Source organism: Gilliamella apicola (assembly GCF_003202655.1).
GTDB lineage: Bacteria > Pseudomonadota > Gammaproteobacteria > Enterobacterales > Orbaceae > Gilliamella > Gilliamella apicola_R.
Genome location: NZ_QGLR01000017.1, coordinates 1 through 111,604, shown reverse-complemented (window position 1 = coordinate 111,604; position 111,604 = coordinate 1). Strand labels below are relative to the sequence as shown.

Annotated in this window: 109 protein-coding genes, 5 tRNA genes and 1 rRNA gene; 53 read left to right on the top strand and 62 right to left on the bottom strand. The window is 35.5% G+C overall.

All coding sequences use genetic code 11. The annotated features are described in order from the left end of the window. The 8 genes from DKK70_RS15050 to tcdA all read right to left on the bottom strand — a co-directional run. Nucleotides 1–127: GTP-binding protein (locus tag DKK70_RS15050; RefSeq protein ID WP_084390269.1), on the bottom strand; the 127-nt coding region annotated here is incomplete at its 3' end. A 183-nt stretch (nt 128–310) separates the two neighbouring features. Continuing rightward, nucleotides 311–386, bottom strand: a tRNA-Thr gene (locus DKK70_RS15045). A gap of 3 nt (nt 387–389) precedes the next feature. Further along, nucleotides 390–464 (bottom strand) — tRNA-Gly (locus DKK70_RS15040). 55 nt (nt 465–519) lie between these two features. Next, nucleotides 520–604: transfer RNA gene (locus DKK70_RS15035), tRNA-Tyr, on the bottom strand. A 32-nt stretch (nt 605–636) separates the two neighbouring features. Beyond that, nucleotides 637–712 (bottom strand) — tRNA-Thr (locus tag DKK70_RS15030). Nucleotides 713–1,167: 455 nt separating this feature from the next. Then, complete coding sequence (locus tag DKK70_RS16875; protein ID WP_181416027.1) at nt 1,168–1,305, bottom strand: hypothetical protein; 138 nt, start codon at nt 1,303–1,305, stop codon at nt 1,168–1,170. Nucleotides 1,306–3,035: 1,730 nt separating this feature from the next. Further along, on the bottom strand, nt 3,036–5,732 hold the full coding sequence (gene adhE, locus DKK70_RS15025; protein WP_110434715.1) for a bifunctional acetaldehyde-CoA/alcohol dehydrogenase: 2,697 nt from the start codon (nt 5,730–5,732) through the stop codon (nt 3,036–3,038). 244 nt (nt 5,733–5,976) lie between these two features. Next, entirely contained in the window at nt 5,977–6,774 is a 798-nt protein-coding gene (gene tcdA, locus DKK70_RS15020; RefSeq protein ID WP_110424470.1) for a tRNA cyclic N6-threonylcarbamoyladenosine(37) synthase TcdA, read from the bottom strand. Between the two features lie 281 nt (nt 6,775–7,055). Between tcdA and DKK70_RS15015 the strand changes: the two genes are divergently transcribed. Continuing rightward, nucleotides 7,056–8,060, top strand: a complete 1,005-nt coding sequence (locus DKK70_RS15015) for a dihydroxyacetone kinase subunit DhaK (RefSeq protein WP_110434714.1) — start codon at nt 7,056–7,058, stop codon at nt 8,058–8,060. A 1-nt stretch (nt 8,061) separates the two neighbouring features. Continuing rightward, nucleotides 8,062–8,685: a dihydroxyacetone kinase subunit DhaL gene (dhaL, locus tag DKK70_RS15010; protein WP_110434713.1), complete on the top strand. Its 624-nt coding sequence runs from the start codon at nt 8,062–8,064 to the stop codon at nt 8,683–8,685. A gap of 62 nt (nt 8,686–8,747) precedes the next feature. On the opposite strand, the gene DKK70_RS15005 is transcribed toward dhaL, so the two are convergent. The 7 genes from DKK70_RS15005 to DKK70_RS14975 all read right to left on the bottom strand — a co-directional run bounded on the left by DKK70_RS15005 (nt 8,748) and on the right by DKK70_RS14975 (nt 15,690). Further along, the gene (locus DKK70_RS15005; protein ID WP_034884447.1) at nt 8,748–9,410 is read right to left on the bottom strand and encodes a class II aldolase/adducin family protein; all 663 of its coding nucleotides are present in this window, start codon (nt 9,408–9,410) and stop codon (nt 8,748–8,750) included. Between the two features lie 28 nt (nt 9,411–9,438). Beyond that, nucleotides 9,439–11,502, bottom strand: a complete 2,064-nt coding sequence (locus tag DKK70_RS15000) for a BglG family transcription antiterminator (RefSeq protein ID WP_110434712.1) — start codon at nt 11,500–11,502, stop codon at nt 9,439–9,441. 87 nt (nt 11,503–11,589) lie between these two features. Continuing rightward, nucleotides 11,590–12,966, bottom strand: a complete 1,377-nt coding sequence (locus DKK70_RS14995; protein WP_110434711.1) for a PTS galactitol transporter subunit IIC — start codon at nt 12,964–12,966, stop codon at nt 11,590–11,592. Between the two features lie 10 nt (nt 12,967–12,976). Further along, entirely contained in the window at nt 12,977–13,255 is a 279-nt protein-coding gene (locus tag DKK70_RS14990; RefSeq protein ID WP_110434710.1) for a PTS sugar transporter subunit IIB, read from the bottom strand. 9 nt (nt 13,256–13,264) lie between these two features. After that, complete coding sequence (locus DKK70_RS14985; protein ID WP_181416026.1) at nt 13,265–13,741, bottom strand: PTS sugar transporter subunit IIA; 477 nt, start codon at nt 13,739–13,741, stop codon at nt 13,265–13,267. Between the two features lie 288 nt (nt 13,742–14,029). Next, on the bottom strand, nt 14,030–15,385 hold the full coding sequence (locus DKK70_RS14980; RefSeq protein WP_065652062.1) for a PFL family protein: 1,356 nt from the start codon (nt 15,383–15,385) through the stop codon (nt 14,030–14,032). A 35-nt stretch (nt 15,386–15,420) separates the two neighbouring features. After that, entirely contained in the window at nt 15,421–15,690 is a 270-nt protein-coding gene (locus DKK70_RS14975) for an ACT domain-containing protein (RefSeq protein ID WP_110434708.1), read from the bottom strand. Between the two features lie 143 nt (nt 15,691–15,833). Here DKK70_RS14975 and DKK70_RS14970 point away from each other — a divergent pair, with 143 nt between their 5' ends. Beyond that, nucleotides 15,834–17,048 carry a pyridoxal phosphate-dependent aminotransferase gene (locus DKK70_RS14970; RefSeq protein WP_110424461.1) on the top strand — a complete coding sequence of 405 codons (1,215 nt, stop codon included), beginning with the start codon at nt 15,834–15,836 and terminating at the stop codon, nt 17,046–17,048. A gap of 68 nt (nt 17,049–17,116) precedes the next feature. Here the strand turns inward: DKK70_RS14970 and DKK70_RS14965 are convergent, their stop codons facing one another. Next, on the bottom strand, nt 17,117–17,875 hold the full coding sequence (locus tag DKK70_RS14965; RefSeq protein WP_110434707.1) for a metalloprotease LoiP: 759 nt from the start codon (nt 17,873–17,875) through the stop codon (nt 17,117–17,119). 155 nt (nt 17,876–18,030) lie between these two features. On the opposite strand from DKK70_RS14965, the gene queA reads away from it, so the two are divergent. Next, nucleotides 18,031–19,059 (top strand): tRNA preQ1(34) S-adenosylmethionine ribosyltransferase-isomerase QueA, encoded by a 1,029-nt coding sequence (gene queA, locus DKK70_RS14960; RefSeq protein WP_110434706.1) that lies wholly within the window; start codon nt 18,031–18,033, stop codon nt 19,057–19,059. A gap of 53 nt (nt 19,060–19,112) precedes the next feature. On the opposite strand, the gene DKK70_RS14955 is transcribed toward queA, so the two are convergent. Beyond that, nucleotides 19,113–19,793: a M48 family metalloprotease gene (locus DKK70_RS14955; RefSeq protein ID WP_146210888.1), complete on the bottom strand. Its 681-nt coding sequence runs from the start codon at nt 19,791–19,793 to the stop codon at nt 19,113–19,115. Between the two features lie 140 nt (nt 19,794–19,933). On the opposite strand from DKK70_RS14955, the gene tgt reads away from it, so the two are divergent. Then, a complete protein-coding gene (tgt, locus tag DKK70_RS14950; protein WP_110434704.1) occupies nt 19,934–21,070 on the top strand; it encodes a tRNA guanosine(34) transglycosylase Tgt in 1,137 nt (378 codons plus the stop codon). A gap of 71 nt (nt 21,071–21,141) precedes the next feature. Continuing rightward, nucleotides 21,142–21,218 (top strand) — tRNA-Pro (locus tag DKK70_RS14945). 132 nt (nt 21,219–21,350) lie between these two features. On the opposite strand, the gene DKK70_RS14940 is transcribed toward DKK70_RS14945, so the two are convergent. From DKK70_RS14940 to DKK70_RS14910, 7 genes are all read right to left on the bottom strand, one after another. Next, a complete protein-coding gene (locus DKK70_RS14940; RefSeq protein WP_110434703.1) occupies nt 21,351–21,962 on the bottom strand; it encodes a hypothetical protein in 612 nt (203 codons plus the stop codon). A gap of 189 nt (nt 21,963–22,151) precedes the next feature. Next, entirely contained in the window at nt 22,152–22,742 is a 591-nt protein-coding gene (locus tag DKK70_RS14935) for a hypothetical protein (protein ID WP_110434702.1), read from the bottom strand. A gap of 189 nt (nt 22,743–22,931) precedes the next feature. Beyond that, complete coding sequence (locus tag DKK70_RS14930) at nt 22,932–23,525, bottom strand: hypothetical protein (RefSeq protein ID WP_146210887.1); 594 nt, start codon at nt 23,523–23,525, stop codon at nt 22,932–22,934. 178 nt (nt 23,526–23,703) lie between these two features. After that, the gene (locus DKK70_RS14925; protein WP_110434700.1) at nt 23,704–24,291 is read right to left on the bottom strand and encodes a hypothetical protein; all 588 of its coding nucleotides are present in this window, start codon (nt 24,289–24,291) and stop codon (nt 23,704–23,706) included. 190 nt (nt 24,292–24,481) lie between these two features. Then, complete coding sequence (locus DKK70_RS14920; RefSeq protein ID WP_146210886.1) at nt 24,482–25,066, bottom strand: hypothetical protein; 585 nt, start codon at nt 25,064–25,066, stop codon at nt 24,482–24,484. 138 nt (nt 25,067–25,204) lie between these two features. Next, the gene (locus tag DKK70_RS14915) at nt 25,205–25,828 is read right to left on the bottom strand and encodes a hypothetical protein (RefSeq protein ID WP_110434698.1); all 624 of its coding nucleotides are present in this window, start codon (nt 25,826–25,828) and stop codon (nt 25,205–25,207) included. Nucleotides 25,829–25,974: 146 nt separating this feature from the next. Next, complete coding sequence (locus DKK70_RS14910) at nt 25,975–27,006, bottom strand: LacI family DNA-binding transcriptional regulator (protein WP_110434697.1); 1,032 nt, start codon at nt 27,004–27,006, stop codon at nt 25,975–25,977. 314 nt (nt 27,007–27,320) lie between these two features. On the opposite strand from DKK70_RS14910, the gene DKK70_RS14905 reads away from it, so the two are divergent. The 4 genes from DKK70_RS14905 to rimL all read left to right on the top strand — a co-directional run bounded on the left by DKK70_RS14905 (nt 27,321) and on the right by rimL (nt 30,159). Beyond that, nucleotides 27,321–27,764, top strand: coding sequence for a PTS sugar transporter subunit IIA (locus tag DKK70_RS14905; protein WP_110434696.1), 444 nt, complete (start codon nt 27,321–27,323; stop codon nt 27,762–27,764). 31 nt (nt 27,765–27,795) lie between these two features. Beyond that, nucleotides 27,796–28,068, top strand: a complete 273-nt coding sequence (locus DKK70_RS14900; RefSeq protein WP_110434695.1) for a PTS sugar transporter subunit IIB — start codon at nt 27,796–27,798, stop codon at nt 28,066–28,068. A 15-nt stretch (nt 28,069–28,083) separates the two neighbouring features. Beyond that, nucleotides 28,084–29,442 (top strand): PTS ascorbate transporter subunit IIC, encoded by a 1,359-nt coding sequence (locus DKK70_RS14895; RefSeq protein ID WP_110434694.1) that lies wholly within the window; start codon nt 28,084–28,086, stop codon nt 29,440–29,442. 171 nt (nt 29,443–29,613) lie between these two features. Then, nucleotides 29,614–30,159, top strand: a complete 546-nt coding sequence (gene rimL / locus DKK70_RS14890; protein ID WP_110434693.1) for a 50S ribosomal protein L7/L12-serine acetyltransferase — start codon at nt 29,614–29,616, stop codon at nt 30,157–30,159. Between the two features lie 92 nt (nt 30,160–30,251). Here rimL and DKK70_RS14885 read toward each other — a convergent pair whose 3' ends face one another. Together DKK70_RS14885 and adhP are read right to left on the bottom strand one after the other, a co-directional pair. After that, complete coding sequence (locus DKK70_RS14885; protein ID WP_110434692.1) at nt 30,252–31,700, bottom strand: APC family permease; 1,449 nt, start codon at nt 31,698–31,700, stop codon at nt 30,252–30,254. A 173-nt stretch (nt 31,701–31,873) separates the two neighbouring features. Beyond that, entirely contained in the window at nt 31,874–32,905 is a 1,032-nt protein-coding gene (gene adhP / locus DKK70_RS14880; protein ID WP_110434691.1) for an alcohol dehydrogenase AdhP, read from the bottom strand. Nucleotides 32,906–33,264: 359 nt separating this feature from the next. On the opposite strand from adhP, the gene DKK70_RS14875 reads away from it, so the two are divergent. The 6 genes from DKK70_RS14875 to DKK70_RS14850 are packed head-to-tail and all read left to right on the top strand — an operon-like array spanning nt 33,265 to nt 39,996. Then, nucleotides 33,265–34,860 (top strand): ABC transporter substrate-binding protein, encoded by a 1,596-nt coding sequence (locus DKK70_RS14875; RefSeq protein ID WP_110434690.1) that lies wholly within the window; start codon nt 33,265–33,267, stop codon nt 34,858–34,860. Between the two features lie 17 nt (nt 34,861–34,877). Further along, complete coding sequence (locus DKK70_RS14870) at nt 34,878–35,852, top strand: ABC transporter permease (protein ID WP_110424475.1); 975 nt, start codon at nt 34,878–34,880, stop codon at nt 35,850–35,852. A 2-nt stretch (nt 35,853–35,854) separates the two neighbouring features. Continuing rightward, nucleotides 35,855–36,685, top strand: a complete 831-nt coding sequence (locus tag DKK70_RS14865; protein ID WP_110434689.1) for an ABC transporter permease — start codon at nt 35,855–35,857, stop codon at nt 36,683–36,685. Continuing rightward, nucleotides 36,682–38,322: an ABC transporter ATP-binding protein gene (locus tag DKK70_RS14860; RefSeq protein WP_110434688.1), complete on the top strand. Its 1,641-nt coding sequence runs from the start codon at nt 36,682–36,684 to the stop codon at nt 38,320–38,322. The genes DKK70_RS14865 and DKK70_RS14860 overlap by 4 nt, the downstream gene beginning before the upstream one ends. Before the next feature lie 12 nt (nt 38,323–38,334). Next, a complete protein-coding gene (locus tag DKK70_RS14855) occupies nt 38,335–39,186 on the top strand; it encodes a VOC family protein (RefSeq protein WP_110434687.1) in 852 nt (283 codons plus the stop codon). Nucleotides 39,187–39,201: 15 nt separating this feature from the next. Next, nucleotides 39,202–39,996, top strand: coding sequence for a pyrroline-5-carboxylate reductase family protein (locus DKK70_RS14850; protein WP_110434686.1), 795 nt, complete (start codon nt 39,202–39,204; stop codon nt 39,994–39,996). 72 nt (nt 39,997–40,068) lie between these two features. Here DKK70_RS14850 and DKK70_RS14845 read toward each other — a convergent pair whose 3' ends face one another. Beyond that, nucleotides 40,069–41,388 carry an MFS transporter gene (locus DKK70_RS14845; RefSeq protein ID WP_219999838.1) on the bottom strand — a complete coding sequence of 440 codons (1,320 nt, stop codon included), beginning with the start codon at nt 41,386–41,388 and terminating at the stop codon, nt 40,069–40,071. A 182-nt stretch (nt 41,389–41,570) separates the two neighbouring features. On the opposite strand from DKK70_RS14845, the gene DKK70_RS14840 reads away from it, so the two are divergent. Further along, the gene (locus DKK70_RS14840) at nt 41,571–42,611 is read left to right on the top strand and encodes a tagatose 1,6-diphosphate aldolase (RefSeq protein WP_110434684.1); all 1,041 of its coding nucleotides are present in this window, start codon (nt 41,571–41,573) and stop codon (nt 42,609–42,611) included. 153 nt (nt 42,612–42,764) lie between these two features. Here the strand turns inward: DKK70_RS14840 and grxB are convergent, their stop codons facing one another. Then, a complete protein-coding gene (gene grxB, locus DKK70_RS14835; RefSeq protein ID WP_110434683.1) occupies nt 42,765–43,415 on the bottom strand; it encodes a glutaredoxin 2 in 651 nt (216 codons plus the stop codon). After that, nucleotides 43,412–44,038 (bottom strand): Pr6Pr family membrane protein, encoded by a 627-nt coding sequence (locus DKK70_RS14830; RefSeq protein ID WP_110434682.1) that lies wholly within the window; start codon nt 44,036–44,038, stop codon nt 43,412–43,414. The genes grxB and DKK70_RS14830 overlap by 4 nt, the downstream gene beginning before the upstream one ends. A 222-nt stretch (nt 44,039–44,260) precedes the next feature. Between DKK70_RS14830 and xerD the strand changes: the two genes are divergently transcribed. From xerD to DKK70_RS14805, 5 genes are all read left to right on the top strand, one after another. Continuing rightward, nucleotides 44,261–45,175, top strand: coding sequence for a site-specific tyrosine recombinase XerD (gene xerD / locus DKK70_RS14825; protein WP_219999837.1), 915 nt, complete (start codon nt 44,261–44,263; stop codon nt 45,173–45,175). A 26-nt stretch (nt 45,176–45,201) separates the two neighbouring features. Continuing rightward, nucleotides 45,202–45,906, top strand: a complete 705-nt coding sequence (gene dsbC, locus DKK70_RS14820; RefSeq protein ID WP_110434681.1) for a bifunctional protein-disulfide isomerase/oxidoreductase DsbC — start codon at nt 45,202–45,204, stop codon at nt 45,904–45,906. Between the two features lie 66 nt (nt 45,907–45,972). Next, on the top strand, nt 45,973–47,709 hold the full coding sequence (gene recJ / locus DKK70_RS14815) for a single-stranded-DNA-specific exonuclease RecJ (protein ID WP_110434680.1): 1,737 nt from the start codon (nt 45,973–45,975) through the stop codon (nt 47,707–47,709). Between the two features lie 126 nt (nt 47,710–47,835). After that, nucleotides 47,836–49,230: a UDP-N-acetylmuramate:L-alanyl-gamma-D-glutamyl-meso-diaminopimelate ligase gene (mpl, locus tag DKK70_RS14810; protein ID WP_110434679.1), complete on the top strand. Its 1,395-nt coding sequence runs from the start codon at nt 47,836–47,838 to the stop codon at nt 49,228–49,230. Nucleotides 49,231–49,300: 70 nt separating this feature from the next. Next, entirely contained in the window at nt 49,301–50,785 is a 1,485-nt protein-coding gene (locus DKK70_RS14805; RefSeq protein WP_110434678.1) for an NAD(P)H-hydrate dehydratase, read from the top strand. Nucleotides 50,786–50,900: 115 nt separating this feature from the next. Here DKK70_RS14805 and DKK70_RS14800 read toward each other — a convergent pair whose 3' ends face one another. From DKK70_RS14800 to DKK70_RS14790, 3 genes are all read right to left on the bottom strand, one after another. Beyond that, complete coding sequence (locus DKK70_RS14800; RefSeq protein WP_110434677.1) at nt 50,901–52,259, bottom strand: L-serine ammonia-lyase; 1,359 nt, start codon at nt 52,257–52,259, stop codon at nt 50,901–50,903. A gap of 263 nt (nt 52,260–52,522) precedes the next feature. Continuing rightward, on the bottom strand, nt 52,523–52,948 hold the full coding sequence (locus DKK70_RS14795; protein ID WP_110434676.1) for a hypothetical protein: 426 nt from the start codon (nt 52,946–52,948) through the stop codon (nt 52,523–52,525). Between the two features lie 90 nt (nt 52,949–53,038). Next, nucleotides 53,039–53,488 (bottom strand): hypothetical protein, encoded by a 450-nt coding sequence (locus DKK70_RS14790; RefSeq protein ID WP_110434675.1) that lies wholly within the window; start codon nt 53,486–53,488, stop codon nt 53,039–53,041. Between the two features lie 108 nt (nt 53,489–53,596). Between DKK70_RS14790 and proS the strand changes: the two genes are divergently transcribed. The 3 genes from proS (at nt 53,597) to DKK70_RS14775 (ending at nt 57,515) form a co-directional block, all read left to right on the top strand. Beyond that, on the top strand, nt 53,597–55,312 hold the full coding sequence (proS, locus tag DKK70_RS14785; RefSeq protein ID WP_110434674.1) for a proline--tRNA ligase: 1,716 nt from the start codon (nt 53,597–53,599) through the stop codon (nt 55,310–55,312). Nucleotides 55,313–55,406: 94 nt separating this feature from the next. Then, nucleotides 55,407–55,919, top strand: a complete 513-nt coding sequence (locus DKK70_RS14780; protein ID WP_181416025.1) for a dual specificity protein phosphatase family protein — start codon at nt 55,407–55,409, stop codon at nt 55,917–55,919. Nucleotides 55,920–56,060: 141 nt separating this feature from the next. Continuing rightward, nucleotides 56,061–57,515, top strand: coding sequence for a beta-barrel assembly-enhancing protease (locus DKK70_RS14775; protein WP_110434672.1), 1,455 nt, complete (start codon nt 56,061–56,063; stop codon nt 57,513–57,515). A 67-nt stretch (nt 57,516–57,582) separates the two neighbouring features. On the opposite strand, the gene DKK70_RS14770 is transcribed toward DKK70_RS14775, so the two are convergent. After that, the gene (locus DKK70_RS14770; RefSeq protein WP_110424426.1) at nt 57,583–58,242 is read right to left on the bottom strand and encodes a histidine phosphatase family protein; all 660 of its coding nucleotides are present in this window, start codon (nt 58,240–58,242) and stop codon (nt 57,583–57,585) included. Nucleotides 58,243–58,267: 25 nt separating this feature from the next. After that, nucleotides 58,268–59,242, bottom strand: coding sequence for a 23S rRNA pseudouridine(955/2504/2580) synthase RluC (gene rluC / locus DKK70_RS14765; protein ID WP_110434671.1), 975 nt, complete (start codon nt 59,240–59,242; stop codon nt 58,268–58,270). A 150-nt stretch (nt 59,243–59,392) separates the two neighbouring features. On the opposite strand from rluC, the gene dsbB reads away from it, so the two are divergent. The 4 genes from dsbB to rapZ all read left to right on the top strand — a co-directional run bounded on the left by dsbB (nt 59,393) and on the right by rapZ (nt 62,287). Then, entirely contained in the window at nt 59,393–59,926 is a 534-nt protein-coding gene (gene dsbB, locus DKK70_RS14760) for a disulfide bond formation protein DsbB (protein ID WP_110434670.1), read from the top strand. Between the two features lie 76 nt (nt 59,927–60,002). Next, nucleotides 60,003–60,659 carry a bifunctional tRNA pseudouridine(32) synthase/23S rRNA pseudouridine(746) synthase RluA gene (gene rluA, locus DKK70_RS14755; protein ID WP_110434669.1) on the top strand — a complete coding sequence of 219 codons (657 nt, stop codon included), beginning with the start codon at nt 60,003–60,005 and terminating at the stop codon, nt 60,657–60,659. A gap of 82 nt (nt 60,660–60,741) precedes the next feature. After that, nucleotides 60,742–61,338: an XTP/dITP diphosphatase gene (locus DKK70_RS14750; RefSeq protein WP_110434668.1), complete on the top strand. Its 597-nt coding sequence runs from the start codon at nt 60,742–60,744 to the stop codon at nt 61,336–61,338. A gap of 100 nt (nt 61,339–61,438) precedes the next feature. Next, entirely contained in the window at nt 61,439–62,287 is an 849-nt protein-coding gene (gene rapZ / locus DKK70_RS14745; RefSeq protein WP_110434667.1) for an RNase adapter RapZ, read from the top strand. Here rapZ and DKK70_RS14740 read toward each other — a convergent pair whose 3' ends face one another. Both DKK70_RS14740 and envC read right to left on the bottom strand, forming a co-directional pair. Continuing rightward, on the bottom strand, nt 62,288–63,097 hold the full coding sequence (locus tag DKK70_RS14740; RefSeq protein WP_110434666.1) for a divergent polysaccharide deacetylase family protein: 810 nt from the start codon (nt 63,095–63,097) through the stop codon (nt 62,288–62,290). It lies immediately after the preceding gene. Then, on the bottom strand, nt 63,094–64,302 hold the full coding sequence (envC, locus tag DKK70_RS14735; RefSeq protein ID WP_110434665.1) for a murein hydrolase activator EnvC: 1,209 nt from the start codon (nt 64,300–64,302) through the stop codon (nt 63,094–63,096). The genes DKK70_RS14740 and envC overlap by 4 nt, the downstream gene beginning before the upstream one ends. 204 nt (nt 64,303–64,506) lie before the next feature. Here envC and glyQ point away from each other — a divergent pair, with 204 nt between their 5' ends. The 4 genes from glyQ to ybaK all read left to right on the top strand — a co-directional run bounded on the left by glyQ (nt 64,507) and on the right by ybaK (nt 68,995). Next, on the top strand, nt 64,507–65,439 hold the full coding sequence (gene glyQ, locus DKK70_RS14730; protein WP_034883827.1) for a glycine--tRNA ligase subunit alpha: 933 nt from the start codon (nt 64,507–64,509) through the stop codon (nt 65,437–65,439). 10 nt (nt 65,440–65,449) lie between these two features. Further along, nucleotides 65,450–67,522: a glycine--tRNA ligase subunit beta gene (gene glyS, locus DKK70_RS14725; protein ID WP_110434664.1), complete on the top strand. Its 2,073-nt coding sequence runs from the start codon at nt 65,450–65,452 to the stop codon at nt 67,520–67,522. 60 nt (nt 67,523–67,582) lie between these two features. Continuing rightward, nucleotides 67,583–68,407 (top strand): hypothetical protein, encoded by an 825-nt coding sequence (locus DKK70_RS14720; protein WP_110434663.1) that lies wholly within the window; start codon nt 67,583–67,585, stop codon nt 68,405–68,407. Between the two features lie 102 nt (nt 68,408–68,509). Beyond that, entirely contained in the window at nt 68,510–68,995 is a 486-nt protein-coding gene (gene ybaK / locus DKK70_RS14715) for a Cys-tRNA(Pro) deacylase (protein ID WP_110434662.1), read from the top strand. Nucleotides 68,996–69,139: 144 nt separating this feature from the next. On the opposite strand, the gene DKK70_RS14710 is transcribed toward ybaK, so the two are convergent. The 4 genes from DKK70_RS14710 to DKK70_RS14695 all read right to left on the bottom strand — a co-directional run bounded on the left by DKK70_RS14710 (nt 69,140) and on the right by DKK70_RS14695 (nt 72,236). Then, nucleotides 69,140–69,412 (bottom strand): HU family DNA-binding protein, encoded by a 273-nt coding sequence (locus DKK70_RS14710; RefSeq protein ID WP_110434661.1) that lies wholly within the window; start codon nt 69,410–69,412, stop codon nt 69,140–69,142. 165 nt (nt 69,413–69,577) lie between these two features. After that, nucleotides 69,578–70,180: a YjaG family protein gene (locus DKK70_RS14705; RefSeq protein WP_110434660.1), complete on the bottom strand. Its 603-nt coding sequence runs from the start codon at nt 70,178–70,180 to the stop codon at nt 69,578–69,580. Continuing rightward, entirely contained in the window at nt 70,177–71,247 is a 1,071-nt protein-coding gene (hemE, locus tag DKK70_RS14700) for a uroporphyrinogen decarboxylase (protein WP_110434659.1), read from the bottom strand. The genes DKK70_RS14705 and hemE overlap by 4 nt, the downstream gene beginning before the upstream one ends. 83 nt (nt 71,248–71,330) lie before the next feature. Beyond that, nucleotides 71,331–72,236, bottom strand: coding sequence for a LysR family transcriptional regulator ArgP (locus DKK70_RS14695; RefSeq protein ID WP_034883838.1), 906 nt, complete (start codon nt 72,234–72,236; stop codon nt 71,331–71,333). Between the two features lie 209 nt (nt 72,237–72,445). Between DKK70_RS14695 and rpiA the strand changes: the two genes are divergently transcribed. Together rpiA and serA are read left to right on the top strand one after the other, a co-directional pair. After that, nucleotides 72,446–73,108 carry a ribose-5-phosphate isomerase RpiA gene (gene rpiA, locus DKK70_RS14690; RefSeq protein ID WP_110434658.1) on the top strand — a complete coding sequence of 221 codons (663 nt, stop codon included), beginning with the start codon at nt 72,446–72,448 and terminating at the stop codon, nt 73,106–73,108. Nucleotides 73,109–73,167: 59 nt separating this feature from the next. Then, on the top strand, nt 73,168–74,409 hold the full coding sequence (gene serA / locus DKK70_RS14685; RefSeq protein WP_110434657.1) for a phosphoglycerate dehydrogenase: 1,242 nt from the start codon (nt 73,168–73,170) through the stop codon (nt 74,407–74,409). A 271-nt stretch (nt 74,410–74,680) separates the two neighbouring features. Here the strand turns inward: serA and srlR are convergent, their stop codons facing one another. The 6 genes from srlR to srlA form a co-directional block, all read right to left on the bottom strand. Then, entirely contained in the window at nt 74,681–75,460 is a 780-nt protein-coding gene (gene srlR, locus DKK70_RS14680) for a glucitol operon DNA-binding transcriptional repressor SrlR (RefSeq protein WP_034883842.1), read from the bottom strand. A 100-nt stretch (nt 75,461–75,560) separates the two neighbouring features. Next, entirely contained in the window at nt 75,561–75,926 is a 366-nt protein-coding gene (locus tag DKK70_RS14675; protein WP_219999834.1) for a transcriptional regulator GutM, read from the bottom strand. 112 nt (nt 75,927–76,038) lie between these two features. After that, nucleotides 76,039–76,818 carry a sorbitol-6-phosphate dehydrogenase gene (gene srlD / locus DKK70_RS14670; RefSeq protein WP_110434656.1) on the bottom strand — a complete coding sequence of 260 codons (780 nt, stop codon included), beginning with the start codon at nt 76,816–76,818 and terminating at the stop codon, nt 76,039–76,041. Between the two features lie 10 nt (nt 76,819–76,828). Continuing rightward, complete coding sequence (srlB, locus tag DKK70_RS14665; RefSeq protein WP_110434655.1) at nt 76,829–77,197, bottom strand: PTS glucitol/sorbitol transporter subunit IIA; 369 nt, start codon at nt 77,195–77,197, stop codon at nt 76,829–76,831. A gap of 96 nt (nt 77,198–77,293) precedes the next feature. Beyond that, the gene (srlE, locus tag DKK70_RS14660) at nt 77,294–78,295 is read right to left on the bottom strand and encodes a PTS glucitol/sorbitol transporter subunit IIB (protein WP_110434654.1); all 1,002 of its coding nucleotides are present in this window, start codon (nt 78,293–78,295) and stop codon (nt 77,294–77,296) included. Between the two features lie 33 nt (nt 78,296–78,328). Beyond that, a complete protein-coding gene (srlA, locus tag DKK70_RS14655; RefSeq protein ID WP_034883846.1) occupies nt 78,329–78,877 on the bottom strand; it encodes a PTS glucitol/sorbitol transporter subunit IIC in 549 nt (182 codons plus the stop codon). A gap of 268 nt (nt 78,878–79,145) precedes the next feature. On the opposite strand from srlA, the gene DKK70_RS14650 reads away from it, so the two are divergent. The 11 genes from DKK70_RS14650 to DKK70_RS14600 all read left to right on the top strand — a co-directional run bounded on the left by DKK70_RS14650 (nt 79,146) and on the right by DKK70_RS14600 (nt 89,973). Then, the gene (locus DKK70_RS14650) at nt 79,146–79,748 is read left to right on the top strand and encodes a Dps family protein (RefSeq protein ID WP_110434653.1); all 603 of its coding nucleotides are present in this window, start codon (nt 79,146–79,148) and stop codon (nt 79,746–79,748) included. 83 nt (nt 79,749–79,831) lie between these two features. Beyond that, nucleotides 79,832–80,380 (top strand): NADPH-dependent FMN reductase, encoded by a 549-nt coding sequence (locus DKK70_RS14645; protein ID WP_110434652.1) that lies wholly within the window; start codon nt 79,832–79,834, stop codon nt 80,378–80,380. Nucleotides 80,381–80,447: 67 nt separating this feature from the next. Beyond that, nucleotides 80,448–81,128 carry a DNA mismatch repair endonuclease MutH gene (gene mutH / locus DKK70_RS14640; RefSeq protein WP_110424413.1) on the top strand — a complete coding sequence of 227 codons (681 nt, stop codon included), beginning with the start codon at nt 80,448–80,450 and terminating at the stop codon, nt 81,126–81,128. Between the two features lie 211 nt (nt 81,129–81,339). After that, nucleotides 81,340–81,759 carry a PTS sugar transporter subunit IIA gene (locus DKK70_RS14635; RefSeq protein ID WP_110434651.1) on the top strand — a complete coding sequence of 140 codons (420 nt, stop codon included), beginning with the start codon at nt 81,340–81,342 and terminating at the stop codon, nt 81,757–81,759. Next, entirely contained in the window at nt 81,760–82,251 is a 492-nt protein-coding gene (locus DKK70_RS14630) for a mannose/fructose/sorbose PTS transporter subunit IIB (RefSeq protein ID WP_034883852.1), read from the top strand. Between the two features lie 28 nt (nt 82,252–82,279). Continuing rightward, nucleotides 82,280–83,092, top strand: coding sequence for a PTS mannose/fructose/sorbose transporter subunit IIC (locus DKK70_RS14625; RefSeq protein ID WP_110434650.1), 813 nt, complete (start codon nt 82,280–82,282; stop codon nt 83,090–83,092). 17 nt (nt 83,093–83,109) lie between these two features. Then, nucleotides 83,110–83,940 carry a mannose/fructose/sorbose PTS transporter subunit IID gene (locus tag DKK70_RS14620; RefSeq protein ID WP_110434649.1) on the top strand — a complete coding sequence of 277 codons (831 nt, stop codon included), beginning with the start codon at nt 83,110–83,112 and terminating at the stop codon, nt 83,938–83,940. A gap of 161 nt (nt 83,941–84,101) precedes the next feature. After that, entirely contained in the window at nt 84,102–85,346 is a 1,245-nt protein-coding gene (locus tag DKK70_RS14615) for a zinc-binding dehydrogenase (protein ID WP_110434648.1), read from the top strand. Nucleotides 85,347–85,453: 107 nt separating this feature from the next. Next, nucleotides 85,454–86,425 carry a sugar-binding transcriptional regulator gene (locus DKK70_RS14610; RefSeq protein WP_110434647.1) on the top strand — a complete coding sequence of 324 codons (972 nt, stop codon included), beginning with the start codon at nt 85,454–85,456 and terminating at the stop codon, nt 86,423–86,425. A 172-nt stretch (nt 86,426–86,597) separates the two neighbouring features. Continuing rightward, nucleotides 86,598–88,016 carry a glycoside hydrolase family 28 protein gene (locus DKK70_RS14605; RefSeq protein WP_110434646.1) on the top strand — a complete coding sequence of 473 codons (1,419 nt, stop codon included), beginning with the start codon at nt 86,598–86,600 and terminating at the stop codon, nt 88,014–88,016. Nucleotides 88,017–88,719: 703 nt separating this feature from the next. After that, complete coding sequence (locus tag DKK70_RS14600) at nt 88,720–89,973, top strand: PTS ascorbate transporter subunit IIC (protein WP_110434645.1); 1,254 nt, start codon at nt 88,720–88,722, stop codon at nt 89,971–89,973. Nucleotides 89,974–90,024: 51 nt separating this feature from the next. On the opposite strand, the gene argA is transcribed toward DKK70_RS14600, so the two are convergent. The 4 genes from argA to aroE all read right to left on the bottom strand — a co-directional run bounded on the left by argA (nt 90,025) and on the right by aroE (nt 93,579). Beyond that, on the bottom strand, nt 90,025–91,353 hold the full coding sequence (gene argA / locus DKK70_RS14595; RefSeq protein ID WP_110434644.1) for an amino-acid N-acetyltransferase: 1,329 nt from the start codon (nt 91,351–91,353) through the stop codon (nt 90,025–90,027). A 167-nt stretch (nt 91,354–91,520) separates the two neighbouring features. Next, nucleotides 91,521–92,036 carry a shikimate kinase AroL gene (gene aroL, locus DKK70_RS14590; protein ID WP_034884340.1) on the bottom strand — a complete coding sequence of 172 codons (516 nt, stop codon included), beginning with the start codon at nt 92,034–92,036 and terminating at the stop codon, nt 91,521–91,523. 205 nt (nt 92,037–92,241) lie between these two features. Continuing rightward, on the bottom strand, nt 92,242–92,595 hold the full coding sequence (locus DKK70_RS14585) for an Aca2/YdiL-like domain-containing protein (protein ID WP_110434643.1): 354 nt from the start codon (nt 92,593–92,595) through the stop codon (nt 92,242–92,244). Nucleotides 92,596–92,748: 153 nt separating this feature from the next. Continuing rightward, on the bottom strand, nt 92,749–93,579 hold the full coding sequence (gene aroE, locus DKK70_RS14580; protein WP_086359239.1) for a shikimate dehydrogenase: 831 nt from the start codon (nt 93,577–93,579) through the stop codon (nt 92,749–92,751). A 376-nt stretch (nt 93,580–93,955) separates the two neighbouring features. Here aroE and rpmB point away from each other — a divergent pair, with 376 nt between their 5' ends. The 7 genes from rpmB (at nt 93,956) to DKK70_RS14545 (ending at nt 99,010) form a co-directional block, all read left to right on the top strand. After that, on the top strand, nt 93,956–94,192 hold the full coding sequence (rpmB, locus tag DKK70_RS14575; protein ID WP_034884345.1) for a 50S ribosomal protein L28: 237 nt from the start codon (nt 93,956–93,958) through the stop codon (nt 94,190–94,192). A gap of 15 nt (nt 94,193–94,207) precedes the next feature. Beyond that, on the top strand, nt 94,208–94,375 hold the full coding sequence (rpmG, locus tag DKK70_RS14570; RefSeq protein WP_034884348.1) for a 50S ribosomal protein L33: 168 nt from the start codon (nt 94,208–94,210) through the stop codon (nt 94,373–94,375). Nucleotides 94,376–94,780: 405 nt separating this feature from the next. Then, a complete protein-coding gene (locus DKK70_RS14565) occupies nt 94,781–95,569 on the top strand; it encodes a DeoR/GlpR family DNA-binding transcription regulator (RefSeq protein ID WP_110424403.1) in 789 nt (262 codons plus the stop codon). Nucleotides 95,570–95,627: 58 nt separating this feature from the next. Then, the gene (alsE, locus tag DKK70_RS14560; protein ID WP_110434642.1) at nt 95,628–96,311 is read left to right on the top strand and encodes a D-allulose 6-phosphate 3-epimerase; all 684 of its coding nucleotides are present in this window, start codon (nt 95,628–95,630) and stop codon (nt 96,309–96,311) included. A 15-nt stretch (nt 96,312–96,326) separates the two neighbouring features. Further along, on the top strand, nt 96,327–97,256 hold the full coding sequence (locus DKK70_RS14555) for a ribokinase (RefSeq protein WP_110434641.1): 930 nt from the start codon (nt 96,327–96,329) through the stop codon (nt 97,254–97,256). Between the two features lie 40 nt (nt 97,257–97,296). Beyond that, nucleotides 97,297–98,598 (top strand): L-fucose:H+ symporter permease, encoded by a 1,302-nt coding sequence (gene fucP, locus DKK70_RS14550; RefSeq protein WP_110434640.1) that lies wholly within the window; start codon nt 97,297–97,299, stop codon nt 98,596–98,598. A gap of 1 nt (nt 98,599) precedes the next feature. Further along, a complete protein-coding gene (locus DKK70_RS14545) occupies nt 98,600–99,010 on the top strand; it encodes a VOC family protein (protein WP_158092453.1) in 411 nt (136 codons plus the stop codon). A 105-nt stretch (nt 99,011–99,115) separates the two neighbouring features. On the opposite strand, the gene gltP is transcribed toward DKK70_RS14545, so the two are convergent. The 12 genes from gltP to rrf all read right to left on the bottom strand — a co-directional run bounded on the left by gltP (nt 99,116) and on the right by rrf (nt 111,599). Beyond that, a complete protein-coding gene (gltP, locus tag DKK70_RS14540; RefSeq protein WP_110434717.1) occupies nt 99,116–100,426 on the bottom strand; it encodes a glutamate/aspartate:proton symporter GltP in 1,311 nt (436 codons plus the stop codon). Between the two features lie 91 nt (nt 100,427–100,517). Next, entirely contained in the window at nt 100,518–103,211 is a 2,694-nt protein-coding gene (gene gyrA / locus DKK70_RS14535) for a DNA topoisomerase (ATP-hydrolyzing) subunit A (RefSeq protein WP_110434638.1), read from the bottom strand. A 97-nt stretch (nt 103,212–103,308) separates the two neighbouring features. After that, nucleotides 103,309–103,887 (bottom strand): SIS domain-containing protein, encoded by a 579-nt coding sequence (locus DKK70_RS14530; RefSeq protein ID WP_110434637.1) that lies wholly within the window; start codon nt 103,885–103,887, stop codon nt 103,309–103,311. A 16-nt stretch (nt 103,888–103,903) separates the two neighbouring features. Further along, the gene (locus tag DKK70_RS14525; protein ID WP_375335001.1) at nt 103,904–104,233 is read right to left on the bottom strand and encodes a YraN family protein; all 330 of its coding nucleotides are present in this window, start codon (nt 104,231–104,233) and stop codon (nt 103,904–103,906) included. 7 nt (nt 104,234–104,240) lie between these two features. Beyond that, nucleotides 104,241–106,142, bottom strand: a complete 1,902-nt coding sequence (locus DKK70_RS14520; protein WP_181416024.1) for a penicillin-binding protein activator — start codon at nt 106,140–106,142, stop codon at nt 104,241–104,243. A 20-nt stretch (nt 106,143–106,162) separates the two neighbouring features. After that, the gene (gene rlmM, locus DKK70_RS14515) at nt 106,163–107,245 is read right to left on the bottom strand and encodes a 23S rRNA (cytidine(2498)-2'-O)-methyltransferase RlmM (RefSeq protein ID WP_110434635.1); all 1,083 of its coding nucleotides are present in this window, start codon (nt 107,243–107,245) and stop codon (nt 106,163–106,165) included. 44 nt (nt 107,246–107,289) lie between these two features. Next, on the bottom strand, nt 107,290–108,240 hold the full coding sequence (gene lpxL / locus DKK70_RS14510) for an LpxL/LpxP family Kdo(2)-lipid IV(A) lauroyl/palmitoleoyl acyltransferase (RefSeq protein ID WP_110434634.1): 951 nt from the start codon (nt 108,238–108,240) through the stop codon (nt 107,290–107,292). A 243-nt stretch (nt 108,241–108,483) separates the two neighbouring features. Next, nucleotides 108,484–109,278, bottom strand: coding sequence for a thymidylate synthase (thyA, locus tag DKK70_RS14505; RefSeq protein WP_110434633.1), 795 nt, complete (start codon nt 109,276–109,278; stop codon nt 108,484–108,486). 2 nt (nt 109,279–109,280) lie between these two features. Further along, on the bottom strand, nt 109,281–110,144 hold the full coding sequence (gene lgt, locus DKK70_RS14500; RefSeq protein WP_110434632.1) for a prolipoprotein diacylglyceryl transferase: 864 nt from the start codon (nt 110,142–110,144) through the stop codon (nt 109,281–109,283). Then, nucleotides 110,141–110,713, bottom strand: coding sequence for an RNA pyrophosphohydrolase (rppH, locus tag DKK70_RS14495; protein WP_110434631.1), 573 nt, complete (start codon nt 110,711–110,713; stop codon nt 110,141–110,143). The genes lgt and rppH overlap by 4 nt, the downstream gene beginning before the upstream one ends. A 97-nt stretch (nt 110,714–110,810) precedes the next feature. Next, nucleotides 110,811–111,371 carry a YgjV family protein gene (locus DKK70_RS14490; RefSeq protein ID WP_181415321.1) on the bottom strand — a complete coding sequence of 187 codons (561 nt, stop codon included), beginning with the start codon at nt 111,369–111,371 and terminating at the stop codon, nt 110,811–110,813. A 112-nt stretch (nt 111,372–111,483) separates the two neighbouring features. Then, nucleotides 111,484–111,599: ribosomal RNA gene (gene rrf / locus DKK70_RS14485) — 5S ribosomal RNA — on the bottom strand. Nucleotides 111,600–111,604 lie beyond the last annotated feature (5 nt).

The window sequence follows — 111,604 nt, the reverse complement described above, 5'->3', positions numbered from 1 at the left end:
GACCACCGTATTTTTTAGAAAGTACAGAAGTAATAGCTGCAGTTAAAGTTGTTTTACCATGGTCAACGTGGCCGATTGTACCAACGTTAACGTGGGGTTTTGTACGTTCAAATTTTTCTTTAGACATTTATCGTCCCTCAATGTAATACAAATCGGTGGTGAATCACCACATTAACCAAGTATCATATTTAGTTTTAATAATAATACTAACTTAAAATTAGCTCTGCATGATAACAGATAAAGCCATCTAGTGACAAGCTTTAAAGCAGTTAAATCTGATTTTTTTAGAAGTTTAGGAAAGTAACAAGAATGGTGCTGATAGGCAGATTTGAACTGCCGACCTCACCCTTACCAAGGGTGCGCTCTACCAACTGAGCTATATCAGCAATTGGAGCGGGCAGCGGGAATCGAACCCGCATCATCAGCTTGGAAGGCTGAGGTAATAGCCATTATACGATGCCCGCATGTTCAAACTCGGCTACCTAAATGCTTCAATTAGCAATTGCTAATGTTAGATAATGGTGGTGGGGGAAGGATTCGAACCTTCGAAGTGTGACACGGCAGATTTACAGTCTGCTCCCTTTGGCCGCTCGGGAACCCCACCCCGAATCATTATAAACTGTTTACTTAGGAAAATGGTGCCGGCTGCCGGAATCGAACTGGCGACCTACTGATTACAAGTCAGTTGCTCTACCTACTGAGCTAAGCCGGCCTAAGTGCTGCGCATTATGTACTAGAACATTTAACGTTGCAAGCGAAAAAAACATTTTTTTTATTGTTTGCTTAAAAAAAAATCAAAAATTCAGAAAAAACCTAAAATATAGACTATTTTAGGCTTTTTTTTAATCGATAATAATATTTAAATTATTTCTTTTCAGTTGCTTTTTTATTGGTTGAAGTAACACCTTTAACCGCAACATCTTCATAAATATCCTCATTGATATTGCCATTATTTTGATATACATGCCCATAATAAGGATCAAGCTGAATTTATTCGTTTAATAAAATTAAAAATAAAATGTCTAAGAGATAAACTATTTCAGGCTTTTGTTAAGCAAAAATACTGTTTTAACGTACTTCTTGGGGCGTTTTTTCTTAATTATAATTGCCATCCTCCCTTTAGCAACTTAGTAATCTGTTGTATTTTAGTGGAATGTCTACACTTTTTTATACAACAAAATTACAAGGTAACTGTTTATTAAATGCCATCGGTGTCAAATAACTTAATAATGAATGCAGCCGATTGTTGTTGCACCAATATGCATAAGCAGAAAAACCTTGTCTTGGTTCATTGTCTAAGTTCATTGGTATCGGTGAATACCTTATTTTTGACAAATTAAGTTTTAATTGTCTTAAATGTCGCTTCAGCAACGGCATTATCGTAAGGACATCCTTTATGGCTCAATGAGCGAATGATAGCAAATACCTAAAAACAACTATCGAGTAATTGCTTATCAAACTCTTTTCCTCGGTGTTAATGAAATAGTGCGATTGAGGATAATGGTGCTTTAATTGGGCTTAATGCTTGCATAATAAGCTCGGCTGTTTTGTGTTGTCCGATACTGAATCCGGCTATCTTTCATGCTGAGAGTTCGAGTAATACCCCCAGACAATTCCATTTTTGCCCCACTTTTAAGTCAAATCAGCAACAATAATATTGGCTTTTACGCCCACGGTAAAACTCACTGTAATACATTGGCAATCGCAACAGAATTAACTTCTTTAGAACGGTTTTTATACAGTTTTAAGGTATATTTTGCTTTCAATGATAATGCTCTTATACTTATTCGCTAATTTTTTTATGCAATGGTGTTACCTTGCTCCACCGCTGTTGTATACCAATATACCGCCCTTTGTTTATCTTGTGTTACCCCTTAACGCATTGTGCCACATCACGACGAGATACTATGATACCTTGATTTGACAATACTTTTCCTATCCTTCGGGTTCTATAAGATTGATAGCTACAATTAAAAATAGATTGAATCTCATGTATATACTGTAAAACTTTTTTCTCAAGGAGCGTTTTGCTCTGATAATAAAAGTAATGCCTTGCTATAGTTAAACATCAACACAACCAACTTAATCAATGGCGATGTCGATTTGATGGTATCACTGCGATTTTCGCCCGATTATCAATGCGGTTTGCTTGAGGATATCGTTTTCCATCAATATCCGTTTATTCTCTTTGCGCAAGGCTAGCAACTCATTATCTTCAGTACTTCGATTATCTTTAGTTTTGAATGAACCCGTTGTTGAGTATTATCCATCTAATGCTGATGGCGTTAACTCATACGGTAAAACTCATTCATTGCTTTTTTTACCTTGTTGATAGAGCGTTACCATCTGCTGTTTAAAATCATCTGTATAGGTTCGTCTTTCTCGCCGTTTTATTTCATCGTATTTTCTTTTTTTAGGGGAATTTATCTTATCCCTTAAAAAAGTTGTACGAATTAATGTAGCCTATTCATCGTTAATTAACCCCTTATATGGATACGCACCACCATAGTAAGGATAAAGCAAAATTTATTCACTTAATAAAATTAAAGATAAGATGTCGAGGAGATAAACTATTTCTGTTTTTTGTTTAGCAAAAATACTGTTTTAACTTATTGATTTGGGACGTTTCTTTTTAGTTATGGTTGCTGTAATCCCTTTAGTAGCCTATTGATTAGCTATTTCTTAACTAATTAATTCCCTATCTTGAGGTGTTCGACCATAGTAAATATCAAGCAGAATGCATCAACTTAATAAAATAAAAAAAAGCCCAGAAAATAAAATATTCAAAGCTTTTACTAATTAAGAATAGTGTTTTAACTTACCGATTTGGGGCGTTTCTTTTTTAGTTATGGTTGCTGTAATCCCTTTAGTGGCCTATTGATTAGCTATTTCTTAACTAATTAACTTATTATCTGGTTAGATAGAACCATAGCAGGGATTAAGCAATATTTATTCATTTAATATAATTAAAAAAATAAAAAAGCCTGAGATATAAACTATCTCAGGCTTTTGCTAATCAAGAATAATATTTTAACTTATTTCTTTTTAGTTGCTTTTTTGTCAGTTGAGCTAACGCCTTTAGCCGCTGTATGTACAGCAACATCTTCACTGATATCACCGGTATCTTGATACGCACGACCATAGTAAGTATCAAGTAGAATTTGTTTCAATTCAGCAATTAAAGGATAACGTGGGTTAGCACCTGTACATTGGTCATCAAAGGCATCGACAGCAAGTTGGTCAACTTGAGCTAAGAAAGCTTGTTCATCTACACCAAATTCTTTGATAGAGAATGGAATATCAAGATCTTTTCTTAATTGATCTAACCAACCAATTAATTTCTCAACTTTCTTCTCATCTTTGTCGGCTGCAGCTGTTAAACCTAAATGGTCAGCGATTTCAGCATAACGTCTAACTGCTTGCGGATAACCATATTGGCTAAATGTACCTTGTTTAGTTGGTTTATCAGTTGCATTGAAACGAACAACATTACTAATCAGCATCGCATTTGCCACACCATGAGGGATATGGAATGCCGCACCAATTTTATGTGCCATAGAGTGACATACACCTAAAAATGCTTGCGCAAAAGCAACACCAGCTAAAGTTGCCGCACTGTGTACTTTTTCGCGTGCTATTGGGTTTTTAGCCCCTTCTTTATAGCTTGTTGGTAGATATGCTTTCAATATGCTTAATGCTTGTAATGCTTGCCCATCAGAGAACTCGCTTGCCATAATTGACACATAAGCTTCTAAAGCGTGCGTTACCGCATCATAACCACCTGCTGCACAAAGTGATTTAGGCATATTCATAACTAAGTTAGCATCAACAATTGCCATATTTGGCGTAATTGCATAATCCGCTAATGGATATTTTTGACCAGTTGCATCATCAGTCACCACCGCAAATGGCGTAACTTCAGAACCAGTACCAGAAGTAGTTGTCACACAAATTAATTTAGCTTTTTTGCCCATGTTAGGGAAGTGACAAGTACGTTTACGAATATCCATAAAACGCAATGCTAATTCATCAAATTTTGTTTCTGGATGTTCATAAAGAACCCACATAATTTTCGCGGCATCCATTGGTGAACCACCACCTAAAGCAATAACAGTATCTGGTTGGAAAGCTGTCATTGCATCAGTACCTTTACGCACTACACTTAATGTTGGATCTGCTTCAACATCAAAGAAGGTTTCACAAATTACGCCTTGTGATTCAAGTTGATCAGTAATTTGTTTAGAATAACCGTTATTAAATAAGAATTTATCGGTTACTAAGAAGACTCGTTTGGCACCTTGCTCAATCACTTCATTTAAAGCAACTGGAAGTGAGCCACGTTTAAAATAGATAGAACTTGGTAATTTGTGCCATAACATGTTTTCTGCTCTCTTAGCGATTGTTTTCTTGTTGATTAAGTGTTTCGGACCGACATTTTCTGAGACCGAGTTACCACCCCAAGAACCACATCCTAGTGTTAAAGATGGCGCTAAATCAAAGTTATACAAATCACCAATACCACCGTGAGCAGCTGGTTGGTTGATTAAAATACGACAGGTTTTCATTTTACTACCAAAGTAAGCAACACGATCACGATTGCTATCTTGGTCAGTATAAAGCACAGAGGTATGACCCATACCACCCATTTCAACTAATTTTTCTGCTTTTTCTACAGCTTCATTGAAGTCTTTTGCTTTGAACATCGCTAAAGTTGGAGAAAGTTTTTCATGAGCAAATGGTTCTGATAAATCAACTTTACTTACTTCACCAACAAGTACTTTTGCTCCGGCTGGCGCTTTAAATCCAGCTAATTCAGCAATTTTAGTCGCTGGTTGACCAACAATATTAGCATTTAAGGCACCTTTATCATTTAAGATAATACCTTGAACAGCTTTAGTTTCTTTATCATTTAGAACATATGCGCCATATTGCGTTAATAAACGACGCACTTCATCATAAACAGAATCGACTACAACAATAGCTTGCTCTGATGCACAAATCATACCGTTATCAAATGTTTTAGACATCAATACCGATGCAACGGCACGTTTTAAGTCAGCAGTTTCATCAATAATTACAGGTGTATTACCTGCACCAACACCTAATGCTGGTTTACCAGAACTGTAAGCTGCTTTAACCATACCCGGACCACCAGTAGCCAAGATAGCTGATACGTCATCATGATGCATTAACGCATTAGATAATTCGATAGACGGCTCATCAATCCAGCCAATAATATCTTTAGGAGCACCTGCTTTAATTGCCGCATCAAGCACAATTCGAGCTGCTTCAATAGTCGATTTTTTAGCTCGTGGATGTGGAGAAAAGACGATTGCGTTACGAGTTTTTAAACTGATAAGTGATTTAAAAATTGCCGTTGATGTAGGGTTTGTTGTTGGTACGATACCACAAATAATCCCTAATGGTTCTGCTAAAGTAATGGTGCCGTATGGCTCATTCTCAGCGACAACACCACAAGTCTTATCATTGCGATATTTATTAAGAATATACTCAGCAGCAAATAAGTTTTTGATAACTTTATCTTCTACAATTCCCATTCCTGACTCAGCAACAGCTTGCTGTGCAAGAGGGATTCGCGCTGCGGCTGCAGCAGTAGCTGCGGCTACGAAGATTTTATCAACTTGCTCTTGAGTATAAGTAGAATAAGTTTCTTGAGCTTTTTTCACTCGTTTCATTAACTCATTTAACTCATTCATATTGGTTACTGCCATAGATTTCTCCTTGAAAATTAAAAATAAACTGGGATCGTTTGGCGTCTTCCTTGAACATATTTAAAGCATATTTGTCATAGCAAAACGAAATTGTCGGATATCGTAAATCAGTTTTTTACTTTATACAATAAGATATTTCATAAAACGAAAGTTTATTCGAAAGAACAAATATTTTTATTGGTTTTAGCTATTAAAATTTAAGATTTTGCTATTCAAATTGCCAATAATTTAAAAAAGTAATAACTCATAAATTAGATAACTTATTTAACACATAACTTACTGCCACAAAACCAAATGTTGCCGTGACAGTGGTAATTGCGCCAAATCCTGACTCACAATCCATTTTTTTAGGGCCATCGGCCTGACTTTTCATCATGCAAATTTGTCCGTTAGATGTTGGATAAGTCAATTGTTCAGTTGAAAAAACACAAGGAATAGCAAATTTGCCTTTGCTATCTTTATTTAGTTTATAATCATTTTTTAATCGTTCACGCAATTTGGCTGCCAAAGGATCTTGTATGGTTTTTGCCAAATCAGCGATCTTGATTTGCGTTGGGTCTTTTTGACCGCCCGCTCCGCCTATAGTAATGACTTTTAATTTTTGCCGTTTGCAATAAGCTAATACCGCTGCTTTATCCCTGACACTGTCGATCGCATCAATGATATAGTCATAACGGGGATTTTGCTTAGTTCCTAAATAATCACTAACATTATCGACATTAATAAAATCATCGATTTGATTGACAATGCACTCAGGGTTAATCGCTAAAATACGCTCCGCCATCACCGCCGTTTTGGCTTTACCAATATTGGACTTTAATGCATGAATTTGGCGATTAGTATTGGTAATACAGACATCATCCATATCAATTAAGGTAATTTGCCCAATACCACTACGCGCAAGTGATTCAGCTACCCAAGAACCCACTCCACCAATACCAATGACACAGATATGCGCTTGGGAAAACCGCCGTAATGCTTGCTCACCATACAGTCTGGCAATACCGCTAAAGCGTTGAAAATAAAATTCAGTTTTCATCATTATTTATTAATAGTGTTTAAACTAAAACAGTATACACTCCTAGATCTTTTTTACAGATTATATTTTAGTTATCTTTTATCGATCACTTATCCATTAATAATGTCCTTATTATCACTTTTCAAGTATCGCAAAGTAAATTTGTTTAACAATATTGATATTGCACCTCATCCCTTTGATGCACCATAAGTTGGTCACTATTTGTCATTAATTATATTCGTTTGCATTTTGGCTTTTTTCTACAATAAAAGTTGTTAACCATATTGAATAAAGAGGACAAACGAATGCGCAAACCCAAAAAATTACTTAACGATCCTAATAATGTTCGGCAAGAAGTCATGCAAGGATTGATATATGCCTATAATGGCAAATTAACCGCCATTGAAGATTGTTGTGCGGTCTATGGAAATCATATTATCACCGATCAAGTAGTCGTTGTTTCTGGCGGTGGTAGTGGTCATGAACCCACCTTTGCAGGTTTTATCGGTCATGGAGGTATTGATGGTTGCGCGTTAGGCGAAGTATTTACCTCTCCCTCTCCTGATCAGATTATTGCCGTAACCAAAGCGATAGAAAAAGGCAAAGGGGTACTATTTTTATATGGAAATTACTCGGGTGACGGCATGAATTTCGATATTTCAGCAGAGATTTTAGCTGAAGACAATATCATCAGCAAAACCATTCGAGCGACTGATGACATCGCATCAGCACCACTTGCAAAACTTTCAGATCGTCGTGGTGTCGCAGGCATTATGTTGTTATATAAAATCGCCGGAGCCGCGGCGCAGATCGAAAAATATGATCTTGATAAGCTTTATCAGGTAGTAAGCAAAGCCAATGCTAATGTTCGCACTATTGGTGTTGCGCTTGATGGTTGCGCTTTACCGCAATCAACCAATTTTAACTTTGAATTAGCAGATGATGAGATAGAAATTGGAATCGGTATTCATGGTGAAGCGGGATTACGTCGACAGACAATGACATCAAGTGATGATGTCGTTAAACAGATGATAGACCATTTATGTGATGATTTACCCTTTGTTGCTGGTGATCGTGTCTGTGTATTAATAAACAATTTAGGGGCGTTGAGTAATACGGAACTGATGATTATTACCCGTAAAGTGGGCATTGAGCTTAAAGCTCGAAAAATAGATAGCCATGATATTGTTGTTGGTCATTTCTGTACATCTCTTGAGATGTCGGGTTTTTCTATCACGCTAATGAAATTGGATGACGAATTACAGCATCTTTACGATTTACCATGTCAAACACTAGGATGGAGAAAATAGAATGAACTTATTACAAGTACGTAAAATGATGTTATTTACCGCCGAACAAATGGTCGCAAGCGAACCAACATTAACCGCCTTAGATCAAGTAGTCGGTGATGGCGATCACGGTATTGGTATGAAGCGTGGATTTTCAGCTATTAATCAACTGTTACAAGATGAACAGTTCCAACCTAATGATATTGGTGACTTATTTAAGCAAATTGGCACCAAATTAATGACTAGCATGGGCGGTGCATCGGGCGCGATTTTTGGGACATTATTTAGGGCTGGTAGTAAAAGTCTTAGTGGCGTAACAGATTTTAATTCGCCAGTTTTAGCTAAATGGCTTAATGAGGGGTGGCAAGCAGTTTATCAACGTGGCAATGCTAAACCTGGCGATAAAACCATGGTAGATGCTTTAGCGGCTGCCGCGACAACCGCAAATCAATTAACTACTCTACCTTTGGCCGATGCATTACCTAAAATAGCGGATTCTGCGATGCAAGGGGCTGAAAAAACCAAACAGATGATAGCGGTGTTTGGAAGAGCAAAAAATTTAGGTGATCGCACTATAGGTCATATGGATCCGGGTGCCGTTTCAATGGCCTATATTTTAAAATATATGAATGAATATCTGCAGTAATCAAAAAATTTATCGCCGACGATGTCGGCGATAATAGTCATGCAAATTAGCCCCAATAACCCCTATTTTTTAAATTTAATCTGTGCCGGATAAGCCCAACTCTGGAGCTCTTCTGCCGGAAAACCACCCGGATCTTTACCGCCATTAATCAACAGTGCGTGGTAGTAGATTTCCGCCATTTCTTCAATATATGCAGCTTTCAATACGGCTTCATAAGGATCTTTATCAACCGCCACCGCCCCATGTTTTTCCATTAAAATTGCATCTGCTCGCTTGATAGGCTCTATCACGCTATTGGATAGTTCCGGTGTTCCCGGTCGACCATATGGTGCGACAGGTATTACCCCATCTTTTAAATTTAGAATAGCACACTCATAAACTACCGCAGGAATTGGTTTAGCTAAGACAGCAAAAGAGGTGGCAAAAATGGAATGCGTATGTGAAATAGCCAAAACATCCGGACGAGCTTTATAAATCTCAAGATGCATCAAACATTCGCTAGTTGGCCTTAACCCTGACTCGGCTTCAATAACATTCGCATCTAGATCCATCACTACAATATCACGAGCTGTTAATAATTGTTTATCAATGGTGGTAGGTGTAACTAACACATAACCCGTCTGCTTATCACGTACACTTGAATTTCCAGCTTTGTGCTTACAAAGTCCCCATTCACTTGATTTTTTAGCCATATCGACAACATATTGTTTTTGAATCTCTAACATTTTATTACTCCTATTCTAGGCAAACTACTCATTGATAATTAGCAAATAATTGCCAAAGTTCTTGGTTATTTTTAGCATGACGAATGCGCATCGCTCCCTCGTGAAATTCCAATAATTCATTTAATTGAGCGAGGGCTTTAAGATGTTTTTGCGGATTATTAGTGGCTAAAATCACAATTAAATCGACTTGCATATAACCGCAAATATCGATTTTTTCCGGTAATCTAAGCAGTGACATGGCCACTTGGTTCACGCCATCATCAATCCCAGCGTGAGCAATAATTAAGCCTTCAACTAACATAATGTAAGGTTGTTCAAATTGAATTTTATTGATCATTTTTTCAAGATAACAATATTCGATAAACTGATTGTTTAGTAATGGTTGAGCAGCTAATTGAATGGCCTCTTGCCAAGAGATATCAGATGTGTCTGCAATATTGATATGATCTTGTTGCATAAGATCAGCAAGAGCTGGTATCTCTTTTTGGGTGATCCGCAGTGGATTTTCAGTTAACTCATCATTATAAAGATAAGCAGTTAGCTCTTTTTGTAATGCCTTTCGATCATTAATTTTGCTAAATTTTTCAACAATTAACATCAGCTCTTCAATTTGAATAATACTTGGATCGATACCTTGTAATGTACCCATTACCTGATTACGAAACGCATTTTTATGTAGATTATTCAACGAAGGATTAACAATAAATAACAGTTTATCGGTTGCTAAATGGGAAGTTGAAAAAACAATATCATAGTAATGATTATACTTTTCGAACTCTCGTTTCGACATTGCATCGGAAAAATGGAGTTCCGGAAACAAAACTTGCAAGGTCAAATAAAGATAAGTTGACACCGTTGCACTATTTTCACAAACGACAATCGCTATTTTTTTCGTTTTAATCAGGTTGATTAAACCTTCACGAGTTAACCATCCACCAAATAACACCGTGATAAAAGCAATTTCTTCATCTGGCATACTGCAATGTAAAATTTTTTCAAAAGGAATAATGGCTTTTCGTACCATTTCGTGTAAATGACCAAATTCTTGCAATACGATGTCATAAACACTATTAATATTGGTGATGTGATAACGAATACGATAATAAGCCGGTTTCCAATGTTGATAAATACGTTCAATTAATTCATTTTTATCTTTAAATGTAATACAACTAATCTGCTGAAAATTATCAATGACTTCAATAGCACTTTCCAGTAATACCGCATCTAAGTGAAAATATTTATCTGATAAAGTTTGGATATTTGAACTCTGTACCAAAACCGTTAAAAAGACCTGTTCATTAATATCGATAATCCCAAATCGTTCAATCAATTTTTTCATCAATTGAAAATCTCGGCTATTAGTCACATCAAGATAATTTTCAGGTAAAATTTCAATTTTTTTATTGGTTTCAATTCGTTGTAATATAAAACAGATAAAATAAGTTAACTCTTGTAATTGTTCATCGGTAAAAATGATTTTTAATTTTTTTTCAATTTCGCTAAACACGATGCCAATATGTTCTAAACGACCTTGAGTGATAATATCGTTATATCTAAAGATTTTGTCTGCTATCGGTATGTGAATAATTCGACGAATTAAATTCAATAATAGATAACGTTTGTTAATTTCATTACCAACAATCCGATAACCATTTTCCCGATCATAAGTAACTTGTAAACAGTGTTGATCTATTACCGTTTGTGCTTTTTTTAAATCATTAACTACAGTATTTTGGCTAACGGTAAGTGATGAAGAGAGATGAATCAAAGATAATCGTTCAATACGAGTTAACAAAAAAAATAACAATAAATGAACTCTTTCATCTTCTGAATAAATATATCTTCCTATGGCTTGCGAAACTGGCTCGGTGCGAAACGTTTCAATGACTATCTTGGGTACACTAAATTTTCCAGTTTTGAAACGTTTAATCAATTCAAGATTAGAAGATTCAAGAAAATCATTAATCTTTTTAATGGTATAACTTAGTTGTTTACGAGTTAATCCGAATTTAGATTGCAGCTCAACGCCACTCATACTTGGATTTTGAATTAATGCATTTAATACAGCATGAATTCTTTTATCAACTACCATAAAATTATATGCCTCTTGCTCGCTATCGGCTGATAACGAGCATTTCCATTAGTCTTTGTAAAAATTCATTCAGTTTTTATGTTAGATTTATTGTTCAACGATATTCTGATGCGATTCTTTTCGCAGTTCCCGTGCATAAAAGAAGTAACCTACACACCAGTAAATAGCTAAAAATAATGGTAAGAAGTAGCCTTGTAAGCATTGCCAAATAAATGAAAATGCATAAGTGAAAATTGGTGCATCAATACAACTATTGGAAATTAATTGGTTTGTTGGAATATTAATTGCTTTAGTCGCCAATCCTAAATCAGTAATAATTGGTGCAAATTGTGTTCCTACAAATAGAAAAAATGGGACACCGATTATTGCCAAAATCACCATTCTTAGTGTGTTGCCTTTGGTCAAAATATAAGCTGGCACTACGAGGGCGATATTGATAATACCGGCAAAAGGTAAAATTTTATTACCTGGAAGAATAACCGACCAAATTAAAGTGAACGGAATAGCCACAATTACCGTAAACCAAATTTCGCTTGCTCCGCCCATAAATGGCCAATCCAAACCGACAAACAATTTTCGACCAGCAAACCTTTTGTTCATATAATCGCTGATCGCCTCAGAAATAGGCGATAACGCCTGCATAAATAATTTAGAAATCATTGGAAACAACATTAATGCTGTCGCCGCTTGTACACCAAGAGTTAAGGTAGCAGGGACATCATAATCAGCAATGAGGCCAAAAGTAACGCCAAGTAAAAAACCTATCACATGATTTTCTGCAAAAATACCTAATTTAGATCTTAGTGTTGCGGCATCCATTGGTTTATTTAATGCTGGGATTTTGCGGAGTAATAAATCAAATGGATAATAAATTGCACTAAAAAATAACATTCTATGAGTACAAGTCACACCAGGTATACCAGTTAATTTTTCAATTCTTTGTTGATTAATATCACCTGAATTAAGTTCTAATATGATTTGCAAAGTGGCAATAAGAAACGCAAGAATAAGCGCAATCAGTCCGCCTACAATAGGTGTGGCGACAGCTACCACAATAAAAGCCGTAAAAATTTTGCCCCATACATTCCATAAATCGGCATTGAAGGTATTAGTTTTTTTAAACACCAGCATTAAAATATTGACGCCAACTTGCAAAGGGAACATCAAAAATGCATAAGGCCATGCCCAAGATACATTAGCCATGGTTGTCCAACCACCGTCGACAATACTTAATTCAATGCCTGTTCGTTCCATCATCGTTTGTGCCGCAGAGCCTATTGCACCAACCATAAAGGCAATCAACATACTCATACCAACAAATGCGACGCCTAAGGTAATGGCTGCTGATATACCATCACGCAATTTCATTCGTACTATCAAGCCAGCAATTAACATGATGATGGGTACAAAAACTGGAGCGCCTAAATTCAAAATATAATTGATAACTGTTCCAAGAAAATCCATAATTACGCTCCTATTTGCAGGCATCTATAATTTTTTGTAGTTCTAAATCCATATTTATTCCGGTTAAAAATGCAATGCCATTAATGACTGGAATTGGATACTCCTTCTCAATTTTGGTTATCGCGATATACGCCGCACTACTTTTAATATGAGTATCAACCGATTTGAGATCGACAACTTCGATTTTGATGTCATTAAGATTTTTTTCTTTTAGTAGACGTGTAACCTTACTTGCAACCGTTTGTGATGTAGCCACTCCACTACCACACGCAACAATGATTTTTTTCATAATGCCTCCTTATAGATGGATGTTTGACGTTAACAAAGTAAAAATTTCATGTTGAGTTTTTGCCTGATTAAGGGCGTCCAAAAAACATGAATTAACAAAGCTGGACATTAATTTTTGCAACAAGTCGATATGCCCATCCTTTTGATTAAATCCGAGCAAAAAGATAAAATTAACGTCTAAAACATGATCATTATTTGCCATTTCACGCCATGGAATCGTTCCTTTTACCCGCGTAAAAAAGATAAAAGGACGAATAACATGTTCAATATCAGTATGAGGAATAGCCACCACATATGGTTCTGTAGGTAAGGCAGTAGGAAATGTTGATTCTCTTTGTTTTATGGCTTCTAAAAATGAATGATTAACGTAACCACCATTTTTCAAAATAGGAAAAGTAAATTCAAAAAATTGGTCGCTATCGGCGAAGTCTTTATCTAATAGAATTAACTCATTAAAAAACATTTGATCTTTAGAATCATTCCCCATTTTATCCTCCATCATGTCATTAACAAATTTCAAAAGTTTGTTAATTCACTGTTGTTAATTCACTATTGCTAATTAAATCGTTTCTTAATTAATGTTGGTGATTTTAGGAAATTAAGATGCAGGAGACGAATGAATTTGATACCAAATAATATCCATGATATTGCACATCATATGGAGAATTTTGGATAGTTATACCAAACAATGGAATGCTCTTTTGAGGATATAACGTGATGAGAAATGATCGGTGGTTCTGCCCTAAATAAATATTTAAGGCAGAATCATAGTAAATTAATTTTTAAAGGAGTGAATTGGAGCAGGAATACGCCCACCACGTTGGATGAAATCACATGAGCTAAATTTATTAACTGGCATAACTGGCGCATGTCCAAGTAAACCACCAAATTCAATATTATCGCCGACGGTTAATCCAACGGCAGGAATAATCCGGACTGCGGTAGTTTTATGGTTGATTACCCCTATTGCGGCTTCATCAGCAATAATCGCTGATATGGTTTCAGCTGTTGTATCGCCAGGAATGGCAATCATATCTAGACCGACCGAGCAAACACATGTCATCGCTTCTAGTTTTTCCAAATTAAGGGCACCGTTATTTACTGCATCAATCATACCTGCGTCCTCTGATACCGGAATAAACGCACCACTTAATCCACCAACATGACCACATGCCATTACGCCGCCCTTTTTCACCGCATCATTAAGCATCGCTAGTGCAGCGGTAGTTCCATGTGTTCCAACAACTTCTAGTCCCATTTCCTCTAAAATATGCGCCACCGAATCACCAATAGCCGGTGTTGGTGCTAAAGATAAATCAACAATCCCAAATTTAACGCCTAAACGTTCTGATGCCTCTTTACCCACTAATTGTCCCATACGGGTTATTTTAAAAGCTGTCTTTTTGATGGTTTCAGCAACCACATCAAATGGTTGGCCTTTCACTTTTTCAAGAGCTCGTTTAACCACGCCTGGTCCACTAACCCCAACATTAATGACACAGTCTGCTTCGCCGACACCATGAAAAGCCCCTGCCATAAATGGATTATCTTCAACAGCATTGGCAAATACCACCAATTTAGCGCAAGCCATACTACTATTATCGGCAGTTAACGCTGCGGCTTCTTTGATGATTTGTCCCATCTGCTTTACTGCATCCATATTAATGCCGGTTTGTGTAGAACCAACATTGACTGATGCACAGACTCGTTCTGTTTGCGCGAGGGCTTGCGGTATTGATTTGATCAATATTTCATCACCCTTATGATAACCTTTTTGCACTAAAGCAGAAAAGCCACCAATAAAGTTCACGCCAACCGCTTTTGCCGCATCATCTAACGTTTTGGCGAACGCAACATAATCTTTATCATTACTTGCCCCAGCAATGAGTGACATAGGAGTAACAGAAATACGTTTATTTATAATAGGTATACCAAATTCAGAAGTGATTTGCTCACCAACTTTGACTAAATTTTTTGCTAGTCGGGTAATTTTATCGTAAATTTTTTGACGGGCCTTCTCACCATCACTATCAATACAATCAAGAAGAGATATACCCATGGTTATTGTGCGGATATCGAGCTTTTCTTCCTCTATCATTTTAATTGTTTCGAGGATCTGTTTTGTTTCCATTAGTTCTATCCTTTCATAAAAATATAAATTTGAGTTTACAAACGGTGCATTGCATCAAAAATTTCTTCTCGTTGTAGATTCACTTTAACTTTTAGTTGTTCACCGGTATTAATTAAAGCATTTTTAACTTCATCAAACGATACACTAATTTTAGATAAATCAAGTAACATAATCATAGTAAAATACTCATCCATGATAGTTTGACTAACATCTAAAATATTAATATTTAACTCATATAGCTTTTGACTTACACCTGCAATAATACCAGTTTGATCCTTTCCTATTACCGTTAAAATTGTTTTCATTACACACTCCGCACGAATTTTATACAATTAAAAAAAATTTATTGAGTTGTTTATAATAACACCTTCAAAAATTATCGAAATAGGAGTAGATTGTTTTTTTAATCAAAATAAAAAACAAAAAGATAAAATGAAAGGGCGTTATTATGGTGAATTTTCAAAAATCCAATAAATTGGATCATGTTTGTTATGACATTCGTGGACCAATTCTTGATCATGCAAAAAAGCTTGAAGAAGAAGGTCAAACCATTCTTAAACTTAATATTGGAAATCCCGCCCCCTTCGGTTTTACTGCGCCAGATGAACTATTAGTAGATGTTATTCGTAACCTACCGACATCACAAGGATATTGTGATTCAAAAGGTCTTTATTCTGCTCGTAAAGCGATTATGCAGCATTATCAATCCAGAGGAATTACCAATTTGGATGTAGAAGATATCTATATTGGTAATGGTGTTTCTGAGTTAATTGTTCAATCAATGCAAGCATTACTTAATAGTGGTGATGAAATATTAGTACCAATGCCTGATTATCCACTTTGGACTGCAGCCGTTAGTTTATCTGGTGGTAACGCAGTTCACTATCTTTGTGATGAAGAAGCTAATTGGTCACCTGATTTACAAGATATCAAACAAAAAATTACCCCTAAAACCAAAGGGATTGTGATTATTAACCCAAACAATCCTACTGGCGCGGTGTATAGTAAAGAAATTTTACTCGAAATTGCCGAAATCGCCCGACAAAATAATTTAATCATTTTTGCAGACGAAATTTACGATAAAATTTTATATGATGATGCTGTACATCATTCAATAGCAGCTTTAGCTCCGGATCTGTTTGTCATTACCATGAGTGGTTTATCAAAAACGTACCGAGTTGCTGGTTTTAGACAAGGTTGGATGGCACTTTGTGGACCAAAGCAACATGTTAAAGGTTATATTGAAGGGCTAAACATGTTAGCTTCAATGCGTCTATGCGCTAATGTACCATTGCAACATGCAATTCAAGGCGCATTAGGTGGCTATCAAAGTATTAACGAATTTATTGTACCTGGTGGACGACTCTATGACCAATGTATGTTGGCTTGGCAACTATTAAATGATATTCCGGGTGTCTCTTGTACTAAACCACAAGGTGCTTTATATCTTTTCCCTAAACTTGATCAGAAAAAATTTAATATTCATAGTGATCAAAAATTAGTTTTAGACTTTTTGTTACAAGAAAAAGTATTGTTAGTTCAAGGAAGTGGATTTAACTGGCATAAGCCAGATCATGTCAGAATTGTCGCATTACCTCACACCGGTGAATTGCAAGATGCCATTGGCCGTTTTGCTAATTTCTTATCTAGCTACAAACAATAATTGAATATTTAGTTACCAATAAAAAAGCGCCTTAAACGGCGCTTTATAAACAAATTATTTAAACTAATTTATTTTTTTAGCTCAGCTAATCTGTTACGAATATTTTGAGCACGTTTTTCTGATGATGGGTGACTACTTAAAATTGATGAATCACCACCACCTAATTTATCAAATGCAGTTGCAAGACCTGCTGGGTTGATTTTTTTCTTAACTAAATAATCGAAAGAGAAATTATCAGCTTCTTGTTCTTGTGCTTGAGAGAATTGAGCATTGATAACTTTTTCAGCTAATGCGCCGATAGTAGAACTAGATAATGAAGCAACTGTTGCATTACCTGACGCCGCTGCTGCATCACGAGCAATTTCTGCTGCGTAAGCAACTTGCATTGCTTTTTTACTGTGACCTAATGCTACGTGACCTAATTCATGACCTAAAACGCCTTTGATTTCATTATCAGTCATCATATCCATTAAGCCACTATAAACACGTACGCAACCGTTAGCCATTGCCCATGCGTTAACATCTTTAGTAATATATACTTTATAGTTAACTGGAGTACCATTTATATTATTACCAAGAGATTTAGCAATTTTATTTAAACGTTTAGTATAAGCGCTTTTAGCTGGAGCAATTTTTGATTCAGCATCCATTTGTGCACATGATTGTTGACTTAATGATTTTACATCATTATCACTTAACGTTGCTGCTTTCAAACCTTTCAAGCCTAGACTAGTTAAATCGTCAGCACTCATATTTTTACAGCCAACTAATGACATAGCTGCAACTAAAGGTAGTGCAACAAGTAATGTTTTTTGATGTCTTTTCATAATCCTTTCCTTTTTTTAACATAATTTACTTTTTTCTAACTTAACGTTAGATACGGAGAATTTTAACGCAACTTTTATAATAATCAACAAATAATTTCTTGATTAGTCATGAGTAGCACTTTAGACTAGTCCCTCATTTTTTGAGGAACATAAATATGCAACTGTCAGATTTTGATTTTACCCTCCCCAAAGAACTGATTGCAAAATATCCATCAGAAACAAGAAGTTCGTGCCGATTATTATCACTCAACCGCCATACGGGACAGATTGAAGATAAAATTTTTACTGATATTATTGATTACATTAATCAAGGTGATTTACTTATTTTTAATAATACTAAGGTGATTCCTGCCCGGTTATATGGCAAAAAAGCATCAGGTGGAAAAATCGAAATATTGATTGAACGCTTGTTAGAAGATAATCGTGCTCTTGCTCATATAAAAGCATCTAAATCACCTAAAGTTGGTGCTGAACTCATTTTAGGTGAAGAGAACAATATTAGCGTTACCATGTTGGCTCGCCATGATACTTTATTTGAATTGCAGTTTCCCGATGATGTACTTAACATCCTAAATGAAATTGGCCATATACCTTTACCACCTTATATAGATCGACCTGATGAGGCACAAGATCGTGAGGTATATCAAACTGTCTATAGTAAAGTACCCGGTGCAGTTGCTGCACCAACAGCAGGTCTTCATTTTGATCAACCTTTATTAGAAAAGCTTAAAAACAAAGGGGTCGAAATGGAATTTGTCACGTTACATGTCGGCGCAGGGACATTCCAACCGGTAAGAGTGGAAAATATTGAAACACACATTATGCATGCTGAATATGCTCAAGTGCCAGACTCTGTTGTTAAAGCGGTTTTAGAATGCAAAGCTAGAGGCAATAAAGTGATTGCTGTTGGTACCACATCTGTCAGAGCGTTGGAAAGCGCAGCCAAACCGACGGGTAAAATTGCGCCATTTTTTGATGATACTCAAATATTTATTTATCCCGGTTTTGATTTTAAGGTAATTGACGCGCTTATCACTAATTTTCATTTACCAGAATCAACTTTAATTATGCTGGTTTCTGCATTTGCTGGTTATGAAAATACCATGCAAGCTTATCAACATGCTGTCAGCCAAAAATATCAATTTTTTAGTTATGGCGATGCTATGCTAATTACTAATAGTTGATAATCTATAGCCAATAAATTTCATCTAAATTTATTGGCTAACAGATTAAAAAACTAATGATGACTTAACCTGTCAGTAATATTAGCTATACGTTTCATGGTTGTTGGATGAGAAGTGGGTTGATTTTTGGCATGAATTGGCATTTTAATTAGCATATTGACCAATCCGATTGCATCTAAATTTTTGCTAACTAACAAATCAAAAGCATAATTATCCGCTTCAATCTCAAATTGCTGTGAAGTTTCTTCTTTTACGACAATCACCAGTTCGCTTGCTTTATCCGTAATTTCGATATAAGGAGCTTGGCGAATCATACTTATTCCATGTTTTAGTGCAATGTGAGCCTGTTCATGTGCAATGACTGCCTGTAACTCATTATCTTCAAGTAAAGTCATCAATCCACTATTTATCCGGATACAACCATTAACTGTAGACCATGCATTAGGTTCACTATCAAAATAAACTTGATAATTTAATTCAATATTATTGATTTTTTGCGGTAAATTTTGGGTTAAGTTAGATAATCGTTTACTAAGAAAATTATAATCAGGAGCAATAATCGCGCGCTTGTCATTTTCGACACAAGCTTGTTGGCTAATGGCAAAAATGTCATTATCAGATAATTGTTTTATTTGTTCAGATGAAACTCTGGTTGGCGGTATTTTATTTTGATTTTGACATCCGCATACCATTAACATCAGTAAACATGAAAACAATAAAATAATATTTTTCAAATCTTCCAAAATCCTTACAAATATTGTCTATTAAGGCTAAGCACGATAAACTAATCATCGTAATTATATGATACGATAACGTAATATATCAATAAAATGCGCCAAACTGTTTATTTGGTCGCAAGAGGTCAATATAAAAAATGAAATTTGAGTTAGATAACACTGACGGCTTAGCCCGTCGCGGACGTATGAAATTTGATCGTCGTGGAGTTGAATATGTAGTTGAAACACCTGCTTTTATGCCGGTTGGTACTTACGGCACAGTAAAAGGGATGACGCCTGAAGAAGTTAAAGCCACTGGCGCACAAATCTTATTAGGTAATACTTTCCATCTATGGTTAAGACCTGGACAGGAGATTATGCGCAAACATGGCGACCTACATGACTTTATGCAATGGCCTGGACCAATCTTAACTGATTCAGGTGGATTTCAAGTTTTTAGTCTTGGTGATATTCGCAAAATTAAAGAAGAAGGGGTCTATTTCCGTAATCCTATTAATGGCGATTCAATTTTTTTATCACCTGAAATTTCAATGGAAATCCAATATGACCTTGGTTCCGACATTGTGATGATTTTTGATGAATGTGCCCCTTTTCCTGCAAAATGGGACTACGTCAAAAAATCAATGGAGATGTCATTACGTTGGGCTAAACGCAGTCGCCAACGCTTTGACGACCTTGGTAATAAAAATGCCTTATTTGGCATTGTACAAGGTGGTATACACCAAGAATTACGTGATATTTCAATTAAAGGATTAACTGAAATTGGCTTTGATGGTTACGCTGTCGGTGGTCTTGCAGTTGGTGAACCTAAAGCGGATATGCATCGAATATTAGAAGGTACCTGTCCACAACTACCCGCTGATAAACCTCGTTATTTAATGGGCGTAGGTAAACCAGAAGATTTGGTTGAAGGCGTACGTCGTGGTATCGATATGTTCGACTGTGTAATGCCTACTCGAAATGCTCGTAATGGTCATTTATTTGTTACTAATGGCGTGATCAAAATTCGTAATGCCAAATATAAAGACGATACGACACCACTTGATCCAGATTGTGATTGTTATACTTGTAAAAACTATACTAAGTCTTATCTTCATCATCTAGATAAATGTGGTGAAATTTTAGGCGCTCGTTTAAACACCATACATAACTTACGCTATTACCAGCGCTTGATGGCTGAAATACGTGAAGCTGTAGCCAATAAACGATATGAAGAGTTTGTCAGCGAATTCTACCTAAGAATCGGTAAAACGCCCGCTCCATTAGCAAAATAAACAAGACCTAATAAATTTTGCAAGTAAACTATTGACACATTAACGTTAGCGCAGTATTATGCGCTTCCTAACGGCGAGTAGCGCAGCTTGGTAGCGCAACTGGTTTGGGACCAGTGGGTCGGAGGTTCGAATCCTCTCTCGCCGACCACTCTTTTGTTTCATAAAGATGTAACACCATTTCTTATTGACCAACCAGTGATTTTTATTCATAAATAATTACCAACACTAACTCCGTAATTTTCTTAATGTTTGATTATATTGTTTTTAATACCAATTATAATTAATTACCATCTTCAACTTTACCAAAAAATCTCGCAACATAAATGCCTATCAATTCATTACAATTTGGACATCTAATAATTTTTATCATACCTCTTTTTTTATTACAGTAATTATTCAATTTATTACAGTAATCACGCCATGGTACACGTTTAGGAATATTAATAAAATACATGGATGTATAGATCTCATCATCACAAACAAGAGCTATATACTTATTATGACAATGACGGCAAAAAGCATATTGCAAACGAGCGATAACTGCGCTAGAAAAATCCTCATCGGTGTAACTATCATCTTTTATTTTCTGGTCTAATTCTTTTAAATTTATATCTTTGTTAGTCCAAAATAGACAATGTGTTTGATAAGCATCATATTCCTTTTTTAAAGGAATAGTAGCTAATCGCGCGTTTACTTTAAAAATTGCTAATCGTGTATCTGCGCCATTTTGTAGCATTTCAATGAGTTGTTTAGACGTATACCTTCCCATTGGTAGATTAGCCCAGTTTTCTGGCATAATAAGGTCGTTGATTAATGTTGTTTCCTCTTTTATTAAATCGTCTTCAGGAAATATATAGAAGAATTCAATCTCTTCTGCTTTTATTAATTTCATGGTCTTACCTCATTAACAAGTTCGAATCCTCTCTTGCTAATTACTTTATTTGTTTCATAACGACGTGATGACGTGATATCTTTTTCATTGACTAATTAGTAATTTGGGTTTTTATCCATAAATAATCACCAACGCTAACTCCTTGATTTTAATAGTGTTTGATTGTGTTGTTTTTAATACCAATTATAATTAATTACCATCTTCAACTTTATCAAAAAATCTCGCAACATAAATGCCTATCAATTCATTACAATTTGGGCATCTACCAATTTCTATCATATCTAATTTTTTATCACTGTATTCTCTAAATGATACATGTTTAGCAACTGCAATAGGAATATATAGGAACATATAGATATCATCATCACAAACAAGAGCCATATATTTATTGCGACAATGACGACAAAAAGCATATTGCACATGAGCGATAACTGCGCTACGAAAATCTTCATCGGTGTAACTATCATCTTTTATTTTCTGGTCTAATTCTTTTAAATTAATATCTTTGTTGGTCCAAAATAGGCAGTGTGTTTGATAAGCATCATAATTATCTTTTAGAGGAGGGCGTATATTTATCCCCAAAATGGCTAATCGTGTATCCGTGCCATTTTGCAACGTTTCAATAAGTTGTTCTGAGGTATATCCCCCCAATCGTCGATTAAAACAATTTTGGCTCTCTGGTATAACAAGGTTGTTGATTAATGTTGTTTCCTCTTTTATTAAATCGTCTTCAGGGAATATATAGAAGAATTCAATCTCTTCTACTTTTATTAATTTCATGGTCTTACCTCATTAACAAGTTCGAATCCTCTCTTGCTAATTACTTTATTTGTTTCATAACGACGTGATGACGTGATACCTTTTTCATTGACTAATTAGTAATTTAGGTTTTTATCCATAAATAATTACCAACGCTAACTTATTGATTTTACCAGGATTTGATTGTGTTGTTTTTAATACCAATTATAATTAATTACCATCTTCAACTTTATCAAAAAATCTTAAAACAAAAAGACCTATAAATTCATTACAATTTGGACATCTAACAATTTTTATCATACCTGTCTTGTTATAATAGTAATCTTGGTATGATATATGTTTAGCGAGAGCAATAGGAAAATACATATACATATAGATCACATCATCACAAACAAGAGCTATATATTTATTGTGACAATGACGGCAAAAAGCATATTGCACATGAGCGATAACTGCGCTACGAAAATCCTCATCGGTGTAACTATCATCTTTTATTTTCTGGTCTAATTCTTTTAAATTAATATCTTTGTTGGTCCAAAATAGGCTGTGTGTTTGATAAGCATCATAACCATCTTTTAAAGGAAGAGGTAATTGCGTGTTTATCCTAAAAATTGCTAATCGTGTATCCGTGCCATTTTGCAGAGTTTCAATGAGTTGTTTAGACGTATACCTTCCCATTGGTAGATTAACCCTATTTTCTGGCATAATAGGGTTGTTGATTAATGTTGTTTCTTCTTTTACTAAATCGTCTTCAGGGAATATATAGAAGAATTCAATCTCTTCTGCTTTTATTAGTTTCATCATCTCTTTCCATTAATAAGTTCGAATAGTCCCTTGCTAATTACCTTTTTTGTCCCATAACGAAGTGACACCCTTTTTCATTGACTAATTAGTAATTTGGGTTTTTATCCATAAATAATTACCAACACTAACTCCTTATTTTCGTAAGGTTTGATTATATTGTTTTTAATACCAATTATAATTAATTACCATCTTCAACTTTATCAAAAAATCTTAAAACAAAAAGACCTATAAATTCATTACAATTTGGACACCTAATCGTTTTTATCATATCTATTTTTTTATAATAGTTATCGCTCAATGGTATATGTTTAGGAATATACATGGACATATAGATTTCTTTATCACAAACAAGAGCTATATATTTATTGCGACAATGACGACAAAAAGCATATTGCACATGAGCGATAACTGCGCTACGAAAATCCTCATCGGTGTAACTATCATCTTTTATTTTCTGGTCTAATTCTTTTAAATTGATATCTTTGTTGGTCCAAAATAGGCAGTGTGTTTGATAAGCATCATATTCCTTTTTTAAAGGAATAGTTGCTAATCGCGCGTTTACTTTAAAAATTGCTAATCGTGTATCCGTGCCATTTTGCAACGTTTCAATAAGTTGTTTTGAGGCATATCCCCCCATTCGTCGATTAAAACAATTTTGGCTCTCCGGTATAACAAGGTTGTTGATTAATATTGTTTCCTCTTTTATTAAATCGTCTTCAGGGAATATATAGAAGAATTCAATCTCTTCTACTTTTATTAATTTCATGGTTTCACCCCATTAATAAGTTCGAGTCCTCTCTTGTTAATTACTTTATTTGTTTCATAACAACGTGATGATGTGATACCCTTTTTCATTAACTAATTAGTAATTTTGGTTTTTATCCATAAATAATTACCAACACTAACCCCTTAATTTTCCTAATGTTTTATTATATTGTTTTTAATACCAATTATAATTAATTACCATCTTCAACTTTATCAAAAAATCTTAAAACAAAAAGACCTATAAATTCATTACAATTTGGACACCTAATCGTTTTTATCATATCTATTTTTTTATAATAGTTATCGCTTAATGGTACGCGTCTAGGAATATACATGTACATATAGATCTCATCATCACAAACAAGAGCTATATATTTATTGTGACAATGACGACAAAAAACATATTGCACTTTAGCGATAACTGCGTTACAAAAATCCTCATCGGTGTAACTATCATCTTTTATTTTCTGGTCTAATTCTTTTAAATTAATATCTTTGTTGGTCCAAAATAGGCAGTGTGTTTGATAAGCATCATATTCCTTTTTTAAAGGAATAGTTGCTAATCGCGCGTTTACTTTAAAAATTGCTAGTCGTGTATCCGTGCCATTTTGCAACGTTTCAATAAGTTGTTTAGACTCATACCTTCCCATTAGTCTATTAACTCGATTGTGTGGAATAACAAGGCTGTTGATTAATGTTGTTTCCTCTTTTATTAAATCGTCTTCAGGGAATATATAGAAAAATTCAATCTCTTCTGCTTTTATTCGTTTCATCATCTCTTTCCATCAATAAGTCCTAATAGTCTCTTGCTAAATACTTTTTTGTCCCATAACGACGTGATACCCTTTTTCATTGACTAATTAATAATTTTGGTTTTCTTCTATTTATAATTACAAACTTTGATTTCGCCACTTTCATAATGTTTTATTACATTTTTTTAATAGCAGATTTTCTTCTTTATTAAAAAATCTTACTACAATGATACCTAAGGATTCATTACAATTTGGACATCTAAGCGTTTTTGTCATATGAATTTTTTTTACAAAGTAATCACTATAGGATTTATGTTTAGCCAAAGCTATAGGAAAATACATTAACTCATATATCTCAGGATCATAAGCAAGAGCTAAATATTTATTTAGACAATTACGATGGCAAAATACATATTGCAAACGAGTGATAATTGCACTATGAAAATCTTCATCGGTGTAACTATCCTCCCTTATTTTCTGATCTAATTCCTTTAAATTAATATCTTTGTTGGTCCAAAATAGGCAACGAGTTTCATAAGCATAAAAAAAATCTTTTATAGAATGAACCTTTCGTATGCTTTTTGTATAAATTGCTAATCGTGTATCAGTGCCATTTTGCAGCGTTTTAATAAGTTTCTCAGGTACATACTTACCCATTGGGAGATTTTGAAAATCTGGGCTCTTAGGTAAAGTAAGGTTATTGATTAATGTTGTTTCCTCTTTTATTAAATCATCCTCGGGGAATATATAGAAGAATTCAATCTCTTCTGCTTTTACTAGTTTCATCGTCTCTTTCCATTAATAAGTTCGAATTCTCTTTTGCCAACGAATTTTATGAGGGGCGCTTCATTTTGAGTAGGTTTTTTATTATCTCACTATTGTGTAAATTTAAACTTAGAGTATCCTTTAACACAATGACTTTTATGGTTAAATTACAAGCTATCTCGTGAATAAATGGTAGGTTTTAGTGTTGATAATTCGAAATTTGAATTGTCCTTTCTATCGGTTAATTTATTCAATAATAAGTTACCAATATACTCGCCTTTTCTCTTCGACGGTAGCGAAATCGTCGTGAGAGACGGAATACTTACTTGACTAAATTCACTATCACCAAAGCCACAAACAGCTAATTGGTAGGGAACTCGAATATGTCGTCTTTGACATTCATAGAGCACACCACACGCCAACTCATCGGTAGTACAAACTAATGCATCTATTTCAGGCCAGTTCAACAAGATATCAGGTAACAATGCACTACCAGTGCTAAAATTAGCCGGTTTTGCCGGATTAATTATTCTATGTGTTGGCAAATGATTGTTTAACATAGCTTTATGCCAACCATGTAACCTTTGTTGAAAAACATGACATTGGTGGTCAGCACAAAGTAAACCAATATGGCGATAACCTTTTTTTATTACATGTTCAGTCAACATACACATTGCTAAACTATCATCCACTTCGATATGTATATTTGCCACTTCATCATACGACTTACCAATATTGAAAGTAGGAATCGTTTTATTGTTTAATATATTTTCAATAAAATCATCATCTTCAATATAAAAGAGTAATATCGCTTCAAGATTATTGCTATAGATAGTCTCCAACAGTTGTGATTCACGCTTATAGAAAGAGTAAGATTCAAAGATAATTGTGGTATAGCCTTCTTTAAGTAAATAGGCTTGCAGTGCATTGAGTGCGATTCGTGTGGAATCTTCATAAATTTTTGTAGTAATGACCGCAATAACTTTATTGGCAGAAGCTGAGGCTAGCAAACTAGCGGCAATGTTAGGTTTATAACCTAATGTCTCAACGGCTAGTTGAATTTTTTGACGCAGTTTATCCGATACTTTATCTGGCGTTCGCAATGCTCGCGAAACCGTCATGGTACCAACACCAGCATATTTAGCGACGTCAAATAAAGTGGTTTGACCTGTACTCCTGCGTTTTTTTGTATCCGACATATTCGATCTCAAGTAAAACTAACCAGTAGTTAAATTTATACTCCTAAATTTAATAAAACCAATAATTACAATATGTTAAATCATTAACTAAAAGAGTTAAGCATAAAACGAGAACATTATAATATTATGCTATGCAAATTTTTTTCAACTATATATCAAAAATGCTACCCAAATCACAAAATTGAAAAATTGTTGATGAAAAAATGATAGCGCTATCACATTTTTATTTTTTTTAAATTATTATTGTTAGCCAATGTGTTAATTTTCTATTATCGTAATATTGACAATATACCAAATCGGTTTTCGGAGGAAAAATGTTAAATCAATGGTTAACTAGTCAAACTGTAAAAACTATTGATTCAGTCCAAGATTGGAAAGAAGCAATAAAAATTTGTGCAGCCCCTTTACTGAATAACAATTCAATCTCTTCTAACTATATTGACGCTATTTTTCAATTACATGAATCAATTGGTCCTTACTATGTATTAGCTCCTGGCATTGCTATGCCGCATGCTCGACCAGAACAAGGAGTAAACAAATTGGGGTTATCAATGTTACTTGTCAAAAATGGCGTTAATTTCAATTCAGAAGAAAATGATCCTGTTTATTTAATTACTTTATTGGCCGCTAGTGATAGTACGAGTCATATCGAATTGTTAACCCAATTAGCAACACTGTTCGCCGAAACAGAAGATATTCAGACAATTTTCAATGCAAAAAATAGTGACGAAATTTTAACAGTGATCAATCGTTATTAAATCAAATTAAACTAATAAAAGGATAAATAATATGAAAATTATGGCAGTTTGTGGTTCAGGTCTTGGTAGTAGTTTCATGGTAGAAATGAATATCAAAAAAGTCCTCAAAAAATTAAATATTGATGCAGAGGTAACACATGCTGATCTTGCTTCTGCAACACCAGAACAAGCAGATCTTTTTGTGATGACTAAAGATTTGGCGGCAAGTTCTGGCATTCCGCAAGATAAATTGGTGGTTTTAAATAATATCATTGATATCAACGATTTAGAAGAAAAACTCGTTGAGCACTTCAACAAAGCCTAATTATGAGGTATTGCTATGATTCAAGAAGTAATTAAATTCGTTGTTGATATCTTAAAAGTGCCAGCAATACTTGTTGGTCTAATTGCCATGGTTGGTTTATTAGCACAACGAAAATCATTCACTGATACAGTAAAAGGAACGGTTAAAACAATTTTAGGATTTTTAGTATTGGGTGGTGGTGCAACGGTTTTAATCAGCGCAATTACGCCTTTAGGATTAATGTTTGAGCAGGCATTTAAACTTCAAGGTATCATACCTAATAATGAAGCTATCGTTTCAATGGCACTGAATGAATATGGTACCGCAACAGCATTAATTATGGCTTTCGGTATGGTTGCCAATATTGTGGTTGCCAGATTCACCTGCTTAAAATATATTTTTCTAACCGGCCATCATACTTTTTATATGGCATGCATGATCAGTATTATTTTAACCGTTGCTGGATTTGAAGGTTGGCAATTAGTATTTACTGGTTCATTAGTTCTAGGCTTGATCATGGCATTCTTCCCAGCTTTAGCTCAACCACAAATGCGTAAAATAACTGGAAACAATGATGTTGCATTTGGTCACTTTGGTACATTAGGTTATGTATTAGCTGGTTGGCTGGGTTGTGCTTTTGGTAAAGGTTCTCGTTCTACTGAGGAGATGAATTTACCGAAAAATTTAAGTTTTTTACGTGATAGTTCAATCTCTATCTCATTAACTATGATGATTATCTACTTAATTCTAGCAATATTTGCCGGTCCCGAGTATATTCAAGCAAACCTAAGTAATGGCGATAATTATTTAGTTTATGCGATTATTGAAGCCATCACATTTGCGGCAGGTGTATTTATTATTCTTCAAGGGGTTAGACTTATTTTAGCCGAAATTGTCCCAGCATTTACTGGTTTTTCAGAAAAATTAGTACCCAATGCAAAACCTGCCTTAGACTGCCCGGTTGTTTTCCCTTATGCACCAAATGCAGTATTGATTGGTTTTTTATTTAGTTTTCTTGGTGGATTAGTCGGATTATTTGTACTAGGACAGCTAAACGCCGTGCTTATTTTACCTGGTGTTGTCCCTCATTTCTTCTGTGGTGCAACTGCTGGGGTATTCGGTAACGCAATGGGTGGCCGTCTCGGTGCAATGCTTGGTGCATTTGCCAATGGTTTATTAGTTACCTTCTTACCAGTACTTTTATTACCTGTTTTAGGATCACTTGGTTTTTCTAATACAACTTTCTCAGATGTAGATTTTTGTGGTGTTGGGATTATCCTTGGCAACATGGCAAAATGGTTCAATAAAGATATTATTATGGGTATCTTCATTGCTATTTTTGCTCTATTAGTTGTACATAATGCGTTAACAAAACCTAAACAAGATAAAGAATAAAAATAAGTTATTATTTTTATAAAGGCCAGACTTGCTAGTCTGGCAATTTTATCCCTTCATCACGCTACAACATAGTCAATCAATTATCGGTAATAAAGTTTATTCAATATACATGACTTGCTAATAGGTTTAAAATCATTGAACAAATGTGGTTTTTTAAAGGAATAAATAATGACCAATAGTTTAAATGCTACGATTGATGTCAATCAACATCTTTGTTTAGTGCCAGCAAATAATCAATATGCATCAGATATTTATGAAGTTATTGTAGCCAATAGGGAGAACTTTAGCCAATTTATGGCTTGGCCTAAATTTGTGAAAAACCAAGCTGATACCATTCTATTTTTAGATTCTTGTTGGGTAAAACATCAACAGAATGAAAGCAAAACCTATATCATTTTATTAAAAGGTCACGCTATTGGTTTACTCTCTTTTAATCAGATTGATAAAAATAACAAAACAGCTTATATCGGTTATTGGTTAGATGGTTCAATGCAAGGTAATGGAGTAATGACCGAGGCGCTCAATGCATTAATAAAGCATTATGCTATGCAAAAAATAATTAGACGATTTGTTATTAAGTGTACTGTTTATAATGAGAAAAGTAATGCTTTAGCCAAACGCTGTGGTTTTAGTTATGAAGGTACACTAAAACAAGCTGAATATATTAATGAAACTTTTCATGATCAAAATATTTATGGTTTGATTGTCGATTAAGTTTAATTATTTGTTGATAAAAAACCGACCTAGTGAAGAGCCCCCATAAAGTCGGTTTTCATTAATAATTCGTTAATAATCAAAATGAAATATTATTTGATCGCAAAATAACCGTAGGTGATTAAACCTGAAACAATAATAATTGAAGATATCGCAATCATATACTTGGTTTTGAATTGATATTTCTTCACTTCACCAAGTGAAAGTTCAATATGTTTATTTTTATTATCAAAATAGTAATAAAGAGGCAAACCAATCAAGGTTAACACAATTGAGGCAATCCCATTTACAGTTTGATGAACTAACATACCATATATAACATAACCTGCACCTAAAATAGCGACCATAGGAATAACTGGATAACCAATTACTTTATAAGGTCTTGGTGTATCAGCAAATTTTTTCCTAGCGATAATTACCCCAATAAAGGTTAACAAATAGAATACCCAAATGGAAAACATTGAAATTTCAGATAAACGATCAGCATCAAGTAGGGTTGAATAAAGAAAGGAAAACACAACTAAGATAATAATTGCATTCACTGGTGAACGGCTATCGTCATCAATGGTACTTAAGAATTTTGCTCCAATAATGGTTCCTCGCTCTCCCATACTAAAGATGGTTCGAGATAATGTCATGATATAACCATTAATACCACCAAGAATTGAAACCATAATACCAACAGCAACTAAATTACCACCTAAATGGCCAAACATGCGCTGTGAAGCAACTGCTGATGCATCATGCCCAAGCGTAACCATTTCTTGTACCGGAAATATCTTGAACAGCGCAATATTAATACAAGCATAAACAATAACTAAAAATATTATGCCTAAAATAATTGCTTTAGGTAATACTTTTGATGGATTACGAATTTCACCGGCAACCGATGCAACTTGTGCCCAGCCATCATATGCAAATAGCGTTGCCAATATTGCGACTGCAAATGGCGCATAAGTTTCAATACCTTGACCACTAGCACTAAATAGTGCAACTTGCCCATTACCTTTCCATAATCCAAAAATTGCTAACAACAAGATTGGGACCAGCTTACAAAAAGTAGCAATCGTTTGCAGATATCCTGCTTGCTTTACGCCAATTGAATTAATACAGGCAATAAACCCCAAAACACCAGCACTTACCGCCATACGATAGGCATCATTGATAGCAAATAACAAACAAAATACTGAGCTAAAATAACCGACCAAGGCTCCGACTAATGATGGCGCAAAAAGGACGGTGATCATCCAACCATAAAGATGAGAAACTTTAGCTCCATAAATTTTCTCTAAATAAACTAGCATGCCCCCTGTTTTCGGGAACATAACACCAAGTTCACATAGGGTTAAACCACCACAAATTGAAAAAACACCACCAATGATCCAAGCTAACAACGCAAAGTTATAATCACCAGCGACTTCTAATACTGCTGGTGGTTTCATAAATGCACCTGCGCCTAAGACCATTCCAACAACTAGTGATAATGCAGAAACTAAACCAAGATCTTTCCGCAAATTATTCTCTAAATTGTGTTCAGACATAAATAACCTCTTAAACTGATCAATAAAGCAAAACAAAATTTTTCTATAATAGGGTTTTATTTATAAAACACAAGCGAGATTAATTTTAAACTGAAAAAAGCCTGCTGATTAGTAATGACAGTTAATAAAAAAGTCAGCATAAAGCTGACTTTCAATGAGTTAATTAATAATTACTATTTTTTCTTCATTTTCATATCAATAACCATACGACCACGAATTTTACCAGCTTTCATTTCGTCAATCATATCATTGATATCTTCAAGTGGGCGTTTTTCAACTATTGGTACCACTTTACCTTCGGCACTAAAACGAAATGCTTCCGCTAAATCTTCTCGAGTACCAACTAATGAACCGAGAACTTGAATACCATCTAGAACTGTTTTAGGGATACTTAAATCCATTGTTTCAGAAGGTAGACCCAAAGCAACAACGCGACCTAATGGGCGTACAGAACCAATAGCCTGATTAAATGCGGTTTTAGTCACTGAAGTGACAACTGCACCATGAACGCCACCACCAGTATGCTCTTTAATATAGGCTCCGACATCAGCTACTTTTTTAGGATTAACCACTAAATCAGCACCCAGTTTTTTACATAACTCTAACTGGCTATCACTGTTACTAATTGCTACCACTTTATTGTTAAAAACATTTTTACCATATTCGATAGCCAAGGTACCTAGTCCACCAATACCAAATACTGCTAGCCATTGCCCCGGTTTAGTGTCAGCGACTTTAATGCCTTTATAAGTGGTTACCCCAGCACAAGTCACACTGGTGGCTTGAGCTGGATCTAAGCCATCTGGCACTTTTACCGCATAATCAGCTTTAACAATACATTGCTCAGCCATACCACCATCAACGCTATAACCCGAATTTAATGCACTACGACAAAATGTTTCGTTACCAGAAATACAATATTCACAAGTACCACAACCAGCATGGAACCACGCGATACTAACACGATCACCAACTTTTAAGCTTTTTACATCAGGGGCAATTTTAGTCACAATCCCCACACCTTCATGACCAATTACTCGGCCAGGTTTTTTACCGAAATCTCCCGCTGCAACATGAAGATCGGTATGACACAACCCACAATATTCAACCTCAACTAAAGCTTCCCCAGCCTCTAATGGACGAACAGGAATATCTTTAATTTCGACTTGACCATCGCATTCTTGTCTAATAACTGCAGCTTTCATCTGTTTCTCCTAAAATAATGACAATTTAAAAATACAGCTGATGCTATTTTAGCCTATTTATTGAGAAAAAATATGCGTTATTTCACATTTATCAATAAAAATGAGAATTATTTTTCATTTTCTCCCTATTCGTAGTTATTAAATTTCAACAACAAGTAAAAAACAGATAATTAATAGTTGTAAGGATCCACCAATTAACCTCATAACTAAATATATAACTAAATATATAACTAAAAGTAATATAAATATGCGATATCGGCATTTCTCATCTTTACCAAAAATTTTTATAGTTAACGCTTAAATATTTTCAATATTTATAAATATCTAAAATGTGGTGGCAATAATTGTAAGGAGCATACATGAATTCATTTAATATCAAACAAATATTTATTATAGGACTACTCTCAATTTTGTTGCCCTTTTATTCAATGGCTGATGAAAAAACACCCCAACGCGGTGGAACATTAGTCGTTCATTATTCCGGAGAACAAAGAGTGCTCAACCCAGCGTTACGAGCCTCAACTGGTGTTTATGAGGTTTCGGGAAAGGTAGTTGAATCATTAGTCGATCTTGATGCAGATAGTCAAGTTGTTCCTGTACTGGCTACTTCATGGACATCATCAGCAGATGGAAAAACAATAACGTTTAAATTACGTGAAGGGGTTAAATGGCATGACGGTAAACCATTCACATCACAAGATGTTAAATATAATGCACTTGAATTTTGGAAAAAAAGATTAAATTTTTCAACAGCATTGCAACTTAATCTAACTTCTGTCGATACGCCTGATGACTATACCGTAGTCTTCAACTATTCTCGACCAATGCCATTAGATTTACTATTAAGAGCCTTAGTTGATCTAGGTTATGTCGTTCCCAAACATTTATATGAAGGAACCGATGTATTAAATAATCCTTATAACACCGCGCCGGTTGGCACTGGACCATTCAAGTTCGTTGAATATCAACGTGGACAACATATTATCGTTGAACGTAATCCAGATTATTGGCGAAAAGGCTACCCTTATTTGGATAAAATAATCTGGCGCATTATTGACGATAATTCTTCAGCGTCAGCGGCGCTTGAAAGTGGACAAATTGATTTAAGTAGTTACTCAAAACTCAGCCTTGCCGATATTAATCGATTCAAGCAGAACGCAAAATTCGAAGTATTAACAAAAGGTTCTCAAGCTAATATTTTCAATAATACCTTAGAATTTAACTTCCGCAATCCAATCATTGCTAACTTAAATGTCCGCAAAGCAATTGTTCAATCACTCGATATTCCATTTTTTACTGATGACTTTTTATATGGATTTGGCAAACCAGCAACCGGTATTATTCCATCCTCAAACGCTTTTTATCCTAAGGACAGTAAAATTATTTACCCTTTTGATAGAGAAAAAGCTGAACAATTATTAGATGAAGCAGGTTATCAACGAAAAGCTGATGGTACACGTTTCAATTTAAAATTAGTCCACATCAATAATGGTGAAGATGTACCACTTTTTGCAACTTTCATCCAACAATCTTTAGCTGAAGTCGGTATTAATGTAGTTATCGTTAATCTTGACACTGCTGGTGCGTTGAATGCCGTTTATAAAGCTCACGATTTTGATATTGCAACGGGTTGGCACCAATATAGAGGCGATCCTGCTGTATCGACAACTGTTTGGTTACGTTCTGGTAGCCCTGATGGTGCTCCTTGGACAAATCAATATGGCTGGAAATCAGAAACCGTTGACCAATTAATCGATAATGCCGCTACCGAAATAGATCCAGTCAAACGTAAAGCGCTTTATGTTCAATTAGTGGATATTGTTAATCGCGAACTACCTCTCTGGTTTGCTACAGAACGTGAATTTATCTCTGTGGTTAATACCAAAGTTCACAATCATCATAATACTGCACGTTGGCCATCAAGTAGCTGGTTTGATGTATGGATAGAACACTAAGTTAAGGTGAAATGATGTTGCATATTCTCACTCTAGCATTTAGACGACTATTAACCACCATTCCAGCACTGGTGATCATTCTAATAGCGCTATTTTTATTATTACAATTGGCGCCTGGCGATACGGTCGATGCTTTGCTTGCCCAAATCGGTGGCGCTGAGTCAAGTGTTATTGATGAAATGCGCCATCATTATGAACTTGATCAATCAACAAGTTCTAGATTAATTAACTATTTATGGCGATTAGTTCATCTGGATTTAGGGCAGTCAGCCATATATAACAAGCCAGTAAGTCATATGATTTTAGAACGTTTACCGGCTACATTATTATTAATGGGTTGCGCTATGCTATTAGCATTTACCTTTGGAACAATTCTTGGCATTTTATCCGCCCAAAAAGTGAACCGTTGGCCAGATACATTAATTTCAATATTAGGACTTATATTCTACTCCACACCATCATTTTGGTTAGCTTTAATGGGAATTGTCGTCTTTTCCATTTATTTGAATTGGCTTCCACCCAGTGGATTTGGCAGTATTGGCGAATCGCTAACCGGTATGGCTGCAATTGTTGATATTGCTTGGTATTTAATTTTACCGACTACAACCTTAGCCTTAGTCTACCTAGCTATCTATTTACGCATTATGCGCGCTTCATTGCTTGAAGTGTCAACCTTAGACTTTGTTAAAACGGCTAAAGCAAAAGGATTGAGTCGTCGCAAAATATTAGTTAATCACATTCTACGTAACGCTATGTTACCAATGATCACTTTAATCGGTTTGCAAGCTGGCACCATGTTAGGTGGTTCGGTTGTTATTGAGACAATCTTTGCTATTCCGGGATTGGGGCGTCTTGCCTATGATTCCGTTGTCCAAAGAGATCTAAATACTTTACTTGGCGTCGTATTTGTTTCAGCAATACTCGTTATCATTATTAATTTTATTGTCGACATGCTTTACGCAAAACTCGATCCACGCATTACAGGACATTAAAGATGGCGATATTAAAAGATTATTTCCGTAGTCCAATCGCAAGAGTTGGCACAATTTTACTACTATTAATTATTTTCATTGCTTTAACTGCCGATTGGTTTTTTCCCGGCAATCCGCTTCGCTTAGCTGGCCGACCATTGCAATGGCCTTTCGCTAATCCTAAATTTATTCTTGGTACCGATCAGGCGGGACGAAATATTGCGGCGCAACTTTTTCATGGTGCAAAAGTATCACTTATTATTGGTCTCGTCTCTACTCTAATCGCAATTATTATAGGTGTGGTGATTGGTGCTATCTCGGGATTTTATAGTGGATGGATTGATGACATACTGATGCGCCTGACAGAGGCATTCCAAATTCTACCTAACTTTTTACTATTATTAGTAGGTGTAGCAGTATTTGGTTCAACGATCAATATTGTAATAATTGCAATTGGTGTGGTCTCTTGGCCACCAGTTGCCAGATTAACACGAGCCGAATTTTTATCATTACGCAATCGTGAATTTGTACAGGCAGGAAAAACCATAGGAATGAGCTCAACAAGATTAATGTTTAAAGAGATCTTACCTAATGCACTACCACCAGTAATTATGTATGCCAGTGTTATTTTATCAACCGCGATATTAATGGAAAGCGCGTTGGCCTTTTTGAATCTTTCCGACCCCAATATCTCATCATGGGGAAATCTTGTTGGCAATGGTCGGTTAGTATTACGCCAACAATGGTATGTTTCAGCTATTCCGGGCATCGCAATATTATTAACCGTTTTATCGGCTTCATTAGTGGGTCAAGGAATAAACGATGCACTCAATCCGAGGTTAAAAAAACGATGAATCGAAAAAGACTATCTATTAAAAATTTAACTATAACTTTACCTCAGGGTGCCGATCGAAAATTTGCGGTTAATGATGTATCACTCGATCTCTATGCTAATGAAATCTTATGTATTGTTGGTGAAAGTGGTTCGGGTAAATCTTTATTGTCTAATGCAATAATGGGATTACTACCTGATGGTGTTACAGCATCTCAAGGTGAGATCGATTTCAATGGTGACAACTTACTCACTTACAATGAGGAACAAATGCGTAAAATTCGTGGTGCGCATATTGGTATGGTTTTTCAAGATCCTATGACGGCACTCAATCCATTAAAAACCATTGGCAAGCAAATTAGTGAAATGTTCACAATACACACTAAATTGAGTAAACAAGAGATTAACCAAAAAGTTATTTCATTATTAACGGATGTGCAAATGCCAAATCCTTTATCGGTGGCTAAAGCTTATCCGCATCAACTTTCTGGCGGTCAACGTCAACGCGCCATGATTGCCATGGCGTTGGCATTAGAACCCGCTATTTTAATTGCTGATGAACCAACAACAGCTTTAGATGTGACAACCCAAGCTTGTATTTTAGCACTGATTCGCGAACTACAATCACGTAAAGGTACTGCGGTATTATTTATTACACACGATTTTGGTGTGGTTGCCGATATCGCCACTCGCATTGCGGTAATGCAACAAGGAAAGCTAGTCGAACAGGGTTTTGCTAATGAAGTATTAAACGCGCCAACACATCCTTATACTCAAGCGTTAATAGCCGCAGTGCCTCCCCTTACTCCCGGTGATGTTCGTCGGATTAACAAAGAGATTATTCTTGAAGTAAACAACCTATCAAAAACTTATCATAACCATAGTTTTTTCAAGCAAAATCGACGAACGACCTATGCAGTTGATAATGTGAGTTTCAAGCTACATAGAGGTAGTACTTTAGGTATTGTGGGAGAGAGCGGTTCAGGCAAATCAACATTAGCCAGATGCATTATTAAATTATTAGAAATAGACAGCGGGCAAATCAACTTTGAAAATGTCGATATAGCCCGATTAAAAGGGAAAAAACTTAAACACTATTCACGCCATATTCAGATGGTCTTTCAGGATCCTTATGCGTCATTAAACCCACGGCGAAAAGTCGGCGATCAAGTGACTATCGGACCAATACTTCACGGAATAACGAAACAACAAGCTATCGAGAAAGCAAAAGCGTTATTCAACATGGTGGGATTAGAAAGTGAGGCGTTAAACCGTTATCCTCATGAATTCTCGGGTGGACAAAGACAACGAATTGGTCTTGCTCGAGCATTAGCATTAGAGCCGAAAATATTGATTGCTGATGAGCCTGTATCAGCTCTGGATGTTTCGGTGCAAGCACAAGTTCTCGAACTACTAACCCAACTACGTAAACAGCTCGGTTTAACGGTTTTATTTATTACCCATGATCTGCGAGTGGCGGCACAAATTTGTGATCATATAATCGTAATGAAGTCTGGCAAAATCGTTGAGCAAGGTATTGCCTCTCAAGTCTTTCTAAATCCGACTGCGCCTTACACTAAAGATCTTCTTGATGCGGTTCCAGGCAGAGGATGGAACCCACATCGATTAATTGACATGTCTCCCGCTATTCATATTTAAGGAGTGAATATAATGACAACACTTATTCCACAAATTGATCATGTTGTAATAACCGTATCCGATCAGCTCGATAAAGCAAATGCTCAATATCAAAAATTGGGGTTCACAACAACGCCTCGTGGACACCATTCACTTGGAACCAGTAACAATTTAGCAATATTTACCACTACCTATCTTGAGCTTTTGGGTTTCGAGCCCAAAAATGCGGATAAAGTGGATAAAAGTTGGCGTTTTGCTGACGGGCTAACTGGACTGGTGTTCAAAACCAAAAATGCCAATGAACTCTATCAACATCTAGTTAACAATGGCATAAAAGTTGAGGGTGAAGGTCCTCGATCCTTTTTTAGACCTGTCGAATTAAATGATGGTACAAAACCTGAAGCGCGTTTTAGAACCGTTAGATTAGATCCTTCCTATACACCAAATGGACAGATCTTTTTTTGCGACCAACTCACTCCCGAACTCGTTTGGCGTAAAGAGTGGCAAGGGCATCCCAATGGCGTCGTCAATATTAATCAGGTGATTATTGAGGCGCAAAATCCCCACGCCTCAATCAAATTACTGGAAAACACCTTCCCATCAGCAAAAATTATCGATATTGACGGAGGAGTACGCCTAAAAGCGGATGACAAATATATTGATTACCTTACACCAAGCGCAACAGAGCGTCTTTTTGGGGCTTCATTAAGCAAAGCGAACAATGACCAAGATCGTAAAGTTGCTTTAGGGTTGACGACAAAATCATTAGCACAAACCCAGCAAGCGCTAGAAAAAGGGAATATTAAATTTAATTTACAAAATGATAAGCTTATTGTACCTGCCAGCGAAACATATGGTGTTGTTTTGATCTTTGGTCAATTATAAATAGGGACTATTAGTATGAGTAATATTTTATTTATTGGTAGCGGCCATATGTCTGAAGCAATTATTAGAGCACTAATAAAAAACAAAGTTTATAAACCGCAAAATATATTAGTAAACGATATCGTTAAGTCTCGCTTAGACTATTTACAATTAACTTATGGGGTTACACCTTCTGAAAAAATCGTCAATGCAGATATTATTGTGTTAGGGGTTCGACCGCAAGATGCATGGAGTGACATTGTTCAACAATTTAAGACGAATAAAATCATTATCATTTCAATCATCGCTGGCGTGACAATTGCCCAAATAAAAGCATCATTAACAGTTGATATTCCTGTTATTAGAACGATTCCCAATACTCTTACCGATACGGGGTTTGGTTATTCAGGTATTGCTACCGACGTTAATGATCAGGCGGTGGCAAGACAGAGGTCGGTCACACAATTCTTCAACAGTTTTGGTAAACTTGAATATATTGACGAATCACTGCTTGATATTTTTACTGGCTATGCAGTTGCCGGACCTAATTATATCTATTATTTTTATGAATCTTTAGTTGATGCTGGGGTTTTAGTTGGCTTGTCGCGCGATATGGCCAAACGCATTGCAATTGAAAATTTACACGGTGCAGCCTGTATGCTTCAAACAAGTCAAAAACATCCAAGACAATTACTGGATATTAATAACTCACCAGCCGGTGTTGGCATTCATAGCTTGTATGAACTGAATAACAGCGACTTCGCAGCGGGATTACAACGAAGTGTTAGAGCGGGAGTAATTCGAACTGTTGAACTAGGAAAAAAACAGTAAAATTACTTAAATATACTTGTTGAGGAACGTAAGAAACCGCGTTCCTCAAACTTTTTTATTACCGATTAGATTTTAAGAGATATCTTTTGCTACATATTTTTGGAGATTATTATTAATTAATAAAAATAGTCCGATTGATGCACCTAATAAAAATAATCCAACAACGTAAATAGCAGGAGCCATTTTACTAACAAAATCACTAAAAAAGGATATTAATAATGGCGTTAAGCCCCCAGCGATGGCATAAGCCATATTAAATGAAAACGACACCCCACTATAACGCACCTCGGTTGGGAATACTTTAACCATAAAATAGGCAAAAGAACCGACAATCCCAACACTAAAACCCGCTAATGAATAGGTGATAAACAGAAGATTCGGATTATCCAATGATAGATAAAATATAGCAATCATGATAGCGGCAATAGTACAACCAATAACCAGTACTTTGCCCATTGAAAACTTATCCATCATCATGCCGTAAAATGTACAACTAATGATAAGTCCGATGATAGCTAATATATTGCCTTGCAAGGCTTCAAGTGCTGAAAAACCAAATTGTTTTTGCAATAAAATTGGCGTCATTAACATTATCACCATAATACCGGCTGATAACACCCAAGTTAGTAGCATCGATAAAATAGTTTGCGGTAAATATTGGGTTAGCACAGTAATCACCGGCAATTTTTTAGCTAATTCTTGATTTTTACGTTGCTGAATTTCGAGAAAAATCGGTGTTTCTTTTAACCAACGACGAAGATACATCGCAATTAAACCAAAAATACCACCAATAATAAATGGCACTCGCCAGCCCCACTCATTCATTTGCTCTACCGAGACGCTTTTACTCATTATTGTCGATACTAGTGAACCGAGTAAAATACCTAAACTTAAGCCACTGGTTAAAATGCCACAAGCTAAACCAATTTTATTTTTAGGCACATGTTCAGCAACAAATGTCCATGCCCCCGGAACTTCACCGCCAACGGCAAGCCCTTGGCATAAACGCATCATTAACAATAGTAATGGTGCAAAAATACCGATACTGGCATAAGTAGGTAAACAACCAATAAATAATGTTGGTAACGCCATTAACAAAATACTCAGTGTAAACATTCGTTTGCGGCCAAATATATCACCAAAATGTGCCATCACAATACCACCAAAAGGGCGAATCAAATAGCCAGCCGCAAAAATACCAAAAGTCTGTACTTGACTTAACCATGCAGGCATATCATCAGGAAAAAACAGATGGCTAATTGTTATTGAAAAAAAGACAAATATAATAAAATCATAAAACTCCAATGCACCACCTAATGCAGAAAGCGCTAACGTTTTATAATCCTGATGAGTTAATGTTCGCACATTTGAGGAAATTGCTAAATTTGACATAATCATCCTTGTAAATAATTGTTTACAAACAGTCTAATGATCCGCATTACTATACAGGAACTAACTGTTATTTAAAAGAAAATATCTAAAAATAAATAAAAATCAAATTAGCACTAAATGATTAATATTTGGCCAGATAAAAACCTAAAATGAAAAAATCTTATTAAATGGAGAGTTTTAAAATGGCAACAAAACGCATTTCTCGTGGAAAATTCACCCGTATGCAACAATTATCTAACCAAGATGGTGTAATTGCAGCATTAGCAATCGATCAACGTGGTTCAATGGTAAAAATGATGCAAACTGCCGTTGGGCAAGAGCGTTATCATATTGATATGGTATATGAATTTAAAGAGCTTGTTTCTCAGGAATTAACCAAATATGTTAGTGCCATTTTGCTCGATGAAGAGCTTGGTTTTAAAGGTATGGCAGCCAAAAATAAAAATGCTGGGTTAATTATGTCATATGAAAAAACCGGCTACGATGCCAATACCCCAGGCCGTTTACCCGATATTTTACCTGAAGACTCACTTCAACGTTTATTAAAAAAAGGAGCTGATGCCGCAAAAGTCCTTGTTTATTATAATCCTGATGATCCGCAAGATATCTTAGATAAAAAACATGCCTTTTTAGAGCGTTTAGGTAACGAAGCAAGAGCAGCTGATATTCCGGTATTTGTGGAACCGATTGTCTATGATAATGCGATTACTGACGATAAAAGTCCGGAATTTGCCAAAATTAAACCACAAAAAGTGATCAAAACCATTGAAGAATTCACTAAAGATCACTATTACATCGATATCTTAAAAGTAGAAGTGCCAGTGCTATTTAAAAATGTTGAAGGATTTAACGATAATAATCCTGCGGTATATTCACAAAAACAAGCGGCTGATTATTTCAAACAAGCTAGTGATGCGGCCACTCGTCCATTTATCTATCTAAGTGCTGGCGTACCAACCAAAACTTTCCATCAAGAACTTATCTTTGCTGGTGAACATGGTGCTAAATACAGTGGTATTTTAGGTGGTCGGGCAACATGGTTTGAAGGTGTAGCAGCCTATGCTAAAGGTGGTAAAGATGGCTTAAAACGTTGGCTTGATTCGACTGGCCGTGAAAATGTTGAACAACTAAATAAAATTCTAAAACAATATGCAACACCGTGGTATGATGTGTACGGTGGTAAAGATAAGATTGAAATTATTGATCCGGTATTAAGTAATTAATTATTTTAATTAATAACCAAAGTTTATTAAGAAAAAAGAGTACAGCGTTTTTTTTCCTATTTTAGTTGTACTCTTTTATTTAATCACCTATAGATTATCAGCGATTCACCAGTCCATACTTCTACAGCTATCTGCAACTACACCTATCTGCAATTAGACGGCTTTATCGAAAAATAAATCAACCTTACTTTTTTCAGACATTGATTGTAAATAGTCTTTGATTTTAGCTGGGAATTTAAGTCCTTTAACACAAGTTAAATTGCGCAGTATAGGAAACAAGCAAATATCATCCCAAGATAACGTTCCATTACATGCATTAGAAGACATCACTAATGGTTCTAGCTGATTTAATAAATCCGATACCTTAGCTATTAATGAATCAGTTTGAGCGAGGCAATCGTCAAACGCTCCCAACTTTTTACTCTTGTTAGTGACAAAATTATCAATAGCAGCTTGAGTAGCAAATTCAGCTAAACCAAGTTTTATATAACGAGGACACTCTAACTTATAATCATATTGTTGAAGTTGTCTTATTAATTCGGCAATTTTTGGATTTTTAGGCCCAATTAAAATAGCACTGCCACCATAATTACTATCCACATAAGCAACAATATCCAGACTTTCTGGCATATAACTACCATCTTCTTTTTGTAAGATAGGTACCATTTTTTCACCAATCATGCTTTCTGGTGATTTAGCATCGTCACTTAAAAAAACCTGTTGCTCAACAGGAATATTTTTTAACCCAAAAATCATTCTTGCCCGTACACAAAAAGGACAGTGTTCATAGATATACAATTTCATATTCGTCTCCTAAAGCAATCAATGACCCATAACAAAAGAGCCAAGCCTAAAAACAGCACAAAAACCGAACCAGCAGCATATAGCGCTTTAACATATCCGATCTTTACTACATTAATAAATGGATATGGATATTGCTGAGTAATATAACCTCGTATAAAGATATAAATACCATAAATTAACATCGACAAAAACGATCCAACAATGACATTAAAATGAATACGTCGAAATGGTCCCCAAACTAACCAACTTAATATCCCAAGGACAGGGAGAATCACATGTAAACTTTCATTGGCAAACAGTAATAAGGTATTAGGTGGTTTATGAATTCCCCTTAGGATTAAGTTATAGACTATCGCTGTTATAATTACGCCGACTAGACCATTCAATCGTATTACCTTAAAACAATATCGATTACAGTTCGGATTAAAAGTTAACCATAAGCAGCTAAATGCTAACATCAGATTAGAAAGTACCGTAAAAAAACTGTAGTAAAATATTATTCGCCCAATTGGGGTGATGGGTTGCCACGGTCTAAGCTGAGTATGCCAATAAATATAAGTTTCAAGACCAATAACCAAAAAAGCGTATAACGCAATGAAAAGATTAATATTTCGTTTTAACATAGCTTATCAAAAAAAATAACCGATAATTCAGTATATAGTAGGCGATAGAAAAGATACAAAATATTATTCCAACATAAACTAAAATTAATTGTTATTTAATTTGTTCATTAACTCAACGTTGCAACATGTATGCGTTTCTATTGCGATAGTCATGTAACAACGACAAGTTATTCTCAGTTAGTATATAATATTAAAAAGTGTTGAAAAAAGAGTTGGCCTTTAATGTCTGATAAAGATATATCACCGAAAAATAAAATACTAATTGAACAATTTTTAGATTCAATCTGGTTAGAACGAAATCTTGCGGAAAATACTATCGAATCTTATAAACTCGATCTATTCGCATTAAGCCAATCACTGCAAGCACAACAAGTTAATTTCCTTACGGCACAATCAACTAACTTACAAGAATTTTTATTACAACGTGTTAAAGATGGTTATAAAGCAAGTAGCTCAGCCCGTTTACTGAGTGCGACTAAACGTTTTTTCCAGTACTTATATCAAGAAAATTATCGCACTGATGATCCATCAGCTATATTATCCTCGCCAAAGTTACCCAAAAAACTACCCAAGGATTTAACCGAATTACAGGTTGATGCGCTACTTGAATCGCCAAATATAGATGATCCAATTGAACTACGCGACAAAGCCATGTTAGAAGTACTTTATGCGACAGGATTACGAGTTTCGGAGTTAGTTAATTTAGAAATTAGTGATGTGAGCCTTAGGCAAGGTGTTGTAAGAGTTGTGGGTAAAGGAAATAAGGAGCGTTTAGTTCCTCTGGGGGAAGAGGCTATATATTGGCTGGAATACTATTTCAAATATGCGCGTAGTGACCTTTTAAAAAGCGGGCCTGTCGATGTAGTTTTCCCAAGTCGATTAGGTAAAAAAATGACACGACAGACGTTCTGGCATAGAATAAAATATTATGCCATACTAACGGGCATTAATATTGAAGCTCTTTCACCTCATGTACTTAGACACGCTTTTGCCACCCATTTGCTTAATCATGGTGCCGATTTGCGAGTAGTACAAATGTTACTTGGGCATAGTAGTTTATCTACTACACAAATTTATACGCATGTTGCAACAGAAAGATTGAAACAGCTGCACAGCAAACATCATCCTCGCGCATAGCGGTTTAATAAACTAAGGATAATTGAATGAAAAAATTAGTAATCAGTTTAAGTTTAGCGTTGATCTCAACTTCAGTATTAGCGACTAACGCTGATATTACCAATACAATGGAAAAATTAGGTTTTTCCAGTAAAGAAATTACCATCGAAAATAATCCAGTAAAAGGACTAAAAAGTGTTACCACACCAGATGGTATTTTTTACGTCACTGATGATGGTAAATTTTTAACCCAAGGACCAATATATAATCTTGAAGGCAGTGAACCGGTAAATATTGCCAACAGCAATAACTTAAAATTAATGAAATCAATTGAAAAAGATGCCATTGTTTATCAAGCACCGAATGAAAAATATGTCATCTCAGTTTTTACCGATTACACATGTCATTACTGTAAATTACTACATGAAAATATTAACCAATACTTAGATGCAGGTATTTCAGTTCACTATTTTGCCTTCCCACGTGCTGGTGCGGATAGTGAAGTAGGCAAAAATATGCAATCTATTTGGAGTGTGGTTGACCGCAAAGCCGCTTTTGAAGATGCTTATAAAGGTAATAAAATTTCGCCAGCTAACAGCATGATCCCTTATGTGACACAACAATTTAATGTTGGTAAAAAATTAGGTATTAGCGGAACACCAGCATTAGTATTAGCTGATGGGCAACTGGTTTCAGGTTATGTTCCCGCTAATAAATTAATTGAAATTTTAAAAAACAAATCTAAAAACTAGTATTACATAATTTATAATCATTAAAATACAACAATATGTTAGCGCATTAGCGCTAACATTCATAATATGAAAGCAGATAAAATAATCCACCGTAAATTACCCGAAAAGTTGCCTGAATTATCAAGTGATATTCCGTTATTATTGCAACGCGTTTATGCATTACGCGGAATAACGTCTATGCAAGAGTTGGACTATAGCACTCGTAACTTATGTAATTATGACAATCTCGATGGTACCAATACCGCTGTCGACCTTCTCTATTGTGCAATGAAGAACAATCAGCGAATCGTCATTGTCGGAGACTTTGATACTGATGGCGCAACAAGTACTGCATTAACAGTAACCGCGTTAAAAAAAATGGGTTGTCAATTTGTCGATTATATTATTCCAAATCGGTTTGATGATGGATATGGCCTAAGTATCAACGTTGTAAAAAAAGCAATTTTACAAAAAGCGGATCTCATTATTACTGTTGATAACGGGGTTTCGGCTGTTGAGGCGGTCGAATTTGCCAAACAAGCAAATTTAACGGTCATTATTACCGACCACCACTTATGCCCAGAACAACTACCCGCGGCGGATGCGATTATCAATCCTAATTTGCCAAACTGCACTTTTCCTTCAAAAAACTTAGCCGGTGTCGGTGTGGCTTTTTATTTTATGTTGGCGTTACGAGCAAAGCTGCGTAAAGAAAACTGGTTTGCTAACCATAATTTAGCAGAATATAACATTGCTAGCTTGCTAGACTTAGTTGCGCTTGGCACGATTGCCGATGTGGTAAAACTTGACCGTAATAATCGCATATTGGTTCATCAAGGCATTAGCCGTATTCGAGCCGGTTATTGTTGTGAAGGAATCAAAGCATTATTAGATATCTCTAGACGAGATCCACTTACGTTAACTTCTACAGATCTTGCCTATTACATAGCCCCAAGGCTAAATGCAGCTGGGCGAATGGATAGTATGTCGCTTAGCGTGGAATTACTGCTATGTGAAGATTATGATAGTGCCATCAAACAAGCAACCGATCTTGATACTCTTAATCATGATCGGAAACTGATTGAACAAACAATGTATCAAGAAGCGTTATCCTATATTGAACAAGTAGAACAGAAAAATTCTACTTTTCCGAACGCATTAGTGGTACATCATCCGCAGTGGCATCAAGGTATTATCGGTATTGTATCGGCGCGTTTGAAAGATAAACATTATCGTCCGGTTATATGTTTTGCCTCTACTGAAGATGGATTATTAAAAGGTTCCGGACGATCAATAGAGGGGATTCACTTACGAGACATACTTGATGAACTCAATGAGAAATATCCCGATATTCTAGTGAGCTTTGGTGGACATGCCATGGCAGCGGGATTAAGTATTCAAGAAAAAGATTTAGATCAATTTAGCGCACATTTTGAAGCATTGATAACTAAACAACTCGATTTAGATGTACTTGAACAAATCATTGAAACCGATGGTGAAATTGATAATCAAGATTTTAGTTACTCAATCGCTAAACAGTTAAAAGAATCTGGACCTTGGGGCGAAGGATTTATCGAACCGACATTTGATGGTGAATTTATTATTCATCAACAACGCTTATTTGGTGAGAAGCACCTCAAATTGGTACTCGAACCGAAAAACGGCGGGCCGATAATTGAAGGGATCTGTTTTAATGTCAATTTAAACCAGTGGCCAGACCATACAATAAAAAATGCAAAAATTGTTTATCAATTAGATGTGAATGAATTTCGTGGTAATCAAACGCTAAACTTAATGATAAGGCATATTTGGCCTATCGCATAAACTATTAAAATCGACTATAATTGAGAGATATCAAAAAATAACATCCATTAACCATAAAAATCTGACGCGCTACACAATAAAATAGTTTTATTATCAGTACAATTTATACAATAGTAAGGACATAAAATGCATATTCATATTCTTGGGATTTGCGGGACATTTATGGGCGGCATTGCATTAATAGCTCGTTCATTAGGCCATAAAGTAACAGGATCAGATAAAAATGTTTACCCACCAATGAGTACGCTGTTACAAAAAGAGCATATCGATATTATCGAAGGGGATGATCCTTCACAATTATCACCAACGCCAGATCTAGTCATCATTGGCAATGCCCTATCCAGAGGTAATCCTTGTGTTGAATACATTTTGGACAATAATATTCCTTACGTTTCCGCGCCACAATGGCTACACGATAATGTATTAAAAGACCGTTGGGTTATTGCTGTTGCCGGTACTCATGGCAAAACAACAACTGCGGGAATGGTTAACTGGATTTTAGAAAAACAGGGCTACAAACAAGGGTTTGTCATTGGTGGTGTACCGGGTAATTTTGAGCTATCAGCGAGATTAGGCGAAGGTGATTTTTTCGTTATTGAAGCAGATGAATATGATTGTTCATTTTTTGATAAACGCTCTAAATTTATGCATTATTGTCCAAAAACACTAATTATGAACAATTTGGAATTTGATCATGCTGATATTTTTGATGATCTTAGTTCAATCCAAAAACAATTCCATCACCTAGTTCGTTTAGTACCAAGCAAAGGATTGATTATTTCTCCTCAAGAAGATACTAATATAAAACAAGTATTAGCAAAAGGTTGTTGGAGCGAACAGAGCTTTACAGAATCTGAAGAAGGTTGGTTAGCCAAAAAAATCGCTAATGATGCTAGCAACTTTGCCGTTTATTACAACAATGAAAAAGTGGGTGAAGTTAACTACTCTTTAGTTGGTGAACATAATATGCATAATGCCCTAATGGCTATTGCTGCGGCACACAATGTTGGTATCAAGCCAGAAGATGCGTGTTTAGCATTAGGATCATTTTTAAATGCTAAAAGACGTTTAGAGCTATACGGTGAAGTTAATAATATTGAAATTTACGATGATTTTGCTCATCACCCAACCGCAATATTAGCAACATTAGAAGCATTGCGCAGTAAAATCGGCGCCAATAGGCGAATTTTAGCGGTATTAGAGCCACGATCTAATACGATGAAATTAGGGATATCCAAAGACGAACTTGCCCCATCATTAGGTCGAGCCGATGAGATATTTATTTTTCAACCTGAACAACTACCATGGTTAGTTGCTGATGTCGTCGATGCTTGTATCCAACCTGCATACTGGAGTGGCGATATAGACTTATTAGTTGAAATGATAACCAAAGCAGCAAAACCTACCGATGCTATTTTGATTATGAGTAATGGTGGTTTTAATGGAATTCATAATAAAATTTTAGAAAGTTTAAAAAAACAGCAACTAAAAGAGCTACTGGATGAAGAACCCCTAATCTAATCCATGATTAATTTACCTATATGATTTTGCCACTTAACGTGGCATCTCATTTACAGTTAGAGGCAGTCTTATGCAATACTTAGTCACCTCATCTGAAATGAAGCATTATGATGCTTATACTTCAAATACAATAGGCTTACCCTCACTAGTATTAATGGAACGGGCTGCGTTAGCTGTAGTAAATCAACTCAATACCAATGGTTATAATTTAAACAAAGTCGCTGTAGTATGTGGTTATGGTAATAATGGTGGTGATGGTATTGCTGTTGCTCGGTTACTTAAATTGCAGCATATTGATGTAGATGTGTATTTGATTGGTGAAGTAGAAAATGTATCTGAGGAAACTTCACAACAAATAAAAATAGCTCAAAATTATAATATTAAATTTATTACGTCTTTGGCCGAGTCCTTTAGCCAATATACGACTATTGTTGATGCTATTTTTGGTATAGGGCTTAATCGCCTTGTTAGCGGTGATTTTCTTCACACAATCGAACGAATAAATCACAGTAATGTCGATGTACTTGCTATTGATATTCCTTCGGGACTTTGTTGCGATACAGGTAAAATTCTTGGTACGGCAGTTAAAGCCAAACAAACAGTAACTTTTGCTTATTCAAAAATAGGTTTAACACTTTATCCGGGCGTTGAATTAGCTGGCGAAGTCACTATTGCCGACATAGGTATCTATGCAACTACTCCAGCAAGTCATTACACTTACCAATCCAATGAATTACCTCAATTATTGCCGCGCAGATTAAATAACAGTCATAAAGGTAATCATGGCAAAGTATTAGTTATTGCCGGTTCAGAAAATATGTCGGGAGCTGCCTACTTTGCAGCGAAAGCTGCTTATAAAACCGGAGCTGGGTTAGTACGTATTTACACACCAATATCTAATCGGGATATCTTATTAACTCAACTACCAGAACTATTATTCACACCATTTATTGCCAATAACATTGACACTAAAATACTTGAAGAACTTATTGATTGGGCGTCAGTCATTGTTATTGGACCAGGAATGGGACTAGCCGATGATACTCACAAAATCTTATCGCATGTTTTAAAACATGCAACAGTTCCTATAATCATTGATGCTGATGGAATTAATGTTCTAGCACAAAATATAAGATTATTGCAACAAGTGCAAGCAACGATTATTGTCACCCCGCATTTGGGTGAAATGGCAAGATTAATTAATCAACCAATTGAAATAATAAAAGATAATCTAATTCCTACCGCTAAAAAATTTGCCCAAGACTATCGGCTAATCTGCGTATTAAAAGATGCCAAAACAATTGTCGCTATGCCTGAACAAGCCACTTATATTAATCAATCTGGCAATAGTGGTATGGCAACCGGCGGTAGTGGAGATGTGTTAACTGGGATTATGGCAGGACTTATCGCGCAACATTTACCGCCAACTATGGCTGCTTCAGTAAGTGTTTACTTACATGGACTGGCAGGTGATGCGGCTTTAACAAAACAAAATAAGTATAGTTTATTAGCCAGCGATATCATTGACGCTCTAAACGAGGTATTATCTGTCTAGTTATAAAATAACCATAATTTTAGTTTACCTAGTATGGATTTTTCATCAAAGATAATGATGATAAGATTATGTCGCCGAATACAAAATCGGCGAATTTGGGTTGTTAGCTTAATGACTAACTACAATGAACGGTAATAGCTAATCCGCCGCGTGAAGTCTCACGATACTTGGCATTCATATCCTTGCCGGTTTCGTACATTGTTTCAATCACCTTATCAAGCGATACAATCGCCGCCGTAGTACGCCTTAATGCCATACGCGTAGCATTAATTGCTTTGACTGCCGCAATCGCATTGCGTTCAATACAAGGAACTTGCACTTGACCATCAACCGGATCGCAAGTTAACCCTAAATTATGCTCCATCCCAATTTCGGCAGCCATACAAACCTGCTGAGGATTACCGCCCAACAATTCAGCCAGACCAGCCGCCGCCATTGAACAAGCTACGCCAACTTCGCCTTGGCATCCTACTTCTGCCCCAGAAATAGAGGCATTTTCTTGATAAAGTAAGCCGATGGCTCCACAAGTTAAAAAATAGCGAATAAAAATATCCGGCGATACCGGATCAATAAACTTATCATAATATGCCAGTACTGCTGGGATAATGCCACAAGCGCCATTGGTTGGCGCTGTCACAACCCTGCCTCCGGCAGCATTTTCTTCACTAACTGCTAGCGCAAACATATTTATCCAATCAATAACTATCATTGGATCATTATTATTTTTGCTAGTCAATAATTGCCGATAAAGGGCATTTGCTCGACGCGGAACCTTTAGCGCACCGGGTAATAATCCTTCGGTATTCATACCTCGTTTAATACAATCAAGCATTGTTTGGCCAACTAAAGAAAAATAATTTACAACTTCATCATAACTATGCAGTTGTAACTCATTTTTTAGTACAATACTCGATACCGACAGCGAATTATCATCACAATGAGTCAATAATTGTGCTGCGCTTGAAAAAGGATAAGGTACCTCCTGCGCATTCTGATCTTGTTGAGCAAATAACGCCTCTTCAACAATTTTCCCCCCACCCACGGAATAATAAGTTTTTTGGGCGATAAGCTGATCATCATGATAAGCGCTTAGCGTCATGCCATTTTCATGTAGTGGTAAGAAGGTAGAATGAAAGATAATACTCTCGCTGGAAAAATTAACTTGGTATTTACCGTTATATATTGGTAGTTTACAACAATGATTGATGGTTTGAATAAAATGCGGGATTTGGTCAATATTGACAGTATCAGGTTTTTCGCCAGATAATCCAAGTATAATTGCAATATCAGTATGATGGCCTTTCCCCGTCAGTGACAAAGAACCATATATATCAGCCACAATTTTAGTCACCGACGACATTTGCCCATTATCAATAAGCTGATCAACAAATGCCTTACCCGCTCGCATCGGACCAACGGTGTGTGAACTTGAAGGACCTATACCAATTTTGAATATATCAAAAACCGAACCCATGTTATCCCTTTTTGTAATCTTCGACTTGCTCAAGATTATAAATAAAAAAACGACTTATATTTAGTGCTATATTATGGTGATAACAATTGCCGAATCAAGCCATTAATTGAGATTAAATCTTCATCCTAAAATAAATTTTATAAAAAAGTTGCGAAACAGTTTTTTTGAAAGAAAATTTTAGATTGAAAACCGCTAGTTATATAATTTTGTGAAACCAACTCTTACTTAGCGCACTTATTTGATTATTATCATTTCTTAGCAAATTATTCATATGAATAATAAGTACAGGTAATACCTGTATCATAATCTAAAATATGTAACTCTCCGCCAGTAAACCTCTCTATGTGGAAAAAATCTGGTTTTTTCTTTAAATAAACTTTTCGTAATCTATCAATACCAATAAGATATTTATTTCCCTCTTTAATATAAAAATCCTGTTTATCTGCATCTGCTGGGACTATTTGTTGGCAAATTTTACAGTTTTTGCCATAGTCATATTTATCATTTTCCGACTCGCCCGGATAATAACAGCGATCTTCTATCCACATTTCGTTGGTAATTTCTTGATAACTAAAATCAACCAAATGATATGTGACAATTTTAAAAGGAAAATATAAAACCAGTGCAATTAAAAAGAGAAAAAATAAATAATGCACTAATTTATATATGACAGTTTGACGTTTTTGCATAAAGGTTTTTATATCTTAATTTTATAGTTATAAAGAATGCGGAACAGTTGTTTAAAAGCCAATTATAGAATAAAAAACCGCGCAATATTTTTATATCGAATCATAGTAACAAACAACACCTAAATCTGATCGTATAACTTCCATAAAGCCGCCAGACAATATTTCAGATGAGTCGTGGAAAAAACTAGGTTTTTCTTTTAATATCAATTTACCAAAAAGCTCATTTTCAAAATATAAATCGCCATCATCAGTAACGGTAATATGGTCATCAGGGTGAATAAAACTAGGACAGGGACATTCCATTATATATTCCGTTGTATTAGACAGTCGACTACAACCATCAGTTCGCCAATGAAACTCGAATACCTCTTGATAACTTAAATCAAACAGATGATATTTAGTACATTTAATCGGTAAATATAAAATAAGTACAGCTAAGAAGAGAAAAAATAAACGTTGTTTTAATTTAGGTATATTCAATTTGTCCATATTGTTTAGTAACTTATTCTCAATAAAAGAAAATTTATCATATATAAACATTTATAACCATATTTACTAATAAAATTACTTTTGTGTTGCGCTTGGTACTGCTAAACTAGCTAACATTTTTATTATATTTATATATAAATTATTTTTCGGGATAAATGTATGCGAACCAGTAAATATCTTCTATCTACATTAAAAGAAACACCAGCAGATGCTGAAGTAATTAGCCATCAATTAATGTTACGTGCCGGTATGATCCGCAAAGTTGCTGCCGGATTGTACACATGGCTGCCCACTGGTTATCGTGTACTAAAAAAAGTGGAAAATATTGTTCGTGAAGAGATGAATAACGCCGGTGCAATTGAAGTATTAATGCCGGTGGTACAACCTGCCGATATATGGCAAGAAAGTGGCCGCTGGGAACAATATGGTCCTGAATTATTACGTATTAAAGATCGTGGCGATCGTGATTTTGTCTTAGGGCCAACTCATGAAGAAGTGATCACTGACTTACTACGTAATGAAGTGAGTTCTTATAAGCAATTACCGCTAAATGTTTATCAAATCCAAACTAAATTCCGCGACGAAGTCCGTCCTCGTTTTGGTGTAATGCGTTCACGTGAATTTATTATGAAAGATGCATACTCATTCCACACCTCGCAAGAGTCATTACAAGAAACGTATGATGATATGTATAAGGCATACAGTGCAGTATTTACTCGGGCTGGCTTAAATTTTAGAGCAGTACGTGCTGATACTGGCTCAATTGGTGGTAATTGGTCACATGAATTCCAAGTATTAGCGGATAGTGGCGAAGATGATATCGTCTTTTCAACTGAATCCGATTATGCTGCCAATATTGAAATGGCACAAGCGCAAGCGCCAACCCAAACACGCCAAGCGCCAACTAAAGAGATGCAATTAGTAGATACGCCTGATGCCAAAACAATTGATGAATTAGTTGCACAATTCAATATACCAGTTGAAAAAACCGTTAAAACGTTAATGGTTAAGGCAACTAAAGAGAGTGGTCACCAACTTGTAGCTTTATTAGTCCGTGGTGATCATACGTTAAACGAAATCAAAGCAGAAAAAATTGATATTGTGGCATCACCACTTGAATTTGCAACTGAAGATGAAATTCGTGCCTTAGTCAATGCTGGACCTGGCTCTCTAGGACCGGTCAAGCTCAGTATGCCAATTATAATTGACCGTGATGTCGCAGTAATGAGTGATTTTGCTGCCGGTGCCAATATTGACCATAAACATTACTTTAATATCAATTGGCAACGCGATGTGGATTTACCTCGTATCGAAGATATTCGTAATGTGGTCGAAGGTGATATTAGCCCGGATGGCAAAGGCACATTGCAAATTAAACGAGGTATTGAAGTTGGGCATATCTTCCAACTTGGTACTAAATATTCAGAAGCCATGAAAGCAACTGTCCAAGGTGAAGATGGTCAAAATCATGTGATGATCATGGGTTGTTATGGTATTGGTGTTAGCCGAATTGTTGCCGCTGCAATTGAGCAATGTCATGATGAGCGCGGAATTATTTGGCCTGAAGCGATTGCACCTTTTAGTGTTGTTATTATTCCAATGAATATGCACAAATCAGAAAAAGTACAAGCGACTGCGGAAAAACTTTATGCTGATCTTCAAGCCGCTGGTATTGAAGTATTATTTGATGACCGAAAAGAGCGCCCAGGTGTTATGTTTGCTGATGCTGAATTAATCGGTATACCACATACTATTGTTATCGGTGAACGTAACCTTGATAACGGTGATGTTGAATATAAACATCGTGCTGGTGGCGATAAAGAGTTGATAAAAGTTAACGATATCGTTGAATTTATCAAACATCGTCAACAATAAATTTAACAATTAAATAAAAGTTTTACTAATGTATAGAACACAACAATTAATGGCTCACTATTATTTTAAACTGTGCAAAATAGCGAACCTTTTCTTGTTGTGTTGTTTAGCTTTTATTATTAGCAGTTGCCAATCTAACATTAATTCCTCACCCTTTCCCAATAATTTTTATCAAGTCTCAAACGATATCTATCGTTCTGAACAACCTAATCTAAAACAGATAGTACAACTTGATAAAGTAGGCATTAAAACTATAATTAATCTGCGATTATGGCATAGTGATCGGGATAAAATTGCCAATACCGGGATCTCTGAGGTTTGGATTAATCTACGAGCAGGCAATATTACCGATAAAAAAATAATCCAAATTCTTAAAGCAATCAAAAATTCACCTAAACCAATATTAATTCATTGTTGGCATGGCAGTGACCGAACAGGTGTAGTTATTGCAATGTATCGCTTAGTCTTTCAAAATTGGAGTAAACGTCAAGTTATTGATGAATTAATGCAACCTGAGTTCGGCCATCATTATAATATTTATCCCAATATACAAAACTATATTAAAAATGTTGATGTTGAACAAATTCGCCACGCGGTTTTTGAATAACCTCATTATTTAAATTATTAAATCGAGTAAATTAAATAGTATAGCGGTAATAGCTCAAATTGATAAAAAATTCAAAGTGATATTGTCTTTTTTTTAAGCTAGAATACTTAACTATTAATCTTTTTTTTATGAGTTAAATGTATGTTAAAAAAAGCAATCGCATTGGTATTATCGACATCACTATTATTACAAAATAGCGCCATTGTCTATGCAGCAGATAATATTAAACTACCTGATATAGGAACGGCAGCCTCATCTACACTAAGTATCGGGCAAGAAAATGAGATGGGTGATTATTATATGCGCTTGTTACGTGGCAGTGCTCCTATCGCCAATGATCCTGTCTTAAATCAATATATTAATGATTTGGGTAAAAAATTGGTGTCTAAATCAGAATCAGTACAAACCCCCTTCCATTTTTATGTGATGAAAAGTAATGTGCTTAATGCTTTTGCTTTTTTTGGTGGAAATGTTGTTATTCATTCTAGATTAATAATGGATACCGACAATGAAAGCCAATTAGCTTCAGTTATGGCTCACGAAATTGGTCACGTTACGCAACGTCACTTAGCGCGGGCGATGGAAGCCCAAAATAAAAATAGCCCTTATGTGTGGGGGGGAGCCTTAGGTTCGTTACTATTAACCCTAGCTAATCCAGAAGCAGGTATAGCGGGAATAACAACCACCATGGCAAGTTCAGCCCAAAGTATGATTAGTTTTACTCAATCAAACGAACAAGAAGCGGATAGAGTTGGGCTTAGAACATTAGCTAAAGCAGGATTTGATCCTTATGCTTCTTCCGAATTTTTACAAAAACTAGCGGATGAAAGTCGCTTTAGTAGTAAACCTCCGGAAATTTTAATGACTCACCCATTACCTAATAGCCGTTTGTCAGATATCCGTAATCGATCTCTGCAATATTCTAAAAAAAATATACCTTCTTCATTAAGCTATTATTTAGCCAAGGCAAGAATAGCAATATTTATGGGGAATAGTAATACCGCTAAACTGTTGATTAATGATTATCGTAAATTGAATAGTGATCAGGGTAAAAAAGCACTGAGCTATGCCATCGCACTAAATTATTACAATAATCAAGATACAGTACGTGCCAAAAGTGAATTACAACCGTTATTAGATAATGACCCTGATAATATTTGGTATATTGATTTAATGACAGATATTGATTTAGACAGTAATGATAGTAGTACTGCGATTACTCGTTTGCAAACGGCATTAAAGCGATCACCGGATAGCACAGCTTTACAATTAAACTTAGCTAACGCTTATATAAAAGCTGGCAAATATCAGCAAGCCGTAAGTTTATTACATCGTTATACATTTGACCACAATGATGATACTAATGGTTGGGATCTATTGGTTACCGCTTATGGTGGATTAAAATCAAGAGCTCAAGAAATGAGTGCCACAGCAGAATTAATTGCGCTTAAAGGAAGATTTCCTGATGCAATTCAATTGTTAACTAATGCCAAAACACAAGCTAAAGGTAATCAAACATTAATTTCCAAAATTGATGCAAGAATTAATCAATTAAAACAATTACAAAAACGTTACGCAGTTTATAGCAGAAAATAATCTAAATATTACTCGGCTAATAGCTTAATTAGCATTAGCCGAGAAAACATGATAAAAATAACGGTAATTAATTGGTTAAATGATCAACATTATTATAAAACTTAACTGAAAATTCACCTTCTGGATTATCTTCAGTTTGTTTGTAGTTAACTAGACTAATACTGGTATTTAACACTCGAGGAAAATAATCTTGATCTCGATGTCGACGCCAATCTCCACCATTTAAAACACAAAGTAATATTCGTAACACCGTACCATGTGATACCACTAAAATATTACCTTTATCTTGTGGTGCATTTTTTACAATAACGTTTAATGCCTCTTTCATGCGAGAAAGTATATCAAGGTAGTTTTCACCTTGGTTAATAGAAGCATCAAAGTTCCCTGGATCGGTTAAATAAGTTGTAAATTCGGGGATTTCTTTTTTTAATAAAGGAACATGCTTTCCTTCCCAAATGCCAAAATCCATTTCTCGTAAATTATCAAGCTCAGTGCTAGGTATGACATTGTCATTTTCATGAATAATATAATCTCGAGTTTCCATAGCACGTTGTTGAGGGCTAGAATAAGCTTGTATAAATGGCGTATTTTTTAAATACTTTCCAGTTATTTTGGCCCCTAAAACACCATTTTCAGTCAAAGGCGAATTTTTCGAGCCTTGCATCTGATCTTTAATATTCCATTCGGTTTGTCCGTGTCTAATTAAATATAAATTAAGATCTTTCATTCTTATTAATTACCTTCTCATTTTATCATTGTTGATATTTATCATTTCTAATCTGGGTTAAGCAATTTTGCAAAATTTCATCCATTGGTGCATGTAATTGCATCTCTTGCATAGTTTTAGGATGAATAAATTTCACATTAGCTGCATGTAAAAATAGTCTGTTAAGTTTGCTTTTAACTAACAGTGCATCAAATTGGTTATCACCGTAGCGATCATCAAATGCAATCGGATGATTAACGTATTGCGTATGTACCCGAATTTGATGAGTTCGTCCGGTTACTGGGCTAGCTTTTATTAAAGTTGCAAATCCAAAGCGTTCTTCTACTTTAAATCGTGTTTCCGATGGTTTGCCTTCGGCATTCACTTTAACTACACGTTCACCACTTTTAAGTACATTTTTTAATAATGGTGCTTGTACAACTTTACATTCAGATGGCCAATTACCTTTCACTAAAGCTAAATAATTTTTTTGCATCTGTTTCAAACGCAGCTGTTCATGTAGTGCTTTTAATGCCGAGCGTTTTTTCGCAATAAGTAAAACACCGGATGTTTCTCGATCGATACGATGCACTAATTCTAAAAATTTGGCTTCAGGTCTTAATGCTCTTAATCCTTCAATCACCCCAAAACTTAAGCCACTACCACCATGTACGGCAATTCCAGATGGTTTATTAATGGCTAAAATTACATCATCTTCATAAATAATAGATTTTTCTAAATCAGCAACTTTATTTAGTTTTTTGGAAATTTCAGGAACCGTTTTTTCTGAAACACGAATCGGTGGAATTCGAACTTCATCGCCGATGACCAATTTATATTCAGGTTTAATACGCTTTTTATTAACGCGCACTTCTCCTTTTCTAAGTATGCGATAAATCATACTTTTAGGCACACCTTTAAGATAGGTGATTAAAAAGTTATCAATTCGCTGTGTCACATTTTCTTCGGTAATAGTGACAAATGAGACATGTAATTTTGTTTGTTGAACATTTGAGTCCATAGGAAAAGCTTAATCCACCCTTAATTAATAAAAGTCGTTTAATATTATTTAAAAATAAACTACACTACAGGTTATAAGAATAAAATAGATTGATGTTAATAATCTATAATATTGAGATGATTATAGCGGAATATGGAGGAATAAAATAGTATGTTATCTTTACTCAATCAATACTCTCGGGAAAGATTTGCCTGGTTTTTATTATTTCTTTCCACCGCTATTTTTGAATTAACTGCCCTCTATTTTCAATATGGTTTAGGCCTAGCTCCTTGTACTTTATGCATTTATCAACGTTGTGCAATTTATGGAATTATGTTAGGTAGCCTAGTCGGTCTTCTTGCACCAGGAAAACTCATTTTTCGTTTAATCGGTATTCTCATTTGGTTAGTTAGCGCTATTAAAGGTTTTAATCTGGCAACTTTTCATGCCCATTTACAATTTGAACCCAATTTAAGTGATACTTGTGCAATCAATGTCCAATTCCCGTCTTGGTTACCTTTGGATAAATGGTTACCAAGCATGTTTAATGCTTATGGTTCTTGTTCAGAGAAAATTTGGTCATTTTTAACTATTGAAATGTCACAATGGATGATTATTATTTTTGCTGGTTATTTATTGGTCGGTTTAGTAATCCTCTTTAGTCAAATTTTTTCATCTAAAAAAAGGTCAATCTGGAGTAATTAGACTTTTTTCAACTGGCACTTTTTGTTGAGTTTGTTAGAATGTGTGGCAATTTAATTTTACAAATTATCACACATACATGCTTTTGGAATATCATCCCCCCATTGATCCTTGGTTAACTATTTTATATCAAGATGACCATATTGTTGTGGTTAATAAACAACCTGGTATTTTGTCTGTCTCAGGAAATAAACCGCAATTTATCGATAGTATTATTCATCGTTTACAACAAAAATATAGTTATGTTGAATCTGTGCATCGCCTGGACATGGCAACGAGTGGCATTATGGTTGCCGCTTTGTCTAAATTAGCGGATCGAGAAATAAAAAAGCAGTTTAGAGAACGTATACCTAAAAAAACTTATATCGCCGTAGTTCATGGTCATCTTGAAGATGACAGTGGTCAAGTCGAATTACCGTTGATTTGTGATTGGCCTAATCGTCCAAGACAGATGGTAGATCACGATAATGGCAAATATGCATTAACGCATTACCAAGTTATTTGCCGTAATAATGATAATACCACGCGAGTGGCACTATTTCCGTTTACCGGACGATCTCATCAACTCAGAGTGCACATGCAAGCAATTGGCCATCCCATTTTAGGCGATAAATTTTATGCTCATCCGGAAGCATTTTCGATGTCAAACCGGCTATTATTACATGCCCAACATCTCAGCATAAACCATCCTAAAACAGGAGAAAGTATGACGTTTTGTTGTGAGCCTGATTTTTAAAATTTAACTATATTATCAACTTTTAATATTCGATTTGCTAATTACGATATAAACCAAACTTGTTTTATCATGGAGCCATAAAATGCAAAAAATTGTTTTAGCCACTAATAACCAAGGCAAAGTCAGTGAATTACAAACACTTTTAGCCGATGCAGGATTCGCTGTTGTCGCCCAAAATACCTTCAATGTTCCTGATGTCGAAGAAACCGGTTTATCATTTATTGAAAATGCTATCTTAAAAGCAAGACATACCGCAAAAGTGACGCAATTACCGGCAATAGCGGATGATTCAGGTTTAGTTGTTCATGCCCTTAACGGTCAACCGGGTATCTATTCGGCTCGTTATGCCGGAGAACATGGGAATGATAAAAGTAATAATGAGAAATTACTGCTTGAGTTAAAAGATGTGCCGAAAGAAAAAAGAACCGCATACTTTTATTGCGCACTCGCTTTTATGCGACATGAAAATGATCCAACACCAATCATCTGTCTAGGAAAATGGAATGGATTAATTTTAAATCAACCCCATGGCAATGGTGGTTTTGGTTATGATCCTTTATTCTATATTCCGGAACTTAATTGCAGTGCGGCAGAACTAACAAAAGAACATAAAAGTCAAATTTCTCATCGTGGACAGGCTTTAAAACAGTTAATAGCTAAGATAAAAACCGACTATTAGCTAGATTATTAGTTCTTTACTGACGGTTTCTTTTCATTAATTGCACATGTTGAACTAAACAGGATATACTAGGTGTACCAATTATTTTGGAGTTGATATTGTGATATTGTTTATTGTAAGTGGCCGCTCAGGTTCAGGAAAATCAATTGCATTACGAGCATTGGAAGACATGGGGTTTTACTGTGTTGATAATATTCCTGTCGCTTTATTACCACAACTTGCTGAGTCATTAAAAAATAGCAATACCCCGGTGGCAATTAGTATAGATATTCGCAATTTACCAGCTAACTTCAATTTTAACCATGATATATTTCAGCGATTACCTTCCTCAGTTACGCCAGAAATAATCTTTTTTGATTGTAGCCGTAATACGCTAATTCAACGTTATAGCGAAACCAGACGAATACATCCGCTGACTAATCAAAAATATTCTTTAGAAGAAGCCATCGATCTTGAAGAAAAATATCTAGAACCATTAAAGTCACACGCCAGTTTGCTGATCAATACAGATAATCTTTCTGTTCACGAATTATCCAATATTCTTCGCTCTCGAATTTTAGGGAAAAAAGAACGGGAATTAACCATAATTTTTGAATCGTTTGGCTTCAAACATGGTTTACCTGTTGATGCTGATTTCGTGTTTGATGTCAGATTTTTACCTAATCCACACTGGGACATCACGTTAAGACCGTTGACTGGCCTAGATATGCCAGTGAAAGAATTTCTATTAAAACATAACGAAGTCACCAATTTCATCTATCAAACCGCTAATTATTTACAACAATGGTTACCAATGTTAGAAAAAAACAACCGTAGCTATTTAACTATTGCCATCGGTTGTACCGGTGGTCAACACCGTTCAGTCTTTATTGCTGAACAACTAGCCGAATTTTTTAAAGCACAAAATAAACAAGTTCAAATTCGCCATCGAACACTTGAAAAAAAATAGCTACTGCGGTTTAACAAGATTAAGATTAGGTAATTTTTCAAAACGTTTTTTAAATTTTTTAAAAATATCTTTAAGCGTTGGTTTATGTTTAGGTGATAATGGTGGAATTAATCGACTAATTTTAACTAATTCAATATTGCTCGGCAAATTAGCTAATTTTTGCCGTAAAACATTGACTGTCTCAGGATATGGATGACCAATGGCAATAGCATGACCATTTTTTTGCGCAATTTTGACTGCCAGATCAAACTGTTGACTAATGGCACTCTCTGTTTGCTGAAAATCTAAAAAAACATCACGCTCAACAACAGCGATGTTGTAGTCACTTGCCGCATTTTTTACTTGTGTTTTCCCTATCGTTTTACTATCTAAAAAAAACAATGCATGATGATGCAACGCTTTCATAACCTTATACATCCCATCGAAATCAGATGTCATTAAGCTGCCCATATGATTATTCACCCCAATTGCATAAGGAACACTCGACACTGCTTCGTCCACAACTCTTTTAACTTCAGCTTCAGTCATATCAGGAAATAACGTGTCTTTCTCTAAAGATTGTTTACCCATAGGTGCCATAGGTAAGTGAATAATCACCTCATTACCATGCTGATGAGCACGGGTTGCTATCTGTTTAGCATTAGGTGAATGAGGTAAAACCGCGATGGTAATATTGGGTGAAAATGAAATAATTTGTTCTTCGTTGTGCTGACGATAACCAAAATCATCAATCACTACGGCAAGTTTTGCAGCAAACACACTATTTATAGTTAACCATAATATCCCTAGATAAAATAGATATTTAATCATTTTAACCAACCACTAGGATCTAAAGCTTTGCCATCTCGGCGAATTTCAAAATAAAGTCCAGAGGTATTTTGACCACCACTGGAGCCAACAATGGCAATTGGCTGATCGGTTGTAACACTATCACCCACTTCAACTAAAACACGTTGGTTGTAACCATATAAACTCATATCGCCTTTACCATGCTCAAGCGCAACCACAAAACCATAACCTTGTAGCCAACTAGCAAGGATAACGCGTCCGTCGGTAATAGCCTTAACTTGCGTACCATCTTTGGCGTTAATCACCAATCCCTTCCAACGAAGTTCACCTTGTAACGGTTCACCGAATTGATGAGCAATAGTGCCATTTATCGGCCAACGGTATTGATGTTCTGGTTTGCCGATACCACTAATTCGAGCCATTAATGCTCGTTCATCTGCATTAAGTGTATAATTTTTATTTTTCTGTTTTTCTTGAATATTTCTTGCTTGTCTTGCTTCTTCTTCCGCTATGCGACGACTTTCTCTTTCTGCTTCAATGATTTTTGCCTGCAATTTTGCTTCATTTTCTTTAAGCTGAGCTAATTTTTGCTGATTCTTTTCCATTGATGATTCTAAAGAATTGATGGTTTTTTGCCGTTTTTGGTGATTTTGTTCTAACGCTATTTGCTCTTGTTTTTGCTTATTATGTAAGTTTTTTTGAGTGGTTTGCTTTTTTTGTAAAGCATCTTTCTTCTCATTGAGTTGTAATTGGGTTTCATGAAGTTGATTAATTTTTTGTTGTCTAGCTTCATTGATATAACGAAAATAAGTAATTAGGCGTTCATTACGCTCACTTTGTTCGCTAGCAAAGATCAGCTTAAAATTGGTATTCTTTCCTAATTTAAATGCACTTTCTAACTGTCTGGATAACTCATCTTGTTGTTGCTGCTGTTTAATGGTTAGATCATCAATTTGCTTAATTAAACTGGCTATTTCCTTAGCAAGTTTTTTAAGAGTTAAACCTTTTTTTTCAATCGAGGTGAGTAAATTAGCAATTTCAGTTTCTTGATCTTTTAGATCATTAATCAATTGAGTTCGTTTTTTTGTTTGTTGTGCTAAACGCTTTTCTTGTTCTACAATTGAACGACGCAATGATTCTAGTTTTTTATTATCATTCGCATACACCAAGGGCGTATTCATCAATCCAATAAAAAAAATAATCAATAATTTTTGATAAATAGACATGGCCTTTTTATTTATGATTTATTACCAAGCAAGTTAGATAACTTCACTATACCTAGAAATAAGTCAAGATGCAAAATGAAAACTCTCTTAGGTAACTTAATCAATATAAAGTAATTTGACATTTCACAAGCACCAATAAAAAGTATAAAATGTATCACTATTTAATTTGTAGAAAAAAATTAATTCAACCACAAAGATAACATCATGCAAAAGTTTAATGTCAAAACCTTTCAGGGTTTAATACTTACGTTACAAGATTATTGGGCTAATCAAGGTTGTACAGTGATTCAGCCATTAGATATGGAAGTCGGTGCAGGAACTTCTCATCCAATGACCTGTTTAAGAGCACTAGGTCCGGAACCAATTAACGCCGCCTACGTTCAACCATCTCGTCGCCCTACTGATGGTCGCTATGGTGAAAATCCTAATAGGTTACAGCATTATTACCAATTTCAAGTTATCTTAAAGCCATCACCGGACAACATCCAAGAGCTTTACTTAGGTTCATTAAAAGAACTTGGTCTTGATCCAACTGTAAATGATATCCGTTTTGTTGAAGATAATTGGGAAAATCCAACATTAGGTGCCTGGGGATTAGGTTGGGAAGTTTGGTTAAATGGTATGGAAGTCACCCAATTTACCTATTTCCAACAGGTTGGTGGACTTGAATGTAAACCCGTTACTGGTGAGATCACTTATGGTTTAGAACGCCTTGCTATGTATATTCAAGGTGTCGATAGCGTTTATGATCTAATCTGGAGTGATGGAGCCTTTGGTAAAACCACTTATGGTGATGTTTTCCATCAAAACGAAGTTGAACAATCTACTTATAATTTCGAATACGCTAATATTGATTTCTTATTTTATTGTTTTGAACAACATGAAAAAGAAGCCAAAATGTTACTCGAGTTAGAAAAACCGCTACCACTACCGGCTTATGAACGTATTTTAAAAGCCGCTCACTGTTTTAATTTACTTGATGCCCGCAAAGCAATTTCGGTTACTGAGCGACAACGTTATATATTGCGAATCAGAACATTAACCAAAATGGTGGCTGAAGCATATTACGCGTCTCGTGAAGCACTTGGTTTCCCAATGTGCCAAAATTCAAGTTCTAACCAAAATGCATCTAAGTAGGAATTGATATATTATGCAAAAAACATTTCTAGTAGAAATCGGTACTGAAGAGTTACCACCGAAATCACTTCGCACTTTGGCTGAAAGCTTTGCAGCTAATTTTATTGAACAACTTGATAATGCTAACTTGGAACATGGTGAAGTGCTTTGGTACGCATCACCACGCCGTTTAGCTTTAAAAGTTTTAAATTTGAATGATACCCAACCTGATAGCCAAGTTGTAAAGCGTGGTCCAGCGGTAAGTGCGGCATTTGATGCAAATGGCAATCCAACCAAAGCAGCGGAAGGTTGGGCACGAGGTTGTGGCATTGATATCTCTCAAGCCGAGCGCATGCAAACAGATAAAGGTGAATGGTTATCTTATACTCACAATCAAAAAGGTCAGCCTGTCGTTAATTTATTATGTGATATGGTTAAAAACGCCTTAAGCAAACTGCCTATTCCGAAACCTATGCGTTGGGCGGCTCGCCAAGTTGAATTTATTCGACCAAGTCATACGGTAACCATGTTATATGGTGATGAATTGGTTCCCGGTGTTATTTTGGATATTCAATCAGCTCGAATCATTCGCGGACACCGCTTTATGGGCGAGCAAGAATTTACCATTGATAATGCTGACCAATATCCTGAAATTCTTGAACAGCGCGGTAAAGTTATCGCCGACTATAATAAACGCAAAGCAATTATTAAACAGCAAGCTGAAGCCGCCGCAGCTAAACTCAATGGTAAAGCAGATTTAACCGAAAGCTTACTCGAAGAAGTATCATCATTGGTTGAATGGCCAGTAGTATTGACAGCAAAATTTGAAGAGAGATTTTTGGACGTTCCAGCTGAGTCATTGGTCTACACCATGAAAGGTGATCAAAAATATTTCCCAGTTTATGATAAACAAGGAAAACTATTACCAAACTTCATTTTTGTTGCCAATATTGAATCCAAAGATCCACAAGTGGTTATTTCTGGTAATGAAAAAGTGGTTCGTCCACGCTTAGCTGATGCCGAATTCTTCTATAAAACAGACTTAAAACAACGTTTAGCTGATCGCCTTCCACGCCTTGAAACAGTTCTGTTCCAACAACAACTTGGTACAGTTAAAGATAAAGCGCTTCGTATAGAAGCCTTATCAGGCTTTATCGCCGAAAAAATTGGCGCTGACATTGAACAGGCCAAACGAGCAGGAAAATTAACTAAATGCGATTTAGTTACCAATACGGTATTTGAATTTCCCGAAACGCAAGGCATCATAGGTCGCTATATAGCGATTAAAGATGGTGAAACTATTGAAGTCGCCACCGCTATAGAAGAACAATATAAACCACGTTTTTCCGGTGATGAACTACCAAGTACCGCTGTGTCTAGTGCAGTATCTATTGCCGAAAAAATGGATACATTGGCCGGTATTTTTGGTATAGGGCAGCACCCTAAAGGTGATAAAGACCCATTTGCTCTTCGCCGTGCAGCTATTGGCGTATTACGCATTATTGTTGAAAAAAGCTTACCGCTTGATTTGGTTGAGCTAGCCAATTTTGCCACATCATTATATGGTAATAAATTAACCAACAACAATGTCGTTGAAGACATTGTCAATTTTATGCAAGGTCGATTCCGTGCATGGTATCAAGAAAAAGGATTCTCGATAGATACTATTCAGGCTGTTTTGGCAATCAATCCAACCAAGCCAGCAGATTTTGATACCCGTGTTAATGCGGTTACACATTTTAGAACGTTACCTGAAGCATCTTCGTTAGCCGAAGCAAATAAACGCGTATCAAATATTTTGTCTAAAACCGAAAACGCTATCCCTGAAAATATTAACGCTTCATTGCTTGAAGCGGGTGCTGAAGGCGATCTAGCCATGCAAATAGCAATATTGACAGACAAGTTAGCACCTTACTTTTCTGAAAGCCGATATCAAGATGCCTTAATTGAATTAGCATCACTTAAAGCACCTATTGATACATTTTTTGAAAAAGTAATGGTCATGGTTGATGACGAAAAAATTAAACTAAACCGATTGGCGCTTTTAAAGAAACTACAAAATTTATTTTTGAAAGTTGCCGATATATCTTTACTACAATCATAACTATTGAATTAAATCTCTATACCGTGGTAATACATGTATTACCACCCATAAGGAAAAACGATGAACTCACAAAATAATTTATCATTTTTTGTTACTTTTGAACAAACAATTAACTTTATTCGTAATCGCTTTGTGGCAATTGCGATCGCTAGCATAGTAATTTCATTAGCTAGTTCACTATTAACCTATCTTATTATGGATCCATCAACCTTTGCAGCAACTATGATATATTACAGCAATCCAGCTGATATAGTTGGTGCAATATTTGGAATATTACTTCTTTTATTTATTATATATATCTTCATTTCGTCAGTAATGATAGGTATTATTTATAATTTATCAACTAGTGATAAATTTGATCTGAAATTAGTATTAGAACGACTATTACCTGCGTTTTTAAATCTTTTAGGTTTTGCCTGTATTTATTCTATTATAGTAATTGTAATAACCATTGTGTTTTCTTTAATTTTTGCAATTATCGGTTATATCTTACCATCACGCGCAGCTAACATTTTAATACTATTATCATGTGCGACAATTGGATTATTTTTAAGTGTCATTATATATTATTTTTGTGCTTCATTAATCCGTCCAAGTTCAAAAGGTTTTTTTCAAAAATTTGCTGATTGCCATAAATTAACGGCAACACAATGGAAAGCGCCTTTGTTAATGGTTTTAATTAGTTGGGTTATAAATGTAGTACTATTTTTTATTAGTGCAATGCTAGGTAATAATATTGTTGTAATGATTATTTATTCAGTATTATCTACATTTCTTGGTTTCTTTGTATATAGCTTCTTCTTCCGCTTATACAGCGCATCTAATGTGGCTGAAAAACCGAATTTAGATGATAATAATCAAAACAACCAAAAAGTTATCTCTTAGTTGGCTTTTTAATGTAGTATATAGTTTAGTTTAATCATATAAATCCCTATTAATAACAATTAGTAGGGATTACTCACTCCTTACTTATAATATTTTACTATTATGACTCCAGCCATTAGATTGCTTAAAAAGCATAAAATTAAATTCAATATTCACCAATATCAACACGATAGCCATCAAAGTCATTATGGTCAAGAAGCAGCTAATAAACTCGGGATGGAACTTAATATTGTTGCCGGTCAGATATTTAAAACTTTAGTCGTAAGTTTGAATGGTGACAATAAAACCTTAGCTGTTTGTGTATTACCGGTTGATTGTACATTAGATCTTAAACAAGCCGCTAAAATTCTAGCTTGTAAAAAAGTCGAATTAGCTGATCCGCAGTTAGCACAAAAAAGGACCGGTTATATAGTTGGCGGTATAAGTCCTTTAGGGCAAAAACAACAATTACCCACACTTATTGATAATAGTGCCGAACAATATGCAACCATAATGGTTTCCGGTGGCAAAAGGGGATTAGAAATCGAAATATCACCAGAGGATTTAGCCACTGAATTAAATGCTAAATTTGCTAAACTAACGGTTTAAATCGCGCTAGATGATAGTGGTGAAAATATTTATCAAGAACAGAATAGCGAAAAACGAAAATTGAATTAGTGATGAATGTAAAATAGTAAAGCCATAACTTATTGGTTATGGCCTTAGGAAATTCACTATAGAAAGCAACAAAAATTATTTAATAGCTTCTTTTAAGCTTTTACCAGAAACGAAAGCAGGTACTTTGCTTGCCGCAATTTTGATTTCTTTACCTGTTTTTGGATTACGACCAGTACGAGCTTTACGATCATTAACTTTAAATGTACCAAAACCAACTAATTGAACCGGCTCACCAGCTTTTAATGATTCAGTAATAGCAGCTAGAGTTGCTTCTAAAGCAGTTTTTGCTGCAACTTTAGTAATATCAGCTTTACTAGCAATAGCATCTACAAGTTCTGTTTTATTCATGGAATATCCTTACATATTTATTTTATTGTTAAAGTTAACATTATAAACAAAGTTGAAACCTAACTCTGCTTCTGTAAACGTGATTTAGATTACGTAGCTATTAAATGTAGTCTATATTTGCTCAATGTTAAAGAAAAATTTAATAGAAATTAAAAAAATAATGCTTCAACTGGCTTGATCGCTCAAAAAAACACCAATATTGCTAATTTCTGCTGACCGAATGTCCATTTTAAGACCGCGAATCAAATCAATGCTTTCATTATTTTCATCAGTTAATAATCGATATATTTCCCATTGCAAATCAAATTCTTCAATTACACAAGGTAAAGATGATTGTTCTTCTTCTGCCAGCTCAATATTATCTTTGGTCATTTCAAATTCCGCCACAGTAGTTGCGGAGATACTGCTAACTCTGGCTGTATGTTCCACTATTTCACCACTGATAAAAGAGTGTAAAATCTCACTCAGTGCCTGACAAGCATCAATAGCAGGGTAAACCATATATGGGCTATCATCATTGACAATTGGAATTAGTGATTCTAGTTTCTCGAGTTGTAAGTCAAAATTGATTTTTACATTTTCAACTAACAATGATTCCCAAATGAGATCAAGAATTTTTTTATATCCAACAGCTGACAGTTCATCTTGTTGCAAATTGCAATAGTAAATAAAGTTTGGGTACATTCGTTCACATAAACAAACCATAAACAAACGCTGCTTCCAGACTGGCAACTTTGCTAGTCTTAATTGAACTGGATTTTTAATCATGGATGAAACCTTTTTGACTGTTTGTGTACTGCATCAACTAAATATTGCACATGCTCAATCGGAATATCTTGGTGAATACCGTGACCTAAATTAAAAATATGACCATTATAGTGACCAAATTCCGCTAAAACTGACTCTACGTTAGACGCAATAGTTTCTTGATTGGCATATAATATTGCCGGATCTAAATTACCTTGTATGGCAATATTACCTTTTTGGTCTATTTGATTCAAATCAACTGTCCAATCTACACCGATTGCATCACTCCCTGAGTTAGAAATCGCATCAAGCCATAAACCGCCACCTTTGGTAAATAGCGTCACCGGAATATAAGAGGTAATATTCTGGCTTTTCTTACCACGTTTTAGTTGCGATATAATTAATTGCATATAATGCAATGAAAAACTACGATAACTTTGGTGACTAAGTGCTCCGCCCCAGGTATCAAAGATCATAATTGATTGCGCGCCAGCCGCTATTTGAGCATTTAAATATAGTGCCACACTGTTAGCTAATTTTTCTAATAGTAAATGTAGTGCTTTAGGTTCGCAATAAAGCATTTTCTTTATTTTAGTGAATGTCCTACTGCTGCCACCTTCAACCATATAAGTCGCTAACGTCCAGGGGCTACCAGAGAAACCAATCAATGGGACTTTACCATCTAATTCTTGTTTGGTTAAACGAATAGCATCCATGACGTAGGTCAGCGATTCTTCTGGATCAGGTACTGGCAATTGGGTTATATCATTTAAACAAGAAATTGTTTTTTTAAATTTCGGTCCTTCGCCTGTTTCAAAATATAAACCAAGACCCATTGCATCGGGAATAGTTAAAATATCGGAAAAAATAATAGCGGCATCAAGGTCAAAGCGTTGTAGTGGTTGTAAAGTCGCTTCACAGGCCAGTTCTGGGGTTTGGCACATAGTCATGAAATCACCCGCTTTAGCTCTAAGTTGTCGATATTCAGGTAAGTATCGACCGGCTTGGCGCATCATCCAAATTGGCGTGTAGTCTACAGGTAAACATTGTAAAGCTCGTAAATAACGGTCGTTTTTCAATTGGTTCATCTTTTTAGCTCTATAAATAGTAATAGAAGGTAAATTACATAGAACAATATACTATGATCAGATAAAAATAGTTAATCTGACTGTTATTTGCGTTCTTGATGTTGTGACAATATCCGTTGTGCGTAACGAATCAATGTTTCGGATATATTTTGCATCACGCTACTTTCAGGCGCAAAACGATGCCAATAAAGCATTCGTCTTTGGAATAAACCTTCGGTTAAATTAACCAATTCGCCATTTTTTAACTCCTGCTCGACTTGTAGCATCGGAATCATACAGCAAGCAGAACCTTGTTTAGCTAATTGAACAAAAGCTTCAGATGAACTGGTTATATGGCAAATCACACTACCAGGGGTAAGATTAAAGTTCTCTTGCAAGAAGGCTTGATGCATGTCATCCAAATGGTCAAATGCTACCGCTGGAGCTTTTAACAGCGATGAACGGGTTACGCCATTAGGGAAGTATTTTTTGGCAAATTCCGGAGAAGCAACAAAAATATAGTCCAATGCACCCAATAAATCCGATAAACAACCTGGTAACGGATTAGGTTGAATACTAATAGCCGCAACCACCGTTCCTAAACGTAGTAGTTCTAAAGTATGCTCTTCATCTTTGACTTGAATATCAAAACGTAAAATATTTTTATCTAATACCGGTTTTAAAGCAGGTAAAAACCATGTTGCTAAAGAGTCTGCATTAATGGCGATGGATAATGATAGTGGTGTCGTATTTTGTTCATTGTCGCCTAACCATTGTTGTTCCAACAATTCTACTTGATGCAATAATCCTAAAAGATGCTCCCCTTGTTTAGTTGCTTTTGGGGGAATCGTTCTCACTAAGAGTTGCTGACCAAAAAAACTTTCCAATTGTTTAATTCGTTGCGAAACCGCTGGTTGTGTAATACACAATTTATCAGCTGCTCGTTCAAATCCTCGCTCTTTTATCACTGCATCTAATGCTTGTAATGCTCTATAATCTGGACGCTTCATAATCTCTTTACTAATGATTTGATCTACGCTTGGTCATTCAAGCTACTTTAATTTTGCAAAAAAATTCAAATCGTTTTAAAACTTTATAGATTTTCTAAAAATACTAATGATTTTTGCTTTCCAATTGGTTACTATGCCATATCTTAAATAATTTTGCTTTTAAAATTTTATTTTTTTTGATCGAAATTGGATTTACACACGGTGATATCATGACACAAGATGAACTAAAAAAAGCAGTGGGTTGGTCTGCGCTAAAATTTGTTAAACCTGATTCATTAGTCGGCGTAGGCACAGGATCTACCGCAGCACACTTCATTGATGCCTTAGCTACAATGAAAGATCAGATAAAAGGAACTGTCTCTAGTTCAGAAGCCTCAACTCAAAAATTGAAAAGCTATGGCATACCAGTATTAGACTGCAATGATGTTGATAGCTTAGATATTTATGTCGATGGAGCAGACGAAATTAATCATAATATGCAAATGATTAAGGGCGGAGGTGCCGCATTAACCCGAGAAAAAATTGTATCGGCTCTGGCAAAACAGTTTATCTGTATCGTTGATGAATCCAAAGTGGTAGATGTGCTAGGTAAATTTCCACTACCTGTAGAAGTGATTCCGATGGCACGCTCTTATGTTGCTCGTGAATTATTCAAACTTGGTGGCAAACCCATCTATCGGCAAGGTGTGATTACCGACAATGGTAATGTCATTTTAGATGTTCATGATCTTGTCATTGCCAAACCAATGGAATTAGAAGATCGAATTAATAGTATACCCGGTGTGGTCACAGTGGGATTATTTGCCAATAAAGGAGCAGATATCGCCTTAGTCGGTACCAGTTCTGGCGTAAAAGAAGTAACAAAAAAATAGATTGCAGTTTTAATGTTGCATCATAAATTGATTTAAATATAAAAAATAGAGAGGAAGAGATGGTTGTTCAAGCGTTAACTAAAGATGAAAATAAGTTTCTATTACTTGAAGGTGTCCACCCTAGTGCGATTGAAACACTTAAATCGGCAGGCTTTAACAACATCGAATATCATAAAGGTGCACTATCGCGATCCGAACTCGAAGCGGCATTAAAAGATGCAAGATTTATTGGTATTCGTTCAAGAACACATTTGACCAAAGATATCATCGATGCCGCTCCAAAACTAGCGGGAATTGGCTGTTTCTGTATTGGTACTAATCAAGTTGAACTTGATGCAGCGACAGTTAAAGGAATCCCTGTTTTCAATGCGCCATTTTCCAATACTCGTTCGGTTGCTGAACTAGTGTTAGCCGAAGCAATCTTATTACTTCGTCGTGTGCCGGAAGCTAATGCCAAAGCTCACCAAGGTAAGTGGAACAAATTAGCTACCGGCTCTCATGAAGCACGCGGCAAAAATTTAGGCATCATTGGTTATGGGCATATTGGTAGTCAATTAAGTGTATTGGCTGAATCATTAGGCATGAATGTTTATTTTTATGATATCGAAACCAAATTACCGCTAGGCAATGCTAAACAAATTTCAACTATGAAAGAATTACTTGCGATGAGTGATATTGTCAGCATGCATGTTCCTGAAAATTCAACCACCATTAAAATGATTGGTAAATCAGAAATCGATATGATGAAATCAGGTTCAATATTGATAAATGCTTCCCGCGGTAGTGTGATTGATATCGAGGCCTTAACTCAAGCGCTAGAAAACAATAAACTTAGTGGTGCTGCAATTGACGTTTTTCCTAGTGAACCAGCAACCAATAATGACCCATTCGAATCACCACTATGTAAATTCGATAATGTGATTATCACTCCACATATCGGTGGTTCAACCAGTGAAGCCCAAGAAAATATTGGCATTGAAGTTGCAACTAAATTAGCTAAATATTCAGACACAGGAGCAACCCTTTCGGCGGTTAATTTCCCGGAAGCTTCCTTACCGATTCCAGCGAAAGGCTCGAGTCGCTTTATCAATATTCACCACAATCAACCCGGGGTATTGACGGCCATAAATACACTATTTGCGGAACAAGGTTTAAATATTTCAGCTCAGTATTTACAAACTGATGCCAAAATTGGTTATGTGGTTATTGATATTGATAGAGTAGAACAAAATAAAGCGGAAGAGTTATTGGTGAAATTAAAAAATGTAGTCGGTACAATTCGAGCAAGATTACTGTTTTAATCTGTGTTAGCCAAGCGTTCGGGTGATAATATTCAAGGTAGTGTTAAAGGATAATAGCGTCCGAGCGCATGATAACGCGTTCTAAAACAATTTGATTCTAAAACAGTTTGTGTTATGAAACAAATTAAGCATTTTAAGACGTTACGATTAGTGACCAGCAACCCCATCTTACATAAAATTATCAGAATTGGTGGTTAAATATCGGGTTTATCAGCCAATATTGAGCGTGGCAAAACTCCATTGCGCAAATTTTTCAGATTCTAAAAATGCATTATTTATCTAACGGTTTTACTTTTATAACTTTGATGCCTTTCTCAATTAGGGCGTCATAATATTTATCATCTAAATTATTGTCGGTAATAATGGTATCAACTGATTCAATATCACAAACCACATTTGGGCTGCGTCGTCCGAATTTGGTTGAATCAACCAATAAAATTAATTTAGCAGCAGCTTTACTCATCGCCACACTGCCATGATAACTCTCATTGAAAGTTGTTACACCACCAACAACATCGACACCATCAGCCCCCATAAATAATTTATCAAAAGAATAAGATTCAAAAGCAGCAATTGCGGAGGCATTATTACTATGAAACGAGGCTGATTTACGACGAAAGGTACCACCGGTTAGAATAATGGTTTGATCATCATCATTCGCCACCAGTTCATTAACCATGTGTAAGCTATTGGTCATAATAGTTAAATTATTAAATTGAGCTAACATGGGGATCATCTGCGCTACAGTACTACCGGCATCAAAAATAATTGAATCACCTTCATGAATCAGTTTTGCGGCTTCTTGAGCTATCGCTTTTTTCGCGGCGGTATTGATGTAGGTTTTATGATCGATAGCTCGGTCACCGATTTCTCGATTTAACATCGCACCACCATAAGTCCGCAGGACTAAACCACTCTCATTAAGTTGCGTCAGATCTTTTCTTATTGTCGTTCCAGTAGTTCGAAAATGAGCCACTAATTCATCAACACTAACCTGTCCATGATTCTGTAAATATTCTAAAATTGCCGTCTGCCTTTGTTTAACTTTCATGCCAAGATTCCATTATTTTCACAGTAAATAAGATCATTTATTTTGCAAGATAGTATACTTCAATCTAAAAGAAAATACTTTTCAAAATAAATGTTATTTACTATTTGCTCGCAGTTAGTGCGGTTGACAATGCACTTTGCGAAGCAGGATCATTCGGATATATCGTTTCAGGAATAATTTCTTTTGCATTAAGTCCAAGTAATTGAGGAATGGTTTTAGGTAGTGCAAATACTGTAATGCCTTTCATGGTAATTGAATCAATTACCGTTTGGTTTTCGTCCAAAGAAACAGCAATTAAAACTCGCGGCTTAAACCATTTGGTTTGGCTACGACCAACACCTAAATATCGCCCCTTTTTCATCGCTAAAAAAGCATGATTAAACCGGCGGATTTGCAACCAACTAAAAATGATTTGGACACACCATGCCATAAGTGCAAAAATTATTAACGTTGTAGTCATATTCATGGTTATCTCCAGTAATAGTTTATGCTAAACAAACAATGCGAAAGTGCTAAATTGACACTTCCGCACTATATTTTATATTAATACATGATGTTATATTAAAACATGATCTTAATTAGAACATGACTTGTCCGCCAGTAATATTGATTGATTGACCAGTACAATAAGAGGCTTTATCACTCGCGTAAAATAGCAGTACATTAAGTACATCTTGATAATCACAACCCCGTTTAAGTGGCACTTTATCAATATAAACTTGCTCTACCTCACTTTCTGGTATACCCAATTTTTTAGCGTATTGAGGAATTAATGATTGGAACATTGGTGATTTCAAGAGATTACCTAACATTAAGGAATTTACAGTAATACCATAATCAGCAAGATCGAGCGCAAGTGATTGAGTTAAACCAACGCCACCAAATTTAGCTGCACTATAACCGGAATTATGTTTACTACCAACTTTGCCTGATTTGGAATTGATTTGAATAATTCGACCAGCTGTATTATGTTTGAGCATTAATTTAGCAAATTCACGAGCACATAAAAAATACCCGGTAAGATTAACGTCTACTGATAATTGAAAATCCTTTAAGGCAAAGTTAGTGATGGGTGCCGCTTTTGCTATACCTGCGCTATAAACCATTAAATCAGCTCGATTAAAGGTATTATCAACATCTTGTGCAAGTTTAATCACACTCTCTTCGTTAGTTGCATCAACACCAAATCCTTTAGCCGTACCGGCTCCATGTTTCTGGTTAATTGCATCAGCAACTTTAATTGCATTATCAACATTTAAATCGGCAACCGCTACATGATAACCAGCATCGGCAATACCTTTACATAAAAATTCCCCTAAAGTTTGTCCACCACCTATGATAACTGCAACTTTTTTCATTGTTTGTTCCTTAATTAGTTAAAATTTTGATTTCATCACCCACAAAAAGTTGATTTGGAATATCACCTTTTACATGAATAGTTCCCGGTAATTCGGCCTGACTACTGCCATCAAACCTCAATGTGATATGCCCCAATTCACGAAAATTGGTGTTAGCAACATCACCAACGGAGGTAATGTGATAGATATGTTTACCAAGTTGCAAAACTTGGCCGACTTGAAGATCCTGTTTTAAATCCTCATGACTATGTATAAAACAGTAATCCGCCAAATCTGAAGGCGCTCCATTTTTAAAGAGTATCAACATGCCATCAGCTAAGGCATCTGGAGCAAACTCACCGATTTGATTAATTTTTGATTGATAGATAACATTCGACATCGTTAACCTTCTCTAATTTTTTAGTTAAGGCGAAAACTTTAGTTTCGCTGTTGACCAAAGAGGGATGATCCTCATCCCTAAATAGTTAAATACACTTTAATGGTAGATAAATAACGACACCCCCCAAGCAATTAGCACGGTTGGTGCACCAGTTAAAAATCGACTTACTAAAACAGAAGGAACACCTACCCGGACAGTATCTTGTTTCGCTTCCGCAAGGGATAAACCAACAGGAATAAAATCACATGCAGCTTGCGCATTAATGGCAAACAATGCTGGTAATGCTAAATGAGGCGGAATATTTCCTAGCCCAATTTGAACACCAACTAATGTGCCGATAACTTGGGCGATAACAGCACCTGGACCTAAGAATGGTGAAAGTAATGGGAAAGAACAGATGAGTGCTAATATCACTAAACCTAGAGGGTTATCGGCTAATGGAACTAACCCATGGGCAATAAGATCACCTAATCCAGATGCAATGATGATACCGATTAAAGCAGATACAAAGGCCATAAAAGGTAGAATGGTTTTAAGAACTGTATCAATAGTATCCCGACCAGCTTGGAAGAAAACCGCTACACCAGACCCCATACCAATCCCAATTTTGGCTAATAAACCATCACTTTGTTCAGTGATTTTTTTATTACTGTCATAATTTTTAAATTCTGATGCTTTAGCATTTTGTTGAGATGGTTGCGCTGCAACTTCGTTAACCACATCACCATCTTTTTCAATCACGGTGATGTTATTTGGCTTAACTGCTGAAACATAAATGTCTTCGACAATATATTGAGCAAGTGGTCCTGATTTACCGGTCGCGTGGATATTGATGGTTGGGATTCGGTTTTTTGGATAAATACCACAACGCAGTGTTCCACCACAGTCAATCACCGCGACGCCAATTTCCTCTTTAGGTGGCTCACCTTCTTTAAAGCCGTCAATCGCTTGCCAACCGGTTAGTTCAACTAAAGTATCGACAATTGCCGGTCTTGTGCCTGCTGCAATATAAACTATTTTTTTACCAGCAACGATTGGCAGCTCTAATGGACCACCCCAACCTGCTTCACCTTTTTCAATACGAATATAGTTAGCCATTTTTATTTTCCTTTTATCGTGATAGATGAATTGTTATAAGTGAACTTTTCTATCTAATTTAATTCCCATTTTTCTTTCGAAAATGGCTGTACAAAAGTCAGTGATCCAACCTCTAAAGAAGTTAGTAATCAAACCGACAAGGAAATAACTAACAGCTAATGGACCTAATGGTAAATTTAAGGTGGTTAACCCTGCGGCAACCCCTAGGTAAACAAAAAGTTCCCCTGGATTTACGTGTGGAAATAACCCATTCATTGAGTGGCAGCTATAGGAAGATGCTGCATAATAACTAGGTTTGTAAAACTCTGGCATAAAGCGACCTAAGCTTAATGTCATCGGATTACAAAACACAAAAGTACCAATTAAAGGAAGGAATAAATAACGTGAAACTGGATTACCAGCACAAGCTTGTGCTAAACGTTCAATACGCTCTTGCCCGATAAATTTAATCACCGCATTCATAACAACTAATAATGAAATTAATAAAGGTAAAATCGAGGTGACCATCCCGACTAACACTTTACCGCCTTCTTGGAATAAACCGATAAACCATTCGGCTCCAAATGAAATTGTATCAATCATATTTTCTCCTATTGAGTTAAATTGCAAAAAAATATTAACAACTATGAAATTAAAAAAACTTTAACTGGATCACAATTTGAAACATTTTCTTTTATTTTGAAAGAAATTATTTAAAACGATAGGAAAAATGAGTTAAATAACCATTCATAGATTGTTGATATAGCAGTAATAGTTAAAAATAGCTCATTTTGATTGGACTTTAATAAAGAGTTGGCGTAATTTGGTTATGGTTAAGTAATCAATTAATTCACCTATAGGAGAATATTACATGGCTAAAAGTACTACTAAAAAAAGCACTACTACTTCAAAATCTGCAACAGCTTCAAAAAGTCTAACAGCAAAAAATGTAAGTTCTGCCAAAAAATTACAACAATCTGCAATTTTATTTCCAACTGATTTAGGACAAAAAGCTTCAAAAGATATTTCTGGCGCAATGAACTCTGTATTAGCAGATGTCTTCGCTCTCTATTTAAAAACCAAAAACTTTCATTGGCATGTAAGTGGCCCTCACTTCCGTGACTACCATTTAATGTTAGATGATCACGGCGAAGAGCTATTTGCTATGACCGATCCAATTGCTGAACGTGTGCGTAAATTAGGTGGTACCACATTACGTTCAATTGGTCATATTTCAAAATTACAAAGCATTTCGGATAATGATGCTGATTTTGTTGAGCCATCTGATATGATCGCCGAGCTCTGCCAAGATAATATTAAACTGACTACTCGTATGCGTGTTGCTCATGATATCTGTGATAAATATAATGACTCAGCAACAGCAAGTTTAATTGAAGAGTGGATAGACCAAACAGAAAAACGAGCTTGGTTCTTATTTGAAACTAGTCGTAAACTGGACTCTTCAGGTCACTAAAAAATTAAGTGATCCTAAATTTTCATACCGACTAAGAGACACATTCTTGTGTCTCTTTCTCTTTTCATTAAGGAGAATTACAAATGAGTAAAAAGATTGCCGTACTTGTTGGTAGTTTACGCAAGGATTCCTACAATTTAAAAGTGGCCAAAGTGTTTCAACAAATTGCACCTGAATCACTCTCACTCAATATTATTGAAATTGGTGATTTACCTTTTTATAACGAAGATATTGATGTTGATACACCACCACCATCTTATACTCGATTTCGCCAAGCAATTGCCAGCTGTGAAGGTGTGATTTTTGTTACCCCGGAATATAATCGTGGATTACCGGCGGTTATTAAAAATGCTCTTGATGTCGGTTCACGCCCTTATGGTAAAAGTGTTTGGTCCAAAAAACCCGCGGCGGTAGTTTCGGTATCACAAGGCGCTATTGGTGGTTTCAGTGCCAATCACCAGTTGCGACAATCGCTGGTTTTTCTTGATATGCCAACTTTACAACAACCGGAAGCTTATGTCGGTAATATCGCTGCCGCTTTTGATGAACATGGTAATATTAATGAAAAAACTCAGTCATTTCTTGCATTAATTATTGATAGTTATGCTAAATGGGTTGAAAAGCTAAGTTAATAGATTTATTTTAATATCCACAACCAATATAATTGATTGTGGATATTATTAAATTTATTTAAAACACATGCCAAACTTCTATCCTTCTAATGAACAAGAGTTGTTAAATCGTGCCAAATTAGCTGCTGGTTATAGCTTTGCTGAGATAGCGCAATATGTCAATATGCCTATTCCTGCTAACCTTAACAAACAAAAAGGCTGGGTAGGCAATCTTATTGAAACTTATCTAGGTGCGAATGCGGGGAGCAAAGCCGAGCGCGATTTTGCCAGTTTAGGTATCGAATTAAAAACCATTCCAATTAATAAACAAGGCAAACCATTAGAAACCACTTTTGTTAGTGTTATCCCCTTAATGGCTAATCATGGAGTGATTTGGGAAACGAGTCATGTAAAATACAAACTCAGCAAAGTACTTTGGATCCCTATTGAAGGGGAAAGAAGTATTCCTCTAGCCGAAAGAAAAGTAGGACACCCCATACTGTGGACGCCAACTTTTGAACAAGAGCAACAGCTTAAGCAAGATTGGCAAGAATTAATGGATATGATTGCCCTTGGTCAAGTAGAAAAGATTACAGCACGCTATGGTACCTATTTACAAATCCGACCAAAAGCCGCCAATGGCAAAGCATTAACTGAAGCGATTGGTGAAAATGGCGAGATCATTTTAACTCGTCCAAGAGGCTTCTACCTGAAAAAATCATTTACTTTACAGATCCTACAAAATTCAATGACTCATTTTATTAATTAATAAATGATCATTCGATTCTCTAATCTTTAATTTTTTTGATCTTACAAAATACCTCTTTTTTTCGTTAAAAAAAAACTTTTTCTTTTATTTTGCAAGAAAATCAAACCCACGTCACACTTTTGCACATTGGTGATTTACTTTGAACATTTGTGAAGATAGATTCATTTAAACATTTGTGAAGCAACAAAAGAATTTGTGAAAGAGGTGTGATATGAACTTTATATTAGCAGGCCATGGCAACATTGCTGTAGAAATGAAAAATAGTATTGAAATGATAGCTGGCGAGTACCCAAACTTACATGCTATCACTTTTCAATTAGGTGATGGTATTGAGACGTTAAAAGACAAATATCTAAAAATCATTAATCCACCAACAGATCAACCATTCATCATTATCACTGATATTTTTTCCGGTAGCCCTTATAACGCCGCCGCAATATTGGCTATGCAATTGGAAAATATCGAAGTTATCACTGGTTTATCTTTACCCCTTTGCTTAGCGTTATTACATCTTGATTATGCATCAATTAGCTTTGAAGAAGCTTTTGAACAACTTAATGACATCCAATCAGATTTCATCAAATCTTTCAAAAAAATATCTAAAGACATCGCTGAAGATGAGGAGTTTTAAATGATTATAAATTTAGTTCGTATTGATGACCGTTTAATCCATGGTCAAGTCACAACAGTTTGGACCAAAGAAGCAAAGGCGGAAAGAATCATTGTAGTGAGCGATGAAGTTGCTAACGACGAAATCCGTTCCACCTTAGTTAAACAAGCAGCCCCTCCTGGCATTAAAGTTTCTGTGGTGAGTATCGAAAAAGCAGCAGCAGTTTATCAAAACCCCAAATATGCAAATGATACCGTGTTTTATCTATTTACTAATCCAACCGATGTGGTGCGGCTAATTGAACATGGGGTACCAATTAAAAGTATCAATATTGGCGGTATGTCGTTTAAAACTGGCAAAAAACAGATTACTAAAGCCGTTTCAGTCGATGAAAACGACGTATCTGCATTTAGAAAAATGCAGCAAATGGGAGTTGAACTTTGTTTAAAAGTGGTAATTACCGATCCTAACGTCGATTTTATCAAGTTACTTGAACAAGAATTTCCCAATTAATTAATAGGAATAAACAAGGAGGCAAAACATGGAAATTTCATTATTTCAAATTGTATTAATATTTATCTTTGCTTGTATAGCCGGAATGGGAAGCGTACTTGATGAATTTCAAACTCATCGCCCACTAATCGCTTGTACGGTAATAGGTTTAATATTAGGTGATATAAAAACAGGTATTATTCTAGGCGGTACACTTGAATTAATAGCATTAGGATGGATGAATATTGGAGCCGCCCAATCACCTGATTCTGCACTAGCTAGCGTCATATCGACGATCTTAGTCGTAGTTGGTAAGCAAGATATTCAAACCGGAATCGCCATCGCCCTACCCGTTGCCGCAGCAGGACAAGTGTTAACGGTGTTTGCTAGAACCATCACCGTGGTCTTCCAACATGAAGCCGATAATGCGGCTGAAAAAGTTCAATTCAAAAAAATAGAACTTTTACATTACAGTGCGCTGTTTGTACAAGCATTACGCGTAGCAATACCGGCAACTTTAGTCGCCATTTATGTTGATGCAAATACCGTTAACTCCCTATTAAGCATGTTACCAGATATTGTTACTGGAGGCCTTGCCGTTGCTGGTGGATTTATTGTTGTCGTTGGTTATGCAATGGTATTAAACATGATGATGGTCAAATATTTAGCACCTTTCTTCTATTTGGGCTTTGTTCTTGGTGGTTATCTAAACTTTAGCTTACTGTCATTTGGTATTTTAGGCGTTATTTTTGCCATTCTTTATGTGCAATTAAATTCTAAATTTAATACCAGCAAAAATAATGAAAAAAACATTGTGACAAATAATCATTCAATCATTGCTGATGATGAGTTAGATGATTAATAAATAAGGAATTTATTATGAAAGAAATATCAAATACTATTCAAAAGAAAGATATTGTTAGTACCTTTATTCGATCTAATTTTCAACAAGCATCTTTTAATTATGAACGCATACATGCCTTAGCTTTTTGTGTTGATATGATTCCTACCATCAAACGAGTATATAAAACAAAAGAGGAGCAACGCGAAGCATTAAAAAGACATCTAACATTCTTTAATACAACTCCGGCAATGTGTGGACCAGTTATCGGCGTCACCATGGCAATGGAAGAAGCTAAAGCCAATGGTGCCGATATCTCTGACGGTACCATTAACAGTCTGAAAGTAGGCCTAATGGGGCCGTTAGCGGGAGTGGGAGATCCTTTAGTTTGGGGAACGTTACGGCCAATAACGGCGGCGTTAGGGGCATCATTGGCACTGAGTGGCAATATCGCTGGCCCATTATTGTTTTTTGTCATATTCAATTTAATTCGACTGGCAATGAAATGGTATGGCTTAACTTATGGGTTATCAAAGGGAATCGGTATCGTCAAAGATCTCTCGGGTAATATTCTGCCAAAATTAACCGAAGGCGCAACTATTTTAGGCCTATTTATCATGGGCGTATTAGTCACCAAATGGACCTCGATAAATGTTCCACTTATTGTGTCACAAACGGCTGGCATCAATGGTGAAGAGGTCATTATGACAGTACAAGGCATCCTTAACGATCTGGTGCCAGGCCTGTTACCGCTAGCATTAACACTTTTAATGATGAAATTGTTAAGGAAAAAAGTAAGTCCAATAATCTTAATTTTTGCACTATTTGCAGTCGGCATTATTGGCTACGGCTTAGGTATTCTAGGCTGATACTAGGGGGAGAAGAAGATAAAAAATTGACCATCCCAAAATGAATAAAAAGGTTCAGAGTTATTTAATAATTTAGTCATAGTGCAATGCTTTATCCAAATAACCAGACTTTGAACCTTTCCATCAACCAATTTAACCAAATTTAAAAATAAGAGGAATATATGAGAACTCATGCGGTTAGACTATATGGCAAAAATGATTTGCGCTTAGCGTTATTTGAACTACCAGATATTACTGATGATGAAATTCTAGTGACCGTCATTGTTGATAGTATGTGTATGTCTTCATTGAAATTAGTTAATCAAGGTGAAAATCATAAAAAAACACCACCTGATTTAAAAAATAACCCAATTATCATTGGACATGAATGTTGCGGTGAAATTATAAAAGTTGGGAAAAAATGGCAGCATAAATTTAAACCAGGACAAAAATATGTTGTTCAAGCCAATTTGCAACTTGCGGATAGTCCTTACTGTGTCGGTTACTCCTATCCATATACCGGTGGTTGTGCAACTTACATGATAATTAACCATGACGTACTGAAACAAGACTGCTTGATCCCTTATGATGGACAAACCTATTTTGAAGGCGCGTTAATTGAACCGTTATCATGCATTATTGGTGCGTTCAATGCTAATTTTCATTTAAAGCCAAATAGTTATGAACACATCATGGGGATAAAACCTAATGGTAATTTGATTATTTTAGGTGGTACTGGTCCGATGGGAATGTTGGCAATAGATTATGCATTAGGCGGCCCTATCGCACCCAAAAAGATTGTCGTAACTGGTCGCAGCAAAGAAAAAATAGCACATCTAAAAAGCCTTTATCAATCTCGTAATGGTATTGAATTAGAATTTGTGGATATTGCCAATATTGATGATCAAGTCTCATTATTAAAAGATAAATCCACAACCGGAAGTTTTGATGATGTTTTTGTTTTCTTACCTTCGCAAGAGTTGATTCAACTTGCCTCGCAATTATTGGCGATTGACGGTTGTCTTAACTTTTTTGCCGGTCCACAAGATAAGAACTTTTCTGCTGAAATTAACTTCTACGATGTTCATTACAATTTTACCCATATCGTTGGTACTTCAGGCGGTAATACCAATGATATGCGCGAAGCAGTTAAACTTATTGAATCGGGAGCTGTCGATGTGGCAAAAATCGTATCGCACATTATGGGTATTGATCAAGCGAGTAAAGTCACGCAAATACAGGATCAAATTAAAGGTGGAAAAAAATTGGTTTATACCCACAAAAAGTTTGATCTTAAAAATTTAGAATCACTAAATGAAGATGCGGATGATGTCGCTTTACACCAGATACTATCTAAAAATCATGGCATTTGGTCAAAAGAGGCCGAAGATTATGTTTTAAACTATTTTCCTGATATCGATTCTTGATTTTTTGGTATACTCTCTATTCACTTCGAGTTGTCATACAAAAAAGACTTCTTGAGGTGAATAAAAACACTGAGTATTTAATAACTAAAAAATAAGATAACGCTACTATGATTAATCAAAATTTTAGCAACGACGAACTTGAACAACACAAGTTGTTAATTAAGATTGCTCAACTGTATTATGAAGAAAACAAAACACAGTCGGAAATAGCAAAAATCGTTAATATACATCGTTCAAGCATTAGCCGAATGTTAAAAACAATACGCGAGCTTGGTATTGTTTCGATTTCGATTAATTATAATTTGTTACCGGATATCGCGTTAGAAGAAAAAATTTGTAATAAATATCATTTAAAACAAGTGATTGTCGTGCCGGTTAATCTTGATAACGACAATGAAAGTAAAAATCAGATTGTTTGTAATGTCGCCTCGAATGTTCTACTGAAAAATATTACCGAGAATGATGTCATTGGTGTGTCTTGGGGGCGGTCAATCAATTATATTGTTAATAGCTTAAAAAATGATAATGCTACCTTCGAAAATGTTACTATCGTACCAATGATCGGTGGTCCTTCTGGCAAGATCGAAACTAAATACCATGTCAATAATATTGCTTATAAACTCTCTGATAAACTTAAAAGCCAAGCGATATTGATTGATTACCCGGCTATCGTCGATACAGCCAATTTAAAAAGCGAAATTGCCAAAACTCAACATATGAAAGAACTCAATAATTGGTGGGATAAAATCACCATTGCTTTATTTAGTATTGGTTGCCCTGCGATATCTAAAAGCTCAATTTGGTATGGTTTTTATGGTGAACTTTTTCAGAAGGTTACCAACAGCAAGATTGTCGGCGATATTTTATCGCGATTTTATGATAAAAATGGTAAGGAATTACAAACCCCACTTCATGATCAAATTATTGGGGTAACATTAGAAAACCTCAAAAAAATTCCCCTAAAAATATGTGCTAGCGGTGATCCTGAAAAACTTAATAGTTTGATTGCGGCATTAAAAGCAAATTATATCGATATATTAGTCGTCAGTGATGAAATGGCTAATCAATTAGTCAATTGATTACCTGAGTAAATGGCTATATAGTTCGCACACTATAAATTAAAACATCATTTCATTTTTTATAAATTATTTTTCAAATTTGTGACTCCATTAACAGATTCTTTGGTTATTAACCAAGATAATCACTTTTAAATTCACTATTTCATCTTTTATTGTTTATCAAGGAAAAAACATGTATCAATTAATTATAAAAAATGGATTATCTATCAGTTTACTGACGCTTACTGCTAGTTTTACTGCGCTAGCCTCGCCTTCATTTTCTCCTGTTACTTTGGACAAACTAAATATTCCGCCTAAACAATGTAATGTTAGAGACTATGGCGCTGAAGCCACCGGTATTTGGTATGACACCAAAGCATTTCAAACGGCTATCGATGATTGTGCGCAAAATGGTGGCGGCAAAGTTATTGTTCCTGCTGGTTATTACCTATCTGAACCACTGTTTTTAAAAAGTAATATTGAATTTCATTTAGAAAAAGATGCTGTGCTACAAGCTTCTGCTGAAGAAAGTGCTTATCATCCCACAGAAGAACAACAAAAATGGTCAAGCTCGGCTAAATCATTACCATTGGCTGAACAATGGATTGGCTTTATTAATATTGCAGAAGAAAAAAATATTGCTATCACAGGTGAAGGTATTATTGATGGGCAAGGTTCAACGCTTTTAGAAAAATATCGCGCGGAGACTCGTAAGGCAGGAAAAAAAGGACCAACAAATCGTCCACGTTTACTTTTATTTAAAGACGCCAATAATATCTTAATTGAAGGCGTCACCATACAGAATTCACCAAGTTTTCATATCGTTTTTAAAAATGTCGAAGATATTACGATTAATCAAACAACCATATCGGCTCCTGCTTGGTGGCAAAATACCGATGCAATTGATCCGATGAATAGCCGAAGAGTCACCATCACCCAAAATAACATCAGTGTTGGTGATGATCACGTGGCAATAAAATCGACAATCAGCAATCTTAGCCATGATTTCTATATTGCAGATAATAACTTTATGCTTGGGCGAGGATTATCTATCGGCTCAGAAACGAATGGCGGTGTAAGCAATTTACTAGCAGAAAATAATACTTTTACTGATGCAATGTATGGTATTCGAATAAAATCGCCAAGAGGTAAAGGCGGAGAAGTCAAAGATATTCACTATAACAACAACACAATGATAAATGTAAAAACGCCTATTGTACTGTCAGCTTATTATAAAGGAGGACCAACTACTAAAGATGCGAGAGTTAAAGCGTTGCAAGAAGGGGAATTTGCCGGCGGATTTATGTTAGGCGACCAAATCTACCCAGCTGATAATGAACAACCGAAAGCATATAAAGAAAACGAAACCCCATACTTTAATAACATAACCTTTAATAATCTTACAGTTAAAGGTAAAACCAATTATGCAGGTTTTATCATTGGAACGCCTGAAAAGCCATTCGATAATATCAAATTTTCTAATATTAATATTCAATCTGAACTTGGTTTTAAAATTCGTAATGCATCAGTAGAGTTCAGTAAAACGACAATTAAGGTAGAAAAAGGAGCTGATATTATTAAAGAAAATGGTAGTAAAATAACTAATAAATAATTTAATGTGTTAATTTAGATTGCATTAGATAAAGATCTTAGCTAACAGAGTGTTACCTGTTTTGATTGTCGATTTACTTGCTTAATATCAAAATAGGTAACGCTCATATTTTCGATTGATTCTAGCTAAAGTAGACCTTAACTATAGTTAATTTTTTACCTATACCCTATTAACTCGCCAACCGTTAAGCTTGATATTATAAATGCATCAGGTCTAAAACCACTATAATCCACTAAGCTTGTTTTATAACTCCATCTCTTATTCTCAAAACCAGTAACTCGCTACAGACTTCTCAATTTTTTTATAAAACACAGCCATACCTTAAGCAAACATTAGCAATAAAAATAATTAATTAAAATATTACTTAAAATGCGCCGAGGATATTTTTTGCAAATAAAACTGATTTGAATGATGTCTATATAGCATTTTATCAATCTCGGCTTAGTAAATGGCTAGCTAGCTATTTACTACTCAAAATTTAGTAACGAGGTAAAGGTTTCTCAATTTTTTATAAAAAACTACCACAACTCAAACAAACATTAGTTGAAAAAGATCATATTAGCATCGGCAATTAAGATAAATAATTTGTTACTAATTGATTATCTGTATATTTCATTTGTTAAATTGTGATCTAAAACACAAAATGAAATGGCGTTTTATTTATAATGATCCAGTATTTTATTATTATCTTTGGAGTGGAACTATGGCGCTTTTTCTAAATATTTTTGGTCAGCCAGCTATCATTATTGCATTAGTTGCTTTTATCGGTCTGATATTACAGAGAGCTAAAATTTCTAAAATTATTACTGGAACACTACTTTCATTTATTGGTTTTGTACTAATTAAAACCGGCGGAAAAATCTTAGGCGGCGTGTTAATCATGTTTAGTAACATGTTTACTCACGCTTTTGGAATGCATGGGGTAGTACCTAGTAATGAAGCTATTACCGCGTTAACGATGGAATCACTTGGCACAAGTGCTGCTTTTATTCTCTTTTTTGCGATGATAATTAATCTCCTGTTGGCCAGATTTACCCGCTTTAAATCGATTTATCTATCCTTGCACCTAGTGCTATTTATGGCATTTTCATTCACCGCTGTTTTACAAGGGATGGGCTATAATGGCTATACCATTGTTGCTTCTGGCGCAGTTATTATTGGCCTTTATATGGCGGTATTTCCAACTTTACTCTCTAAATTTAGCCGGACAATAATAGGCAATAATGATTATTGTATTGCTCATGCAGGGACTATTTCATATTTAATAGGATCTTATTTAGGTAAATGGCTCGGAAATAAAAAAAATGATATTGAAAATATTAAAATCAATGACCGTTTTAGCTTTTTAAGGCAGTCTGATGTGGCGACATTTATTACTATGTTTGTCTTACTATGTTTATCTGGCGCGTTTTCTTCTGCTGATTATTTAAAAGATATTCTTAAAAATAATACATTCATTATTTTTGCGTTGGAACAATCTGCAATTTTTGCCGGTGGTCTGTACATTGCTAAAAAAGGGGTCGCTATTTTTACTGAAGAAATTATTCCTGCTTTTAAAGGATTTGCTCAAGTTGTTGCACCGGGTTGTGTGCCAGCGGTCGATCCGATGGTGTTATTTGATAAAGCACCAAATTGTGTATTAGTGGGCTTTATTGTTAGCTTCTTTACTGAAATAGCCTGCGTGGTTGTTTTTCCTTTTATTGGTTTGCCAATTATTATTCCTGGAATAATGGCAAGTTTTATCACCGGTGGTACAGCGGCAATCTTTGGTAACTCAACTGGTGGCGCAAGAGGAGCGATTATTGCGGCTTTCGTTAACGGTTTACTTTTATGCGTATTACCTGCACTTGCACTACCTCTCTTTGCATTTTTAGGTGTTGAAGGTGTGACTTTTGCCGATCCTGATTTCACATCATTATCGTTAATCACCGAATTTATTGTTAAACTTTTTAGTTAAACAAAATAAAAAAGTCCGTTGTGATACGGACTTTTTCTTAGCGATTGGTTTTTAGATCAAATCAAACATTAAAATTTTCGAATTTCTTTGATAATTATAAAGTTGTTTCTTTTTAATCGGTAGATCATCCACTTCAGCTGGATTGAAACCTTTTTCGCGGAACCAATGGATACTACGAGTAGTGAGTACAAAGATTTTTTCTAATCCTAAATTATTGGCTCGTTCCGCAATTTTTTCTAACAATAAATCACCGCGTGATGAGTTACGATATTGTGGATGAATGGCTAAGCATGCCATTTCGCCCATCTTTTCTTCTGGATAAGGATAGAGTGCCGCACAACCAATGGTCATATGATCCCGTTCAATAATAGTAAATTTATCGATTTCAATTTCTAACTGTTCTCTTGAGCGTTTGACTAAAATACCTTGTTCTTCAAGTGGTCGAATCAGCTCTAAAATTCCACCAATATCATTTATGGTTGCCAAGCGAATTTGTTCAGAATGTTCCATCGAAACTTGGGTACCGATACCGTCGCGCGAAAATAGTTCTTGTAAAATAGATCCATCCACTAAATAGCTAACCAAGTGGCTACGACGTACCCCATTACGACATGCTTTAGATGCTGCACGCAAAAAACGCGCCTCACTAGATAGATATTGGCCGGTTTGTTCTTTGTGATTAACATAATTATCAGCATCAATAGGGAACAGATCAGTAATTACATGTTTTTGTTCATCAAGTACTCCCTGTTCAGCACAAAAACTTATTAATTTATCAGCTTTAAGACGAATGGCAACTTCGGCTGCAACATCTTCTGATGATAAGTTAAAGCTTTCGCCAGTCACCGACACCCCCACTGGACCGAGTAAGACAATCGAGCCACGCTCTAACTGCTGATCGATAGCTTCATTATTAATTCGTCGAATTTTTCCGGTATGACAATAATCGACACCATCGTCAACACCTAATGGTTGCGCTATAACAAAGTTACCACTGACCACATTAATATGGGCACCTTGCAAGGGCGTATTATTTAAGCTCATTGATAAACTGGCGGTAATATTAAGTTGTAATAATCCAGTTACTTGTTTAACAATCTCTAGCGTTGAAGCATCAGTGATCCGAGTATTTTTATGATATTTCGGTTGGATATTATGGTTTTTTAACGACTCATCTATTTGGTTACGCGCACCATTAACAATCACCAATTTAATACCTAAACTATGTAATAAACCAATGTCGCTAATGATACTTGCATAATTATTACTTTTTAACACGGCGCCGGTTAATAAAATAACGAAGGTTTTTCCTTGATGGGCATTAATATAAGGGACTGAATGCCTTAAACCGTCAACAAGTTCAGTTGTTCTCTCTTTCATCGCACTACCATCCAAAATGAATATTTATTCACAATTTTTGTATTTTTATTTATTTTTTATCCAATAGCAAGTACTTTTTGAAAAATTCAAAAAGATAAAAATAGATAAAACTAATTTATAGAAATAGTTTAATGAATAATTGATGGCAGAAAATGAACGAAGTTAATTTAGTGACTTTGCAGTTTTTCAATCATCTGATTGAGAATTATATTTTCGTCCTGATCAACATCGACAATATGGTGCGCAGCATCATGATATAATGGTAAACGCTCAGCAAGCACTTTTTCCATCTCGTCGGAAATGGATAAACCGGTTAATGATGGTCGTTGTGCGACATTAGGATCTTTCATCAAACGAGCAGCTAAGGTTGCCGCCGGAGCAGATAGAAAAATAACAATGCCATTTTGTTTCATAAACTGTCGATTTTGTTCGGCTAACACCATACCACCGCCAGTTGCGATCACGCGATTCGGCTTAGCTGTATCAATAAGGACTTGGCTTTCTCTAGCACGAAAACCTTCCCACCCCTCTTTTTCAACAATTTCAGCAACCGTTCTTTGCGTAGTTTCAAGTAAATGACAATCTGTATCAATAAAAGAAAATGATAACTTATTGGCTAACATTTTACCCATGGTTGTTTTGCCAGCTGCTCTTGCGCCAACTAAAAAAATTGTTTTCTTCATTTTGGGTCCTTCTTGATATACCGCTCTAAATCTAAGTTACCTATGCTAGTGATTCATTTTTATTTTTGCAATATTTTTTTACAGAATGATTTAATTACATGCTATCCATATGATTTAACATAGAATAATATTAAGCAATACTGTAAACATATTGTTACAATTTACACAACGTTATTTAAAGATAATTTAGCATTGCGCCTAAAAATCAACACAACTTCTCTAAACCTCGAAAGTAAAGCTCTGTAGCAATAGATTGATGTAATCGCCATTGGATCACATCAAGTTCAGGATTAACCTTTTTAAACTCTTGATATGTCATGAAATAACGAATAGTGTTGCTACCAACACGGTCATTAATGCTATTGATAATCAATTTTATTTTTTCACTACGTAGATTTTTTAGTTCTTTCATCGCTGTGGCTACATTTTCAGGAATAGGTAAAGTACCGTTTTCCCAATTGCGCCATGTTTCCACATCGGTTTTACCAATATACTCACTTGCTTCTGAAATTTTTAGCATTAGAAAACGGCGAAATGCTTGTAATTCTAAATTAGTCATAAATTAAATACTCCTTTTCAATCACATTTTAAATTTACCAATCACACTTACTACTTTTCACTCTTACTGCTTTTTAGTAGATTTAATAAATTTTTTAGTATGAAGATTAACTACACATCCACCTCAATTTAATAAGATGGATGTTGCTAACTTTTATTTTCCTGCTAAGGCATCAATCACTGCTTGTTTTGCTCTATCGGAAAGATCTTTTCCTGTCCAAATTTTAAATTGCGCATTTGCTTGACCAATAAACATCTCACGTCCAGAAATCGACTCCCAACCGGCTTTTTCAGCTTCTTGTCTAAATTTCGTGTTATATGGGGTATACACAATATCATAAGCGATACCTTTACCTTTGAACCATGCTTGTTCATAAGGCGTTTGCTCTTCAAATTTACCTTGCATACCTAATGGTGTTGAGTTAACGATAATTTGTGCTTCAACTTTATCTCTATCTTCCCAAGCTACCGTTTTAAGATTAAATTCTTTCGCTAATGCTTCTGGTAAATCAGTGACAATATCGGTAACCGTTATATCGCTATATCCAAGATCATGTAAACCAACAACTGCCGCGCGAGCTGCGCCACCCGCACCTAGTATTAATACTTTTTTATATTCAGCAGGTACTTTCTTTTGCATTAATGGTTGCATAAATCCAATAATATCAGTGTTATCACCACAAAGTTTATCACCATCCCAATAAACTAAATTAGCAGCACCGGCTTTTTTAACATGCTCGCTGACTTCATCTAAATAAGGAATAATAGCTTGTTTGTGTGGAATGGTAACGCATAAACCACGAATATTGAGTAATCGAACTGACTTAAAAAGTGTTTCAATCTCTTCAGGAGGTGTTGGAAAAGGCACAAGTACGGCTGGAATACCATAATCTTGAAATGATGTAGTATGAATAAGTGGGCTCATACTATGCCCTAAAGGATAACCGATAATGCCATAGATGCTATATGGCGTGAACTGACTCATACTATCTCCTTGAAAGTAAGAAAATTAAGGCTAATAGATAAAATCTATACTATTAATACACCGTTATTATAAGATTAAATCATTATATATTGAACAAAAACAATGCATATTATGCGATAATTATTTCGCCATAATAACCAATATAGATTTATTAATCTTTTTTCAATTAAAAACTTATTTTCAAGCTTAATTAATATAATGCTTGAGAAATTGCCATTAAAAGCGTATACTTCGCTACCTCATTATTATGGGTGTAGTGTGAGAGGTTAGACTGCTTCTCAAATAGAACTGCAGCAAACTAAAAGCCTGACGAGGTTAATTCCATTAACATATTACGCCCAAGGCTTAAGCATAGAAATTTCGGAGAATTATTGACATGTCACGAGTATGCCAAGTAACAGGAAAAGGTCCTTTAGTAGGAAATAATCGTTCTCATGCGATGAATGCTACTAAACGTCGTTTTCTACCAAACCTTCAAACTCACCGTTTTTGGATTGAGAGTGAAAAACGTTTTGTAAAATTACGTGTATCAGCTAAAGGTATGCGTACTATCGATAAAAAGGGTATTGATGCAGTTTTAGCTGAACTTCGTGCCCGTGGTGAAAAGTACTAATAAGGAAACCATATCATGGCTAAAGGTGTACGTGAAAAAATTAGATTAGTTTCTTCTGCTGGTACCGGTCATTTTTATACCACTAGCAAAAACAAAAGAACCATGCCTGAAAAAATGGAGATCAAAAAATACGATCCCGTTGTTCGTCAGCATGTTGTTTATAAAGAAGCTAAAATTAAATAATTTTACTTATAAATAAAAAACCCAGCTTAGGCTGGGTTTTTTTATCGTTATAATAAATTATCTCCTACCGTCCATATAAAAAAGTACTTTGATTATCTACTGACTAAAAATATTTCCAGCTCATCAACACTCCACTTCAAAATAGACTACTATTAATTGATCGCAAAAGTTTCGGTCAAATTCGGTCAAAATCAGAGATGATTTTACCCACCGATTTTGACCGATTGTTTTTGTTTCTGGTGATAATAAGGATAAATTTAAGCAAATATTGCACTATTTAATATGGTAAATGTGCCCTTTATCACATTTTATTATTAACGAAACAAAACAGATAACAAAACAGATTCCATACACAAAATGGTAATTTTTACAAAGTTAAAATGACAAGGCAGTTAAGGAGATATTATGTTAATACTAGAACGGCAACAAATGATCATTCAATTACTCAGTCAACACACTAGTTTGACAGTAAATGATATGGCAAAACTCTGTTCCGTATCTAAAGAAACACTACGTAGAGATTTAAGAGCTTTAGAGGAAAAGGACTTAATACGTCGCAGCCATGGCGGCGCTGTTCTCGCCTCTACTCTCTCTAGTGAACCTATAGTGCCTTCCATATTGAGTAATAATCGCTCTTTCCGCCAACGGATTTTAGTTAATACAGAGGTAAAAACCCGCATCGCTCGAAAAGCACTACAGTTTGTAAATAATGCAGATCGTATCGCTTTAGATAGTAGTTCTTCTTGCTGGTTTTTAGCTCGACAGCTACCAAATGTTGACATGACTGTCATCACTCATTCAATAAATGTTGTTCAAACATTAGCAGCCAAAAGCCAAATTCAAATTTTTGTTTTAGGTGGCGCCTATTTTGCCAAAAACGAAGATATGGTTGGCTCATTAACCGAAAAAATGTTGGCGGAATTTACTATAGATACCTTATTTATTTCTTGCGATGGCTTAGATTTTGATAATGGTTTAAGTGACAACAATGAATATCATGCTCATTTGAAAAAACAGATGATTTTAACAGCAAGAAAAGTCATTGTATTAGCAGATTCAACCAAATTTAATCAAAACGCCTTCGCCAAAATATGTAACTTAGGCGATATTGATGTACTCATTACCGATAAAACTATCGATAAACTACTACAAAAAGAGATGGATTGGCACAGTGTTGAGGTGGTATTAGCTTAATTAAATATCTCTTCTTAACTAGATAAAAATGATGATTCTAGTAATAAGGAGAATAGTTATGCAGTATAAAATTTCCCCATCACTGATGTGTATGGATTTAATTAATATAAAAGAGCAATTAACATTTTTTAATCAACATGCCGACTTTCTGCATGTTGATATCATGGATGGCCATTTTGTTAAAAATATCACACTTTCAGCTTTTTTTATTGAACAGATAAAACCTCACACATCCATACCAATCGATGTCCATTTGATGGTAGAACACCCTACGGATTTTATTGATCAAATGGCAAATGCAGGTGCCGATTTTATTTGTCCGCATGCGGAAACAATTAATACTAATGCGTTTAGGGTGATTAATCATATTCACCAATTAAATAAAAAAGCAGGAGTTGTCATCAATCCGGCAACACCTATTGAGTACATATCAGAATATATTCATCTACTTGATAAGATCACCATAATGACTGTAGATCCAGGTTATGCTGGACAACCATTTATTCCTGAAATGCTACAAAAAATAAGAAAACTTGCTGAATTAAAAAAACGTAATAGTTACAAATTTCTCATTGAGGTTGACGGTTCTTGTAATGCCAATACTTATTATCAACTGCTCTCATCTGGAGCTGAAGTATTGATTATGGGGAGCTCAGGGCTATTTAAAAAAAATCTCTCTTTAGATGAGGCATGGAAAAAAATGACGGTTGATATCAATAACGCTATCCAAACTATCAAATAGTAAAAGGACAATTAAATGAAAGGAAAAGTTTGTGTTTTCGGATCTTTTAATCTTGATATAACAGCATTTTTAGATCGTTTTCCTATGCCCGGTGAATCACTCGTTGCTAAATCAAGTAAGATTTCAGCAGGAGGAAAAGGGGCTAATCAAGCAACAGCAGCATTGAAAGCAGGAGCAAACGTACATTATATAGGGAAAATTGGTGAAGATGATTTTGGTTATTTTGCTCGTCGTCATCTTAAAGAGGTCGGGTTTAATGCGGTAACCATATTAAGCTCAAATGAACGAGCTACCGGTAATGCATTAATTTATGTTGCAGGAGAAAGTGCTGAAAATATGATTTCTGTCGATCCAGGTACCAATATGATTGTAACTGAAGAGGAAATTAAAAAATGTGAACCTGCAATAAAGTGTGCTGATGTGGTATTAGTCCAACTTGAAAACAACATTGCTGCGATTGAACAAGTCATTAATATCGCCAAAAATAACAACGCATTTACTATTTTAAATCCAGCACCATTTCAACCGGTAAGTGATGAATTATTATCAAAAGTTGACTTGTTAACCCCAAATGAAACCGAAACTTATCTTCTTACTGGGCAAAAAATTACCGATAAGGAAAGTGCCAAGCGTGCTGCCGATTATCTACATCAAAAAGGCGTTAAAAAAATCATCATCACGATGGGAGCAAAAGGTTCGTTACTTTCTGATCAGGCAACTAAAACTTGGATCCCTTGTTTTCCAGCAAATCCTGTTGATACCACTGGTGCTGGAGATGCTTTCAACGGCGCCCTAGCCGCTCAAATTGCTAATGGACAAGATATCAAACAAGCTGCGTTATTTAGCTCTGCTTTTGCAGCAGTGAGTGTCGAATATATTGGCGCAGCCTGTATGACGACCTACCAACAGGCAATTGAACGTATGCACAAACTTAGTGGTAATTAATAAATTATGACTAATTATTTTTGAATATTAAGGTTTTATTATGAATACGACAAATAAATCATCTACTTTAGATAGTAGTAGTTATTTAACCAAAACACCATGGGCAAAATTTATTCTAGTTTGTTGTTTATTTGCACTCTGGGGAATGGCGGTTAATTTAAATGATATTCTAATTGCACAGTTTAAAAAAGGGTTTGATCTTACTGATACCCAAACCGCTTTAGTACAATCAGTATTCTTTTTAGGATACTTTTTTATCGCCTTACCAGCAGCGGCGATAATAAAAAAATTCTCATATAAATTAGCGATTGTGATTGGTTTAATGTTATATGCGACTGGCTGTTTTCTATTTATTCCAGCCGCCTCCTCAATGACCTATTATGCATTTCTTGGCTGTTTAGGCATTATCGCTTGTGGTTTGTCATTTCTTGAGTCATCTTGTAATACCTATTCAAGTTTATTAGGACCAATAGAAACCTCAACACAGCGCATTAATTTCTCACAAATTTTTAATTCAGTAGGTGTTATCTTAGGTGTCCTAATTGGGCAACAATTAGTGTTTGGAAAAAATGATCCTAGCCATGCTGAATTGTTGCAAATGACACCAGAAGCGGCAGATGAAGCAAGGCATCAAATGGTTGGACAGGTAGTTACCCCCTATTTAATTATCGGTTCAATATTAGTTTTAATTGCGTTGCTATTTATTTTTGTCAAATTTCCTGCCTGTAAAGCTAGTTCGGTAGAAAACCAAGAAAATGAAAATTTAATTCATTCTTTAAAACGACTTTTTGCTATTCCTCGTTTTACTTTAGGTATCATTTCTCAGTTTTTATATGTAGGTGCGCAAGTCGGCGTCTGGAGTTTTACTATTCGCTTCGTCCAACAAGTGGAAACCGGAACATCAGAACATAATGCGACTTATTGGTTACTAATCTCGCTACTTTTCTATGCATTAGGCAAAGTGGTATCTACATTTTTAATGAAAAAAATAACTCCAGCTAAACTATTAAGTATATTTGCTCTGCTAGCGGTGTTCTTATTAGCAATCGCAATAATGAGCTCGGGTATCATCGCTATCGCAACATTAACTACTATTAGTTTTTGTATGGCGCCTGGATGGCCAACTAATTTCGGATTAACCATTAAAGGAATGGGTAAAGATACGCAAACTGCCGGTTCTATTGTCGTCATGTCAATTATTGGTGGTGCCGTTATTCCTCTCATTATGGGGATTATTTCTGATGTTAATCAAGGAAACATGCAAATCGCATTTATCGCCCCGTTATGCTGTTTTATCTACGTCGCATTTTATGGTTACTATTGTTCAAGAAAAGGTATCTAATATGAATAATTTAATTACAGGTATTGCTCATTTAGGTTTAAAAGTTAGTGATATTGATAAATCGTCAGCTTTCTATCAAACCTTAGGATTTAGTGTTAGAGAAAAATTTGCAAAAAAAGGCGAAAATGGCGAAGTACATGTAGCGTTTTTAACTTCTCCAAAACTTACTTTAGAACTTTATCAATTACCAGATTCTATTGATAATAGTTTATCTCAATCTCGCAATGGTATTGAACATTTTGCACTGGAAGTAAATGATATTGACAAAATGCTTAATAAAATAAAAGCACTCGGTTACGAAATTAATGAAGGGCCGGTTTATGAGAAAAGAGAGTATTGTGAAGTAAGCTTCTTTCTTATTAGTGGTCCTGATGGTGAGCGAGTTGAATTTGATATGACAAGATATTTCTAATCATTATCGCAATAAATAATGAGAGAATTATCAATAAAAAAACTACCGGTAAATACAGGTAGTTTTTTATTTGAAAAAATACGCTAAGACAAGATAACCGTAGAATTATTTTAAATATTGTTGTTCATATGCTCTGGCTTTTTTATCATCAAAAATATGTTCCCAACGAGCTATAACAATCGCAGCTAATGCATTACCAACAACATTAACCACCGTTCTCCCCATATCTAAAATACGTTCAACGCCCATAATATAACCGATACCTTCAATTGGGATACCAACGCTACCAAGTGTTGCAGATAACACTAAAATTGAAGCACCTGGCACACCGGCGATACCTTTTGAGGCAATCATCAACGTGATAACGATAATAATTTGATCTAAGATACTTAAATCCATTCCAAACAGTTGTGCTAGGAAAATAACCGTAATACTTTGATATAGTGTTGAACCATCAAGATTAAATGAATATCCAGTCGGGATAACAAAACTAGTAATAGCTTTTGGTGCCCCATAAGCTTCCATCTTTTCAATGATCTTCGGTAAGGCTGTTTCAGAACTTGCTGTTGAAAACGCAATAACTAGTTCTTCTTTTAATATTTTTAATAAGGTAAAAATATTAAATCGACACAATTTACAAACCAGACCTAATACGACAATGGTAAATATGATCATTGCAGAATAGACAGTTACAATTAATTTTAATAATGGTAGTAAAGAAGAAAAACCATATTTAGCAACAGTTACCGTAATTAATGCAAATACACCAATTGGCGCATAACGCATAATCATATTGGTCACTTTAAACATAGTATCTGATACTACTTTTAAGAAGAATACAAATGGTTCACGTTGCTTATCTGGTAAAGACATTAAACCTAAACCAAAAAATACACAAAAGAAAATAACTGGTAAAACGGCACCATCCGTCATCGCTTTAAATATATTGGCAGGTATCATATCTAAAATCATGACAATCAAACCATGAGGTTTACCGCTTAACTCTTCGGCAGCTTTAGTATATTTACTAATATCAGTGGTAGCTAAATTTGAAGAGTCAATTCCAGCACCTGGTGCGAAAATATTGCCCCATAAAAGACCTAATAAAATAGCAATCGTTGTGATGATTTCGAAATAAAGGATGGTTTTAAATCCTAATGTCCCTAAACGTTTAGAACCACCAATTCCAGCAATACCTAATGTCAGCGTACTAAGTATAATTGGTAGAACAATCATCTTAATTAAACGAATAAAAATATCACCTGCTGGTTGGAAAATATTAACAATTGAAAATTGGTAATATGAATGTAAAGCATGATTAGGATCAGCAAGTTCGTACAGAAAAGCACCTGCCACTATACCCAAAATCAAGGCAATTAAAATTTGCCAAGCTAGATTAGTTACGATTTTTTTTATTGAGAAAGACATGTAATTCTATTCCTTTTCACGGTTCTCGAAAACAAAAAAGGATTAGCAACACACACTAATCCTTTTTTATAATTAAAAATTATTCTTCGGATTCTTGAGCGGAATCATCACTGCTGTTGGCCTCTTGGGACAATTCCGATTCATCATCATCTTCCGTTTCAGCGATTCGTTGCAATCCGACAACTTTTTCGTTTTCGGCTGTTCGAATCAGGGTTACCCCTTGAGTATTTCGACCGACAATGCCGACTTCAGATACACGAGTACGAACTAAAGTACCTGCATCAGTAATCAACATGATTTGGTCAGTTTCCTCAACTTGCACTGCACCAACTACTGCACCATTGCGCTCACTCACTTTAATGGAAATTACCCCTTTAGTAGCCCGTGATTTAGTTGGATATAACTCTTGTTCGGTACGTTTACCGTAACCATTTTGCGTTGCAGTTAAGATTGCGCCATTTCCTCGAGGAACAATAAGTGATACGACTTTATCATCGCCTTCTAATTTAATACCTCGAACCCCTGTCGCAGTTCGTCCCATACAGCGAACTTTATTTGCAGGGAATCGAACAACTTTACCATTAGCAGAGAACAACATAATGTCTTCTGTATTAGAGATTTGCGAGACTTCTTCATCATTTTCAGTCTCATCACCAACGACATCATCATTCAGTTCTTCATCATCAACGGTATCAGACGTTTCATTATTGGTTAAATCAACGCCAATAAGCTCATCATCATCGCGCAGGTTAATAGCGATAATGCCACTACTTCGCGGACGACTAAATTCAATTAGTGAAGTTTTCTTAACCGTACCTTGAGCTGTAGCCATAAATACGCAATGTTCATCATCAAACTCACGAACTGGTAAAATTGCGGTAATACGCTCATCTGGCTCAAGTGGTAATAGGTTAATAATTGGACGACCACGAGAACCTCGGCTGGCTTCTGGTAATTGATACACTTTCATCCAATATAATCGGCCACGACTAGAGAAACAAAGGATAGTATCGTGAGTATTGGCAACTAATAACTTCTCAACAAAATCTTCCTCTTTAATCTTTGTTGCCGATTTGCCTTTACCACCTCGACGTTGCGCTTCATAATCAGAGAGTGGTTGATATTTGACATAACCTTGATGAGAAAGTGTTACTACCACATCTTCCTGAGCAATCAAGTCTTCAATATTGATATCCGCGCTACTTGCGGTAATTTCTGTTCTTCTTGCATCTTGGAACTGATCGCGAACCGCTTCAAGTTCTTCACGAATAACTTCCATTAATCGTTCTGGGCTTGCAAGAATATGTAATAAACCACTAATTTGAACTAATAACTCTTTATATTCATCAAGAATTTTTTCATGTTCAAGACCGGTTAAGCGATGTAAACGAAGATCTAAGATAGCTTGAGCTTGAGCTTCGGAAAGATAATAATGACCATCTCGAATACCAAACTCTGGTGCTAAATCTTCTGGTCGAGCGGCATCATCACCCGCTTTTTCAAGCATTGCAGCGACATTACCAAGCTGCCAAGCTTGCGATAATAATTTTGCTTTAGCTTCAGAAGGTGTCGCAGCAGCCCGGATTAATTCAATTACAGGGTCGATATTAGCTAATGCGATAGCTAAACCTTCCAATACATGCGCTCGCTCACGCGCCTTACGAAGTTCATAAATAGTTCGACGCGTTACCACTTCACGACGGTGAAGAACAAACGCTTCAATCATTTCTCGTAAGTTTAATAATTTAGGTTGACCTTTATGTAAGGCCACCATATTAATACCAAAAGAGACTTGTAGTTGAGTTAATGAGAAAAGATTATTTAAAACAACTTCACCCACGGCATCACGTTTAATTTCAATTACGATACGCATACCATCTTTATCTGATTCATCGCGTAGCGCTGAAATGCCTTCAATTTTTTTATCTTTAACTAACTCAGCAATCTTCTCAATTAGCTTTTTCTTATTAACTTGATAAGGAATTTCATTAACAATAATCGTTTCACGACCACTATGATCATCAACTTCAATCGTCGCTTTAGAACGAATGTAGATGATACCACGGCCAGTCCGATACGCATTTTCGATACCTTTGCGACCATTAATTAAGGCCGCAGTAGGGAAGTCAGGGCCATGGATATACTCCATTAAGCCATCAACAGAGATATTCTCATCTTCAATAAATGCCAAACAACCATTAATCACTTCAGCTAAATTATGGGGAGGGATATTGGTTGCCATACCAACAGCAATACCAGATGACCCATTGATTAATAAATTAGGAATACGCGTTGGCAGCACGTCAGGGATCATTTCTGATCCATCATAGTTTGGCGAGAAGTCTACAGTTTCTTTATCTAAATCCGTCAACAATGCCCCAGCAAATTTTTGCATACGAATTTCGGTATAACGCATTGCCGCAGCAGAGTCGCCGTCAACAGAACCAAAGTTACCTTGGCCATCAACAAGCATATAACGTAATGAGAATGGTTGAGCCATACGAACAATAGTGTCATAAACTGCGGAATCACCATGTGGATGATATTTACCGATGACATCACCAACAACACGAGCAGATTTTCGGTAAGGTTTATTCCAGTCGTATCCAGCTTCATGCATAGCAAATAAAACCCGTCTATGTACAGGTTTTAATCCGTCACGGACATCAGGTAAAGCACGCCCGACAATAACAGACATTGCATAATCAAGATAAGAGGATTTTAATTCATCTTCAATATTGACGGGGGTTATTTCTTTCGCTAGTTCGGTCATAACACCAAGTTCTCTTATTAATTCAAATCTTAAAATAGCTTATAATTATAGCACAAAAATCGCTATTAATGCAGAACTAAACTGTTTTTATTTCAACTTATTCTGTATGAATAAACAATGTATTTTCAATTAATTGGCATAAACAGTTTAAAATCATTGCATGCATTTCGTAAGCCACCACTTTTTTGAAAGATGGAACTCTAATTTCAATATCACTCTGCCCAAGTAAACCTATTACTTCACCACCATCAAATGCGGTTAATGCCACTATTTTCATATCTTTAATTACCGCTTCTTGGACTGCACGAATAATTGAACGACTATTACCTTCACAACTGGATATAATCAAAATATCACCTTGTTGTCCTAAGGCTTGAATTTGGCGCGCATATACCTCTTCATGATTGGCTATCGCACTTAACAACACATTGTCGGAAACTAAAGCTATAGCTGGAATACTTGGTCTTTCAATATCAACACTAGTAATTAAGCGTGAAGTAAAGCTTTGCACATTGGCAGCTGCAGCACCATTACCACATCCCATAATTTTATTACCATTTAGTAAGCCACCAACAATGATATTAGCTGCTTTTTCAATTGCAGAGCCTAGCGATTCAGCCATAACAATTTGAGTTTGAATACTTTCAGTAAAATAATTTTTTATTAAATCTTGCACGTTTTTCACCTAACTATTAAAACGCATTAATTATCCATTTTTGATTTTTTCCGGTTATGGCAAAAACATCAAACCTAAAATCTGTATCTTCAATATTTAAATTGTTTTCTAACATCCAAAGTTGTGCAGCTTGTTTAATTTTGAGCTGTTTTTGGGATGATATGGTCATCTCAGCTTCACCAAAATTAGCATTTTTACGATACCTAACTTCAACAAACACTAAGCTAGTATTGTCTCGCATAATTAGATCAATTTCACCGATTTGATATTGGCTATTTTGCGCGATTAACAAAAGACCTTGCTGAGTCAAAAATTGGCAAGCAATTTGTTCATAATGCTTGCCAATTTTTTGGCTATTTGCTTTGTTGTTCAGACGGTTCAGATGCCTCTGTTGTCTTGGTTGATTCAGAGGTTTCAGATGTTTCAGATGTTTCATAAACATATTGCTGCCAAGAAAGCTCTCGAGTGACTTCACATTGACTACTTGTTGACAATTTACCAGTTAAACCATCTAACAGGTTAAGTTGGTAAGAATCAAGTTGATTAAAGCGATTCGCTAATCGCCAAGCATCAATACCCATAGCGTATAATCGGGTTAAAGAATAATCCTGCTTAATATTTTCTGGTATATTTGATGATTGTGTTTCGGTTAAATCAACAATCAAAGGAATATCCGCATATTCAGTTTGATTCATTTCATAATTAAAGTCATTAGAAGTACTACCTACATGACTTTTAGAACTTGAATAAAGCGCGATAGCGGAAGATCCATTACCAATACTTTGGTTAGTACCCAAATCAAGTAGTGGTTTTATTAAAGTTAATTCGTCATATGATGCATATACATAAATCGCGTCAAAACCAGTATAACTTGATGATGTTGTCGCACTGCCATCATCAAAAGAGATTGGACGACCAGTTAATTTTATACCACTGTTATGATTCATATTACTTCTTAAAGTATCAACACTACCAACATATTGAACATAAGCTTGTGATGAACCGCCAGCAATTTGCGCCCATTGCTTAGCAAAGTTTTTAGCAACCCGTCGACCCAAATCATTTTCTGTTACAATTAAAAGTGGTTTTCGTTTATTTTGAGCAAAAATATGTTCAGCAGCATCTCTTGCTTCATCTTCAGGTGAAAGGGTAAAGAAACACATCTTATTAGAGGGAACTCTACCATCATCAACTTTGTTCAAAGCCAGAACAGGAATTGCTGGTGCCAACTGTTTTATTTTAGCTACATTTTCTTTCAATAGTGGACCAACAATTAAATCAATATTTTGTTCTTTCACTTGTTGTAGCAAACTATCCATTGATGAAATTGATGTATCTAAGAGGACGATATTTTGTTGTGGCTCCTCAGGATAAAATTTAGTTGCCTCAACATAGCCTTGACGAATGGTATTACCAAATATTTTAGAAGGTCCATTTAATGGTAATAATAATGCCACTTTTTTGGTAGTTACATTATCAACCGATAGCGTCTGTTGACCTGTATACATTGAAACTAGTTGTTGCGCAGGATGATTTGGATACTTTGATGCCCAATCTAAAATAGCTATTTTTAGTTGATTTTCTTGGTAACTATTTCTTGCATTAACGGCTTTAGACGTATCTCCTTCTTGAATCTCTACTTTTTTATTATTACTTAGGTATACATAACTTAAATCAATCCAACCTTTTAATATTGCTTCATCTTCACGGGCAGAAATTTTACTTATTTGACTGCCAGATAATTTGCTAAAGAAATTCCAAGTATTATTCAGTACTTGTTTTTGCTGTGCCTCTGAGGCAAATTTTTGTAAAAATAAATAGTCGTGCGCTTGTTGATCAATATTTCTAGCTTGGCGATCAAAAACTAATTTTATTAAGTAATAACGATAAGACTGAGAATCATTTAATTGATCAGCTGATAACTGATTAAGATTAAATGGCTGTCCTTTTCTAATCGCGATTTCGCCTTGTGACAACAATAGATCTTTTTGCTGTTCAGGACTGAGGTTAGTCGGTAGTTGAGATAATAAACTGTTTGCTTGGGAAAGTTTATTCTCATTTATCAATGCGCGGACAGTTAATAATTGCCAATCAATTTTTTTACTTCCTGAGCTAGCTTCAGCTTGCGACAAATAATAATTTGAATCTTTAGTTTCATCAAAATTAGCACTTTTCGATAAAGTAAGATTACATGCGCTTAACAACGAAAAAAATACTAACATTGTAATAGTATAAAAGGATTGTTTTATTTTCATACCCATTCTCTTATAAATTTTCATCCCCAAATTCGTTGAACGTGAACAGTCACTTCTTCACGATCGTGATAAAGCTGTTTCGCCTGAATTTGTACATTAATTTGATTCTTTTTTAGTTCTTCTATTAATAATTGTAAATTTTGCTTTACTTCTTCATAACGTTTCTTCATTGGTAACTTGAGATTAAAAATTGTCTCTCGGCACCAACCATTAATCAGCCAATTGGCCATTAATTCTGTTACTTTAGCTGGTTTTTCAACCATATCACATACCAGCCAATAAATATTATGCTTTTTAGGTATAAATTTGAAGCCATCTTCACGAAAATGTTTAACTTGCCCAGTTTCCATTAGTTTTTCATTCATCGGACCATTATCTATAGCATATACCATCATGCTTCTTTTGACCAATTGATAAGTCCATCCTCCTGGACACGCGCCCAAATCAACAGCGTTTAAACCACCTTTTAATCGTTCATCCCACTCCTCATAGGGAATAAAAATATGAAAAGCTTCTTCTAATTTTAACGTTGAACGGCTTGGCGCATCAGCAGGAAATTTTAATCTCGGTATTCCCATATAAAAAGGCGAATTATTTTGACTTAAGGAATATCCTACATAACAACTATTATTGCTAATAAATAAAAGATGAATTACTGGTCTTGAGGCATTTTGAACTTTTAGCAGGATACGTTTATTACGTAAAGCTTGACGAAGAGGAACAGTAAATTTTCGACAAAATCCCGCTAATTGTTTACCTTCATTGGTATCAGCTACTTCTACTCGCAAATCACCAGCTTTGTCAACAATACCCGATAAAGCATCAATTATTGGTGTAATACGGTCTTCGGTTGGTAAATCAACTAATAATTCCCCTGCAACAAACATTTGTCTGGCAAAAATAAGCGTTCGAAAAGGAATTTCTTTAATCAATAATCGTGCGTCACCATCTTGATAGCATTCAAATATCACATAACCGCTGTTTTCTTTGACTTTGGCAAATCCAAATATCTCTTTTTGTGTTGCTCTATCCGTTATTTCTGCGGCACACTCTTTTTCGAATCCCGGCCGGCAATACAAAATTATTTTATTTAGTTTTTGCATATCGTATTTTTTCGTTTTTCCCAATTAAGACAAAAATTATCATATTAATCTGATTGAACTTTATCTGTATACAAAGGCGCTTCACCTTTAGGTCGAGTTTTGAATCGTCGATGCAACCACATGTATTGTTCTGGCGCTTGCAAAATTTCTTGTTCGATAGCTTTGTTCATAAACGTAGCCGCTTGCACATCATCATCAATAGGATAACCTTTAAGCTCAGGGGTGACATAAACAGTGTAATGACCATTTTTCTCACGTTTTGGTGTGAAAGGTATAATTGCCGGTTGACCTAATTTAACCAAAATTCTTGTTCCAATTGTGGTTGCGGCTTTTTCTACCGCAAAAAGTGGTGCAAATACACTATTTTTAGGACCATAATCGTGATCAGGTGCATACCATAGTAATTCACCATTTTTTAAAGCTCTGATCATGCCTTTGGTATTATAGCGATCTAACATATATTTATTTGATTTTAAACGTCCTTTTAACTGCACATAATCCATAACTGGATTATCGTTTGGTCGGTAAACGCCAACACCAGGATGGCTCATACCTAAAATACGCGCACCTAACTCTAAGGTTAAAAAATGAATTCCAATTAATAAAACACCCTGTCCTGATTGTTGTATCTGGGTGATATGTGAATCCCCTACAATTGAAGAGTGTTTAGCTAGTCTTTTGTCTGACCAAAACCAAGCCATACCCGTTTCAAAAATTGCCAGCCCGGTCGAAATAAAATTATCTCGTAAAATTTTATCGCGTTCTTGATCGGTTTTCTCCGGAAAGCATAATTTTAGGTTTTGTCGCGCGGTTTCCTTACGCTTACCAATTAATCTCATCGAAAGTAATCCCAAACCTTTTCCTAATTGATAAATCATTGGATATGGCAACAAAACGATGAGATATAAAATACTAATAGCAAACCATGTTAACCAGTAACGAGGATGCAATAGTCGTTTTGTAAAATTAGGATGAATTTCTTGATTATGGTTCATATTAAGATTAAATAACGATTTAAATGAAGTTGATTATTATATACCAATCTTGAGTTAAGCGGCAGAAAAATAAACTAATTAAGCATGATAGAAAATCTTTTAGCCACTAAATTTTTAAAATAATGTTAGTTCAAAAAAGAATAGGGAATAAGGATTAGGGATTAATTAACTAATCCCTATTCTTTAATTTTTACTCATTGTTAAAGTAAAAATAACATGCTTATAAAGACTATTCATTAAATTTTAAATTGCTACCGGTGCCTTAATAGCAGGATAAGGGTCATAACCAACAATTTCAAAATCTTCAAATTCATAATCAAAAATCGTCGGCGGCTTCCGTTTTATGACCAATTTAGGTAATGGCCGCGGATCACGACTTAATTGTAAATGAGTCTGTTCCATATGATTAGCATAAAGATGTGTGTCGCCGCCAGTCCAAACAAAATCCCCTACTTGTAAATCACACTGCTGAGCAATCATATGGACCAGTAGTGAATAACTGGCAATGTTAAACGGTACCCCTAAAAAGACATCACATGATCGTTGGTAAAGTTGACAAGAAAGCTTACCTTGAGCAACATAAAACTGAAAAAAAGCATGGCATGGCGCCAATGCCATCTGATCTAGTTCACCAACATTCCATGCCGAAACTATCATTCGTCTAGAGTCAGGATCATTTTTAATTTGTGCAATTAATTGAGAGATTTGATCTATTTGGCGACCATCAGCAGCCCCCCAAGCACGCCATTGCTTACCATAGACCGGGCCAAGATCACCGTTTTCATCAGCCCATTCATTCCATATGGTTACTTTATTATCTTTTAAATAATTAATGTTGGTATCACCTTTAAGAAACCAAAGCAATTCATAGATGATTGAGCGTATATGGCATTTTTTTGTTGTCACTAATGGAAAACCATCTTGCAAGTTAAACCGCATTTGATGACCAAAAATTGACAAAGTACCCGTCCCTGTGCGATCTGATTTAGGTGTTCCTTCATCTAAAATTTTTTGCATTAGTGCTAAATATTGTTTCATTTTCAAATAGCCTTATTGTTAAATCTATATGCATATAAAAGCATTAAGACACCACCAATAATCATTGGTAGGCAAAGGATTTGCCCCATACTAATAAAATTCAGAAATAAACCTAACTGTTCATCTGGTTGCCTAAAGAACTCTATAATAAATCTAAATATTCCATAGCAAACTAAAAATAGCCCGGACACCGAGCCGGTTGGACGAGGTTTACGAATAAAAAGATTTAATATAATAAATAATACGATGCCTTCAAATACCATTTCATAGAGTTGTGAAGGATGCCTTGGTAAAATGCCATTAAGTTGGCTATACAATGAAAACCATTCCGGATGCGATTGCACAAACATAAAATCAGCATGGCTTGAAGTTGGGAATAACATACCGATTGAAGAGTTAGTTACTCGACCCCAAAGTTCACCATTAATAAAATTACCAAATCGACCAAACATTAGGCCAATAGGAACTAATGGCGCCACAAAATCGCCCACTTGCATAAATGTTTTTTTGGTCTTTTTAGCAAATATAGCAATCACACAAATCGCACCAATTAAACCACCATGAAAAGACATACCGCCTTCCCAAACTTTGAATAAAATAGCCGGATCATCAATAAATGCGTCAAAGTTATAAAATAATATATAGCCCAGTCGTGCGCCGATAAAGAGTCCTAAAAACCCCCAAAATAATAGGTTTTCAACTTGTTGTGATGTCCAATTACTATTCGGCTTATTCGCACGACGCTTAGCTAAGTATAAAGCACCTAGTACGCCAAATAAATACATTGCACCATACCAATGCAAGGAAACCGGGCCGATTGAGAAAGCAATTGGGTCGAAATTAGGAAATTGTAAAAATTGATTCATTTTTTAACACGCTGTTTATTTTTTCGTTTGTGAGCAAAAAAGTTAGACCGTTTTTTCTTAAAAAGATTTGTAACAGGCTCTTCTATTTCAGATTGTATAGTAAATACAGGCAAAGAAAACTCTTTCATTGCTTTGCGATAAACATCACGCTTAAAAGCAATAACCTGCCTTATAGGATACCAATAACTTACCCATTTCCAATCATCAAATTCTGGAGTCGGTGACATATTTAGGTTTATTACTGAGGTATCTGAAATTAACTCAATTAAAAACCATTTTTGTTTTTGACCGATACATACTGGTTGATTATCCCATCGAATCATTCGTTTCGGTAGTTTATACCGTAACCAACCATTGGTAACCGACAAAATTTTTACATCTTTGGGTTGTAACCCCACTTCTTCATTAAGTTCACGAAACATTGCCTGTTCTGGCGTTTCATTTAATTTTATTCCGCCCTGAGGAAATTGCCAAGAGTTCTGCCCATAACGCCGAGCCCAAAGCACTTGACCACACCTGTTACAAATAACGATTCCTACATTTGGACGGTAGCCATCATTATCGATCACTGACTACCTCAAAAATTTATTTTTTTATATAGTTGAATTGTTTCATACATGCAACAATAAATAAATAGCAAAATGAGATTAATCGATAAATCTAATATTATAAAGGTGATTTTTTGGATAATTTAATAATGGTAATAATATTAATTATCGCAAATGTAACTTCTATCGCTAGGCTACCTAAAGAGCCAATCCATAAACTATAAATGATCCATAAAGCACTACTTAACAAAATAAGTAATCGCATCTTTTGCTGTTCAAAGCGAAATAGTGCAATAGTGACTAATGTAGTACCAATAACCGAGAAATAATGGATGAATTGCTTCCAATCTGGCGTCGTGAAAAAATAAAATAGCCACATTAACGCAATAAAGAACAACATTGCTAAATAATTTTTAGTATAGGTAGAGGTCACATTCCTAAAAATATTAACAATATTAAGTATAGCGGCAGGATAAGATTCAGGACCTAATAAATAAAAATGCAGCGTCATAATGATGTTAACAATAGTTAATTGCCAACGGAAAGCATTATCATTACGTTGTAAAAAGGCACTAACACCGACAAGATAACCTAATATACCAATTAGTTGCGGAACCGTTGTGTATTTTTCAATAAAATCTGATCCAAAAAATTGATATAAGAAGTTTAAGCTATCCACTGTTTGCTCCCTAGACAAATGGATCTGAATAATAGATTGTTCATGAATATGCTTTTACTAATCCTAGAATGCAAAAAAGCCCAACATTGCTGCTGGGCTCGTATATTTAAAAGTCTGGCGGCACCCTACTCTCACATGGGTAATACCCACACTACCATCGGCACTACGGCGTTTCACTTCTGAGTTCGGCATGGGGTCAGGTGGGACCACCGCGCTATTACCGCCAGACATAT

Coding starts and splice junctions, on each gene's coding strand:
- DKK70_RS16875 (WP_181416027.1), bottom strand. CDS start 1,305: ATGAACTTAGACAATGAACCAAGACAAGGTTTTTCTGCTTATGCATAT.
- adhE (WP_110434715.1), bottom strand. CDS start 5,732: ATGGCAGTAACCAATATGAATGAGTTAAATGAGTTAATGAAACGAGTG.
- tcdA (WP_110424470.1), bottom strand. CDS start 6,774: ATGATGAAAACTGAATTTTATTTTCAACGCTTTAGCGGTATTGCCAGA.
- DKK70_RS15015 (WP_110434714.1), top strand. CDS start 7,056: ATGCGCAAACCCAAAAAATTACTTAACGATCCTAATAATGTTCGGCAA.
- dhaL (WP_110434713.1), top strand. CDS start 8,062: ATGAACTTATTACAAGTACGTAAAATGATGTTATTTACCGCCGAACAA.
- DKK70_RS15005 (WP_034884447.1), bottom strand. CDS start 9,410: ATGTTAGAGATTCAAAAACAATATGTTGTCGATATGGCTAAAAAATCA.
- DKK70_RS15000 (WP_110434712.1), bottom strand. CDS start 11,502: ATGGTAGTTGATAAAAGAATTCATGCTGTATTAAATGCATTAATTCAA.
- DKK70_RS14995 (WP_110434711.1), bottom strand. CDS start 12,966: ATGGATTTTCTTGGAACAGTTATCAATTATATTTTGAATTTAGGCGCT.
- DKK70_RS14990 (WP_110434710.1), bottom strand. CDS start 13,255: ATGAAAAAAATCATTGTTGCGTGTGGTAGTGGAGTGGCTACATCACAA.
- DKK70_RS14985 (WP_181416026.1), bottom strand. CDS start 13,741: ATGGGGAATGATTCTAAAGATCAAATGTTTTTTAATGAGTTAATTCTA.
- DKK70_RS14980 (WP_065652062.1), bottom strand. CDS start 15,385: ATGGAAACAAAACAGATCCTCGAAACAATTAAAATGATAGAGGAAGAA.
- DKK70_RS14975 (WP_110434708.1), bottom strand. CDS start 15,690: ATGAAAACAATTTTAACGGTAATAGGAAAGGATCAAACTGGTATTATT.
- DKK70_RS14970 (WP_110424461.1), top strand. CDS start 15,834: ATGGTGAATTTTCAAAAATCCAATAAATTGGATCATGTTTGTTATGAC.
- DKK70_RS14965 (WP_110434707.1), bottom strand. CDS start 17,875: ATGAAAAGACATCAAAAAACATTACTTGTTGCACTACCTTTAGTTGCA.
- queA (WP_110434706.1), top strand. CDS start 18,031: ATGCAACTGTCAGATTTTGATTTTACCCTCCCCAAAGAACTGATTGCA.
- tgt (WP_110434704.1), top strand. CDS start 19,934: ATGAAATTTGAGTTAGATAACACTGACGGCTTAGCCCGTCGCGGACGT.
- DKK70_RS14940 (WP_110434703.1), bottom strand. CDS start 21,962: ATGAAATTAATAAAAGCAGAAGAGATTGAATTCTTCTATATATTTCCT.
- DKK70_RS14935 (WP_110434702.1), bottom strand. CDS start 22,742: ATGAAATTAATAAAAGTAGAAGAGATTGAATTCTTCTATATATTCCCT.
- DKK70_RS14930 (WP_146210887.1), bottom strand. CDS start 23,525: ATGATGAAACTAATAAAAGCAGAAGAGATTGAATTCTTCTATATATTC.
- DKK70_RS14925 (WP_110434700.1), bottom strand. CDS start 24,291: ATGAAATTAATAAAAGTAGAAGAGATTGAATTCTTCTATATATTCCCT.
- DKK70_RS14920 (WP_146210886.1), bottom strand. CDS start 25,066: ATGATGAAACGAATAAAAGCAGAAGAGATTGAATTTTTCTATATATTC.
- DKK70_RS14915 (WP_110434698.1), bottom strand. CDS start 25,828: ATGAAACTAGTAAAAGCAGAAGAGATTGAATTCTTCTATATATTCCCC.
- DKK70_RS14910 (WP_110434697.1), bottom strand. CDS start 27,006: ATGTCGGATACAAAAAAACGCAGGAGTACAGGTCAAACCACTTTATTT.
- DKK70_RS14905 (WP_110434696.1), top strand. CDS start 27,321: ATGTTAAATCAATGGTTAACTAGTCAAACTGTAAAAACTATTGATTCA.
- DKK70_RS14900 (WP_110434695.1), top strand. CDS start 27,796: ATGAAAATTATGGCAGTTTGTGGTTCAGGTCTTGGTAGTAGTTTCATG.
- DKK70_RS14895 (WP_110434694.1), top strand. CDS start 28,084: ATGATTCAAGAAGTAATTAAATTCGTTGTTGATATCTTAAAAGTGCCA.
- rimL (WP_110434693.1), top strand. CDS start 29,614: ATGACCAATAGTTTAAATGCTACGATTGATGTCAATCAACATCTTTGT.
- DKK70_RS14885 (WP_110434692.1), bottom strand. CDS start 31,700: ATGTCTGAACACAATTTAGAGAATAATTTGCGGAAAGATCTTGGTTTA.
- adhP (WP_110434691.1), bottom strand. CDS start 32,905: ATGAAAGCTGCAGTTATTAGACAAGAATGCGATGGTCAAGTCGAAATT.
- DKK70_RS14875 (WP_110434690.1), top strand. CDS start 33,265: ATGAATTCATTTAATATCAAACAAATATTTATTATAGGACTACTCTCA.
- DKK70_RS14865 (WP_110434689.1), top strand. CDS start 35,855: ATGGCGATATTAAAAGATTATTTCCGTAGTCCAATCGCAAGAGTTGGC.
- DKK70_RS14860 (WP_110434688.1), top strand. CDS start 36,682: ATGAATCGAAAAAGACTATCTATTAAAAATTTAACTATAACTTTACCT.
- DKK70_RS14855 (WP_110434687.1), top strand. CDS start 38,335: ATGACAACACTTATTCCACAAATTGATCATGTTGTAATAACCGTATCC.
- DKK70_RS14850 (WP_110434686.1), top strand. CDS start 39,202: ATGAGTAATATTTTATTTATTGGTAGCGGCCATATGTCTGAAGCAATT.
- DKK70_RS14845 (WP_219999838.1), bottom strand. CDS start 41,388: ATGTCAAATTTAGCAATTTCCTCAAATGTGCGAACATTAACTCATCAG.
- DKK70_RS14840 (WP_110434684.1), top strand. CDS start 41,571: ATGGCAACAAAACGCATTTCTCGTGGAAAATTCACCCGTATGCAACAA.
- grxB (WP_110434683.1), bottom strand. CDS start 43,415: ATGAAATTGTATATCTATGAACACTGTCCTTTTTGTGTACGGGCAAGA.
- DKK70_RS14830 (WP_110434682.1), bottom strand. CDS start 44,038: ATGTTAAAACGAAATATTAATCTTTTCATTGCGTTATACGCTTTTTTG.
- xerD (WP_219999837.1), top strand. CDS start 44,261: ATGTCTGATAAAGATATATCACCGAAAAATAAAATACTAATTGAACAA.
- dsbC (WP_110434681.1), top strand. CDS start 45,202: ATGAAAAAATTAGTAATCAGTTTAAGTTTAGCGTTGATCTCAACTTCA.
- recJ (WP_110434680.1), top strand. CDS start 45,973: ATGAAAGCAGATAAAATAATCCACCGTAAATTACCCGAAAAGTTGCCT.
- mpl (WP_110434679.1), top strand. CDS start 47,836: ATGCATATTCATATTCTTGGGATTTGCGGGACATTTATGGGCGGCATT.
- DKK70_RS14805 (WP_110434678.1), top strand. CDS start 49,301: ATGCAATACTTAGTCACCTCATCTGAAATGAAGCATTATGATGCTTAT.
- DKK70_RS14800 (WP_110434677.1), bottom strand. CDS start 52,259: ATGGGTTCGGTTTTTGATATATTCAAAATTGGTATAGGTCCTTCAAGT.
- DKK70_RS14795 (WP_110434676.1), bottom strand. CDS start 52,948: ATGCAAAAACGTCAAACTGTCATATATAAATTAGTGCATTATTTATTT.
- DKK70_RS14790 (WP_110434675.1), bottom strand. CDS start 53,488: ATGTTTATATATGATAAATTTTCTTTTATTGAGAATAAGTTACTAAAC.
- proS (WP_110434674.1), top strand. CDS start 53,597: ATGCGAACCAGTAAATATCTTCTATCTACATTAAAAGAAACACCAGCA.
- DKK70_RS14775 (WP_110434672.1), top strand. CDS start 56,061: ATGTTAAAAAAAGCAATCGCATTGGTATTATCGACATCACTATTATTA.
- DKK70_RS14770 (WP_110424426.1), bottom strand. CDS start 58,242: ATGAAAGATCTTAATTTATATTTAATTAGACACGGACAAACCGAATGG.
- rluC (WP_110434671.1), bottom strand. CDS start 59,242: ATGGACTCAAATGTTCAACAAACAAAATTACATGTCTCATTTGTCACT.
- dsbB (WP_110434670.1), top strand. CDS start 59,393: ATGTTATCTTTACTCAATCAATACTCTCGGGAAAGATTTGCCTGGTTT.
- rluA (WP_110434669.1), top strand. CDS start 60,003: ATGCTTTTGGAATATCATCCCCCCATTGATCCTTGGTTAACTATTTTA.
- DKK70_RS14750 (WP_110434668.1), top strand. CDS start 60,742: ATGCAAAAAATTGTTTTAGCCACTAATAACCAAGGCAAAGTCAGTGAA.
- DKK70_RS14740 (WP_110434666.1), bottom strand. CDS start 63,097: ATGATTAAATATCTATTTTATCTAGGGATATTATGGTTAACTATAAAT.
- envC (WP_110434665.1), bottom strand. CDS start 64,302: ATGTCTATTTATCAAAAATTATTGATTATTTTTTTTATTGGATTGATG.
- glyQ (WP_034883827.1), top strand. CDS start 64,507: ATGCAAAAGTTTAATGTCAAAACCTTTCAGGGTTTAATACTTACGTTA.
- DKK70_RS14720 (WP_110434663.1), top strand. CDS start 67,583: ATGAACTCACAAAATAATTTATCATTTTTTGTTACTTTTGAACAAACA.
- ybaK (WP_110434662.1), top strand. CDS start 68,510: ATGACTCCAGCCATTAGATTGCTTAAAAAGCATAAAATTAAATTCAAT.
- DKK70_RS14710 (WP_110434661.1), bottom strand. CDS start 69,412: ATGAATAAAACAGAACTTGTAGATGCTATTGCTAGTAAAGCTGATATT.
- DKK70_RS14705 (WP_110434660.1), bottom strand. CDS start 70,180: ATGATTAAAAATCCAGTTCAATTAAGACTAGCAAAGTTGCCAGTCTGG.
- hemE (WP_110434659.1), bottom strand. CDS start 71,247: ATGAACCAATTGAAAAACGACCGTTATTTACGAGCTTTACAATGTTTA.
- DKK70_RS14695 (WP_034883838.1), bottom strand. CDS start 72,236: ATGAAGCGTCCAGATTATAGAGCATTACAAGCATTAGATGCAGTGATA.
- rpiA (WP_110434658.1), top strand. CDS start 72,446: ATGACACAAGATGAACTAAAAAAAGCAGTGGGTTGGTCTGCGCTAAAA.
- serA (WP_110434657.1), top strand. CDS start 73,168: ATGGTTGTTCAAGCGTTAACTAAAGATGAAAATAAGTTTCTATTACTT.
- srlR (WP_034883842.1), bottom strand. CDS start 75,460: ATGAAAGTTAAACAAAGGCAGACGGCAATTTTAGAATATTTACAGAAT.
- DKK70_RS14675 (WP_219999834.1), bottom strand. CDS start 75,926: ATGAATATGACTACAACGTTAATAATTTTTGCACTTATGGCATGGTGT.
- srlD (WP_110434656.1), bottom strand. CDS start 76,818: ATGAAAAAAGTTGCAGTTATCATAGGTGGTGGACAAACTTTAGGGGAA.
- srlB (WP_110434655.1), bottom strand. CDS start 77,197: ATGTCGAATGTTATCTATCAATCAAAAATTAATCAAATCGGTGAGTTT.
- srlE (WP_110434654.1), bottom strand. CDS start 78,295: ATGGCTAACTATATTCGTATTGAAAAAGGTGAAGCAGGTTGGGGTGGT.
- srlA (WP_034883846.1), bottom strand. CDS start 78,877: ATGATTGATACAATTTCATTTGGAGCCGAATGGTTTATCGGTTTATTC.
- DKK70_RS14650 (WP_110434653.1), top strand. CDS start 79,146: ATGGCTAAAAGTACTACTAAAAAAAGCACTACTACTTCAAAATCTGCA.
- DKK70_RS14645 (WP_110434652.1), top strand. CDS start 79,832: ATGAGTAAAAAGATTGCCGTACTTGTTGGTAGTTTACGCAAGGATTCC.
- mutH (WP_110424413.1), top strand. CDS start 80,448: ATGCCAAACTTCTATCCTTCTAATGAACAAGAGTTGTTAAATCGTGCC.
- DKK70_RS14635 (WP_110434651.1), top strand. CDS start 81,340: ATGAACTTTATATTAGCAGGCCATGGCAACATTGCTGTAGAAATGAAA.
- DKK70_RS14630 (WP_034883852.1), top strand. CDS start 81,760: ATGATTATAAATTTAGTTCGTATTGATGACCGTTTAATCCATGGTCAA.
- DKK70_RS14625 (WP_110434650.1), top strand. CDS start 82,280: ATGGAAATTTCATTATTTCAAATTGTATTAATATTTATCTTTGCTTGT.
- DKK70_RS14620 (WP_110434649.1), top strand. CDS start 83,110: ATGAAAGAAATATCAAATACTATTCAAAAGAAAGATATTGTTAGTACC.
- DKK70_RS14615 (WP_110434648.1), top strand. CDS start 84,102: ATGAGAACTCATGCGGTTAGACTATATGGCAAAAATGATTTGCGCTTA.
- DKK70_RS14610 (WP_110434647.1), top strand. CDS start 85,454: ATGATTAATCAAAATTTTAGCAACGACGAACTTGAACAACACAAGTTG.
- DKK70_RS14605 (WP_110434646.1), top strand. CDS start 86,598: ATGTATCAATTAATTATAAAAAATGGATTATCTATCAGTTTACTGACG.
- DKK70_RS14600 (WP_110434645.1), top strand. CDS start 88,720: ATGGCGCTTTTTCTAAATATTTTTGGTCAGCCAGCTATCATTATTGCA.
- argA (WP_110434644.1), bottom strand. CDS start 91,353: ATGAAAGAGAGAACAACTGAACTTGTTGACGGTTTAAGGCATTCAGTC.
- aroL (WP_034884340.1), bottom strand. CDS start 92,036: ATGAAGAAAACAATTTTTTTAGTTGGCGCAAGAGCAGCTGGCAAAACA.
- DKK70_RS14585 (WP_110434643.1), bottom strand. CDS start 92,595: ATGACTAATTTAGAATTACAAGCATTTCGCCGTTTTCTAATGCTAAAA.
- aroE (WP_086359239.1), bottom strand. CDS start 93,579: ATGAGTCAGTTCACGCCATATAGCATCTATGGCATTATCGGTTATCCT.
- rpmB (WP_034884345.1), top strand. CDS start 93,956: ATGTCACGAGTATGCCAAGTAACAGGAAAAGGTCCTTTAGTAGGAAAT.
- rpmG (WP_034884348.1), top strand. CDS start 94,208: ATGGCTAAAGGTGTACGTGAAAAAATTAGATTAGTTTCTTCTGCTGGT.
- DKK70_RS14565 (WP_110424403.1), top strand. CDS start 94,781: ATGTTAATACTAGAACGGCAACAAATGATCATTCAATTACTCAGTCAA.
- alsE (WP_110434642.1), top strand. CDS start 95,628: ATGCAGTATAAAATTTCCCCATCACTGATGTGTATGGATTTAATTAAT.
- DKK70_RS14555 (WP_110434641.1), top strand. CDS start 96,327: ATGAAAGGAAAAGTTTGTGTTTTCGGATCTTTTAATCTTGATATAACA.
- fucP (WP_110434640.1), top strand. CDS start 97,297: ATGAATACGACAAATAAATCATCTACTTTAGATAGTAGTAGTTATTTA.
- DKK70_RS14545 (WP_158092453.1), top strand. CDS start 98,600: ATGAATAATTTAATTACAGGTATTGCTCATTTAGGTTTAAAAGTTAGT.
- gyrA (WP_110434638.1), bottom strand. CDS start 103,211: ATGACCGAACTAGCGAAAGAAATAACCCCCGTCAATATTGAAGATGAA.
- DKK70_RS14520 (WP_181416024.1), bottom strand. CDS start 106,142: ATGAAAATAAAACAATCCTTTTATACTATTACAATGTTAGTATTTTTT.
- rlmM (WP_110434635.1), bottom strand. CDS start 107,245: ATGCAAAAACTAAATAAAATAATTTTGTATTGCCGGCCGGGATTCGAA.
- lpxL (WP_110434634.1), bottom strand. CDS start 108,240: ATGAACCATAATCAAGAAATTCATCCTAATTTTACAAAACGACTATTG.
- thyA (WP_110434633.1), bottom strand. CDS start 109,278: ATGAAACAATATTTAGCACTAATGCAAAAAATTTTAGATGAAGGAACA.
- lgt (WP_110434632.1), bottom strand. CDS start 110,144: ATGAATCAATTTTTACAATTTCCTAATTTCGACCCAATTGCTTTCTCA.